This window comes from bacterium, from assembly GCA_041649255.1.
Lineage (GTDB): Bacteria > Hydrothermota > UBA3073 > JACQXS01 > JAQTXJ01 > JAQTXJ01.
In genome coordinates, this window is record JBAZNK010000004.1 from 1 (window position 1) to 115,343 (window position 115,343).

Consider the following 115,343-nt stretch of genomic DNA (forward strand, 5'->3'; position numbering starts at 1 on the left):
ATCTTGACATATATAATTCTTCCGGAAGGTTTGAAACAAATCTATATCAAGGTTATCTTAAGCAAGGGACTCATAATTTCAAGAATTTGAATGTCAACTTGCCCACAGGAACTTACTTTTTAAGCCTCTACACACAGGAAAAAATGTTTACACAAAAAATAAGTATTTTACATTAATATGAGATTTTTTGCTCTAACAATAACCTTTATATTATTCTCTTTCCCGGGGAAAGAAAATAATATATTTGCATCTCAGAATGTAATTAATCTTTTGCCTGAGGATAACGAAATCGGCAACTGGACAAAGAGTGGAACAATGAAAACCGCAGAAAATGATAGTGAATTATATGCCCTTATTGATGGAGCAGGCCAATTATACGTTAATAACGGCTTCCATAATTGTGCTTTTCAAAAATACAAAGGCACTGTCGACAGTCTTGATGTCAGAATTTTTGATCAAACGGATTCAACAGGAGCAAAAAACGTATATCATAATACGGCAAGTGGAACAGGAACACCATGGACAACTAATTTTGCAGGCACTGAGGCAAGGATTGATGAAACCTTATTATTTGATTATCGTACAGATTTCAGACAGGATAAATTTTTTGTCTCCATAACCATTTATAATAAAACACAACCTGCTCTTGATACGCTAAAACTATTTGCTCTTAACATATCAGAGGCAGTAGTAGGAGTAGAAAACCTTCCACTAATAACACCACAAAACACTAAGCTTTCTATTAATACATCTATTAGTTTTACAACTATCTATTACTCGCTTACTGCCAAAACTAAGATTTCATTGAAGATTTACGACCTCATCGGTAGAGCTGTAAAGACAATTGTAAATGAAGAAAAAGAGGCAGGGGTTTACAATGTGGTTATAAACACTAAATATCTGTCATCCGGAGTTTATTTCGCTAAATTAAGTACTAATAATTGTATTATAACTAAAAAACTAATTTTAATATAATATTTTCCTTATATTTGGAAAGAATTAGGGGGATTTATGAAATATTTTATTTTTCCAATAATAGTTTTATTACTTTTTTCATCCGGATGCAGGAAGAAGGACCAAAATACTACTACGAGCAAAGATGTTGTTGATATTATGCCCACAGATAATGAGATTAGCAACTGGACAAGAAGCGGCACAATGAGCATAGCGGAAAATGAAACACAATTATGTGCTCTTATTGATGGGGCTGCTCCAACATATACTGATAATAGTTTCGTTAAATGCGCATTCCAGAAGTATAAAAGCTCTACGGATAGTCTTGAAGTCAGAATATATGACCAAACAGATTCAACAGGAGCCAAAAACGTATATCATAATGGGACAAGTGGGACAGGAACGCCTTGGACAACTAATTCTGCTGGCACTGAGGCAAGGATTGACGAAACTTTACTTTTTGACTATCGTATAGATTTCAGACAGGATAAATTTTTTGTCTCCATAACCATTTACGCAAAAACACAATCTACTCTTGATGTAGCTAAATTCTTCGCCCAGAACATATCTTCTGCAATCAAATAATAAGATTTATGAAAAAAATTACACGAAGGGAATTTTTAAAATTTGGTGCAGGAATGTTGGCAATTTCGTTAGTTCCTAAGTTTATATCCGGCGGAGAGAACAAGAGTGAAAAAGCAGGTCCCATCATTGCTGTAGCCACTGGCAACAAAACAAAACTCGTTAAACCCGCACTAGATTTAATTGGTGGAATTGGAGCTTTTGTTAAACAAGGAGACCGCGTACTATTGAAACCCAATATTTCTTTCGCTTCAAATAGCGAATGGGGTGCAACGACAAGCGTTAATATTGTAAAACAGATTACAGAACTATGCCTTTCCGCAGGGGCTTCAAAAATAATAATACTTGATTATACTATACAGAACGCTGAGCTTTGTACGAAAAATTCTTCCATAATGGACACACAAATTGATAAAAAAGTTTCTATCCTTACCCCAGATAAAGAAAGACAATTTGTTGAAGTTAATGTTCCGAATGGGCAGGAACTAAAAAAAGTAAAAATCTCACGTGAACTCCAAAAAGTAGATAAACTAATAAACATTCCAACCGCTAAATCACATTCTGCAACCGGTGTAAGTCTTGGAATTAAAAACCTTATGGGATTGGTGTGGGACAGAGCGTATTTTCATAAAGTCAATATTCATCTTGCAGTTGCCGAACTTCTAAAAGTCATTAAGCCCGATCTTACCATAGTCGATGCTACACGGGCACTTACAAGCGGAGGGCCAGGAGGTCCCGGAAAAACAGTCATTCTCAATACTGTAATTGCCGGGATTGATCCTGTAGCGGTCGATTCTTATACGGTAGGAATCACCCCATGGTATGATAAGTCTTTCAGAGGTAAAGATGTAAAATACATAGTTGAAGCATCTAAACTCGGATTTGGCGAAATTGAAACCGATAACATGAACATAAGAAAAGTAGACGTCGAATAAGTCTGTTTCCCTGCTTGTTAACCATAAATAGGTTATATTTTCAAAATAAAAATTGTTTAAAAAACTTATTAAAAATAAAAGAATGCCCAGATGGGGTATTCAACTTTCTTTCCTTTTTATATTTGTATTGTGTTTTCTTCAAACTAAATATAGCTCAACACAAAGCTTCCAGAACATATTTTTTAAATATGACCCTTTAGTCTTTATTATTACAAGCATAGTCTCTCACACTTTATTGATTTCTTTTTTATTTTCATTTTCTTTTATTATCATTTCCTTGCTATTCGGAAGAATTTTTTGTGGATACATATGCCCTCTCGGCACTTTTATAGATATTTTCGACCTTATTCTGCATAAAAAAAATAAATCTTTCAGCAACTTATTTAAAAATACCAAATATTTTATTTTTCTTTTTCTTATTATTAACGGCATATTTGGAATTTCACTCGTTTACTTATTTGATCCTATTATAATTACCGAACGTTTTTTTAATCTAACACTCTATCCCCTTCACAACTCTAAAGATATATTTATTGGCTTAGTATCCTTAATCATAGTTTTAGCATTATCCTTCATAGACACAAGATTTTGGTGTCGTAATTTTTGTCCGCTTGGTGGGTTGTTTGCTCTTTTATCAAAATTCTCATTATTCAAATTTTCTTTTATAAAAAACTGCCGAAAATGTAAATTTTGTAAAAATATATGTCCTACCAGTGCCATAGATACTGAAAATTCATCAATTGATGCAGGAGAATGCATTTCTTGTTTCCGATGCCAGAACGAATGCAATCTAGGTCTTATTAAATACAAAAAAAGCTTATTATCTTCTCCATTCAATCTTGAAAGGAGAGCTTTTATGACATCCGTAGGTACAAGTATAATTACTATTCCTCTTCTTAAATATATTTCTCCCAAAATATCTATAAGACTTATAAGACCTCCCGGGGCGCTTCCTGAGATAGATTTCTTAAAAACCTGCATCCGTTGTGCAAAATGCATGAAAATCTGTCCAACTAAAGGGCTTCAACCGACCTTGATGGAAGCAGGAATTAATGGGATACTCACTCCGATGCTTGTTTCAAGAATAGGAGGTTGTGAAAAAGACTGTACCGGCTGTGGTAAAATATGTCCAACATCAGCAATAAGAAACCTTTCTCAAGAAGAAAAAACTTACGCAAAAATAGGAACTGCAGTAATTGATAAGGAAAGATGTATTGCATGGGCAGAACAAAAAAACTGTCTTATCTGTGATGAAGCCTGTCCTTATAACGCAATAGATTCTATTGCCAGAACGATTGATAATATTTCACTGTTAAGACCAACGGTAAGAAAGGATATTTGTATGGGATGCGGAATCTGTGAGTCAAGATGTCCCGTTGAAAGAGATTCTGCAATCCAAATATTCTCAATAGGAGAGGAAAGAAGGAAATATGGTTCTTATATTACAAAAGAAAAGTTTTTATTAAAAAGACCGGAAAATACTTTTGAAAATAGTCCTGAAAATATCCCTTCAGGATTTATAACACAATAACCTTGGGCGCTATTTTAATTTTATTAGTTTTTAATCTGACAGGCAAACCAATTTGCGGTCACTCAATATTTTTTGACGGCAGCGGAGAAGCATCTATATCTAACTTTCTGTTCATATCTACCCCCTATGGAATCTATACTTTTGACCGGAATGCAGAAACATGGGGGAATATCAATAGTTCAAACGGAATACCGGACAACAGGATTAAAGTAATAGGATATGATGAGGGAATTTTATGGGTAGCCACCGAAAATGGTATAGCTTCTGCAGATATTAAAATAAACGATTGGTGTACTTATGATACACTTTCAAAAATTAAAACTATCGATTTTGACGAGGAATATGTTTGGCTAGGCAGTGACTCGGGACTCCAAAAATTTAACAAGTACAATGAAAAAATAGAACCCGTATTAAGCTTAAAAATAAACGATATGTTAATGCAGAATAATTATATCTGGCTTGCCACACACGACGGCATTTTGAAGTATAATCTTAAATTTGAAAAAACAGAAGAAAACCCCATAACTTCAAAAGATAATTATGATTTTATAATCAATACTCCGGGAAAAATCTGGTTTATTTCCGATAAGTCTTTTGCTTCATATACAAAAGAGATTGAAAAGTGGTCTACCTATAACTCCTTTCAAATCCTGGATTATGATAATATCAACGATTCCATATTTGCTTTAACGAATAACAATAAAATTTATTTATATGATCCCCATTCCGACAACTGGGCTGAATTCAGAAATATTGAAATCTACGACAAAATTAACGGCATATGTATTGGAGGGGGAACGCTTTTACTTGCTACAAATAAAGGACTGGTTATCTATGATATCCTTAAAAAGCAAAAAACTTTTTATAATCATATGAATGGACTTTTAACAGATTCTATTATTGACTGCTATCGGAAAGATAAATTTATTTTTGCAGTTACTTCCCATAGTATTGAGTTTTTAAATACCGATAAACAGGAATGGCAGGTAAAGGAAATAATTCCTCCCCAAAAAGCAAGAAAAAAGCTTTTTTACGTTGATGAATCCGGTGGACACCTGAAACTGATAAAAAATCTTGATACAAAACTTCAGGGAATGGCTTATTATACGACAGGTTCATCTAGCCAGGATACAAACATTGATATGCAAGTTATTACACAGGACAAAAACAACCGAAGTCTTTCTCTTTATTACAACAATACCGATAAGTCTCAAATAATTTATGGGCTTGGATACAGAGGAACAAATCGGGATCTTATTTATAAAACAGACCTTGGATTCCTGAAAACAGAATATAATGAGTTTAATCTGCTCCCGCAATTTTCAACTTACGGCGGGAGTCTAAAAACACGGATATGTATGGATATACAAGCAGGACAGATAAAATCAAGTTTTAGAAACGATTTTTTCACAGGTTGTTCAATTCAAAAAAAACTTACTCTTAACGATAATTTTTATTTAAAAAATACTTTCTATTCCATAGATACAATAACTTTTCCCATAACAAAAAGTTACGATACTATATTTGTTGATGATCATAATTCTTTTAGCGATTCGCCTAAGACAAGAAAAAATTTTACAATAAGCGGAATCACAGGAGATTTTGACCCTTTAATAAATAATATTGACTATTTTATTGATTATAAAAGAGGCATTATTCACTTCAAATCTGCCAAAAATACCACTGATAATATTGTTATTCTTTTGGGCACCAAGGAAATTATAATCCAATCAGACAGCATAAAAAATCATATGATGGAAAATGTTTATTCTCTGGGACCTAATATAATACCTAATTCATTGACTTTAGAAATTACAGATACGATAGGAAATAAGCATTCGCTTTATTCTTTCGGCATAGATAGGAATAATGATAATAAAATAGATCCTGAATTTATAAATCTTGACCTCGGATTCCTTATATTTCCACAAAAAAGACCTTTCCCGGATGAAACATATACTGATGGGGTTCATACTTACAGTATGTCCATAAACTTTTCTTCTAATTCTAATTACTATTATCTATCCTATAAACCAATAGTAATAGGAAGTGAACATATGTACGTAGACAATGAAACACAAACCAGAGGGATAGATTATATAGTTGATTATACGGAAGGAAGGTTGCTATTCCTTAAAGAAGGTATTATTTCTGATTTTAGCAAAATACAGGTTCAATATTCTTCCGTTGAAAGAGAAGGAGAAGACATGTTTTATTCCGTTCAGCCGTCTATAAATTTTGGGAATAATTTAGAAATAACACCGGCAGTAATGTCCTTTGAAAACGAGAACATTCTTTCATTATCAGGGCTAATCCAATCCAAGGGAGGAGAGGAAAAGAGAATAAAAGTAGTCCCTCAGGTAGCTGTAAATAACAATAGGGATTATGCCTGTTCTTATGATATGATTACAGGTTATAATGCTCTCGGTATAAATGCAAATTATACTACATATTCTAGGGATTTTAATGATTTTGGGAAAGCAGAAAGACTTTATGGGAAGTTAAAAGAGAGCTACAGTATAGCAGGGAATATAGAGCCTATTCATTTTTTATATCTGGATGTTGATACGAAAAAAGAGACTCAAATAGATTCTTTAGAAAGTACAAATATCTCTAAAAATATCTCAGGGAAGCTTTCCTATGCCAATCCTGTTTTACCACAGACTTACATATCTATCAGCAAGGCAAATTTACCTGATATTAACGAACTTTTATTAAAGGCAGGCAGCAATTACGAATTTGAAAAATTCAACTCAAAAATCAAGTTGAATACAACTTTGAATAATGGATTTGTAGAATTAACCGCAGACTCGGAAAACACTTTTAATGAATATATGGTAAAAACCACACTTTCTCTCCCTTTCAAAATAAATAATGACCTGTTATTAAAATTCAATAACTATTATACTAATGGTAAAAATAATAAAAATGGGAATGAAATTCGTACAGCCTTTAATATTGATGTTATCCCCGGAATATATTATACCGGGAATTATAATAATGAGAGAATTAATTATATGTTTATAGAGACCAAAGATATATCATGGACGCAGAATTTTTATACTAACTTGAATATAGCCCCCGGAATCTGGTATTCGCCGTTCAGCATTTTTAATTGCTCGTTTAACAGCGGTAAAAGTCTTTTTGAATACATAGAAAACACTTCTGCTAATTATCATATTCCTTTACTAACATTATCTCCTGTTTCAGACTTACAAGTTTCAAGAATAACTGAAATAAACAGCTATTCCATCACTCCCCAATTCACACCAACTGTTGAACTATTGTTATGGGGAAATCATACTGTAAATACAAGTGGATTATCTTATTATAGCTTGCCCAATTTAAAAATATCAACGACCGATGAGTTAAGAGCAGAATGGAATACTAAAAAAGTAGGACTACTTATACTTTCAGGGAGGAAAGATATTATTAAGACTTATCCTCTTAATGAAACCCATATTTTTTATTCCGAATGGAATCATCCGTGGAATCCAATATATAGAACAAAATTGACTTTCAATTACAGCACTTCTGAAAATAAATATAATGAATCCATCATTCTACCTTACTCAGAAATAAAATTGAATTACGATAATGTTTTAAGGTTTGGAATTAATTATTTTAATATATATCTCGGTGGACTAAAAGAAAACAGCTATAATGCATCCGTATCCTCTTATGCTCTTACTCCAGGTTGCGGAACTAACTTAACACTTTTCAAGTTCCTGTTAATACGGTTTAATTACGAAACTACTTTTAAAACCAATACTAACTCAACACAAAACTGGTCGTTCAAAATAACAGGTCAATTTTAGTGTATCTATTTTACTTACTTTTTTTTATAACACTGTAATACAAATAATCCAAGAAGTAATGAAAACCAGCGGATAAAAAATTATATAGAGTCCCTTTTAAGCAACAACAAACAGATATCTATACTGTATTTTACTTTTAGTAAAATATAGTATTAATTTATATAAACAACGGCGCCAACACAAGCGTGATAGTTGCAAGCAATTTTATAAGCACATGTAAAGAAGGTCCCGCAGTATCTTTGCAAGGATCACCTACCGTATCCCCCACAACCGCAGCTTTATGCGCATCCGAGCCTTTGCCGCCAAAATTTCCAAGCTCTATATATTTCTTTGCATTATCCCACGCGCCACCACCATTATTTAGAAATAACGCTAAAATTACTCCGACAATAGTTCCTACCATAAGAAACGCTGCAACGGTTTCCGCTCCAACACCAAACAGTTTAAATATAACCCCAACTGCAATGGGAAAGAGTATCGGCAATAAACCCGGAACTATCATTTCTTTTAATGCGCCTTTTGTTACAATATCAACAGTTCTACCGTAATCGGGTTTTTCTGTTCCCGCTAAAATACCCGGTTTCTCTTTGAATTGGGCCCTAACATCATTTATAACATAATACGCAGCTTTACCAACTGCTTTAATTGCAAAACTTGCGAACAGGAATACAAGCATTGCTCCCAAAAGCGCTCCAACAAATACCTCCGGTTTCGCTATGTCAACACTTATAAGGTTAAGTCCATAATTTTTCACTTCATCAAGGTATGCGCTGAACAAAAGAAATGCAGCGAGAGCCGCTGAACCTATTGCATACCCTTTAGTAAGCGCTTTTGTAGTATTTCCCATCGCATCAAGTCTATCTATTTTTTCTCTTATTTCTTTTGGTTGTTGACTCATTTCTACTATCCCACCTGCATTATCAACGATAGGACCAAAAGTATCCATAGCAAGTATATATGCCGCAGTTGCAAGCATCCCCATAGTAGCAACCGCAGTTCCAAATAATCCCGCATCTAAAAGTCCCGAAGTTTTTCCAAGATAATACGACCCGAGTATAGCCGCAGAAATAACAATCACAGGCAAAGCAGCACATTCAAAAGCCACACCCAATCCTGCAATTATATTTGTTGCAGGTCCCGTCTGGCTAGCTCTCGCAATTGATAACGTAGGTCTGTATTTATATTCCGTATAATATTGTGTGATATATACAAAAAATATTGAAGTTACAACTCCTATAATTCCACAGGCAAAAAAATGCAACCATGCATTCGGCGCAGTATCACTATTCAATAACCATCTGGTCGCGATACCAAAACCTATCATAGCAAGAACAACCGCAAAATAATACCCCCTGTTCAATGATTTCATAGGGTCTTCATTGTTTTTAACTTTAACCGAAAGTATTCCAATAATTGACGCTATAATTCCAAAGGCACGCGCAACAAGAGGGAACATCATAACCCCTATAATCCATACAGGTGAAGCATTCGGCACTTTTAACGCCATAGCCGCACCAAGTATCATCGCCCCAATATTTTCAGCCGCAGTGGATTCAAACAAATCTGCTCCTCTACCGGCACAATCGCCTACATTGTCACCTACAAGGTCAGCTATAACTGCAGGGTTTCTTGGGTCATCTTCAGGAATTCCGGCTTCAACTTTTCCGACAAGGTCAGCTCCTACATCAGCCGCTTTCGTATAAATTCCACCACCAAGCTGGGCAAATAGAGCAACAAAAGAAGCGCCAAAAGCAAACCCAACTATAACAAACGGAATTTTTGTAGGTTCAACTCCTCCCACATATTGCACAAGAGCATAAAGCCCACTAACACCCAGCAAACTCATAGCAACAACCATCAGCCCCGATACTGCACCACCCCTTAATGCAATTTGTAATGCCTCATTAACACCTTTTACAGCTCCTGCCGCAGAACGAATATTGCTTCTTATACTTATCCACATTCCTATATATCCGGAAACTAACGAACAGATAGCCCCGAGAACAAAAGAAAATGTTATCCAGAAAGCCAATCCGATTGAAGTTCCAACCGGGTCAAAATCCCTGTGTGCCCTTATAAAACCATATCCAACAAACAGTATTACAGCAAATACAATAGTAAGTATAATAATAGTTTTGAACTGACGCCGTAAAAATGCCTCCGCACCTTCTTTTATGGCATTTGAAATCTTCTGCATTGCTTCATCGCCAACGTCTTTTCTAAGAACCCATCTGGCAAGGAAGTAAGCAGTAATAAGTCCTATAACACTAATAACAATTACCAAACTCAATAAGAAAAACTCTTCCATTTCCCCTCCTAACTAAAAATTAGCTCCCCTTAAATTACTATTGTTTGTTCTATCCCTGTATCTTTTTTATTTCTTGAATATAATGAATATAAACTATATTTATCTGGCTAAAAGTCAATAAAAAATTGACAATAAGCAAGAATTCACTTATTTTTAGAATTTAATGAACACTAAAACACTTCAAATAATTGATGCAAACATCAACCGTATAACAGAAGGATTGAGGGTCGTAGAAGAAATCGCAAGATTTGTAATCAAAGATGCGCAATTGACAAAACAAATAAAAACCGAACGCCATAAAATTAGAAAACTAAGCAAAAAAATAGAAACCCTTGAATACAGAGACACCTCCAAGGATTTAGGAAAAAACAAAGATTTTGACACTTATTCTTATAAAAACATACCTGAACTGACAAACAGAAACTTTAAACGAGCACAAGAAGGATGCCGTGTTATAGAAGAATTTACTAAATTACTTGATACTCCTTTATCTTCTGATATCAAAGAGATACGCTTTAAAATTTATGACATCGAAAAAACAATGAACATCAAACTTTCTAAATGTCTCCCTGCAAAGAATAAAACAGACTTCAGCTTTTATGTAATACTCGATAAAAAATACATAAAAAATAATAACCTTTCTTCCCTAACAACTATTGTAACGGATTTATGCAAAAATGGGGCAACTGTAATCCAATTACGCGAAAAATTAACAGAAGTTAAATCTTTTCTTGAAGACGCCCTGCTGGTAAGAAAAATTACTCAGAAATTCAACATTCCATTCATCGTTAATGATAGGCTTGACATTGCGTTTGCCGTAAATGCAGATGGAGTTCATCTTGGGGAAACAGACATTCCAATACAATATGCAAGAAAGTTGTTTCCCGGCAAAATAATCGGAATCTCGGCAAACACAGTAGAAAAAGCTAAAAACGCTGAAAAAATGGGAGCCGATTATTTAGGAGTCGGGTGTCTGTTCCCTTCTAAAACAGCATCCAAACCTATTACTTCCTTAAATATACTCTCCAAAATTAAATCTGCTGTACACATCCCAGTATTAGGAATAGGTGGAATTACATTAAATAATATCGTTCAAATCTTATCCACAAAAGCTGATGGGATATGTGTAGCAGGTGATTTGTTCGCTTCTTCTAATATAAAAAAACGCACGAAGGAATTTAAAAGTAAAATAAGCACTTATAAAATAATATGAAGAGAAATTTGTTTTGTTTTGTATTGATAATCTTTATAGTAGGATGCGCACCTGTTTATCAAATACCAACACGAACTTCCAAGCTCAAAGGCATTCCAACCATCAAAATATCATTAGGGAGATTCGACAAAATAGAAATCAAAGGTAATAATATTTCCGTAAAAAATGACAATGCCACCGCAAAAGGCAATTCCTTGGAAATAACTACGTCTTCAATACAACTTGACGGCAGAGCTTTAAATAAGATTCAAACACCCTTTGAAGTAACATCCGACAAAGGCATACTGGAATTTAACAGCAAAAAATTCAGGGGGAATTTACTTATCTACAATAAACAATCCAATTTTCTGGTAGTAAACAAAGTAGATATGGAAAGCTATCTGAAAGGAGTCGTTCCTTGCGAATTAAAAACTACCGAGATGGAAGCTTTAAAAGCACAAATTATAGCAAGCCGCAGTTTTGCTCTCCATTTAATAAAACCGGGAACAGAGTGCTACGATTTAACATCAGGGGTAGAAGCTCAGGTGTATAAAGGTATAGAAGCGGAAGTAGATTTTATAGATAAAGCAATTGAAGAAACTCAGGGCATAGTATGCACTTATAACGGAGAAACAGTGGGAACCCAATATTCTTCTAATTGTGGAGGTAGAACAGCCAATGGAAAGGCTCCTTACTTAAAAAGTACACCCTGCCAATTTTGTAAATCATACCCAAACTATAGATGGGAATGCTCTTTTCCACGGGCATCATTTTTCGAAAAATTAGGAGTAAAAGGCAACTCTTTTTCAATAACTAAAAGAGACAAATCGGGCAGAGTGGTAGAACTTCAAATTCCCGATGCTGACTGCATCCTAAAGGGAGATCAGGTAAGAGCAAAATTAGGGCTTAAAAGCACTTTTTTAGAAATAAAAGATGCCGGAGATAAAATAACAATTAGTGGCAAAGGTTACGGGCATGGTATTGGATTATGTCAGTATGGAGCTGTCGGTATGTCAAAACAAGGCTTTGATTATAAAAGCATACTTAAACATTATTATTCAGGGATAAAAATAGAAAAAATATATTAAAATGCTGTGTTTAATGTTCTTGTTATTATCTACACCACCGGAATTTATAGTAAAAAGTATAAAATTCGATGGATGCAAATCAATTTCACCGAAAAAATTAAAAACCATTATACATACTTCTAAGGGCCGCCCATATGATGAATTTCAGGCAAAAATGGATGAAAAAAGGCTTGTCAATTTTTACAAAAGTAAAGGATTTAAACAAGTAAAAATTAAAAAATTTGAAACTACCGTAAACATAAAAAGGAAACAGATAAATTGCAAGATATCTCTGGATGAAGGCAAAGGGACCACTATTAAAGATATTATATTTGAAGGAAATAAAAATTTTTCCACTGAACAATTAAAGAATCTTTCTAAACTACGAGCAAATACTCTTATGAACGAAGAAGCTATTATTTTAGCAAAATACACCCTTGCAGATTTCTATTCTCAAAAAGGCTATGCTTATGCAGAAATAAATGATTCTCTTATACTCTGTGATTCTTTCAATGTTATAGTTTGTTTTAAGATTAATGAATACCACATTGCAAGATTTGGGGATTTAACATTCAGGGGGAAAACAAAAACTCGCAGACAAATAATTGAACGTGAACTCACATTTAAAAAAGGAGAGCTATATTCTCCTACTAAATTATATGAATCACAGGCAAAAATTTATGGCACTGAATTATTTGAATCTGTTAAATTTGAACTTCCCGCCCTTGAAAGAGCACATCAGACGGGAGAAACTCCCGACACACTCAATGTTATTTTTATTCTGGAAGAAAAAAAACGACGATGGGTAAGCAGTGGAGGTGGTTTGTATAACAATCCGGCAATAAGAACATGGTTTGAATTAGGATGGGGACATATGAACCTATGGGGGAACGGACAAAAAATAGAAGCCAAATTCAATTACGAAATTAACCCTATTAATTTAAATGAACTCCAGAATGGCAGACTAGACATCCTTTACTCCGAGCCGTATTTTATTAATAGTTCTTTTAAGGCTCAAGCTGCCCCCTATTATGAATTCAATGCCAACAGGGAAGATAGCACCTTTAATTATTACATCGGAATCCAGGGAAGATTGGGAAAATATATTGGTAAATTTTTACAATCTTTTATTATTTATAATTACGAAATAATACATGAGGAAGGAACTGTAATAGGAGATAAAAACCGTGCAAATTCTTTAACTTTATCCCTAAGCTGGGATAGTAGGTCAGATGTATTCTACCCAAGACACGGAGCTTTAAGCGCAATATCTTATGAATATGCCGGTGAATTCTTAGGCGGAGATTTTTCATTTCAAAAGTTTCTGGCTGATTTTACCTACTATGCACCATTTTATGCAACAACAGTAGTTAGTAGAATAAAATTTGGTGGCATAACTGGTATCTCTCCTGAAGAATCTAAATTTTTACTAGGTGGAACTGACGCAATCCGTGGATATCAAAACATAATAGATACAAAATATGGCGAAAATTGGCTGGGATTATTAAATCTGGAATATAGAATACCCACAATAAAAAATTTTGAAATCGCTTATTTTATGGATATGGGTAATGTATGGCAAGAGAGCAAAAACATAGCTATAACAAATATAAAATTTGGATTGGGAATAGGATTACGATACCGCACACCAATTGGACCTATTCGAATAGATTACGGAAGAAAACTGTTAGACTCGGGAAATGATAAAGAACAACAATGGTTCTTTAATATCGGCTATACGCTCTAAGATAGAAATCCCTGAACTATCTCCGGAACTTTATTAAAAATCTCGTCTAAATTTACTCCTGCTTTACCACCAGATTGAGCAATTGTATTCTTGCCCCCTCCCCCACCGCCAGATAATTTACCTATCGCAACAGCAATTTTACCGGCATTCAACTTTGTAATTAAATCATCTGACACAAAAATAATAAAAAGCGGCTTTTCATTAGTTATTGCACCAATAACACCTACTGTATTCTTATGGCTTCTTAATTTATCGGCTAAATCACGTAATACATTAACTTCAGCAGCAGGCACACCATAAACTATTATATCTATATTATTTATTGTCTTTTTATTTTCAAGAATCTCAGGCACAAGAGCTAATATTCCATTACGCTCAATTTGAACTAGTTTACTTCTTAATTCCTTTTCCACAGCCATTAATTCTACTATTTTAGGCATTACCTGTTCAATTTTAACTCCAAGTTCTGTAGAAAATTCTTTTATTGCCTTATCGCACTTATTGAACCATTCAATAGCATATTTCCCTGTAATTGCCTCTATACGTCTTACTCCTGTATGAATACTCCCTTCAGAAACAATTTTAAAAGCTCTCATCTCAGAAGTATTTCTCAAATGAGTTCCCCCACAAAGTTCATTGGATATATCTCCAATTTTCACCATTCTTACCACATCACCATATTTCTCCGTAAAAATTGCCATTGCCCCTTTTTTTATAGCTTCTTCCATAGGAATTTCCGAAATCTCAACTTTTATATTCTCTTCAATCCAGTCATTTACTATATCTTCTATTTTTTCAATTTCTGATGTTTCAAGGTGACTGAAATGAGTAAAATCAAACCTTAGTCGCTCTGCCTCTACAAGACTTCCTTCCTGATGAACCCAATCTCCTAAAACTTTCCTTAATGCACTGTGAAGAAGATGAGTTGCGGTATGATTACACTCCAATGCTTTTCGCCATGGGCTATCTATCTCGCATTTAACTTTTTCATTGATTATTTCTTTATTTGCTTCTTTCTTAAATTTTCCAATATGAACTCTTTCTCCTTCTATAATTTGTGTATCTTCTACATTAAATTCAAAGTCATTATTAAATATTTTCCCTTTATCACCAACTTGTCCGCCACTTTCAGCATAAAATGGAGTTTTATCAAGCACAAGCCATCTTTTTCCTTTTTCAAATATAACTGTTGCATCTGCTTGAGTAGTATCATAACCAATAAATTCACTTTTTTTATCAGTTTTTCCAAGTGAAAAATATTCTATTTTACCTTTAACATCTTCAAATTTTGAAACGGCTCTTGCCTTTTCTTTCGAAGATTCCATAAGTTTTTGAAATCCTTCTTTGTCGGCTTTTTTCCCTTCTCTTTCTGAAAGTTCATAAGTTAAATCGGGTGGGAAACCATAAGTGTCATACAGTTTAAATATCGCATCTCCCGATATTTCATCGGTTTCAAGTTCTTTCATAATATTATTAAATACCATTGTTCCTTGTTCCAGCGTTTTTAAAAAGCTTTCTTCCTCGGACTTAACTATCACAGCTATGATTTCGCGTCTTGCAACCAGTTCCGGGTATTGTTCCTTCATCAAATCTGCGACTGTAGACACAAGTTTATACATAAAAGCCTGTTTTATACCCATTTCGTACGCACGTCCCTGCGCGCGACGCAAAATATGTCTTAAAACGTATCCGCGTCCTATATTAGAAGGATAAATTCCTTCTACTATAGCGAAAGTCAATGTTCTTATATGGTCAGCAATTATATTAAACGCGGTTTTATTTTGTTCATATTTTACATTACAAATTTTTGATGCTTCTTCGATAATAGGAGTAAAAGTTTCAAGTTCAAATATTGATTTCTTCCCTTCCATAACAAGCAATAATCTTTCAAATCCCATTCCTGTATCTATTCCCCTATTTTTAAGCGATTTTAAGGAACCATCCGTCTGGGAATCATATTGAGGGAAAACAAGATTCCATATTTCCATAAATCTGTTGCAAGAACATCCGGGACCGCAATCCGGCTTGCCGCATCCGATTTCTTTTCCGGTATCATAATAAATTTCAGAGCAAGGGCCACAAGCTCCTCTTCCACCAACCGGAGTCCAGAAATTATCTTCTTTGCCCAATTTATATATTCTTGATTCCTCCAGACCTATATCATTTTTCCATATATCAGAAGCTTCCGTATCTTCCTTAAGTCCGTAATCTCCCTTAAATACACTTACATAAAGTTTATCTTTAGGAAGTTTTACAATTTCTGTAAGAAATTCCCATGCCCATTTTATAGCCTCTTGCTTAAAATAATCTCCGAATGAAAAATTTCCTAACATTTCAAAGAACGTAGTATACCTCGGGTATTTGCCTACTTTTTCCAAATCACTTGTCCTTAAACATTTCTGTATGCTAACAGCTCGTGTGTAAGGAAGAGCAACTTCAGCACTCCATAGTTTCTTGAATTGGACCATACCTGCGGCAGTAAAAAGCAAAGTCGGGTCATCCCCCGGTAAAAGAGAAGAAGATGGAACAATCTTATGTTCTCTTTCTTCAAAGAAAGAAATAAAATTTTTTCGTAATTCTTGTGGTTTCATAATTAATTAAACAACTGATTTTGTACTTTCTGGGAAACAACCTCTTCTATATTTTCAACATTAACTTCAAGTATCGGAGTTTCGGCAATCCCTTTCTGTCTTCTGATATCTTCAATCTGTCTAAGTGGCTTTTCAAGTTGATTTCTGCGAGTTGTAGTCAAATTATTAAATTCTCTTTGCGCTTCTTCAATTCTTTTGCCCATTTTGTCCAATGATTCTAAAAAAGCACTCCACTGCTTGTAAAATGCTCCTAACAATGAAAGAATCTGTGCCGATGTCTTTTCTAAATTAAAATTATCTACTGCCTGTCTAATTACTGCAAGTATTGCGTATAATGTAACGGGCGAGCAAAGAATTACTTTATTTCTTAGCGCCTCATCCAGGATAGAACTATCGTTTTGATTTATAAAAGCATAAACCTGTTCATTGGGAATAAACACTATCACATAATCAACCGTATTTTCTGCCGGATTTATGTAATCTCTTGTCGTAACTTCTTTGACTCTATTTTTAACATCCTTCAGGAACTGACTTTTATATCTTTCTTTATCTGTTTCTCCTTCTTCTTCAAGGTAATGGAGATAATTATCCAGAGGGAATTTAACATCCATATTTACTTTAAGTCCCTGTGGCAATAAGAAAGTATAGTCAGGTCGTTTACTCACTGTTTCTAATGCTTTTTGCTTTAGGTAATTAATACCTTCAATAAATCCAAACAACCTCAATACGTCTTCAGCCATACGCTCACCCCATTGTCCACGCGATTTTGTACTTGCCAATGCGCTTCGTAATTGATGAGTTGTTTCCTGTAGTTTCCCTGTTTGTTCAGCAGTAAGTTTTAACTGGGTGGAAAGTTCCCCAAACTTATTTTCCCTGTCTTTTTCAAAATTAGTTATCATCTCCTGAACTTTCTGCAAAGTGTCTTTCATATTCTTTAAATTCTGGTCTATCAATTCTTTTTTCCCTTCAAGTGCTTTTTCACCGGTCTGTGTTTGTTTTGAAAGAGTCTCGTTTGCAAGTTTCAAAAACTCACTCGTGCTTTTTGATAAAGCCTGGAACGAAAGTTCCCCGAAAGAATCTTTAATCCTGCTTATTATAGTTTCTAAATCCTGTTTGTTTTGAGTTTCGGTAGATGAAAGAAGCTCATTGGCTACCTTCTTTGCATCCTTTTTATAGAACCAGTTAATTATAAAAACAATAACAACACCGGTTATAAGCCCTATAATAAAATTCATCATAATAATTATCCTAACTTATACTCTTTATCCTGAAATCCTTTTTTAGTCAACTAAAAAATCCTTCATTAAACTGTTTTATACTCTGCCAATGTACTCAGTCCAGCATATACCTGTTCTTTCTCTTTTACTTTTATTTTGAGTTCAGGTAATTTTGGTATTATAATATCCGTCTGGCTACCAAATACAATTTTACCTATTCTATCTCCTTGCTTCACTTTCTGTCCTTCTTTTACCCACACAAGAATTTTTCTTACCAGTCTTGAAGCAACCAGAGTAAGACCTATTTGAAATATTCCGTTATCTATCGTCATTTTCACCTGTCTATTTTCTTTTATTCCTTTTTCATATTTTAGAGACAAAAACCCTTCGCCAACCTGTTTTATATCTTTTATTATGCCTGAAATCGGGCTTCTGTTTATATGAACATCCAGATAAGTTAAAGTAATTCCGATAATTGTCTCATTTGCATTATATTTTATATATCGTACAAAACCGTCTGCGGGCGAGAGTATTGCATTTTGCACGTCAGGGGTTGTCCTTTCGGGGTCTCTGTAAAATCTATACACTGCTATCAGAGCGATAAATATACAGGAAAATAAACATTCAAACAAAATTGTTTTAGCAATACCCACAGGCGCAATTAAACTTACGCTTATCCCCGTTAATATAGCGTTTAATATAATTATTATAATACTAATTCTTAGCCTGAATTCACATTTTTTAGCTATAAGAGCAAATATAATAGTATTAACGAGTAAACTCAGTATAAATATTATCAAAAATTTCATATGTAGATATTGCTAAAAATATTTCAAATTGTCAACTATATACTTGTTTCCCTGATACGAATAAGTTCATAATTTAAATTAGTTGACATTATAATGCTATAGCCCTTATATAATAAAGAAATCATCTGACTTTCGGGAAATACGTTATGAATAACAAACTTGATAATACAATAAAATGGGGAATATTTATGTTTATCCTATTTCTCCCCATTATTAATGCCCTAGCATACCTTTCTTTACTTATTGCCCTGATTTCATGGGGGATTAAAACAAAATTCAAGAATATACTCCCGCCCGGCATTCTAAAATTTTCCTTATTAAGCTTTGTTTTTGCAATGTTATTATCCGTCATTTTTTCGCATGATAAGCCACAAAGCATTGGGGGATATATCTTATTCTCATTTTATATTCTGACTTTTATTATGATGGCCCATCAAAAAGAAGACAGAAATAAAATTTTGCAAATATTTGCCTTATCAATGTTAATCGTTTCCATTTTTGGTATTATTCAATACTTTACAAAACTAAACTTCCATATAAAAACATCATGGTTCAGTTTCACGATACATACAGATAAGTGGGGGATTGGGTCGACTTTTGATAACTCAAATAGATTAGCAGAGTACCTTATCCCTGTTATCTTGTTGTCTTTTGTTTCTTTTCTATCAAAAATACCCATAAAAGTAAAAATATTCATAGGCATATCTACAATAGCAGGTATTATTTGTTTGATACTATCTAAATGCGTAACAGGCATAATAATAATCGCAATGCTTATCCCCATTATTCTTATAATGAAAAATTGGAAATTAGGATTACCTTTTCTCTTTATACCACTCATTTTTATGGGATTTATAAAAAAAGATTTTAAAGCTCTTGTTAAAAACTCTTTTACTTCCTCAAATAGTTTAAATATTAGACCCTATACATGGGGGAAAATTGTCCCCAAATTAATGAAATCTTACCCCTTGACTGGTTATGGACTTGCAACTTCACAAGAAATAACCGATAAATACGGAGAAGGAGAGAAGACGGTTCATCCTGATATGCATAATCTTTATATTAACTACTTATGCGAATCGGGAATATTAGGAATAACATCATTTTTACTACTTATAGGACTATTTTTACGAGTTACTATACCCTTATTAAAAATAAATAACGAGGTTTCTGCATATACATTTGCGGTTATTGGAATGCTATTACATGGAATCACTCAAACTATCTTAAATTATTTCCAACTTGGATTACTCTTCTGGACAATAACAGGATTGGCGCTTACTACTTATGTAAAAACTCCAAAAGTCCAAAATTAACTCAATTTCTATTAGTTGTATTTAACTAATTTTGTAGCTGTAATTACCTGTTGATCGTGATTGTTTTTGCTGGATAAGATTATAAGATATACCCCTTTAGCTTTAAGTCTAGGTATAAAAGTATATTCTCTAACATCCATCAGTCCTTTATACAACACACTAACTTTTTGTCCTGCACTATTGTAAATAGATAATTCTGCATTATTTATTTTTTTACCGGCAGAAAGCAGGATTTTATTTTCACCTATAATTCTTATAACAGTCTTATTTTCCGTAAGTTGTTGGGGTTCCTGTATTCCGAAAGGACAACTTGTATCTCTCATCCATACCCTATATAAAGCCGCTATTTCAGAATCATTAACTGTTGGCAAGAACTCAACTTTATACTGGAAATATTTCGGGCAAGGGACTGCCGGCAATGCAATACTTTCAGCGCTACTCACCGTATAATACGGTCCGTTCCATGCCTTAGAAAGTATGCTGTCGCCTATGGTATCAGTAGTAGTCCTCCAATACAATTTAAGCGTAGTAGAATCCGGGACACATGCATCCCACCCAAAATACAATAATTTCGTATAGGGAGAACCTACTGTTCCAAGTTTTAATATCGAAGACTCAAGACTTCCGATATCCGCAAACCCCTTAAGCATATTATTTTCATAAATTATATGCGCCCCTCTATTTGTAACCAACAAATCCATACTCGGTATACATTCGGCACCTAATTTTGCTGCATAAACCCAATGTGACTGGTTATTAACGATAGGTTTCACAGTATCTACAGTATCTATTGCATATTGTTGAAACATTCCTGCGGGTCCTTGCCTAAGCCATCCTACTTTACGATATGACCCTGTTATATCTGGCAAACCATCTAAATCTAAATCTGCTGCCATAGAACCATCAGTGTATTCTCCTCCCGGAGTTGAATCTAACAAAGCAACCGAATATCCCGAACCTGTTCCATTATTTATATGTCCATAAAATCCGTAAGGATGTCCTGCAACATTATCCTGTTGGTTAGCAGTTACAATGTCCATCCAGCCATCCATATTAATATCTGCCGCCCATCCACCATCCCAGTCAACATTTACATTGCCTGCCATATCCGGGCACCAGTAGCTAAACGGAGTAATAAATTGACCCGGGCCACTTGATCCTTTATTCAAGAATATGTATGTATGACCTCCAACGGCATAAATATCAGGATATTTATCGTTATTAAAATCCGCAGTATACACACGCCATGCCTGATCAGGGTCCCACATATCAAATGTTTTGACCGCTTCCTTACTAAACATCGCACCATTTCTACGAAATAAAACTATATTTCCTCTCCACACACTACGAGCATTATCCACCGCAATTACATCCATATCATCATCCCGATCAACATCAACTGCAGAAACTCTATGATATCCGGTAGCATTGCTTATATTATGATATACCCATGTATTACCATTGCTTTGATTTTCAAACCATCCGATTCCAATCGTAGGCGTTGCTATAAGGATATCCGAAAGCTTATCCCCATTCATATCCACCGCCCAAGTACATGGGGTCTGTTTATTACTTGCTGCTGCCGCCCCAACCTTCTTTTTTGTAAAATTCCAATTACCGTCATTCTGGTACCACCAAACAGTATCTCTAGCAAAACCAATAACATCCATAAGAGCATCCCCATTTATATTTGCAGGCATAAACCCCTGCGTGTGGTCATTTAGTAGATTTAATGTGGTATCTATATTATGCCTTAACCAACCGGTACTGGTATAATCCCATGATGTTGCCATAAGAGATGCCTGTCCTTCCGTTGCCGTAGCAATACTATCACCGGTATAATACCTTGTGCCCCAATCAGTTATGGGACCTTTTAATCCATCCCCCCCCATCCAGTCCGTTTGTTCGTGTAATTGTGTACTTAATATCAATAACCAAATTAACATTTCCCCCCCTCACTTTATAACTCTAACTATAATATAACCTACTAATTGAGTGTTATCAAAATTCAATTTTGTCAACCACTTTTTATACATTTTTATATATTTTAAATTTTCTTCAATATAGGAGTTATGCTTTCTAACGCTTCCATCGCTTTATTTATTGGTCTTACTTCCAATATAAGATATGGCTTCACAGGTTTTAATATCTTAAAATAACGTTCAAAATCTAATATCCCCGTTCCTGGAACTTTATGTTCATCTTCTATCCCGTTATTGTCATGAATATGAACCGTATTTACTTTATTAACAAACTCGCCGAAGAATTTTTCATCTATAATTTTATTCCCTTTTCTGTTTGTATGTCCAAGGTCCCATGTCAACCACAAGTTTTCAGCTAACAGTTCTTTTAATAACTGTTGTGAAATATCATATCTGAAGCTTACGGTATTTTCAATACATAATTTAACTTTTCCCTTTGCATACTCTATTAACTGTTTTAATGCATACTCCAGCGTATTTTTGTATTCGGAAGTCAATATACCCTGGATAGGGACAGCCTTTCCATCTATACTAATGGTAAAAGCCGTTCCAAGATGCAAAGTAACACCTTTCGCTCCTATTTCACCTGCAAAATCTATAACTTCATAAATTCTTGCCAATATCTCATTCAAAACATTTTTATGCAAATTGAACAAAGACAATGATTCCGGTGCATGAAAGAGAATCGGAAAATTACTATCTTTAAGCTTTTTTCTCTGTTGGGGAGAATATTTTTCGGGAAAAAACGCGGGATTTGTTTGGTTAATTTCTACGCATTTAAAGCCTTTTTCTCTAACAAATTCAACGGCATCAATAATATCCGTAAAATCAAATAACACCTGACATCCCAATTTATCCAACATTTTATTATGTTATTGCCAACAATTTTCTACAAGACCTTTACCAGTTTAAACTGTATATTGCCGGTTAGTGTTTTAACGTCAATAAAATATACTCCTTGTTTCAATTGAGATGCGTTTATATTTAGTTTTCCCTTTACTGTCATATTATTCCCGCTCAACATAACTCTTCCGCACACATCAAAAACTTTATAATCCAATTTTTGTCTCGTAGTCGTTAAAAGTTCTATATTATTATTAACCATAGAATTCACAAGAGATACTCCTATACCTTTACAAACCACATTTTTTTCTTCAACAGAATTCATTATTCCAAGCGCCATACTATGTTCATCACCGGCAGAAATTTCTATTCCATTTTGCACTCTGACGACAACGACGGGAGTATCCCTGCTGGCAAGTCCATCATCTCCAAGTTGTCCAAAGTCATTGGTCCCCCAAGCCTTCATTGTGCCGTCCGACAGCAGAGCAAGGCTATGATGCCAAGCACCGTCAACTTTTAACGCATTGTTTATGCCAACTACACTTATTGCCGTATCGACAGTTACGAATCCAGCTCCAATTCCAAGCTGTCCATGAGTATTATCTCCCCACGCTTTTATTGTCCCATCCGTTAAAATAGCAAAGCTATGGTAAACACCGGCGGCAATTTTTACCGCATTTGTTATTCCTAAAACCGCAGCTGGCAAACTTGTATCCTGAGTTGTCCCGATTCCTAATTGTCCTCCGCCGTTCCAGCCCCATGCTCTTATAGTGCTATCCGCTAATAGAGCAAGACTGTGGCCATCTCCGGCAGCAATGGCAATTGCATTATTTATCCCTAAAACCGTAACCGGTGTATCTATTCCGGCGCTATCTATAGTTCCCTGTCCAAGCTGTCCGTAGGTATTATCGCCCCATGCTTTTATTGTTCCATCCGACAATAAAGCCAGACTATGGGCGCCACCTGCAGCAATTGCGATAACATTATTTAAATTGTTTACTAAAACAGGGAGTGATGTGTCGGTAGTTGTACCATTTCCCAATTGTCCTGAACTATTGCATCCCCAAGCTTTTACCGTACTATCCGACAATAAAGCAAGACTATATATAAAGCCGGCATCTACTTTTACTGCATTATTTATACCGACTACCGAATCCGGAGACAACGCATCATAAGTCGTTCCATTACCTACTTGTCCTGACGAATTAGTTCCCCATGCTTTTATAGTTCCATTTGATAAGGCAACGAGGCAATGCATTCCGCCGCCTGAAATTGAAACGGCGTCTGATGTTCCTTCAACGGTATCGGCATATTCCCTGCTGAAGCCTGATTCGTTTCCAAGTTGTCCGTATTGATTCGAGCCCCATGTCATAACAGAATTCGACTGTTGGGCAGTTGCCAAACTACTAATTGAAGATATTAGCAGCCCAATGCTGATAATCAAACATACTTTTTTATTAAACATATTTCCCCCTGTTTTTTAATGATGTAAAAATACCTTCTTTTCCCCCAACTGTCAATTAAAATGTTTCTTTAGAAGTACTTTTCACAATTAACACTTTTTCTTGACATATTCACATTTAACGGTTAGTTTATCAACTATGTGGAAAACAGGAATTACAAAAGTAGAACCTAATCATCTTGTTACTCGAGGGTACAAACAAGAAGATTTAATCGGGAATGTCTCTTTCTCAAATGTAGTATTTCTTTTATTAAAAGGCAAACTTCCAAATGAATCCGAAGGTAAAATGCTGGACGCGATACTCACTTCCAGTATTGACCATGGGGCAACACCACCCACAACTCTCGCATCAAGAATCGTTGCATCGGCAGGCGTTCCTTTACCTACGGCAGTTGCGGCGGGAATTCTCGCAGTCGGAGATGTTCACGGCGGAGCAATTGAAAACAGCGCCAGATTACTTCAGGAATGGGCTCCAAAAGATAAACCCGAAAAAGCAGCAAAAGAACTTCTTGAATTTCTTAAGTTCAAAGGAAAACGAATGCCCGGCGTAGGACATCGTATTCATACTTGTGACCCACGAACACAAAAATTGTTTACTCTCGCCAATGAACTCAAAATAGCAGACAAACATATTGCCCTTATGAAAGCAATAGAGACAGAAATAAATCGAACATCCCGCTCAGGCGGTGACAAAGGGCTAAAAAAGCCATTACCTATAAACGTTGATGGGGCTATTGCCGCTATTGTATCGGATATGGGTTTTGACTGGAAGTTAGGAAAAGCTTTTTTCCTCCTCGGCAGAGTAGCCGGACTTGTCGCTCAAGTCTACGAAGAGCAAACCCGCGAAAAGCCAATGCGTCCGATTTGCACGGTTGACGCAGAATACGACGGACCATGGGAACGCGATTTACCCAAAGACAAGAAGAAATAAAATGGAATTCAAACTCGTAAACATAGATAAACCCGCAGATATCAATTTTATACTCGGGCAATCTCATTTCATTAAAACAGTAGAAGACCTTCACGAAACATTGGTATCCAGCACACCGGATATAAAATTTGGAATTGCATTCTGTGAAGCATCCGGTCCAAAACTTGTTAGAATTTCCGGGAACGATAAAAGCTTAATTGAACTGGCCAAAACTAATGCAATGAATATAGGAGCAGGGCATTCTTTTATAATATTTCTAAAGAATGCTTTTCCCATAAACGTTCTTCCGGCAATCAAATCCGTCCCTGAAATCTGCACGATATTTTGCGCTACTGCTAACGCCGTGCAGGTTATTATTGCAGAAACGCCCCAGGGGAATGCAATAATCGGAGTCGTAGACGGCGAATCTCCCGCAGGAATAGAAGACGAAGATGCAGTCAAAACAAGAAAACAATTCCTCAGGAATATAGGATACAAATTGTAACACCAATCCAAATCTTTAATAAAATATTATGCTTCCAATAATAACTATAGTTGGTAAAGAAAACGTAGGCAAATCTACTCTGTTCAACCGTATTATCGGCAGCAGAGTTGCCATTATGGATTCTACGCCGGGAACTACAAGAGACAGAAATGCCAAAAAAGTTGTAATAGACGACTTTAATTTCCTTTTAGTAGATACGGGCGGGTATCTCCCGAATGATCCGAGCACCATTAAAAATAAAGTAAAAGAGCAGGTAGAACTAGCCATTAATTCTTCTACGCTTATACTTTTCGTAGTAGATGCAAAAACGGGAATAACTTCGATAGATTTGGAGATAACGGAATTTCTCAGGAAACTAAACAAACAAATATTACTCGTCATAAATAAAGTTGATAATAACAAACGAATACCGGAAGTTGCGGAATTCCACAAACTCGGATTCAAATCTTCAATAGAAATATGCGCAACCCAGGGAACAGGCGTATCCGGGCTTATGGACAAAATAACCGAATACATAGATAAGTCGCCATCCTCCGCCGATACCAGATTACCCACTTTTGCCATTATCGGGAAACCTAATGTCGGAAAATCTACTTATATAAACGCCCTTTTAGACGAAAAAAGGGTTATCGTAGACGAACATCCCGGGACTACCGTTGATACAATAGATGTGACTATGAAGTATGAAGACAAAGAATTTGTACTCGTTGATACTCCGGGGTTGCGAAGGAGAACGAAATTTGACTCGCAAATAGAATACTACTCATCAGTCAGGACGGATGCATCCATACTTAAATGTGATGTCGCCATACTTTTCATTGATGCCAGCGACCAAATTTCCCACCAGGATAAAAGGATTATTAACACCGTTCTCGAATACGGGAAAGGGATTGTAATAGCAGCAAATAAAAAAGACCTCGGGATTGGGTTTAGCGAAAAGACTCTAAATTATACAAAATTTGTTCCCATTACGTATTTATCCGCTTTAAATAAAACCGATTTATATGAGCCGCTTAAGACAGCATTAACCGTTGCGGAAAACTGCCGTTTAAAACTTACCCGTAAACAATTGAGAGCGTTTACTCTTGCATTAAAGTTAATAAAAGTATCCCAGGTAGACGTTGCACCGCCGACATTTGCCATCAGGATAATATCCAAGAACAAAAAGCTCACAAACTACAAAACAAGAAAAACTCTTGAAATTCAATTCAGGAAAGAATTTGGATTTATCGGGACTCCAATAAAAATAACAATAATATAGAAGCCCTTAGGCTTTAGCCTTTAGTCCGCCTCAGGCGGATATCCAGCTCCGCTGGGCTAATTTTGAAGTTATCTTTTGAGGAATAAATTTTTAAAAAGGGATATGCAAACACAAGAAGCATCTTCACTTAAGCCCATTAAATATTCCTGTCGTTGAAAAAGAACTTCTATTTCAACAGCACCATTTTTTTTGCAGGCAAGATTTTGTCTCCTGTTTTTAACTCGCAAAAATAAGTCCCGTTAGCAAATTTTTTACCATTCCATTTAACCGTATATTCGCCTGCGTTTTTCATCCCTTTATCAATTGTCGCCACTTTTTCTCCGGATATGTTATATATGGATAAATCTATTTCTGCCGGGTTTGGAATGACATAATTTATGCTAACTTGTTTATTGAATACGCCAGGCAAAACAGAAAACGACAATGTTTTAAGTGTTTTATCTTCAGCCACATTTTGCCAGTTTAAATAAATCGAATTATCGAAATTAAAACTGTCATTAGTTCCAAAAGTTGAGAAGAAATACCATAGTCTGATTATATAAACTCCGGCGTTTAACCCGTAAGTCGAAAATTTGCAGAGCTTGCTATTGTCTACAGGAGTCGTTATTTTACCGGTTATCGGGAAAAAAGCTGAAGTGTTATTTGCAGATGCATACTCAATTCTATACCCTTCAAAATTAAAGTGGGAGGATGGTCCCTTAACCATATTTGCGCTCCCGCGGATAAGGATACTGTCATTAGTATAAGCCGGTGAAGTAGGATATAAAGCAGATACCAATACCGTTGCCGAATCATAAATCATTATAGGATTAGGAAGAATAGTGTTATACAAAACTACGGTTGCCATATTTCTTGCGACTAAATGCCCATTTCCGCTCATCGAAGTTAAAAACATCATAGACAGGGACTTACCGTCCATAACGGCATCGGTATAAAGAGAGGTAAGAAAACAAATAAGCAAAGAATCTGACGATGTCCCGATATGTCCTGCAGCGCCATCACAGGTCGCATTTGTAAACGTAGATTTTGCCGAATCACTTAAAATGCATTCTCCAAAAATGGATCCCTTTATTGAAAGCTGGGTCCCGGCGTTAAAATACAAATTCCATGCATTAACCGATGAATTTACAAGATGGTATGTTCTTCCGGGAAGCGGCGCAGTAAAATCACTGTATTCCGAGTAATCTACAAGTCCTGTTATTGTATCATTGAGCGGGATTTCAAAAATGTTTCCGGCAAAAATGCCGTCAATATTGTACAAATCCACGTTGGTACTGTCCATTGTCATAGTACCAAGCCTGAGCCCGGTAAGACTGTCCAGCACAAAAGAATAGTTTATTCTTTTGCACGTAGTATCAGGATAGGTGAAATGGTTAATCCATTTATTCGCATTCAAAGAATCTCCGTAAAGTTTTCCCGAAGAACCACGTGGAAATCCAATCCATACGATTATACTATCGGAATGCGAAATATGAACGCTGGCGGAATCTCCTATAACCACAAATTCTCCCGCTCTATTTGTATGCCTTACGTTAATTTTACTATTATGTCCCATTATACCGAAAGAAACAAACGAGTTATCCATACGCACACTGTCAAATACAAGAGAGCCGCCACTTAAAGTCATATCCAAACTACCACCTACACCGCCGCCTAAAGGTAAGTTAGAGGAATTTAACGTTGAATGTTTTATTTCTATTTTTGAAGAATCTATAGAGATGAATCCAAACTGGTATACATATTCCTGTGGCATTATTAACGTACCACTGTCTATAGAAAATAAAGAATTTTGTATCGAATATATACAACCTTTTACACAAAGAGAGCAACTGCGGACTATAAGCTGTCCGTTCCCAATTAACACAATATTGTTATTAATTGTAGTATCATGCGTGATTAAAAAAGATGAACTAATCACCCAGTCTCCTTTATTAAATTTGAATTCGGCTAAGTTCTTATTTTTTAATTCCATATCTTTAATAAAGGCGAAAGGACTCGTATGAATTGGCATATTTAATTTTGTTCCCGGGGCACTTAATCCCATAGCTTGTGGACCATACTGCTTAATTCCCCGACGCAGTACATCCAGTTGATTTGCATTCGTAATTCCGCCCAATAAAACAAATAAAAAGATTATAAAAATTATGGTAATATGTTTTTTCATATTTTTTATTTTTAGTATTCAAAAAATTTCATACTTTCGCGCTTCATTCTTTTTTCTTACAGCGCATTCCTTCCGGGGTATCTTCGAGGATATAACCAGAACTTTCAATCTGTTTTCTTAACGCATCCGATTTTGCCCAGTCTTTGCTCTTTCTTGCGTTTTCCCTTTCAGCAATCAATGTTTTAATTTCATCCGGCAACTCTTTTTTTGTAGATTCTCTTTTTTCTTTTATTCTTATGCCTAAAACTTTATCAAAATCTAATAATGTCTCATAAACCCTGAAATGCTTACGTTTATAGGCTTCCTGAATAATTTCCAGAACTACAGCCACCGCCTGCGGAGTATTTAAATCATCATTTATTGCTTCAAGAAATTTCTCTTTATAGCCCTTAACCCAATCTTCATCACCAGTTTGGATGACGTCATCCAAACTACCCATTTGAGTAACAAAATTATAAATATATTCTAATACCGTTTTTGCAGCCGTTAAAGCTTCATCCGTAAAACTCAATTCTGCCCTGTATTTAGCCATTAAAACAAACATTTTAAAAACCATCGGGTCAAACCCCATATTCTTTAAATCCTGTAGTGTATAAAAATTAGCCAGGCTTTTACTCATCTTCGTATCTTTAATCTGCAAGAAATTTGCGTGAACCCAGTAATTAACGAACTTTTTCCCGGTAGCGCCTTCAGATTGGGCTATTTCATTGGTATGATGTACCGGAATATGGTCTATCCCGCCGGAATGAATATCAAATGTTTCGCCAAGATATTTCATAGACATCGCCGAACACTCAATATGCCATCCCGGGAACCCTCTCCCCCACGGACTATCCCACTGCATAATATGATTCGGCTGGTTTATTTTCCACAAAGCAAAATCAAACGGATTTCTTTTCTCCGGCTCAACTTCCACTCTTGCACCTGAGTTTTGACCATCAAGGTTTAGCCGCGCAAGTTTCCCGTAATCTTTGAATTTTGAAGTATCATAGTAAACGGCATTTTTAGTAACATATGCGTAACCTTTATTTACAAGTTTTTCTATCAATGCAATCATATCGGGTATATGTTCGGTAGCTTTGCACATCAATTTGGGTTTTTTAATATTCAATTCTTCCATATCTTTAAGAAACGCCTGTGTATAGAACTCTGCAATTTCGTAAGGAGATTTTTTAGTTTTTTGGGCTTCCCTATCTATTTTATCTTCTCCTTCATCCTGGTCAGAAGCCAGATGTCCGACATCCGTAATATTCATTATATGGTTAACTTCGTAACCGTTATATTCGAGGACTCTGCGTAAAGTATCCGTAAAAATATAAGTTCTTAAATTTCCGATATGCGCATAATTATAAACGGTCAAGCCACAGGAATAATACCCAACTTTTTTTGCAACTATAGGGATAAACTCATCCTTTTGTCTGGTTAACGTATTAAAAAGTTTTAGGCTCATTCTGGAATATATCGTCCTGCTATTGTTTCAAGTGTTTACTTATTTTCCGTCTGATATTTTTTAATACCTTCGCGTAGAATTCTCATTGCATCACGCAGTTCTTTTTCTTTCAAAACGTACGCAATTCGTGCCTCATTTCTACCCCTGCCAGGCGTAACGTAGAACCCTTCACCCGGGGCAATCATAGTAGTTTTTCCATCCACGCTAAAATCCGTCAGCATCCACTGGGTAAACTTTTCCGCATCTTCTACCGGCAACCTGCAAGTCATATAAAATGCGCCTTCCGGCAAAGTAGCGAACGCGCCCGGAATTTTCTGTATTTCTTCATAAACGACATTTCGACGCAATTCATATTCTTTCATCATTTCCGGTATAATATCATCCATTCTTCCGTATAATTCAACCATACCAACCTGTTCAATCGTCGGGGGACAAAGTCTCGACATACTGCATCTCATAATTCCTTTTAAGATATTTTCATTCGTAGAAACTACGCAACCAATTCTTGCTCCGCAAGCGCTAAAACGCTTTGAAACGGAATCAATCACGATTTTATATTCATCCTCGCCCGGCAAATTAAATACGCTTGTATGTTTCCTGCCATCGAATAAAAATTCCCGGTAAACTTCATCGGATATCAGGTAAATATTATGTTTTTCCGCTATTCTAGCAACACGCATCATTTCATCTTTTGAATATATCGTTCCTGTAGGATTATTCGGCGTACATATTATAATTCCTTTTGTTTTTGGAGTTATCAGTTTTTCAATTTCTTCTTCTTCCGGCAAATGGAAACCCTCTTCTACTTTCGTAAGTATAGGAACCAATTTCACTTCTGCTATTGCCGCAAGGGATATGTAATTTGCATAACAAGGGTCAGGGATGAGAAACTCATCTCCTTTATCTGCAAGAATTATATAAACAAACAATATTGCTTCAGAGCCACCTGTAGTTATAGAAACATTAGCTGTCGTTATATTTTTTGCTCCGAATGAATTATAGTAAGTTGCAATTGCTTTTCTTAATGCCAATAACCCATTAGACGGTCCATAAGCAAGGACTTTTTCTCCATATCCCTGTATAGCTCTCCAGAAATACGAGGGAGTTTGAATATCGGGCTGTCCGATATTCAAATGATAAACTTCTATACCCCTTGATTTTGCCTCGTCTGCACAAGGAATGAGTTTCCTTATAGGAGAAGCAGGTATAACACTTCCTCTATTAGAGATTAATAAGTTTTTGTTCATTTGCGCACCTTATTTCACATTGTTTATCGTTTATAACTTTAAATTCTATCGGTAAATTAATATTGTCCTCTATTACGGTTTCACCTATTTTAGCAGGGGTAAATACCCAATTTTTAACTAAAGCCTTTACATGAGGTTGGTCATATGTTATATCCGAAGGTAAAAACTTTACATCTTCCACTTCTCCTTTTTTATTTATATGAAGTCTTAGATTTATTCTCCCTTCCGAGCCTTTTAAGCTTGATTCCGAAGCAGGATAATCGGGCAATGTTATACTTTTAATTGTCGGCGCAGTATATATAGCGCATACGGGGTCGCCCTTACATATAATCTGTAATTCGGCATAATTTTTAGGTTCAATTCTTATACTTCTGATTTTATCTCCAACCCGGATTCCTTTTACTTCATCCATTCCTCTGATTATCTGTCCAAAAACGGTATATCTATTCCCGGTAGCATCCAATGACGGTATCGCCTGCAAGCAAACATAAAATTGTGATGAGGCGGAATTCGGGTCTTCTGCCCTTGCCATAGCTACCGTTCCCAAAATATGCCGTCTTGAATTAAATTCGGCTTTAATATTATACCCTGCGCCACCCGTACCATTTCCTGCGGGATCTCCACCTTGCACTAAAAATCCCGGTTCAACACGATGAAACGTTAACCCATCATAAAAATTAAGGTTTGCAAGCATAATAAAATTCTTTACGGTATTCGGAGCATCTTCAGGAAAAAATTTCATATAAATCTTATCGCCGTTTCCCATAGTAATAGTGGCTATTTCCGAACCATCTACTTTTAGAGTATCAAGTATTGATTTTTTAAGTTTTTGTGTTATTTGCACTCTCTTAGCGGGAGCTTCCTCTGTTGTACCATCAATATTAATTGTTTTTTCGACTACTTTCTTTTCGATTGGAGAAGAAGGTTCAATAACTATTTTATCTTCACCGACTAAACTTCCAACTAATCCTATTAGCAAAACGACACAGGATATTCCCACAAATCTTTTCATTTATTCCCCCTTATTTCACTTCGTATTCTTTCAATCTGTCATAAAGCGAGTAATAAAACTTGTCCGCAAGTTCAGTATCATCTTCCGTATCTTTCCATGCTTTATACTCAAGATGATAACTCGTTTTAGTAGTATCAGGAACTTTTTCCATTGTTTTCGACTCTTTCTGGCGTGGACACCGAATCGCTACACGATAAAGACTGTCCCCTAAAACTTCTACGATAACTCTAACTCTTTGTTGTATATTTACAGGTTTATAATCGGCTTCTATATGTCCTTCCGTCTCTTTCGTAATGGAAAACTGTTCCGCAACTATCGAATAAACGGCATTCCTAACCTCTTTATAAGCACATCTGTAACGAGCCGCTCTTACTTTGTAAACGCTATTATCGTAAGTTTTCTTATGAGTTCCTTCCTGTGATAATTTAGAAGAACATCCTAAAAAAGAAACTATTATACCTACAACTAACAAAACACTTCTTCCCATATTTCTCCTTAAAACATTATTTACTACGCGATATTTTACTTACGGTATAAAATTCGTTTTCTCGTCTATCCGCATTATAAACCCGGTCAATAATTTAACTATGTTTTCGATATCATTAAGAGATACGAGTTCTACCGGGCTGTGCATATACCTATTTGGTATGGAAACAAGTCCCGCTGCCACACCTTCTTTTGTCAATTGAATTGCGTTGGCATCCGTTCCCGTACCTCTTGGTGCTGCATCTATCTGGTATGGTATTTTTTCTTTCTTAGCAACATCAACGAGTATTTCAAAAACTTTATGATTTATGTTGGGACCTCTAGATATAACTGGCCCTTTACCGATTTTTATATCCCCATTTTTTTCTTCCGTTCCGGGATAATCAGAAGCAAATGTAACATCTATTGCTATGCCGACATCCGGTGATACACGGAAAGCAGAAGTCGTTGCTCCTCTTAAACCAATCTCTTCCTGAACAGTTGCAACTCCAAAAACGCTTGATTTTATTTTCTTTTTTGAAAGATTTCTTAAAACCTCTGATACGATAAATGCTCCACCTTTATCGTCAAATCCTCTTGCGACAACTCTATCTTTATTCAACACTTCGAATTCCACCGCCGGAACCGCAGGGTCACCGATACTAACCAATTTTTCTGCTTCCGCTTTTGTTTTTACTCCTATATCTATAAATAAATCTCCGATATCGGCTATTTTCTTTCTTTGTTCTTCTTTTAATAAATGAATGGGTGGTCTTCCGATTACGCCAAGTATTTTACCTTTGCTTGTATTAATCCATACTCTTTCACCAGGTAACAAATGAAGGTCAAATCCACCTATTAAAGAGAAATATATGAATCCATCTTTGTTTATATATTTTACCATATATCCGATTTCATCCATATGCCCGGCAAGCATTATTCTTGGTTTTCCAGTCTTATTTAATACTCCCATCGCATTTCCGTGAACATCCGTAAATACTTCATCCGTAAATTTTTTAGTTCTGTCTTTCCATATTTTCCGAGCTTCCCCTTCAAAACCTGAAGGGCTGACCGAATTTATAAAACTCCTTAAAAAATCTAAACTCTCTTTTTCCATTTTTCCCCCTTTAAATTATTTAAGTCTATTTTTTACACAAATAATCTTACTGTCAACTAATTTATAAAAAAATTGTATTATATTTCATCTTCTTCTACTGCTCCTACTACTGAATCAACTTTCAATGTAATTATTTTCCCTACTCCTTTTTTCTCAAAGTCCAATCCAACTGCTCTTAAAATTCCCGTTATTTCTTTTGCAACATCAGGAATATCCGTTAATGCATAAATCGTTTTTGAACCCGGTTTATCTTTTGCTCCCATTTTAAACATTGCAAATATTGGAACTTCCTGAGCAAGAACATCCTTCATCTGCTTTATGTCCCCTACAAAAGCAGACTCAACTCCGACTTCTACAAGACACGAAAGCAAATCGTCAAGCCACTGTTCTTTGTGTAAAATTATAATCAATAACCACATCTCTATTTGTTGTTATAAACTACTTTTCCCCCTTGAGTCTGCACTTCCAGACTTTCCGGTAATATGTTATCAAATTCTTTTATCACATCCATAATCTTTTCCGGGCTGCTTGCTTTTATTAATGCCTGCCGAATAGTATTTGATTTTAACAACCTTGATATTTTCGCTACAGCTTGTAAATATGTTTTACCGATATCTTCCGGTGCCGCAATCATAAAAATTATATGCACGGGATTGTTGTCCAACGAGTTGTAAGATATCCCTTCCGGAGATATCCCAATTGCAACTTTTAATACTTTCACACCAGTGGTTCTTGCATGAGGAATGGCTATACCATCGCCAATACCGGTTGTTTCTAATTGTTCCCGGGTTTCAATGGCTTTAATAAAATCTTCTGGATTCGTTAAAAAACCAGTTTTTACAAACGTATCCGTGAGTTCTTTTATTGCTTTAGATTTGTCTTTTTGTTGTAATTTACAATTTATGAATTCAATGCCCGTTAATTCCTGTAATAACATAACATCCTCCCCGTTTCTCTAATTAAAATTAAATAAAGAGGAACTTTTTATGTAGTAGACGCTATTTTCGTCGAGCAGAAGAAGATTGTGGAGCTTTTGCAACGTCCTGCTTTGGCGGAATTATTTTATTCTTTCGAGGAATTACAAGGACATAAGAATTTTTAGCTCCGGGTATTGCCCCACGAATAAAAAGTAAATTTTTAGGCTCATCAATTTTCACAAGTTTCAGATTGGCAGTAGTCTGATTCTCATTACCCATTCTTCCCGGTAATGGATGCCCTTTTACTGTCTCCCCCGGTTCTGCTGTTCCTACTGACCCAGGTCTACGATGAAACTTAGAACCATGACCATCAGGTCCACCCTTCCATCCATATCGTTTCATCCCACCCGCAAAACCTTTTCCGATTGAACAGCCTTCAACGTTCACCCTTTGAGTGCCCGAAAAAACCGTTACGCCAAGCTGACTACCTATTACCCAATCTTCAGGTGCATTCCTAACTTCATAAAGAACTTGCGTCGGTTTAATATTAAGAGCTTTAAACTCTCCTGCATAAGGTTTATTAGGATGTTTCTTTTCTCCATACCCTAATACACACGCATTATAGCCTTCTTTCTGAGCTGTCTTGCGATAAATCACCGTATTGGGCTTCATTTCAACAACGCTTACGGGAACAACAGTACCATCTTCTTCAAAAATTTGAGTCATTCCGACTTTCTTTCCCATTATTCTGACCATATTGTCGTTTAATATCTTATACTTACTATTTTGTCAACAAGAATTTCAACTATTATTAAATATCCTTGAATAAAGTTCTATTATTGTCATAATTTGTATAAGGGGATGCTACAAAATATATCAAAGATCTATATAGAATAGATTCGATTTTTCAATACCTTATTTATGTTATGCATCCAGAGGAAACATCTTTTTCATACTATCAGCAAGTCTTTCTTTCCTTGCAATATCCTCTTCTGATGGGACTTGTTTAACCACTTCATGAGTCTTTGGATCCTTAATCTTATAAACCGGAATTTCTCTCCCATTTGAATGGATTCCTGGAACTACCACATAAAAAGTAGGAGAAGTGTTTATTTCCATTTCTATCCCCTCCAAGTTATAAACTCTTTTGACCTAAATTCTACCCTGACAGAACTACTTCTCTTCATTATTTAATTATTCCTGCTTTATATATATAATAAACTAAAAAATTATCTACATATCTATAATTCCAAATATTATAACACTTTATTATATATATTAAGCATCCACGGGAAACATCTTTGTCATGCTATTCGCAAGTCTTTCTTTCCTTGCAATATCCTCTTCCGATGGAATTTGTTTAACTATTTCACCGGTTTTAGAGTCTTGAATCCTATAAACTGGAATTTCTCTCCCATTTGAATGCATACCCGGAGACACTATATAAAAAGTGGGGGACGTATTTATTTCCATTTTCTCTCCTCCTTCATTACAAGAAGTTCCTTGGGCTTTAGCCCTTAGATTAAACTGTTGCAGCGCTTAAAAACGACTGCATAGATAAATATTGGCTCTGGTATTGAGTCATCATAACTTGCATTTGTGCAAGTTGTTTTGTATATGCCTCTACTCTCTTATCTATTCTTGATTGCATTGACGTAATTCTAATATCAAGGTAGTTACTTTTACTATCCTGACCACTTATACTTTTTCCTACATAACCACCACTCTTAACATAATTATCAACATAATCATACAATTTTGATGCTTTTCCATATCCGGTATCCCCGGTAATTAATTGAAATAATTCTGATACATTGGAAGCTTTATTTGCAAGAGCATTTTCAAATTTATTAGTATCCGAAATCGAGTAATTCCCATTTGAATCGGCGGTTATACCTATTTGAGGAAGTTGTTCATAACCGGTATTAGCCACGCCGACAACTTTTTCTGACATATATCTCCTCAAATTTGAATACAACATTCTATAAATAGAGTTGTCGGAAAGCGGACCTTTGTCATATTCTCCTTCAGTTAATTTACGAGTCTTTGTTACTTCATCCAGATAATTAACCACATTATTATATGCACTTAGAAATGCTTGAACTTCTGCTTTTACTGATTCGGTATCGGAACCAACCGTAATAGTTACCGTTGGTGAAGTCTGAACCTTTATTAAATTCAATGTTAGTCCCGTAACTGCATCCGTAACCGTATTTGATTGCCGTTCCATAGATTCCGTATTAATAATAAATTTAGAATTAAGTTCATCTTCTGCGTACACATAACCGCCTTCTCCATCTATCGCATCTTTTTTGGTTATCCTATTAAGTCCGGTAGTATTCGGGGAACCATCCCCAACAAGATTTCCTGTCACATCCTGGAGAGTAACGGTATAATTATTACCTGTTTCTTTACTCATAATTGTAAGTCTTGCTGTATCAGAGGTCGGATGAACGACAGTCGCAGTAACTCCTGAATCTGCATATCCGGCGCCACCTGCTGTATCTGTCTTTTGTGTTGTCCTGCCAAGTCCGGTAGTATTATGTGAACTACTCCCAACAAGGTTCCCTGTTACATCTTCAAGAGTAACGGTATAATCATTACCTGTTTCTTTACTCATAACTGTAATTCTTGATGTCCCGGAAGTAGGATGCGTCACAGTCGCAGTAACCCTTGTGTCTGCAGCATTTATAGCCGCTGCCATATTGTCCATAATTGTATCGTTTGTATCGCTTGCAGAAACGTTTACCGCAATATCACTACTTGCAACTCCTTCTACAAGCACTTTAAACTTATATTCCCCGACATCTCCAGGGTTTTCTCCATATGTTTCATTCGCATCTAAATCTAAAGCCTCCCATATATCCGTTTCTGTACTTGTAAACCTGTCTGATGCCTGAATTGAATTCTGAGCTGCATTTATAGCAGTTGCCATATTTGTCAGAATTGTTTCATTTGTATCGCTCGCTGCAACGGTTACTGCAATATTGCCACTTGCAACACCTTCTTTAAGCACGTTAAATTTATATGTCCCGGCACCTAAACTTAAATTTCCCCATATATCTGTTGCCGTATTTGTGAATTTATCCGATACCTGAATTGAATTTTTGGCTAACTGGGATATTGAAGTGTTATAATTCCCGGCCACTGCGGTACTCCCGGCAGATGCAGTAACAACATCAGTATCCGAAGAATTTGCTGATTTGCTATTAAAAGAATTAGCTCCTTCAGTAGTATTTTTTATAGCATATGCCTGACTTTTTAATACATTTAATTTAGAAAGCAAGCTTGATAAAACTGAATTTGTAGATTGAATTACTGATTTTTGCGCCTTCAGTAAAGTAAGAGGTTGCTCAAGCTGTGTTCTGTAAGTTTGAATCATACTATCCAGAGCACTTGAGACAGAACCAGTCGACGATGTGCTTGCCATTTTTTCCTTATTACCTCATTTTTTTTAATCTGTCAATTTTTTATTATGTAGGGACTTGATTTTCCAAGTCCATTATTTTTTTATAGTCCTTCGCTAAATTTTTGAAGATTAAAAGCCTTGATCCATGACTCTTTAAGTCCTTGTAATATATGCATTGGTTCACCGAAATGACCTTTTCTCGCTTCCGCCATAGCATATTGATAAAGTCTAAAAAGTCTTGCAGGTATTTCTCCGTGGTCAAAATTTAAAGAATCTATAAGTTCGGCAATTACTGCCAAAGTTTTTCCTTTATCTTTCGCTATACATGCTGATACTCCTATATCATATAATTTTGCTATCAACTCTTCTTTTGATAACCCCATAATTTCTTCTTTCAGAAAAGTGTCTGACGCATAACCTGGCATTGTTCTCATTTTTTCTCCTTTATCCCGCCTTGGACGGGATTATCCCAAATTTGTGCTGGGGGACAAATCCTTTGTCCTCTAACCAAAAAACAATGCTACAGGGGAAGAAGAAATCCTCTCCACCTGTAGCAATTGTTTTATTGTTTTTCATTGTCCTTTATTTACCAAGCAATCCGAGTACGAATGAAGGCGCTGTATTCGCCTGTGCAAGTCCGGCTATTGCAGATTGCTGCAATATTGTATACTTCGTTACAGCCAACTGTTCCTCAGCCATGTCAGCGTTCATTATTCTTGAATAAGTTGCCCAAACATCTGATTCATGCTGAGCAATTCTTCCTTCCTTCACTAATAGACGCTCTTCATAAGTTCCGATGATATTAACAGCGGACTTATCTACTTTTGCAACAGCGGTTATAAGTGACGCAAGTAATGAACTTGCTGCCGTAATAGTAGAAACGCTCATCGTAGTAATAGAGGCAACTCCCGTTAACTGTTTGAAAGTTAGTCCACTTGCTAAATTGTGAACCGTGAATGAGAGTTTGCTTGTCGCTGAATCGCTCGTTGTACCAACCCATGTTGACCTGTTGGTAGAATAGCTACCTTTCAACAGATGCAAGCCTCTATACTGAGTCTGTTCTACAGTCTGGTTTATTTCATTTGCAAGAGATTTGAGTTCAGCCAGGACATTTGCTCTGTCAGTTGTTGACAGCAAGTCAGATGCTGCCCCTTCTGCAAGGACTGACATCTGAGTAAGCATATCCTTAATCGCTACTGCACCTGTTTCTGCAGTAATAAAAAGATTTTGGGTGTCTTGCACGTTTGTAAGTGCTTTGTGCCACCTCAATGCTGTTCCCTCTAACTCTTTTGCAATAGAAAATTCTGCCGGACCTTCGCCTGCTGAGTTTAACCTTTTGCCTGTGGCAATTCTGAGTTGGTGAGTACCTAACTCACGGTTAACTGCATTCAAGGCGTTTGATGCATTCATCGCACCCATATTGGTGCGGATTCTCGCTAAGTCTCCGAATGGCATTTAATTTTCCATCACCTCCTGAATTGATTATCGCTTACTTTCCCCAAAACTTTAGAAAAAAATTAAAAAACCTTAAATTATTTTTTCATACCCGAAAATAAATAACCGGAAACCTGTATATAAATGCGACTTAACGGGTATGTGCAGAACTATTATATAATTTGTAGGGAACGCATATATGCGTTCCCTACAAATTGATATTCAATTCTTCATTGAACTTGTGTGCCGGATACTCACTTAGCTGGGCCAGATGAGGGATTTCTTACCAGCTCTTGGATGTAATCCTTAGAGTTTGTTATCCACCTCTGCTGGAGCATCCCCTTGTCTATTTACTTTCCCCTTCTCTATTCCCTTAACTTTTGTAAATATTTCTATCGCTTTATTCTCATTTCCGGATTTCTGGTAACATAGAGCAAGATTTTTTAATGCAGGAACAAATTCGGGATTCAATTTAAGCGCCTCTTCCAATTGAAAAATTGCTTTATCATACAATCCTTTTAACATATAACCGAATCCGAGTTTATTACATATTTCACAATCCTTTTGTCCGAGTAGAATCGCCTTTTCAAAACAATCACATGCTTCGTCTACATTTAGAATCTTCAACAATAATTCTCCCAACAAAACATACAAAACAGGATTATCCGGTTGGATACTTATTGCGTTTTTATAAGATTCCATTGCTTTTTCTAATTCATCTTGCTGTTCATAAATCCTGCTTAATTTAAGATACGGCACAACATAATTTTTATCCGTTTCTATTGCCTCATTATAATAAAAGATAGCTTTATCATTCAATCCTGCTGATTCATAAACTTCCCCAAGCATCTCATATATTACCTGCGGCGTCATTTTTATATAAAATAATCTATGTTGAATGAGTTGACATTTCTTTAACGCAATTTTTAACTCTTTTACCGCATCAATATATTCTTCCTTTATTGAATAAGAGTGAGCAGCATGAACATTAAACATGCACTCATCGGGATACAACTTAATTGACTTGCTACACCATTCCAATGCCTTATCCGGCTCCTTTTTTCCATTATACGCATCTATTATATATATATGTGTGAATAATCGAAAATGTGGAGATGAAACATCAGAACTAATAACCTTATGGAAATGCTTTATTGCCGAATTTTCATCCCCCATCGCGTGGTATTTCGAACCAAGATAAAAATTAACAACAGGGGAATCAGGATCTTTTTTATACCATTCTTTTAATATTTTTAGACGTCCTTCCTTCTTTTTTAATTCTCCGGAAAGATAACCCACATGATATATAAATATATCCATTATTTTTACTTTAATTTTAAGTTTTTGCATAGATTCTTCCAGATCATTGTGAATCACACCACTATAACAAATCCCGGGAATATTTTTAAAAAGCCTTATTAATATGTTAACATCAAAAGCAGGAGAATAGGGGATAAAAAAATTCCTCGTACTAATTGCATACGCATCATATTCAGGATTCTGCAGCAATGTTTCTATTTTTTTTCTATTCTCTTCATCTATATACTCATCCGCATCTATAATTAGTATCCATTCTTTTGTAACATATTTTAATGACTCATTCCTCGCTGCCGAAAAATCATCGCACCACTTAAAATAATATACTTTTGCCCCGTATGATTTGGCTATTTCTACCGTTTTATCACTTGAACCGGTATCTACTACTATTATCTCATCTACTAAGTCCTTAAAACTATCCAGACATCTTGGTAAATTCTTTTCCTCATCTTTTACAATCATACATAGGGATATGCTTTGTTTTTTCATATAAAAGTTCCCCTTGCTTATTCTTCAATATCAACTTCTATTCTTCTTTTGTTCCCGAGCCTTTAGCTTGCTTAGAACTGGTTTCCCACCCTTACTCGTCATTCCCGTGTAAGCGGGAATCCAGTATTTTTGCTGTTTTATTTTCTTATCAAATCCTCTACAAGTTTATTTACAGTTTTCAATTGCTTCTCTGATGAATAATGTTCATCAATAAATTCTTTATATTCTATTGATTTATAATCTTTCGAAAACACCAATTTTCTAAATTTTTCAGGTGTTTCAAATAAATATTTCTCAGGATAAATCTCATTTGCCCCCGGGAAATAGTGAATAATAGGTTTTATCCCTCTTGCCATAGCTTCCATTATTCCCATTCCCTGGCTTTCTCGGATACTTGTAGAAATAATAAAGTTTTTGTCTTCTAACCAGTTATTTATATCTTTTATAAACCCATAAAAAGTTATGTTCTTTTCCAAATGCCACAACTTAATTATATGGTCGAAATAATCTTTTATTTCAAGTGCAGGAGGATAATCATCATTGCATCGTCCGACAATATGTAATTTATATTTTGGGTTCAGGTTAACTATTTCCTTAAAACACTGTAATAACAAGGGAATGTTTTTCGCGGGACGGAAATCTCCGATAAATGCAATATTATATCCCGGTTTTCTATCTTTAAATGCAAAATTATCCACGTCCACTCCATTAGGAATGACAACAGTGTCGACTTTTTCTTCAAGAAAAGGCACTAATCTTTTCGTTTTTTCTTTTATATGATTGGCAACAAAGATCAACCTATCAACTCCTCCCCATCTCACCATTGAAGGCGTTCCCGTATACGTTTCATAACTGTGCAACCGGCAAACAACCTTACATATTTTAGGTCTCTGTGTCACATAAGCCAAAATAGGTTTACACCATTCAAACCAGGAAACATCACTCCATTGCATAATATCGTACAATTCTTCCGCCGTATTCCCGGAAAACACTTTTGTTTCATACCTTACAGATAAATTTTTAATAATTGGATCTAAAAAAGAAAATTCTCCGGGTTCAGCAATAAAAGCAATACGAGGTTTCCCGGAAGTATTTTTAATGCCTACACCCATCATTTATCTCCTCTTTTCTGCACCTGTCTGCCATTTTTTGACAGATATTCCCCATGTTTTATTTCTAATATATATATTTGATATTTAATTTTTTTACAGACTCTTTGGTAATAACCATTAGAGCTCGTTATCCCGTTCCAGCGGGGGATTTTTAATTTATCTCTCATTATGCATGCCCATTTCTCACCCACTACTCATATCTCTTTCTCTCACCGTTTCTCCAGCCTTCTCACTTTCGTAAATACCTCTACCGCTTTATTCTCGTCCCCGACTTTCTGATAACATAGAGCAAGGTTTTTTAATGCAGGAACAAATTCGGAATTCAATTTAAGCGCCTCTTCCAATTGAAAAATTGCTTTATCATACAAGCCTTTTAACATATAACCGAATCCGAGTTTATTACATATTTCACAAGTCTTTTGTCCGAGTAGAATCGCTTTTTCAAAACAATTACATGCTTCATCTACATTTAGAGTTTTTAATAATAGCCCTCCAAATAAAACATATAAAACAGGATTATCGGGCTGAATACTTATTGCGTTTTTATAAGATTCCATTGCTTTTTCCAATTCATTTTGCTGCTCATAAATCCTGCTTAATTTAAGATACGGCACAATATAATTCCTATCCGTTTCTATCGTCTTGTTATAATAAAATATAGCTTTATCTTTCAATCCTGCTGACTCATAAACTTCTCCAAGCATCTCATATATTACCTGCGGTGTCATTTCCATATAAAATAATCGTCGCTGAACCAGCTGACATTTCTTTAGTGCAATTTTTAACTCTCTTACCGCATCAATATATTCATCCTTTAATGAATAGGAATGAGCCGCATGAACGTTAAACATACATTCATCGGGATATAACTTAATTGACTTGCTACACCATTCCAACGCATTATCTGGATCTTTTTTCCCATTATACGCATCTATTATATATATATATGAGAATAATCGAAAATGTGCATACGGCGTATCCGAATCAATAACTTTACGGAAATGTTTTATTGCCGAACTTTCATACCCCATTGCGTGGTATTTTGAAGCAAGATAAAAATTAATAATGGGCGAATCAGGCTCTTTTTTATGCCATTCTCTTAATATTTTCAAACGACCTTTTTTCTTTTTCAATTCTCCGGGAAGATAACCTGTATGATATATAAATATATCTGTAATTTTTACTCTTAATTTAAGTTTGCGTATAGATTCCTCTATGTCATTATGAATTACACCACTATAATATAAGCCATGGGTATTTTTATAAAGACGGATTAACACATTAATATCATAAGCAGGAGAATGTGCTATATAAAAGTTCTTGATATTAATCCCATATGCATCATAGTCTGCACTCTGGAGCAAAACTCTAATTTTAGCCTTATTTTCTTCATCTATATATTCATCCGCATCTATACTAAATATCCATTCTTTCGTTGCATATTTCAATGTTTCATTCCGTGCTTTTGAAAAATCATCGCACCAGTTAAAATAATATATTTTTGCCCCGTATGATTTGGCTATTTCTACCGTTCTATCACTTGACCCGGTATCCACTATTATTATTTCATCTGCTAAGTCCTTTACGCTTTCCAGACATTTCGACAAGTTTTTTTCTTCGTTCTTTACCATCATACATAATGAAATAGTTGGAACTCTATGATCAACCGTCTGTAATTTTTTAATTTCACTATTGTTTTTATTCATCTTTTTCTAAAAGCTCCTTTAAAACTGCTTGTCGAAAACTATCAACACTATTTGTAACTTGTCCCCGTTTGTCAAACATAATCCCAAGACTGGAGTCATATTCCTGGAGATTTAAAATTGGAACGCACCAATTCCCGGAGACTATACTTAATATTTTTTCACATCTATCCACATATCTATAATGTTGATGGACTAATTGGTACCCTGCTTTTGCTATATGCTCCCTTTCATCTTCATTTTCTAAATAATATTTAATTTTTTTCACCAGATCATCAAAATCGTGCACTTTCCAATAAATCAGATGCTTTCCGTTTGCAAACATATCCGGCATTGAAATCTCTTCTGTAAGTGCAAAAGTCCCTGTTCCAAGAATTTCATGCAGCCGTGTCTCTGTATTTAACAACTCTGTAAAGTGAAGGTTGAGAAAAATCTTACATTGATTGATAAAACAATTTAATTCTTCTCCATATACGCTTTTATAAACTATGTTAATTCCTTCTTTCTGGAGAGAATTCAATATTTCTTGCCTGCGAGGGGAAATAAGTCCTGAAAAGCCAATATCATATATTTTAGGGGTATCTATCTTTTTATGTATTTTAGGATTTACTCCTGAGGTACTTACCCAAAATACATTCTTTCCACCGAGTTCTCTTATTTCATTAAGTGCGCTATAGTCGTGATGAAAGAACATATCAAAAGCTGATATATTTTGTTTAAGGTTTTCTGCGTTTATTTTTGACCTCCAGTCAGCAATTTCAGAACGCTGGTGAATTAATTCACCATACCATACAACAGTAGGTTTTGGGAAGAATTTGATCACCCCCGGGGGAATACCGTGTCCCTGTAATACTATTGTTATATCGGCAGATGAATAAATAACATTTGAAAGACTTTCTTTACGGGAATCAAAAGTCTTTATTTCATACCCAAGCTGTTGAAATGCATCTAAAACATGATATTCGACTCCCCATTTGTTACTAAAAACACCAACAAGATTTATCTTTTTTATCGGATATTCCAAATTTTCTTTTTTTGAATGCAATGCCACAATTTCTCTAATTTGACAAGTTGAATCCGTCTCGGACAGACTCGCCTCAACCTTTTCCCCTTTTCCGTACCTACCTGCCAATTCACTTTGCAGGTCTCCATCTCCCAAAACTTTCAAAACTTCCAACCAACGTTTTTCCCATGTATGTTCTCTAAGCGCCCTTTTTCTCGCATTAATACCAATCCTTATAGTTTCTTCGGGATGGGCAATATAATACTTTACTCTCTTTAGAAGTTCTTTTTCATTTCGATAAAAAAGAATTTCTTTGTCCAGTTCAAAATAATTGGATAATTCTTCATTATAAGTGGTTAAATATGCAACTCCGGTCATTGGAACCTCAAAGTCTCTGCCTTTCATTGCTTTTGCATCTTTCGTATATCCAAATCCTAAAGTAATAAATGAATTATGATAAATTCTAATCATTTCTTCTTGTGAAACCTCACCTTCAGGCCACTCCTTGCCTCTTGCATAAACAGGGATTCCATTCTTTTTTAGCATTTCAATAATCCCGGTACGGATACCGTAGTTTTGTCCTATAAAACTAACGGGTATATTTTTTTGAATTGTTCTTCTCTCTTTCCCAAAAACCTTCTCATTTGCCCCGGGAGGAACAAATAAAGGTGTCGCGCCAACTGACAAATATTTTTCCACATCCTTCCTACTCTGTGCAGTAATACAAACATCAAAAATAGAGGCTATTTCTCCATTTCCACTCCACCCTGTTGTTTCTTTCTTGCCCCAAAAACAACTCGTATCATCAAAACCAAAATTTATCGTTATTATACCCATTTCATTTATCTGTTGTATGGTTTCTCTAAAAACCCATCTACCGGAAAGATACCCAAAAAAAATATGGATTGGCTTTTGCAAATGCGCTTCTTTCACTTTTTCTAACAATATATTATTAAACTCATTTTTTTTAATAGTATGCCAATCTAAGGAATATTGATTATATTCTTCTCCCCAATCATAATGGACAACATCCGCAATCTTATTCCATGAATCCACTAAACCGGCTTTTTCCCAATTAATGTTTTTTACGGCAATAAAAATTCTTGGACGGGTATTATAAGGTATTTTTTTGTTCTGCTGTTTCAATTTATTTCTGATTGACCTTACCAAATCCTTGTCTTTTATAAAACTCTTATCCATAATTATTTCTATAAACTATATTTTTTTAATATTATTTTTCTTACATTTACACTAATCACTTTTATTTCTCGGGCAAGGGTTTTACAGCAACTACCCTGAGGAAGTGGTCCAGACTTTTCCCCTCTTTCAGAGCCACATCAGTATGGTAATCTCGTGGTATTTCTTCAACAATATTCTCAAACCCACTTTCTTTAAGAAAACGGGATAACCTCTCAAAATTATACCCTGCTAAATGACAATCCGCTCTGCTACGTTGCCCGCCAAAAATCATCGTCATATTATGGTCTGTTGGGGCATTCATATAATCTTCAATACATTTATCCCCATTTGGACATTCAATAATCAGCTTCCCCCCGGGTTGAAGCACCCTGAACCATTCTTTCAACATTTGTTTAGCTTCCGGTATTAAAACATGTTCTATCATATGATATGATTCTACCAGTTCCGCGCTATTACCCTGGAATCCTAAGCTACATGCATCCATTATTACATCTGCAAACGAATTCTTGTAAAGGTCAATATTAACGTATCCTTTTTTATATACTTTACCACAGCCAATATGTAACCTTAGCTTGTTATCACAAACCTGTACTAACGGCGCATAATCATTTAATTCTTCTTTCATCACCCTTAATAAATTTCGTTTCAGGGTATTAAAATCAAACTTTTCACATACCAACTTTCTTGCATTTTTACTCATTTTTTCCACTAACCGTGGATTATTGGCCAAAAAATTCATTTTTATTGCCAGGTCATTTAGATTAACAATTTCCTCTGGGAAAGCAATATTATCTTCCCTCACTACTTTATTTGCAACCTCTACCAATAATCCATTATGTTTATTTTTAACAAACTCATTCATAGGAGGAGCATTTGTAGTGATTGCCGGCAAACCACAAGCTAAGGCTTCTATCAAACTCAAGCCCAATCCATCTAATTTGGACGGGTAAACATAAATTAATCCTTTATGGTAGAGTCCAGGTAGAGGAATTGTTCCCACACAATAAGTAATTCTTTCATTCTTTTGGACAATCCCAACAATTTCTAACGGTAGTTTTTCCAATCCAATCTGGGAATGAATTAAAAGAGAGAAATGAGGATTATATTTTGATATCGCATCAAAAGCCAGTATAACCGCAGGAGTCATCTTACGATAATTTATTCCCACCCATCCCGCATTATGGAAAAAAGTATATTGAGCTTTTTCTTTTTTAGGCATAAAAAGCTCGGTATCTGTTCCCCAACCAATATAATGAGCATTGCAAAAATCTTTAACAAGGTCAAAAGTTCTTTTCGTAGAACACAATACCATATCATACAGTTTCATATAAGGCTTCCAATCTTCCTTATAATAATCAAGATAAGTTATGATTTTTACTCCTTTTTGTTTACAAAAAATAATTAGATTCCAATCATACTCTTCATTAAATATAATCATACCTATATTGTTATCGTCAATCCATTTTGCAATTATATTGTGTGGGATAAGATACTGATTAAAAGTTGTAAGGTTCGAAACTTCCCATTCTCCCTTTGTTTTTAAAGAAGGATTCTCAGGCGTTCCTCCATTCCTTGCAAAAACAAAAGTATTGTATTCTTCGGACAGCGCATCTCTTATTGTTTTTGTGACATACGCCTGACCTCTTTCAAACCACAAACTTATAAATCCAATATTAAGTTTATTAGAACATTTTTTTCCCTTTCTTGCTTGGAGTTTTGCTTCGCCAGAAACATTAGTGCAAGTTATCCTGCTCCGCCGTGCTTGCTTACAAAGTCTATATATAGAAGAATAACGTTCTTTTACTTCAGGATGTGCTTCTGTTATTGCATCTAACCTAAGCATTGCTTCTTCTGTTTTCCCGCACTTAATTAATGCCCGGATACGAACTATTTTATCATCAAAATTCATATTCCTCAATTGCCACTCTAATCCCGAGTTTGCCACGGGATATGTATATTTATTTTATATAACAAAAAACTAAGCTTTGTCAATGCTAATTTTTCAACAAATTCTTAGCTGCTTAGAGTTTGTTATCCTTAATAGAGTGAAGAATTACAAGTTTTTATCTGTCTGCATTAGTCTAAGTGGTTTTAATCGAATTCTTTTTTAATCAAAAATAATTTTTCAAGATGCCCCGACAACCCATACCCTGGTTCAATTTTTATAGCTCTTTGTAAATATTCTATCGCGTTGTCAATTTCGTTTTCTTCTTCGTATAATTTTACTAATTTAAGATATGGAGTAAGGTAATCTGGAGTAATTTCAATCGCTTTTTTATAATAAAAAATAGCTTTTTCAATAATCCCAAGACACTCATAATTTGCACCTATCATTCCATATATTACGGACGGGGATACTTCCATATTAAATAATGACTCGGTATTCCGTTTATTTAATTTTTTCATCCCATTTTTCAATTCTTTGATACTTTCTAAATATTCTTTTTTCAAATTATACGATTGTGACGCCATAATATGTAACATAAAGTCATCCGGATATACCCTTAATGTCTTTCTAAACCATTTTAATGCCTCGTCCGGTAATTCTTTTTTATTATAAATATCAATTATATGAAGCATCCCCGGTAAAAAAATGGCTGATATTTGTGAAACAACTGCTTTCTTAAAATGCTCAATAGCTGTATCATAGTTACTCATAGATTCATATTTTTCACCAAGATAGAAATTAACAAGAGGGTCCGTTGGTGTTTCTTTATAACATTCTTTTAGCATATTAATTCTTTCTCCGTCATTTTTGTCCTTAGCTAAATATCCTGTATGGTATATGAAGATGTCTGTAATTCCTATTTTCACCCCTAACTTTTTAATGGAAGACTCTATCTGATTATGTATTTTTCCATTATAACAAATGCCGGGAATTTTTTTATAAAGTCTTATTAAAGTATTCACTGCAAATATAGGACTGTAAGGGGCAAGAAAATTTTTAGTGTTAATACTGTACGCACTGCACACCGGATTTTGAAGAACTTGTTTGATTTTTTCTTTATTCCCAGAATCTATATATTCATCCGCATCTATAATCAGTATCCATTCTTTTGTTGCATATTTTAATGACTCATTCCTCGCTGCCGAAAAATCATCGCACCACTTAAAATAATATACTTTTGCTCCATATGACTTGGCTATTTCTACCGTTCTATCGGTTGAACCGGTATCTACTACTATTATCTCATCTACTAAGTCCTTAAAACTATCCAGACATCTTGGTAAATTCTTTTCCTCATCTTTTACAATCATACATAGGGATATGCTTTGTTTTTTCATAATTATTAATTTCCCTAATGTGAATTATTTCCCATAAACTCTGCCAAAAGTTGCTTTTGAAATAACCATTGGATTTTTTTATACGATAGGTATCGGGACTTGATTTTACACTTCGGGACCCCGCTATGACAGCCGCATCAAGTCCATTTTCATCGACATCGGACATCATCAACGATGTTCCTACATCTCATTTATAACTATTCTTAATTACTTATTTACTTTTCCAATTCTTTATTAACTATTTTAAGATTTTCTTTAGCTGTTTTATTATCCGGTTCAACTTTTAAAACTTTCTCATACCCTATTTTAGCTGATTCGTATTTACCCATCTTAAAATAACAATTAGCAAGCGCTATTAATGACCCAACTTCGGGTTGTTTTAATAATCCCGCCTCATAAAGAGGAATTGCCTGTTCATATTTACCGAGTTCAAAATACACATCTGCAAGGTTTTTCTTTGCACATATATTATTATCATCCATAGCAATTGCAGAGTGGAAAAAATTCTCAGCTTTTTTCTTATCTCCTCGGATAAAATATAAAGCTCCGATATTGCTATACACCTCTGTTGAAGGCTCAATATCAAGTGCCTTTTGATAAAATTCAATTGCTTTTTTAGAATCCTTTTTTATTGAATATATATTACCAAGGCCTATATACGGTTGGACAATGTCAGGATATTCCTTACTTATCTCCTTGAATTTTTTTTCTGCCTCGTCAACTTTTCCGGTTTTTAAGAGTTTTATAGCTTGTTCAATTATTTTGTCCGGTTTTTCAAAATTTGTGTTAGGCATTTGTTTCTTTGAAGATTTACTTTTTTTTGTATCCATTCTACCTCCTTCACTTCATTCGGGATATTTACCAGCCATTACCCAAAAGCTTCTAATCCCTTACTCCATTTATTTTAAGAATTCCCTTCTTAAAACCATTGCTATGTTTCTTGCTATTTCATCTATTTCAGATGTATTATATAAATCAGTTACTGATTTATTCTGAATCGTTTTACACCTCTTTGCTACTTTTTTACCGTATTTCTTTTCTCTTTTTTTGTTTCCGTTCATAAATCCTCCATAGCTAAATATCTATATGTATTATAGTATAGCAAATTCCGTGTCAAATGTAAAACTCTATAATTCATAGGGATTTCGACAATATATGCAATATGAGATATGAACATTCCCTCCTATTACAGCTAATTTTCTGCCCATTGTTTATTAGTTATCATTTTTTAAAGTTTTATTTTCTTTAATAATCTTTACTTCTCTATTCAATCTTTCCGATTCCTGTGCAAATCTAATAGATTTATCTTTTTCCCCTATTACTCTATAGCAAGTGCTTAAAATTTTATATGCAATCACCTTTTTAAATGCCTCTGTAAGCCTTCCTTCCGATATTAACTTTTCAAGTATCTTAATCGGCTTATTAAAGTTCTTTTGCTGCATAAAAACCATAGCAAGTTGGAAATAATAATACGCCTCTTCTTCTTGAGGTAGAATAATTACTTCCGGATAAAGTGTGCCTATTCTTTCAATCCCATTTTTAAAAGAGTTTTCTGCCTCTTGATACTTTTCAAGTTTTAAATAATATTCTCCAAGAAAATAGTACGGCAATGGAGAATTTGGAATAAGCTTGCTCGCAAAAATTACATTTTCAATAGCCTTTTTGAACCCTACTTCTCCTGCACTAACAGCGCTTTCTATAAGATATTTCAATGCATCATTTTCTTTGTTTATTTTTTCCACTTTCATTTCTTTTTCTTCAATAAACTTTTTTATCCAATCTTTTCCTTCATACCAGCTAATAACCCCATCAATCCCTTTTGCATAATAATAATTTAAAATAAGGGCGTAGCAAGTCTCTAAAAGCGGATCCCTGCTGAACTTGTAACTTTCTAATTCTTTTTCTGATAACTGCTCCAGTTTGGATACAAGATTTTCGGTATATTTTACTAATTCTTCCCTGTTATAAAAATCACATAAACATCTTCTTTTCGCTTCTTCCAGACTCCACATATCGGTATGCGGACATTTATAAGACAAAATGCCAAAACTCTCCCCTACTTTTACCTGTCTTTGAATATAACTTTTCAACTCCTGTTTATGATAATGATAAACGATAGCATCGGCATTATAAACTATTCTGTATTTATTTAGGGTTAATCTTAAACCTAATTCCGAATCCTGCCATCCATATTTTAGGCTCTCATCAAACAGACCCGCTTCTTCAAAAGCGCTTCTTCTTAATGATATATTCGGGGCATAAAAATATCTAAATTCAACGTTGTCAGGAGATTCAATACTCTCATAAGCAAACTGGATATCCCTGTTTTCTATATAGTTTATAAAATGCGATTTTTCTATTTCAGAAGGCCTTTGAATATACCCTAATACCACTGTATTCTCATCCCCTTGTTGATGAGTATTTAAATGCTGCTTTATTAAATCTTTTTTTGCAATTACATCCTGACACGAAAGCAAAATGAATTTTCCCTTAGCTTCCTGTATCCCCTTATTTGTAGCAGCAGATTGACCTTTATGGGATTGTACATACTGCTTAAATTCACATGGGGCTTTTAATCCTTTAATGGCATCAATAGTCCCATCCGTAGAACCATCGTCAACTACGATAATTTCCAAATCATCGGCATTAATACCATCCTGGTTGGCAAACGAATCAATACATTTAAGTAAAATTTCTTTGTTATTATAAGAAGGAATAACTACCGATAATAGTTTTTCCTCGGGATACGTAAACTTAACTTTAATTTTATCCATTAAATCGGGTTTTATATGCCATACGGCAGTATCTTTAGCTTCTATAATCTTATATCCTTTGTTTATTATGCCCAATATAATTTCTTGCAAATTCTTACATTCCTTTGGTATAATTTCCTTTTTAATAATCATACAAGGAACATTTATGTTCTGAACTACAGTTTTTTCATTTCTGTATTTCTTATAATTTTCCCATACATCATTTTCAAATTCATATATAAAATTATACTTAAAGGGCAAACTACTAGGAATAACTATTCCAGCGTCTTTCTTCCTATTTAGGTGACTCATTAAATGTTTATCCCATCGCAATGAGACAACAACCCCACTATCCAGTATAGCAATATACTTACCCGAAGAATTTTGAATTATGTAATTTGTAATGTTTTCAAGTTCTTGCTCGTTTTCATATTTAATATAAAACTTAAAATTTCGCTCCAATTCTCTGGCAATTTTATCACTTTTTGTCGCAATTAGTATGTCTGATAATTTCTCATCCGTATTAATTACCAAATTTTCTATAGAAGTTTTCGATATTTCCGTATCCTCCGTTACAATAAAAATTATAGTAAGTTCATTTAACAAATGAGACAACAAAGAAGAATCATAAGAAACTTTAAACCTTTCCGGGTATTTTTCTTTCGGCTCGGGTAATGTATTCCCAAGGTGAATTAACCTTTTTTCTACCATTTCGACGCTATAATTATCTTTAATAAGAGCTTTCCCATTTCGAGATAGTCTTTCCCACAATTCTTTATCATTATATACTTTAATTACCTCATTAGCAAAACTCTCAGGCGTATCTGCAATTAATCCGTGTTTGCCATTTTCTATTCCAATTCCTTCCGCTCCAATTGATGTGGTAACCACCGGAATGCCATTTGCAAGCGCTTCGGTCACTTTTCCTTTCATCCCCGCCCCATAAGTCAAAGGCGCAACCGAAATGCAACAGGAGTCAAGATATACATTAGTGTCGGGTACATACCCCGTTACGATAATGTCTTCAGACTCAAAAGCTCTAACTTCCGGAGGAGGAGCATTGCCAACTATAAAAAACTTTATATCCGGTAATTTTTTCTTAATTAAAGGAAATATCTCTTTACAAAAATATAACACCGCGTCTACATTAGGAGTATGTAAAAAACCTCCTACAAACAAAATATCTCCCCTGTTTTCCCTGCCAATAAAGTCTTCCGTGATTTTATGCGTATTGGGCAAAATTCTTATATCCAAATTGGGAGATTCCTTTAAAAGCGCTTCTCTATCCGTTTCGCAAACGGTTGTGACTACATCCATTTTTTCATAAGTTGCCAACTCTTTAATTTTATTATATGTAACTTTTCTAAAAAGAGATGGAATTCCTAAAATTTCTGCTTCTCGGAGTTCTCTCATAAAATGCACATCGTGACTATCCAGCACCGTAACACTTTGTGGAGAAAATTTCCTTATAAAATCTATCCACCTGTCTGCAATATTATAAAATTCCAGAGAAACCAACTTAAATTTATTAAAGGTAAGCAATGCTTCAATTCCTTCGGGAAAAAGAGGATCATAAATTCCACTAATATGCCGCTTTAAATCACAATGAAAAACTGCTACATCCAATTCTTCCAATTTATCTACATATTTTTCATACCCGAGTAAATCTTCCACTATAAACACAACATCATAATATTTCTTTAATATATTTATTTTTTGATACAGTCTCAATCCACCAGATGAAGCGTCATACCAGGGAGGATATTCGGCAATTATTAATATTTGTTCTTTTTCTGACGGAACTTTATAAAAAGCGCTCTTATAATTACTTAAAACTTTTTCCCATTTATTAATAAACTTTTCCCTGTTAACTTCCTGGTGTTTTTTCATCCCGGATTTCACGTCCGTTCCTGCTGTTCCCCCTTCTATATGAGTAACCAGGCTTTTAGGTTGATACATTACCCTAAGTCCCGCTTCTCTACTTCTAAAACACAAATCAACATCTTCAAAATAGCAGGGACAAAACAATTCATCAAACTCACCGGTTCTATCTAAAGTACTTCGTTTAATATACATACAAGCGCCTGAAGAATAATCAATCTCTCTCTGATGATTATATTTTGGCTTATCGGGATTATCTCCCCTGCCGATATTTCGTGTTGCCCCATATCTAAAAATATTTCCTCCCCCTGCTTCATTTATAACACCGGTAGGATAAATAAACTTTGGGGCGACGATACCAATATCTTCGGAACTATAAGCGCATTCAATTAATCCTTCAAGCCATCCGTTATGAACTAATGTATCATTATTTAATAACAATATGTCATTCTTTGCATAAGTCCTCATAACCTGATTCATAGATAATACAAAACCTACATTCTCAGGGCTATTGATAACATCAACTTTATTTTCTAAACTTTCCAAATATTCTTTAGTCCCATCCGTACTCGCCTGGTCAAATACGCATATTCTATAATAAGGAGTTTTGGTATTCTTAAAAATACTTTCAATGCAATTCTTTAATAAATCAGCCCTATTCCAGGTTGGAATAGTGATTATAACCGGTCTGTTTTTATCTGGTTTCATATAATTCTGCCCTTTTTATTAAGCCACAGAATTCACAGAAGGACACAGAAAATTCCCTCGTTTATTTCTGTGAATTTCTATCTTCCGCATCTCTCAATACACCATCCTTTTTACTTCACACTTTTTCTCTCCAAAATTTAAAAGAAGTCCTACTTTTACGTTTGTAGTCTTAAGGTAATTTGATAGTTGAGATTCATTTTTGGAATTGTACTCTTTGTCTACTTTGAGTTCTACCAATACTTTTTCCTCGACATAAATGTCACAAGCAAAATCTCCAACAGGTTCTCCTTTATAATGAACACTTATAGAGAATTCACTTTTGGCTTCTATGCCTCTTAATCTAAGTTCCACAAGTAATGCATTTTTATATACCTTTTCTAAAAAGCCATATCCCAAGTTTTTGTAAACCTCAAAAGCAGCCCCAATTATCTTCTCTGTTAACTCTTTGTATAAAAATTCCTCTGATTTCTGCGTCATTCTTTAACTATAAGTTTTATTGGTTTTTTATTTGTTTAACTTTATTCATTATTATATTCTCTATTAACTTTTTGTATAAGACATTTCTGTGATTTCTGTGTCATTCTGTGGCTATAATTTTTATCTGTGACTATCCTTCTACTCCCTGCCTGACGGCAGGCAGGTGTGCAAATCTGTGTGCTAATTTTTCTGTTTTTGTTTTTCTTTTCCATTTTCTCTTTGGTCCACTCCCTATAATTTTATACACTTCTCAAGAACTTTTTCCGGCAAAATAATTGACATACAATCCTTTTCGCATTTACTTTTATAGCACCCCAAACAATCCAATTCAGGTTCAATAATCTCTCCAAGCCCATATAATTCAAACTCATTTCTGTTGAAAATATTATTCAGAAGTATTATTTTCTTTTCAAATCCTATCGCTATATGTAAAGCCATAGTGACCTGTGTAACCACAACTTCGCACACATTTACGACCCAAAGAAAATCCTTTAAACTGAAAGTCCCCCAGTATTCTGCTCCGCTTTTTGTTTTTATCCTTTTGTTTTTTTCGTCTTCCTGCGGTCCTCCCAAAAGAAGCGGAATAAAACCGGCGCTTTTTAATTTTTTAGCTAATGTTACCCAGTTTTCTTCGCTCCAGTTACGAGTTTCCCATCTCCCCCCGCATCCCGTATTTAATCCTACTATGCGACCTTTTAATTTTGGGAGTTCCGGGGACTTACCTTTAAGTTCAAGAATATATTTTTCGCCTGAGAAATTAAATCCGCAAACTTCAAATATTTCCTCAACATAATGTTTTTTATTAGCTTTTTCTATATCATCCCATAATCCCGTTAAAAACTTATGTTCGGCATCTTTATCAATAGAACTGCATTTGCCGTCTTTAAGAATAAAACCCTTTTTTATATCCGCAGAAATAAGCCTTGCAAGGGAACAAGTTTCCTTGTCTTTATCAAGATTGTAAAGTATGTCAAACTTATCTCCTAAAAGAGATACGACGTTTGAAAGCTCAAACTTCATAGGATAATCTACGATAGAAGGCAAAAGTTCCGGGAATATGCTTAACCATGTAATCTCGCTATCGGGATATATCTCTTTGAGTCTTCTTAAAATTGGAGTTGTTCTTATAACGTCTCCTGCTGCGCCAAATTTTATTATTAGAATTCTTTTTGACACCTCTTTATAATATTCACAATTGTCACAATGAACTCCCTTTTCTTTATGGAATTTACAAGGAATATCCCCTTTGTAAAACCTGCAATTAGTTTTAATTTTCATTGCCCCTTCCTTTTAGAAATGCTTCTCCTATTTGTGGCATAATGGTGCATAAAAGCCAGCAATGGCATTTCCCGCTGTTCATAAAATCCCGAATCTTAGTTGCTTTGGACGATTCCCATAATTTATCAAAAGGAGTATCTTTAACATTCCCAACTAACATCTGTTTATTCATCGGACAGAAAAAAAGGTCTCCTTGAGGATTAAACATAGCAAAATGCACTCCTGCCATACACTTCTTAAAAACTCTGGTAGGATGTAATTGATATTCAACTAAATTCGACCAGAAATATAATTGCGCAAGTAACCCTATATCGCTTGTAATTGATGTCGTTCTTTTTGCATCAATCATTTTTTTAAGTATTATTTCGATAATGCCTTGAACTTCCAATAACTTTTCCTTGCTCCATTTCGGGTCCGGCGGTAATACAAATTGAGCCGAAAATATACAATTAAGCCTATTTACAAATTCATAAACAGGCAATAGTTCCGTATAATTGTCAGGAGTAACTGTAAAATTAATATTGTAATGAATGTCTTCAAACTCTTTCTGCACTTGAGTTATTGTTCGGACTAAATTATTAAATGCATCCTTTCTGCCCCTGATTTCATTATGCTTTTCAAATAAGCCGTCAAGAGAAGACCCCAGCCAGATAGATTTTGGCTCATACTTCCTTTTTACCTCCATAAGTTTTTTTATCGTTAAATTCGCATCCATACTATTTGTCAAAATTCCAATACTCGCTTCCGGCAACTGTTCTGTTAAGCAACCGCATATTTCTACAAAATCTTTTCTCAAAAAAGGTTCTCCACCGGAAAGGACTATAGATTTAACATTTTTAAGATATTTGGAATCTCCGATAAACTTCTGAATTTCTTCAAGTGTTAATTGTTTTTTCTCTAACTCCGGGAATTTGCTGTATTTATCCCACAAATCACAAAAAGTGCATTTACAATTACACCTGTAAGTTAATTCCATATGTAGTTCTTCAGGCCCCTTCCCTAAATTTATTGCATTATCTATTTTTGGAATTCCTTTTTGAATAGTGTGGTTAATGCTCTCTAAAAGATACTTAAATGGATATCCCTTAATATTATGCTCTCTGTACAAGTCCTCTATTTCATAATACAGATTTATTAGAGAAGGGTCTATCTCTTGCGCTTTACGCAGATATGCAATTGCTTCATCTATCTTGCCTTGCATTTTGCATAAGTATCCCATATTAACGTATGCATCAATATAATCCGGTTTAATTGAAATGGATTTTTTGAAACAACTTTCCCCGTCCTGAAGCTTGCCAACAGAAACCATTGACACCCCTGTAATATCCCAGATTTCATAATCATCCGGCACGCAAGATAACAATTTTACAAATAGTAAACAGGCTTCTTGTAATTGTTGGTTAGAAGCCCATTTTTTCCCGAGTTCCAAAACCCATTTTTTTAAATCCGGGTCAATGCTTAATGCTTTTTGAAGCAACTCTTTAGGAAAATCTAACTTCCCGGTATTAAAATATAATTTACATAGAATAGAATAAACTTTTGTTGACTCAGGATGCGCTGATAAAACACTTTCCAATTTTAAAATCGCATTCTTGTAATCTCCTGAATTTATAAAGTTTTCTGCTTCATTTATTTCTTTATCAACTCCCCTTACAGACGGAACTTTTTCGTTAGCTTTTGTATCTTTCCCCGTTCCCCATTCTTTAATTTCCTTTAAACATTCTTCGTATAAATCCTGTAATCCGATTTTTTGATAGCAGAACGCAAGGTTTTGAATAATAGAGATATTGCGGGATTCTTTTTCTATGGAGTTAATAAAATATGGAATTGCTTTTTCAGGTTCTCCTGTATTAAAATAATAATTACCTATGAGATTATTTCTGTTCAGTAATCTTGGAGCAGGGTAAACACTTGGAACTTTCAAATCCCACGCAAGTTGGCAGAACTCTTCAAATCTTCTTAAACGCACTAAATAAGTATTAGAGCCATCTTTTGATTCCCAATACTCTCCTCCTTTACTAAAATCAATGTCAAATTCTTCCTGATGGTCATAAGCATAAGTCCCGGGAGCAAAGCTGCAAAATGCAGGGCAGGGATTGACAGTCCCAATATAATCTTTATTTCTTCTTAAAAACTTAAGCGTCTCTCTGAAATCTTCTTCTGTTTCCCCAGGCAAACCAAACATAAAATTAACGGCACAACTAAGGCCGGCTTTACAACCATCTCTTACTATTTTCTCAGGGTTAATATCTTTTGCCAACAATTTTCCTGCCTTTAACATTAAAGGAACTGAAGCAGTTTCCATTCCGTATCCTAATGCTACACACCCTGATTGTTTTAATTTAAGTAAAAGTTCATAAGTCATATCCTTTCTCATAATTGCCTGACCGCTCCACTGGATTTTCAGCCCATCTTTTACTATGAAATCAGCAAGTTTTTCTAACTCCTTAACACTTCCATTGACCAAACTATCCTGAAAATCAAAGAAACTTCCTTTTGGATGTTTTTTCAATTGATACAACATTTCCTTATACATATTTTCTGCCGTTCTGAATCGAAATCTTTTCCAGAAAGGACGTTCATTGCAATACACACATTTATTACAGCATCCCCTGCTTGAGATAATTGGAATTTTAAATGGTTCTTTATAATCATTGAAATCGTAATCCGAAAAATCCGGCATTGGCAAAGAATTAACGTCTTTAATTAACTCTCTATCCCCGCAATCAACCACTTCGCCATTTTTACATATAAGCGTCCCTGCACAAAAATCTACTTTCGGATTTTTAACAATTTCTTCTAAAGTAACTTCTCCTTCCCCCTGGACAATAAAGTCTACGTTTTCATCTTTAATAATTGCTTTTCCTGCTAAGTCCCTGCTTACATGGGGACCACCAAATACAATAATTATTTTGCTGTTTTTTTTCTTAATTTGTTTTGCCAGGTAAAGACTAATATATAAAGAAGAAAAATATATTGAAAATCCAACAACTTTTGCTCCACTGCCTAATATTATATCTACATAGTCATTTAAATAATTCTTATGATATTCTATAAACTCATCTACCACGGATGGATTATTCCAGAATGCAAGTGATTTTTCTAACTCCCAGACATCAGTGTATTTACCTCTTCTCAATTTATAGAGTTCTATATTCAAATCTAAGGAAAGAACTTCATACCCCTGATGTCTCACATAAGCAGTCAAACTGGCTAATGCCAGAGGCGGAGTGCTTATTCCCCATGCCGGAGCTTGAACAAGCACAACATCTGCATTCGTAATTTTATTTTTAATGTTTGCGTCCGATAAAGACGGAAAATGTTTTTTCATAATATTTTTTACCTCTATTTTCTGGTTATTATCTTTAATTTTACCGCTTTTTTCAAGTTTAAGGTATTTATCTATAATTTTATTTTTTTTGTTAAGTTCCGCATACAAGGCAGAAAGTTTATCAAATATTTCAGTATTAAACGTTTCTTTAACTAAAGACCTTTCATAATATTTAGTCGCTTCTTGATATTTCTTTTCATAAAGATAATAATCGCCTATGAGTTTATTCTCGTTAGGTAATTGTTTGAAACCCAATACTATACCTAATGACTCTAAATGATTAGTAAATTTTTGAAATCTATTTAAACGAATTACATAATTATTTTTTCCGTCTTTACTTTTCCAGTAAACAGCATTATCGTTTACTTCTATATTAAATTCTTCCGGGTGAGAATATGCATAACAGCCGGTTGTAAACCCACAAAATCCGGCGCTTGGATTAACTGAGCAATGAGGTCGTAGATAGTCAGCATTTCTTGTGAAGAAATCCAAATCGGCTTGAAAATCTTCTTCCGTATCTCCCGGGAAACCGAACATCCAATTCAATCCTATACCTAATTGCGCTTTATAGCAATCTTTGATAAACTTATCAAAATCGGCATTTTTACACAATAGTTTCCCCATTTTAAGTAATTGTCCTTTTGAAGAATGTTCCATTCCAAAACAAAGATGAAAACAGCCAGAATTATGAATTTTCTGCAATAATTCAAATGTCATTTCCGGACGAACGGTCGCTTGCCCCATCCATTCAATACCAAGATTGCTTTCTATCGCAAGGTCACAAAATTTTTCAAGGGCTTTAACATTACCATTTACCAAAGAATCAGTAAATTCAATTTTTTTTATGTTATATTTAGAAACCTGGTATTTTACTTCTTCAAAAATTTTCTCCCCTGTTCTGCTTCTAAATTTATACCAAAACACTTTTTCATCGCAATAAATACAATTATTAGGACACCCTCTTGAAGTTGTAGCCGGTAACATTACAGGCTCTTTATATAATTCAAAAGGAAAATCAGAAAAATCGGCATAAGGCAAAGAATTAAGGTCTGCGATTAATGGTCTGTCTCCACCGTAATAAATTTTTCCATTTCTGGAAAATAACACGCCTTTTATTGGGTCAAATTCTTCTCCTTTTTCAATAGCTTTGACCAATTCATATAAAGTTTCTTCCCCTTCCCCGTGAACTACGAAATCTACTTCATTTCTTAAAACAAATTCTTCTCCTTTTATGCCTCTTGCCGCATGGGGACCACCAAAAACGATAATCCTGCTCGGGTCTTTCTTTTTAATTTCGGACGCCAATACCAAACTCATTTGTTCCGTAGACCATAGTATTGTAAAACCGATTATTTTAGAGCCGGAATTTAAAATCTCATCTACGTATCTATCTATTAATTTCTTATGTGCCTTTACAAAATTGCTTACCGCTTGAATATCGCCCCAGAATCCTTCGTTTAATGTCCACGCATTTGCATATTTAGTATCCTTGAATTCATTATACAATTCAATATTAATGTCCCTCTTGTAAACTTCATAACCGTAAGATTTTAAATAAGCAGATAAACAAGCTATAGCAAAAGGAGGGCTTTGTCTTCCCCATGCAGGTGTCTGGATTAATGCTATTTTCATATTTTTTTTGCAACAACAACCATTTCAGGTCCTATGTTAATGTCAAGGTTATCTAAATATTCTATAACTTGCAAAGCAATTTTTTTGTCCTCTAGGAATAATCGTTCTTGAATAAGATTAATACAAGTCTTAAGGGGACCTCCAGTGCTTCTGGTATACAATTTCAGGATTTCAAAACCTGCTTTCTCCAGATATTTACGCATAGTATCCGGAGTAAAGTAATATAAATGATTAGGCCATGCCTTCCATTCCCATATTTTCCCCTGCGCCTTTGCCATAAAAGAATCAAAGTTAAGCGTGGTAAGCCACAACAGCCCATCGGATTTAATCGTTCTTTGCATTTCTTTTAATATCAATAATGGGTCTTTAAGATGTTCAATCACACATTGTATAGCAATTACGTCAAATTCATTAGCAGGAAACCTTGCGTCAACAAAGTTATCTCCAATAGTTATATCTAATCCAAGTTTTTCAATGGCATAATTTGCAGTTTCAGGACAGGTTTCAAAACCTTTTACTTTCCAACCTTCTTCCTGGGCGGCTTTTAAAAACTCACCATTTGCACAACCTATATCTAAAATTTTTCCTTTATGAGTTATATATTTTTCAATTTCTCTTAATTCTCCCTTTCTGGCCAAAATTCTTGTTAAAATATTATTAGATATATTTTCCATAGTCTCATCATTGAAAACACTGTAATAGCTATTCAATTCATCGTCAGATGGTAGAGGGTTATAAGCCACAAGCCCGCAAGTTTTACATCTCACTAGATTAGAAGGATTTTCTTGATATACTATTTCATAATTATTTCCCCCACAAAGATTGCAATCACTATATTCAATTTTTGCTAAATGAGACTCTTCCGTACACTCAATGTCCGGAGTTTGGCTCATTTTATTAAGCCAGTTTTCAAAATCTTTGTCAACTTTTGTTGCTCTCATTATCCATTCCGGTGGAACATCTGCCTTACCTACTTTAATACAAAGCTTACATAACATAGGGTACAACTCGTCCGTTTCAGGATATATTTCTATTAAACTTTCTAATCTAAGTATCGCTTCTGTAGAGTTCCCATTTTTCTCTAATTGGCGGATATGGTCTATTTTATCAGAGAGTGCCATAGCAAGCCTCCTTATAGTTTGTAACACATTTCTTTTTCATTATTTATTTCTAATTTCTTGCTCCAACAATGTTATTTGTTTTTCATATAATTCTTTTAATTTTTTGATATATGTTTGAAATTTTGCCGAAGTATCCAACTCGTTCTGTATTATCTTTCTTCCGCTTTCTCGCCATTTTTCAATTTCGCAAGCAACTTCAGAATTTACAAGGACTGGAGAACCATTAGCAATATGATTTCGCAACATTTTTACTTCATCAATTAAAAGTTGATTTAGGTCAAACGGGACTTTTTCTTTCTTATCCGCTTTTTCTTTCTTATCCGCTTTGACTTTATTTTCTACCTCAACTTGATTTTTATACAGAATCAAAATATATTTTTCTTCTTCCCTTGCAAACTTACACATAAACCCCAAAATTTCAGCCATTACATCAAAAGTCTTTTTTGAATAGAATGAAACATGTCCGGATTTTACCACAATATAATCCCAATCTTTGCCAACTTTTTTAAAATCCCCATACTCTTGAGTTGCAGTATTTATTAAAAGTGTCCCCCGTGGTTTCACTATCCGTAATAATTCTCTAAATTCTTTCATAGGATTGGTCAAATGCTCAGCTACTTCAACACTCAATACCGCATCAAAATAATTATCAGGGAAATGCTTCTCTACCAAAGAACTCTTGAACAGGTAATTATTTTCTTGTAGACAGGATGAGATATCAACCCCAACCATATCCAAACCGGCTTTTCTTCCAATTTTTACTGTCTCTCCTAATCCACATCCAAAATCTAAAACTTTGTGCACAGGAGCGATAGATTCTAACAATAGGTCTTTCAATCTAAGAACACAGTCCCTCGTGGTTCTCTCAAACCACGGTTCCCCATTCCAATATGCCTGACTGTAGAACTTACTTAAAGCTTCAACATCAAGATTATCTATGTAATCAGTAAACAGAAACTCACAATTTGGACACTGATAAAATCTTGCTCCTTCTTTCTCAAAGACAAAGGATGCTGTTTTTTTGCATATTTTACAGGTTTTCTCCATAGATTCAGTTCTCTTTGACATAACTTTTTTCAAGCCAATAATTCTAGTAAAATTTTATCTATTGATAATTATTACCATTACTTACTGCATATAATAAAATGTTGTTTGGAAATCTTATGTTCTTTGATTTCGCTTTTTTTATAATCTACAGAAAAACCAAATTTTTTAAGTTTTTCCAATAAATCCATTCCATAATCTCTATAAACTAATGTGTGCCCGCCATGATATACAGGCGGTAAAAGATAAACGTCTTTTTCTCCTTCCGGTTTGACTCTTATAGTTGTGATTTTTGCGGGACTTTCTATCGGTATCGGTAGCGAAAGGAAAAATTTACCAGACCGTTTAAGCACTCTAAATATCTCTCTATATCCCTTATTGTCCAATCTAACATGTTCAAAAACATCTGCCGCGATAACAATATCAAAAGAATTTGAAGCAAACGGTAGATTCTGAACATTCACATATTTACAGGAATCTATATTCTCATCAACTTTTTCAGGTATATACTCCGTATCTAAATAATCAAACTTTTGCTCTAAAATTTTACAACGGGGTCTTCCACCGCTTATTTCAAGGATTTTAAGTTTTTTATTTGACTCCCAGAATATCATCGGTTTATTTCCTTTGTCCAAACATTGAGCAAGTTGATATACAAGCATCCTATCCCTACTATGAGAACTACAATTTAAACAATTTAATCCCTGTCGCCGATATTCCAGCAGCTTAGCTTTATTGTTATACTCACAACATACAGTATTGATAAGCTCTTTTAGTACAAGGTCAGAATCTAAGAACCCTTTTGGACTACCGCAAACATTACAATAAGGCGTTTTATTCGTTTTATAATTTGTTTTAAGACAATCTATGGCTTTTTCTATCTTATTGGTATGAACATAAAGTCCGTATAAAATAATATACAATTCTTTTTGTTCAGGATAGTTAACGCAAAGGGATTTTAATCTTGTTATAGCTTCTTCTATATTGTTTTTTTCTATCAGTTGTTGAACTATAATTATTCTTTTTGAAAGTCCCATATTTCCACATTCATTATAGCCAAAATTTTTCAATACATCTTCTAATCCCGTCTCGACTTCAATCGCTTTTTTTACCCATTCTGTTGGAATATCAAACTTTTTAACGTTAATGTAAAGTTTACATATCATTGGATAGAGTTCTTTAATATCCGGGTACAATTTTAGAAGGGTTTCTAAGTTAAATACTGCCTCTTCTGATTTTCCGGTTGTAATTAATTGACGGATTTTAGTTATTTCCTCAGAAAATGTCATTGAAATATTCCTTTTCATTTCTTATTCTTAATTTCTTCCTCTAACAATCTTATTTGTTTTTCGTATAATTCCTTCAATCTTTTGATATATGATTGAAATTTCGCCGTAGTATCAAATTCGTTCTGTATAGTTTCCCTTCCCTTTATTTTTAGTTCTTCAATAAGCTTGTCTTTTTCCTTAATAATACTTTCTTTCGCTTGAATAATGTTTTCTTTTTCCTGAATAATTCTATCTTTCCCTTGGAAAGATTCATTTCTAAGTTTTTTTTCATTATTATTTTTTTCTTCTAAATACTTTATTGGAAAACCATATATTAAATGATTCATTGGAACATTTTGTTTTTCAACTTTCCCGCATACAGCGATAATATAAATAAATTTTTCAAATACTTGAAAATTCTCAGATGAATCCTTCCAGGTAGGTTGTGTATGGATCGGAAGAACCTTAAAATCTGTTGTTTGTTCTCTCTTGTTTTTTTCTAAAAACTGTTTTTCTATAATCATACCTTCAAAGTAGTCCTGCCCCCAAAAAGTTATTTCGGAAAAATATTTTTTTAGAAAAACATCAAATTCGTCAATATAATACTCATGAATATGAAAAGGATTTTTCCAGTCTTCAACGGCATCCGTATAAATTTTCTTATTAGGAGTAGAAATTATTAATATCCCATCCGTTTTTAATACTCTTTTTATTTCTGATAAATACATTTCAGGGTTTTGTAGATGCTCTACTACTTCAAAAGACACCACAACATCAAATACTTTGTCCGGGAAAGATAATTTTTCAGCATTCATTACCTTAAATTCCAGGTTTTTATTTTCATAATTAGATTTGCAATACTCTATTGTTTCTTTGGAAATATCAATTCCTGTAACTTTTTTCGCACCACTTTTCAAGAGATGATAAGAACCATATCCACACCCACAACCTGCATCAAAAACTATTTTATCTTTTACATATTGACTGGCAAACATATACCGCGTAATATGTTCAAGAAATAAACTTTCTCTCTCTGGGTTATCCGGAACCAATCTTTCTCCTGTAGATTCCATTTTTAACTTATTTTGCACTCCTTTTTGTTTAATTTTATAAGTTGCCTGACCTGCATCATTACCCTTTTCACAATTTTGTAGTGCTTGCTCGTTTTTGGTTTTTTGTAAGTTATTTACCAATTCATCATATTCTTCCATCAACCCGGGTATCTGGCAGCTATAAGAACTCACACCGTAAGATATGCAGGATGAACATATAGGATTAGATATCCGCTTTTTTGCTATCTCGTCTGTATTCATATCAAGATAATTTCCAACTATGCCTTCCGGCTCAAAAGTTCCACAACACTGAAGAACCTCGCCTTTGTAAGTAAACGCAATTTGATTGTAAAGTAAAGGACAAGGCATCCTGTATTTTTTCGCAATCTCCATAGCGGGCAACACAGGTAATAAATATTCAGAGGTTATGAATTCATCTTTATTTTTCCCCATAAAGTTATCAGCAAGAGCTATAAGCTCCTCAAATACCATATGTTTTGCATAATAGGTCGCAAAGCCAAAGCCCAAATCTTTCGCATATTTCTCCATCAATTTCATCTCCATGAGATTAGTTTTATATTTATGATAATAGATATATACATTAGTAGTTGCCCCTGTTTGTTCTTTTGCTAAGGATAAAAGGTGCATATTCATTTTCACTTTTTCAATATTTCCTCCCGCGTGAAAACGATTGTAAGTATTTTGGTACCACCCCGAAAGACTTATACAGAAGTTTTTGGGATTATATTGCATAATTTCGTAAAAATCAACCGTCTTATTTAAGTTGCTGCTAATATTAACCTCAAATTGTAAAGATTTTGCAAAACTAATCAACTCAACAAGATTTGGATGCAAGAGTGGCTCACCCCAATTATATATGTCAATATCCTTAACTTGCGGGTAGTCATTTCTAAGTTTGGAAACTATCTTTCTGAATAAATTTAGACTCATAAATGGTAACGTTTTATCATTTATTATTTTCCCTTTTCCTCTTGGGCAGGAAGGACAACGTAAGTTACAGTTTCCAACTATATCCATATGAACGGTTTTGATGTTCATAGGAGTAAAAGGTTCTTGCATTTTAAGTTGCCTCCCGCAACAGTCTCAACTACTAAAAAAGCAGGAAAATTAGGAATTTCCACTCTTTTTTATTTTCTAATTTTGACATAAAATTTTATTTATCTATATCTTTTTTATTATCGTCAAATTTTCCTTAAAACTTTAACTTACATATGCTTCTTTATTCCACTCCCGCATAGTTTCTATTATACTGCTTGCGCGATGGACATAAGTATGTTCCTGTAAAACTCTTTGTCTTGCTTTTTTTGCAATCTTTTTTCTTTCGGTTGAATGCTGAAGATAAAAGTTAACCAGTTCTTTTAATTCTTCCTTATCCTTGAAAGTTATTACCTCTTCTTTTGGAATAAACAAATCAATCAAAGTCTTACGTTCATCCGTAATAAGAAACCCGCCCGCAGCAGGAACATCAAATACCCTTTGATTACATCCCTCCGGCATTTGAAAACTTGTAATATTTAAATTTATTTCACTCCCGTTATAAACCAAAGGCAATTGAGTGTAATAGTTTACGGCAGGCAACAATGTTACGTTCTTGAAAAGTTTATGCCAACCCGTATCTCCATATATTCTTAATCCACAAGATAAAATATTCTCCAAGACTTCTTGTCTTTTGTTAAACGTAGCTTTTAATGCAATATAAGACTCAAGTTCAGTTAATTTTCCATTATCAATCGGCAATTTTAATTCCAGAGTTTCAGATATTTTTTTCAATGCTTTGCCTGAGAAAATTCCACTTTTATTATGTAATAATTTTAAGGTTTCATCAGATAGTTTTTCCCATTCATTAATATTAGAGACTTTCTTTTTCCACTTATCAACTGATTCTATCATAGAATCTCCAACAAAGCTTATATCCGTTACATATTTACCGGGTATATTTTCCATTAGTTTAAATATTTCCGGGTCAGTTCCAAGAGGTAAATACTTAACTTTTTTAAATCCTGATTCTTGAAGTTCAGAAACATACAAAGGGTCCCACACAAATACGTTGGCATAAGGAGAAACGTTTTCTTTGTCATAACCTTCAAGAATATATCTAGGGGAATCTACATACCATATTGCATACGGAATCTTTAACTCGGTTAACAATCCCGTAATTTTCCCTTCACAGTCAAACCCCTCGTGGTTTACGGTGAATATGAAATCCGGTTGAAATTCACATAACGTAACCAGAAGTTCTTTTAGGAAGGTATCTTTCTTGTTAACAGTTATTTTACGAACTTCGCAGCCAAGTCTTTCAAATGCAGTAGCGCATTCTTTGACAATATAATAATCCCATTCAAATATAACTATCCTTGTCTTATTTCTTTTGAATTTTGCATAAGATGTTGCGGATTTAATCTTTTGCATCGCTCATATTTCAGACTTTGCAGGAAATTCCGACTTTACTTATTACTGCTCTCAGTTTTTGAAATTCCTTTTTAGGATTGAAATGTGTTTTTATATAAATCTTACCATCTTCTACTAATTCTCTCCTTAGGTTCTCATCATTCAAAACTCTTTTTATCTCTTTTACCCATTTATCCGGATTTAAGAAATCATCTATTAATATGGCGCCCGGTCCAGCAGCTTCAGGGATTCCACCTATTCTTCCTGCAACTACAGGTATTCCATTAAGCAAAGCTTCTACAATTATCATACCAAAAGTTTCTCCTATTACTGAAGGGACAACTAATAATTTAGTAGTAGAATAAAAATATTTCGGAGGAGTATATCCCATATATCTTACATTTGGAAGTTTAAGTTTTATTCCATGTCCTACAGTTAAAAACTGTTCTTCCGGCATTAATCTGGCAATTTCACAAAAAGTTAAAATACCTTTACGGACTTCAGGCTGATACATAGTAATATACTTCTGAGGTACAAATATCTCCTCGCATATGATTTCATCATAGTTGATAAACGGATAAATCACTTCCGAATCCATATTTGTAAACTCTTTTAACACCTGTCTTGTATATTCGGAATTTGATATAATAGCATCTGCCTGTTGAAGCATCTCACGATTTCTTACAAGCGTAGTTTCATACAAATTGTAATAATTACAGTTTTTACAATTTCTGTCACATATTTCTGCATATAAGGGCACATGACAGAAATAATCCATACCATGAACAAAAAGAACTACCGGAATGTTTAACCTTTTGGCGATACTGACTGCAAAGGGAGCAAGATCAAACTGCGTAAATATGACATCCGGCAATAAAGTTTCTATACTTTTTGTAAGACTTAGCAATTCGCTAAAAGTATTTACTGTTACACCATTTTTTTCCACTTTTCTGCTTCTATTCTTTTCAATACAAAAAGCATAGGTATCAAATCCTTCCTCGCTTAAATGCTCAAGCAATGTTAAACTACTTTTTTCTGCACCTCTTAAAGGAGGATACAAATCGTGTGCTATGAATAATATTTTTTTCATTTATTCCTAATGCCTTTTTTAAATCAGCAAGTTCCGTGTCATTTATTAAAATATTCTGAACTCTCTTATATCATAAACATTTAAAGCTTTATTTAAAATACAAAAATATTTTCAATGTGGAAAATATTTCCTATCTAATAGGCAAAGAACTAACTATTTTTTAATCACAAGAATGGATTATTAAAAATGCTTGACTTTTTAAATATTAAGATTAATTGTTTTAACAGAATGGCGATTATCAAGAGAGATAAGATTATAATTGAAGGTGAAGAAAATATAGGACTATCTCCTTCTCAACAGTCTATTCCTGTAGATACCCCGAATAATACAGAGTTAAAGGAGCCCGGGATAAGTATAAACAAAGCAAATGGCATAGTTAACAGTATAGACATATTATGTACTTGTGGGCGTAAGATTCATATAGATTGTGAATACGAGGAAAAACCAAAAGCATAATTAGAAAATAGAAAAATAGGACATCCCGCTTTGACGGGTATCTGATAAATCCTTTATGAATAATAATTATAAAGTTCTTGTTTATGATTCCTCTTACGAAGTATGCAACACGCTAAAGAATATTCTAAAAGATTTTAATTTCGAAATAGTAGAGTGTACAAATGTAAAAGATTTTTTTAAGTTTCTTGAAAGTATATTTTTTAATATCGCCTTTTTTGACACAGAAAACAAAGATAAAATCGAGATAGATATTTTTCAGAAATTTAAGATGGCTATGAATCCTGATATAAATATTATTTTAACATCTACAGTTCCCAAAGTTGAAATTGCAATTCGCGGCATTAAGTTCGGAATTTTAGATTATTTAACAAAACCTCTTAATAAGAAAGAAGTGTTGGAAAGCGTAAATAAAGTAGTGAACAAAGAACAGCCTTTTGAGAGAACCGGGTTGGGTTTATTAATAGGAGTTTCTCCAAAAATGCAACAACTTTATTCTGAAATCTTAAATGTCGCTCCAACAAACTCCACAGTATGCATTCAAGGAGAAAACGGGACCGGCAAAGAATTGATAGCCCAAACCATTCATAATCTTTCCCTTCGTAAAGACGCGAACTTTATACCTGTAAATTGCAGTGCCATTCCTGAAAGCCTGCTCGAGACAGAATTATTTGGTCACGTAAAAGGCGCATATTCCGGAGCATCTCGCGATAATCCTGGCATTTTCAGGGCAGCCGAAAAAGGAACCATATTTCTTGATGAAATAGCAGAAATACCACACAGCATTCAGATAAAACTCCTAAGGGTTCTTGAAGAAAAAGAAGTCAGATCTATTGGAAGCGCCCAGAATTATAAAATTGATTGTCGCATTATTACAGCTACAAACAAAGATCTTGAAAGAGCCGTTTTACAAGGAAAAATAAGAGAAGATTTTTTCCATAGACTGTTTGTCGTTTCTATAATAGTCCCTCCGCTTAGAGAAAGAAGAGAAGACATTCCCCTTCTAATTGAACACTTCTTAATTTTAACCAAGGGACAAAATAAAAAACAGATTTCGGACGAAGTTCTTGAAGCTTTATGCTCTTATGATTGGCCCGGAAACGTCAGAGAATTAGAAAACGTGATAGAAAGCGCTTGCGTTACAAGCAGCAGTAATAGTTTAATCAAACTAACCGATATTCCCTTAAAAATAAGAGGAAGCAAAGGATTCATGCCAAATCGAAAATCTGTTTTATGGGATGACACACAAAAAAGCCTCATTCAAAGGACACTTGCCCAAACAGGCACAACAAACTCAAAACTGCAAAACTACTAGGCATAGATCGCAAAACATTATACAGAAAACTCAAAAGATATAAAATAGTATCTCCATCACCCCAGACACAAGACACAACACAATAAACCAGCACAAAAACAAAACAACCCAATCAAAATAAACTACACATTAAACACACTCAAAATACCCCAACACAAACAAAATCAACCACAATAGTGTAGCATAAAACTACACCCCAAAACCCCTAACCAACAACACAAAACAACACAGCGTCAATTCGCTACACCACACTGTCGCTCAATGCCTCAGTGTGGCAAATTGACATATAGGAACAAAATGCCACATTGTAACATAAGGCAAAAAGCCACACCTCGGGATTATTTATCATCACAGTAAAATAACTCAGGGGTATATTGCTACACTAGACTGTGGCTAAATAGAACATTGGGGCAAATTGACATATGAGAACAAAAGCCACACCGCAAAGTAAGGCAAAAAGCCACACCTCGAGACTGTTTATTATCCTATTAATACAACTTAGGGGTAAATCGCCACATATAGTTGTGTCAATTTGCCCCTGTGGTTATTTAGGACATACTGATTTGTATGATGATGTAACTATTTGTTGGGTGTGGGTTTTAGGGTATTAGTGTGAATAATTTTGTATATTGGCACATTTGTTGCTATTATAATATCTACTATGGCAAAATTAACGGAATTATTTTCTGAATTTAACGTTGCTGCAGAACGATTAGAAGGGGCTTACAAGGTTTTACAGGAGAAGGTTGAGCGTGCAAACCTATCCTACGGTTTTGGACCTCTTGTTGGAAGAACTGAAGGGATGAAGGAAATATACGAGATAATTCGTGCAGTTGCAAAGAGTAGAGCTTCGGTTTTGGTATATGGGGAGTCCGGGACCGGAAAAGAACTTGTATCAAGAGCAATACACTACGAGAGTAATTGCAAAGATAAACCTTTTATTTCCATAAATTGTGCGGCTATTTCCGAGGGGTTGTTAGAAAGCGAGCTTTTTGGTCATGAGAAAGGAGCTTTTACCGGAGCATTAGAAAAAAGAAAAGGGAAATTTGAACTTGCCAATGGAGGGACATTACTTCTTGATGAAATTTCAGAGATGGGACTTATGCTCCAGGCGAAATTACTTCGTGTATTACAGGAATTTAGGTTTTTTAGAGTAGGCGGTTCCGAAGAAATAAAAGTAGATGTGAGGATAATTGCCACAACAAACCTTAATCCAAAAGAAGCTATTGAAAAACAAAAACTCAGAGAAGACCTTTTTTACAGGTTAAACGTAGTGAGCGTTAATATTCCACCATTGAGAGAAAGAAAAGAGGATATTCCTGTTCTTGCGGCTTATTTTTTAAGGAAATATTCCACTTTTTACAATAAACAGGTAAATTCCATCTCAACAGATGCATTAAAAATTCTTTTAAATTATAACTGGCCTGGAAATGTAAGAGAACTTGAAAATGTAATAGAGAGGGCAGTGATTCTTAATTCTTCTCCCTCGGTTCTCACTTCACATCTCAATCTTTCCAATAACTCAAATGATGTGCAATTAAACGGACTTATTGGATTATCTTTAGATGAAATAGAAAAGAAAGTTATTATTGAAACATTAAAAAAGAATAATGGGAACCGGACAAATACTGCTAAAATGTTAAAAGTAAGTATCCGGACAATAAGAGAAAAAATCAGGCAATATAAAAAAGATGGGGAAATAATTGACTAATAGGTGGAGTTTTTTGCCTATTGTAAAAAAAAGTAGTTTTATGAATTTATTATTTTATATACCTATTATAGGTAGTGTTAATTTTGGCACGAAATTTGCTATTATAAATATATTACAATGAATAGTATTTTTAACGATATGGGTTTTGGCGCTACAAAAAAAGGGTTGGATGTTAGCGCTTTGAGAAACAAGGTAATTGCCCAGAATATTTCAAATGTCTCAACGCCGGGATATTCTTCGTCAAAAGTAAAGTTTGAAGAGCTTCTTGACGAAAAACTCGGGTTCAAATTATCCGGGACACGCACAAATCAAAGTCATCTACCCGTTGGCAGGGCAAATAACGAAATTAACAACGTAAATCCCTTAGTTGAAACATCAACTGATCCGATTCCGGCTGGGAAAGTCAACAACATAGAGATAGACAAAGAAATAGTTTCGCTTGCAAAAAATTCTTTAGATTGGGATACGTATGTTAATTTGATTTCTTTCAAATATAGGCTTTTAACGCTAAGTATAAGAAGACAATAACAAAAATAAAACGGAGGTTATTATATGGGATGGTTTCCGGGAATTGACATAAGCGCGTCCGGGCTTTATGCGCAGCGTGTCAAACTAAATCAAGTAGCAAACAATATTGCAAATATAAATACGACCCGTAGTTTTTCGGGTGGACCTTATCGCAGACACGAGGTTTTATTGAAATCGGAAGATAATTTTTCGCAGCATCTTAGTGGACTGGAAGCTACACAAACGCCTCTTTCTTTGACACATCCTCGTCATATGCCATCGCTTGACGCTATGGGATCAGAATCCACACGGCAAAGACAAGGCGTAGCAGTAGATGAAGTAACTGAAGATACCGTAACTCCCTTTAAGACGGTATATAATCCTTCTCATCCGGATGCAGATAAGGATGGTTACGTAAAATTACCGAATGTAGACATTACTAAAGAACTTACGGATATGGTAATAGCCAAAAGGGCTTACGAAGCAAATGTTGCATCAATTAATGCGAGTAAATCAATGGCAAGAACAGCACTTGACATAGGGAGATAAAAAGAAATGCAAATTTTAGATTCTAGACTTTGCCTGCCTGCCGGTAGGCAGGGATTTGGGATAAGTACGATCTCGGCATCCACCTTAGGTGGAGATAGGAGGGTTAATGGATAAAATTAGTAGAATTCAATTCGAAGCTCTTGCAAAATTAGAAGCGGCAAAATCAGACAAATCCGTTGATTTTAAATCCGTTTTAGAGAATTTTGTTAAAGAGGTTAATGACTTACAAAAGGAAGCAGACAATTCCATAGAGAAATTTACTTCAGGAAAAGAGGTAGACATTCATAAGGTAATGATAGCGACTCAAGAGGCACAAATAAGCTTCCAACTTATGCTTGAACTTCGTAATAGATTGCAGACGGCTTACGAAGAAGTAATGCGCACGCAGATATAATATTTAAAGTATACTAATATGAACAATATAATATAATGAGGGAGATATTTTATTTAAAATAATCCTATGAAATTCTGGAGCAAGCTTGGAATATTACAGAAAATTCTTTTTATTGGGATAATCATAACAGCGATAGCGTCTTTTATGATTGTTCCAACTATGAAGAGCAAAAATGAAAAATTTGTCACTCTTTATTCTGAACTCAGTTTAAAAGAAGCAGGCGAGATAACAAAAAACCTTAAAGAGCTTAGCATTCCTTACAAAATAACGGATGGTGGCACAAAAATTCTTGTTCCTGAACTTCAAGTTTATGAGTCCAGACTAAATTTAGCATCTAAAGGAATTCCCAAGGGTGGAACGGTCGGCTATGAAATATTTGACAAAAACAATCTTGGGACAACGGCATTTGTAGAAGAAATAAATTATAAACGTGCACTTGAGGGAGAACTTGTGCGAACTATTCAGAGCATAGAAGAAGTCAGCAGTGTAAGGGTTCACCTTGTTACACCAAAGGAACGATTATTTAAAGAAGACCAAAAATCACCGAGTGCATCAGTAGTATTAAGATTAAAAAGTCCTCTTGCCGAGTCACAAATAAAGGGCATTGCTCATCTTATTGCCTCATCCGTAGAAGGTTTAGAGGCACAAAATGTAACTATACTTGATTATTCCGGAGAACTTTTACACGGTGGGGTTGGCGGGGAAGCGGACAACATTGCCATTTTATCAGGCAATCAATTAGAAACAAAACGCGATGTAGAGCGTTATCTTGCGCAAAAAGCTCAAGCCTTACTTGAAAAAGCAGTAGGTTATAGCAATGTAATCGTAAAAGTAAATGCAGACATTAATTTTACCAATATAGTCGAGACTAACGAAAAATATGACCCGGAAGGACAGGTAGTAAGAAGTGAGGAAAAACGTTCCGGCGGACAAAGTGGTGAAAAAAGTTCTGTAACTAATTATGAGATAACAAAAAGTGTTCAGCAGGTAATCAATCGTGCCGGCACCATAAACAGGCTTTCTGTTTCGGCTTTAATAAATGGGACATACGATCTTATAGAAGAAAACGGGAAGAAATCTTATAAATATACTCCTCGTAGTGAAACCGATTTAATGAAGTTTCAATCGCTTGTAAAAAATGCAGTAGGATATACATTAACAAGGGGAGATTCTATAGAAGTCACTTCCGTTCCTTTCGGAGCGCCTGTTATTGACACACAGAAACCGGAAAAAGAAGGGATACCTATTTTAGTTATAATACAACCACTTATAACACCTATAGTGACCGGAATAGTAATTATTATAGTTCTTATGTTTTTAATACGGTTATTAGGTTCTATGCCTTCCGCTGCCGGTCGCCCTGTCAATCGTTCTGCCGCTCCCGGACAAACTGCTGCAAACGCTCAGACATCTCCAGATAGAGCAACAGAAAGTACAAAGGGAGAAGAAAAAACAGATTTCAATAAACTAAAAGAAGACTTTTCAAAGACCGTAGCTGAGAACCCAAATATGCTTGCGGGAGTAATAAAAAGATTACTGAAATAAAAACAAGATAACGAGTTCTAATGGCTATCGCCAAAGAACTTGTAATAAATAATACATGGCAGAAGAACTATCAGGACCACAAAAAGCAGCAGTTATTATCGCATGGCTTGATGATACTCTTGCAGTTGAAGTTTTAAAACAATTATCTCCTGAAGAAATAAAATCAGTAGCAAAAGAAATAGCCCAACTTGGAAATATTCCACCAAGGGCAGTAAAAAATGTATTATCTGAATTTAATGAATTAATGACAGAACAACCTATTGTAGGCAACCAGACAAGGGCAACTGCACTTCTAAATCAGGTAATGGGAAATTTGGAATATTCAGAAATAGTAGGGGATTATGGCGGAGAAAGCGACAAAAAGGCATTGGAAATTCTCCAGAATGCAGATCCTTTTGCTCTTCTTGATGCAATAAAAAATGACCAGCCACAAACTATAGCAATAACGTTAAGGACCATTCCCCCGGCAAAAGCATCAATGATTTTAAGAGACTTGCCTCCCGAAACAATGGAGGAAGTCATAAAAAAAATGACCAAACTTGATAACGTTTCTTCGGAAACAGTTAATATAATAGCACAAAGTTTAAGGATGAAACTACGATTAGCGACATCCAAAGAAGAGATTCGTCGTTCAAGCGGAATTGGTATTGCATCTACAATTGTATCTTATATTGGTGGAGCAGATGCTCAAAATATATTAAAGTCTATAGGGGAAAAAGATTCGGATACGGCAAACAGGATGAAAGATTTAATATTCACATTTGATGATATAGCAGATATGGAAGACAAAGCGCTCCAGCAGATTATTCGTGAGATAGACAGGCATACTCTTGTTGTAGCATTAAAAGGTGCCAATGAGAAGATAAAAAATAAGATTTTATCCAACGTATCAGAAAGGGCAAAAGAAGAGTTGATGGAAGAATTTGAAACGCTTGGTGCTTTGAGATTAGCGGAAATAGAAGAATCTCAAAGAAAAGTTGTAGAAATAATACGAAGGCTTGATGAAGAAGGCAAGGTTACGTTACAAAAGAAACAATAATAATTTATGGAATATACAATAAAGACGAGCATGCCATTAAAAGATATATCTTTTCGGCAGGCTACGCAAAATACATGCGAACATCTAGATTTCTGGAATAAAGTTTACGGGGAAGGGTTTAAAGATGGTAGCCTAAAAGGCACAGAAAAAGGGCTAACAATGGCAAAGAACGAGTTGCAAAATACTAAAGAGAAGTTAGAATTTTTAGTTCATTCTTTTTTAGAGGAAAAAGAGAAACTTTTAAAATCATCGGAAACAACCATATTTCAATTAGTAAAAGAGATAGCCAAAAAAGTTATAGAGATTGAGATAAACGAAAACCCTAAAGTAATTGTTGATACTGTAGGCGAAGCAATAAAGCGGATAAGAGAAGAAGAAAGGGTTATAATTAAAGTTAATCCCGTAGATTTTGACATTATAAAATCAAAAGAAAGCGAATGGGTAGCTTCTCTTCCTTATGTTTCAAAGTTTCAAATAACAGCCGACGAAAATATATCCCGGGGAGGTTGTTTAATAGAAACCAGTGTTGGGAAAATAGATGCCACTATTGAGTCCAAGTTTAAGAAATTAGAAGAGCTCTAATAAACAAACTATGACAGAACTTATATTGGATAAATATTTAACAAAAATAGAGAATACGGACTTTATATCTCATAGCGGTAAAGTTACGGGTGTAACAGGACTTATAATTGAAGCACGTGGACTTCATGCAGCAATTGGGGAAGTTTGCAATCTAATAAATAATAACAATCCCCACGAAAGCATAAAAACTGAAGTAGTTGGTTTCAAGGGCGACAATACACTTCTTATGCCACTTGGTTCAATGGATGGTATTTCTCCCGACACTGAAGTTATTACAACAGGCAAGCCATTGGAAATACCTGTCAGCAATGCTCTTCTTGGAAGGGTATTAGACGGGCTTGGGAATCCAATAGACGACAAGGGACCTCTTTTAAGTTCCGAAAACAGGTGTGTATATAATGTAGCGCCTCATCCTTTAAAACGTTCAAGAGTAAAAGAGGTTTTACCTACCGGGATAAAGGCAATAGATGGTTTTTTAACTTGCGGAAAAGGCCAAAGGATAGGAATATTTTCCGGAAGCGGCATAGGGAAGAGTACATTAATGGGTATGATTGCGAGGTATTGCAAAGCCGATATAAACGTAATTGGACTGACAGGGGAAAGGGGAAGGGAAGTTAAAGACTTCATCGAAAAAGATTTAAAAGAAGGTATTAGCAAATCGGTCGTAGTGGTTTCCACTTCCGAACAACCTGCTCTTATAAGGTTAAAAGGAGCATTTACGGCTACTACGATAGCAGAATATTTCAGAGATAAGGGTTATAACGTATTATTATTATTGGATTCCATAACTCGTATAGCAATAGCACAAAGAGAGGTAGGGTTATCCATTGGGGAACCGCCAACAACAAAAGGATTTACTCCTTCGGTTTTTGCGCTTTTACCAAAACTTCTTGAGCGTTCGGGAATGTCTGATACCGGTAGTATTACAGGTTTTTACACCGTTCTTGTCGAACAGGGAGATATGGATGAGCCAATATCGGATGCCGTAAGAGCAATTCTTGATGGACACATCGTTCTTTCAAGAAAACTTGCCCATGCAAATCATTATCCTGCGATAGACATTCTTTCGAGTATTTCAAGACTAATGATAGACATTGTCCCCAAAGAACACAATAATGCAGCAAGGTTAACGAGAGACATTCTTGCATTACATAGAGAAACAGAAGACCTTATAAATATTGGGGCATATGTCAGACATTCCAACCCCAAAATAGACCACGCAATAGATATGATTGATAAAATTAACGATTTTGCAGAACAAGAAATCGATTTAAAAGCAGAGTATAAGCAAACCATTCAACAATTAATTGAGCTTAGCAAGTCCGCCTGAGGCGGAGTTGATAAAAAATGAAAAGATTTGAATTTAGGCTTGATAAAGTTATGAATTATAAAAAAAATATAGAAGAGATGAAGAAACAAGAACTTGCACAAGCTATGAGATTGCTTCTTGAAGCTCAAATAAAAGCTTCCCAGTTGAAAAAATATAAATCCTGCCAGCTTAAAGAGATGACTGAGATCCAGGAAGATGATATATATACAAGATTATTGTATGATAAGTATATATTAGCTTTAAATTTTCACATAAAAATGGCTGAAAAATTAATAGCAGAAAGAATCCTTTTAAGCGAACAAAAAAGACTTGAAGTTGTTGAGGCATCTAAAGCCCGACGTATCTTTGAAAAATTAAAGGAGAAAAAAATAGAAGAATTTAATTACGAGCGAAATAAATGGGAACAAGGCGTTGAAGATGAATGTGCTAAATACGTTCATAATAATCAGAGTACGATAAGATAATCCGCCAAGGCGGGACTAAAAAAAATATAATTATGGCTGACGAAGAACAAAAACAAGAGTTAACTAACTCTGAATCCACTGCTCCGGATAACAAGGCAGGGAAAAAAACAAAGCCTAAAAAAGGTGGGTTTTCGATTAAATTCCCTAAAAAAGCTTCGGGCGGTAAAAAAAATAAATCCAGAGACGAAAGAGATGATAGAGACAAGGAAAAGAAAACAGATGGGAAAGATGCTCCAAAAGAAGGGACCGGGAAAAAGCCCCCCAAAAAAATGTTATTATTAATAATTATAGGTGCCGCTGTTATTATTATTGCAGCAGCAGGATTTTTTGTCTTAAAACCGAAGCTCGCATCAAAAAAAAACATAGCAGAACAAGCAGATTCTTCAAAAGTTGCTTTGGCAGATACATTCAAAACCGATTCTTTACTTACAGATACATCTTCTTACAGTCTTTCTAATGCCGACACCAACAAATTAAATGCCGACTCTATTCTTGCTCAAGATGAAACAACTCAAAATTCTAATTCTTCACAACTTGATGTCGCTATAAAACAAGCGGAAGACAAGACAATACTCGAAAAACAATTATTAGAAACAAAACGTGTAAATGACAGCATCGTCAAAGAATCCGAACGTAAACTTACCAAGACTCTGGAATCTATGGAACCTGAGGGCATGAGCGCCATTATGGATAGTCTTGATGATAATACCGTTATTGATTTATTATCAAAAATGAAACCTAAGAATGTTTCCGAGATATTAAGCGTTATGAATCCGGGCAGGGCGGCTAAACTTATAAGAGACATTAACTCTAGAAACAAATGAATAATAATACTAATATAATTTCTAAAAACTGTCTACCTGTTTCAAAAGGGAAGACAAAAACTGCTTTACTTAAAAATACCCAATTTAACTCTCTTAATAATCTAAAAGGGGAAAAATATCAGGACAATAGAGCAAGTTTTAATGATGAACTATTTAAGGTCTTAACTGTTCCGGGTATGTCTTCCCTTAAAGAATCTTCGATGAAAATATCTACACCCAACAATACTACTTCTAACCGGTTGAATTCAAATTCTTCTTCCACCTCATTAAACAATACGGCAACCCGTCTTACATCCTCAACTGCCAAGGAGACAGAAACTACGAGCACCGCCAAGAATATTTCTACCAAGTTAAATACAAATTCAAATTCTTCTTCCACCTCATTAAACAATACAACAACCCGTCTTACATCCTCAACTGCCAAGGAGACAGGAACTACGAGCACCGCCAAGAATATTTCTACCAAGTTAAATACAAATTCAAATTCTTTTTCCACCTCATTAAACAATACAGCAACCCGTCTTACGTCCTCAACTGTCAAGGAGACAGGAACTACGAGCACCGCCAAGAAAGAGACTACGACATTGGGGATTGATAAATCGCCAAGCATATCTATTCCGGAAGCCTTGAAGACAAATAAACCGGATTCCAGTTCTCTCCCTACCTACGTCAGGCAGGCAGGGAATAATAACCCTATCGCTACACCTATTAATCTTTCCGAAACAAACAAACAAACAACTTCAGTATTTTTTAATAAAAATATAAAATTGACTGTCACAGCTGAACATCCTATATCATATGATAAAAACACCGCGAATCAAATTCAGTCACAGTCTAATTCTGACTTAGCAAGCAAAGTATCTGATAAGACAAACAAACAAACTGAACCAACAAGTAATAACACAATCCCGGGGCATCAAATTTCCGCTTCAAAAATAATTACAACAAGTACTTCTATACCTACCGGATTAAAAGCAGGTTCAAATTCTTCCCCATCTTCATATTTAAATGACGCCTCTACCGCAAAAGCACCGGTTACTTCTAAAACACTTTTTCTTAAGGAATCTACGACAGTACATCAGAAAACAGACAAAAACATAACAACTAAACTTTTATCCTTAAATGACAAAGAAACAGGGACTACGCCCACTACAAAGGTAGGGGCTACGACATTAGGAATTGATAAATCGCCGAGCATATCCATTTCGGAAGTCCTGAAGACAAATAAATCTGATGCTATCAATACCCGCCAAGACAGGATAAGGAATTTATCATCTACGATAAATTCTTCCCGCGTTAAGTTTGATAATTTATCAAGTTCCACGCCTATTAATATTTCCGACTTAAACAAGCAAATATCTACAGTATTTTCCAATAAAAATACTGCAAGTCAAATTCAGCCAGAATCTCGTTCTGACTTAGCAAATAAGGTATCTGACAAACCAAAAGAGAAAACAAAACCAATAAACAGTAAAGCAATTTCGGGTTCTGTTACAAGCGAACTTTCCGTTCAACCGCGTTCAGAGGAAATACCTGTCATTCGCCTCAAGCAAACCAACAGTACGGTATCTTCTTCGTCCATTTTTCCACCAAAGGCGGATGAGTCCATTCTTCCAACAATACTCCAAACAAAAGTCGAACAAGTAGCTCAAGGGAGGCTCAATATAAGACACTCTGCTCCGATAGAGAGAACTGATACCGGAACGGATAAAAAAATTAATACTGACAATAACTTATCTAAAAATATATTTATTAAAGAGCAGGTTATTCCATTATCTACGCCAAGACAAGATGTTTCATATTCAAAAACCTATTCAAATATGTTCAATACGAATGACAGGAATACGGATAACCTTAGCGTTCAAAAGCAATCACAGAAAACCGTTTCCAATGTATCTTTTAATACTGCCGGGTCAGAACCATTATCACCTAACAACGACGTAATTAATATTCTCCAGTCAAAGGAAAACGCATCTAAGACTGACATTACGCCTAAAAACACTTCTTTTACAGGGTCTTCTACCACTCAAACAATCTTTCAATCTAGTTTTCCCTTCATTTCAAATCATATTAAAACCTCTTTAACGACAACTAAAACAGGAGATTTGATAACAACTACTTTCAATCTCAAACCGGAGCATTTAGGCAAATTAAAAATAAGTTTAATTTCGCATAATAATTTTACTCAAGACAAAACTTCTATATCAGAGCTCAAACTTGTCGTTGATAACATTGCGACCAAACAATTATTAGAATCTAATATTTCACAACTTAAATCTGCTCTTCTTTCAGAAGGGGTTATGATTCAAGAATTTAATATTTCTCTTAATCAAGATGCGTCTGATAATGCACATCAATCTTTGCCAGGGTACAATCATTCAAAATTATCTACACTATCTTCCATCAAAGACGAGTCTAATTTTGATAGGAATGTAATTCCATCGGGTATTAACTTAGCTTATGAAAAAGGAAAAATTGATTTATTTATTTAAGTCCGGGTTCCGGGCTCCCGAACATTTTCGGGGAAATGAAGGAGGTGATTAAATGATAACGAATATACAGAGCCTTAATTACACAACTACTAGCGCTACAGCATCTACTGCTTCTACTGACATTACAGGTAAAGATGAATTTTTAAAACTTCTTACAACTCAACTCAAATACCAGGATCCTACTGCTCCTATGGATAACAAAGATTTTCTTGCACAGCTTGCACAGTTTTCGAGTTTAGAGCAACTTCTTAACGTCAACGGAAATCTTCAGGCAAATTTTCTTGCTCTCCAATCTCTAAACAATTCTTCCGCGACTGATTTTATCGGAAAAACCGTTAAGGCCACAGGTAATTCTGTTTCTCTTGTTGAAAACGCATCGGTTCCTATTAGTTATTCTCTTGCCGGGGCTGCTGAAGCAACAGTAAGTATTTACGATTCCAACGGAAATTTAGTCCGCACTTTAGATTCTGAATGGCAAAGTTCGGGTGACAATCAAATGTTATGGGATGGAAAAGATTCTTCGGGCAATGCTTTGGCGCCGGGGAAATATACTTTTTCGGTTTCAGCAAAGGATACTGATGATAATTCCGTAACAGCTACAGGATACCTCAGCGGTAAAATAACGGGAGTAAAGTTCGTCAACGGTAATCCTGTACTTATGATGGGTGACACAGAAATATCTTTTAGTGATATTTACGAGATAAATGGTTAATAAGGAGGTGATGAAATGGTAGATAAATTAACGGTAACTAATTCTGTTAATACAAAGAGACCAATCACACCCGTATCAGGTGGAATATCTGATAGTAAATCAGGGCAGATACAAGGGGCAGGTTCAACCAGTTTTGCCGAACTGTTAAGAGAAAAAGGGATTCAACTTTCAAATCATGCCAACACGAGAATACAGTCCAGAAATATTCCAACCAGCACAGAGAATGTTTCGAGACTGCAGTCTGCAATAGACAAAGCCAGTGCCAAGGGTGCAAAAGAATGCCTTGTTCTTATGGACAACACTGCATATTTGGTCGCTCTAAAACATTTGCCTGACGGGAAAGCAAGTCAGACAGTAGTTACTGTTATAAGTAAAGATGAGCTTCAACAGCGCATTTTTACTTCTATAGATTCGGTTGTAATTGCTTGAGGCCGGACCTTGCCATAGTGGCAAGGAAGCCTCTTTATGTCGCTGAATGACTGATGCGGCATACTTTCCGCCCGAAAGGCGGAAAGTCTCGCCAAGGCGGGACAAGGAGGAGGGGGAAAATGATAGGATCATTATATACAGGAGCGAGTGGGCTTAGAGCTCATCTCCTGAGACTTGACGTAGTTAGTAACAATCTTGCAAATGTTAACACAATTGGTTTTAAGGCAGGCAGAACGACTTTTGAAGAAGCTTTATCACGTTTCATATCTTCCGCTCGCAGGGCTGATGACGATATGGGAGGTATAAACCCGGCTCAAATCGGGACAGGTGTTAATGTTTCTTCTATTGATAATATCTTTACACAGGGGGGATTATCCTCTACGGGTGTAACTACTGACCTTGCTATACAGGGAAATGGATTTTTTACGGTAAAGGATAATTCCGGCGCAAATTATTATACAAGAGCCGGTATGTTCAGACTTGATTCTTTAGGACATTTAGTAACCCCGGATGGTCTCAGACTTCAGGGTAAAATGGCAGACAGCGAAGGGACTATCGCATCCGGAACAAGCATAGAAGACCTGATACTTCCACTCGGTGTAAAAGTTCCTGCAAAAGCAACGACAGAAGCGAAATTTACTTGCAACCTTAATATGGCAGAGAATCCATTAGAGACAATTCTAAATTCACAAAGAATGTTGGGAGATGCTATATCCACAGACGCATTAAGTGGACTCACTGACGGTTCAGGTTCAAGAATGACTTTAGACGCCAATGATAACGTAACATTCACAGTCGGGGCATCATCGACCATTTTATCTTATGACATAAGCAGTGACGGAGCAGCTTCAGACAACAAGTTTCATACATTAGCCGGGCTTGCGGCAGAACTACAAAGCTTTGTGACAGGGTTAGCGGGACACGCTGCAGATACCGTAACAGTGGTTGCTGGGACAGGAGCCGGGGCACAAACCCAGATAAGATGGGCCAATAGCGCCGGAGCAACAGCTACGTTTGATTCTAATAATGCAGTATTAAAGGATATGTTTTCTTCATATAGCGGAACAGTATTAGCCGGGAATATAGATTCGGATAATTTCTTACATAACGCAACCGGTGCGGACAGACTTGAGGACTTATATTCGTCATCAGGGACAAATTTAGGGTTAACAGCCGGTGACACTTTGATATTTTCAGGAACAAATGGAACTAGCGCAGTAAATACGACACATGCGATGATTGCAGCAGATACCTTAGATACTTTATGCGGTTGGTTAGAGACAGATTTTTCAATAGCAACCGGGGAAGCAAAAATGGATTCTGACGGCAAACTTGTAATTGAAGGAGATAAAGGGACAGCCAATGCATTAACAGCATCCATCACAGAAGCAGGTAATACGATATTTAACGGTTCAATGGGACTCGCGGAATCGCAAGCAGCGACAGACATAACACATTCAACATCATTCTCGGTTTATGATTCACTTGGCGTAACTCACACGGTAACAGTAAAGTTCCAGAAAGATGAAATAACATCAAATTTATGGCATTGGACTACAACTCTTGATAGAGGAACAATATTAAACGGAGGAAGCGGGGATGTAAGTTTCAATAGCGATGGCAGTTTAGCATCTTTTGGATATACAGGAGGCGTAAGTGCGTTTTCGTTCGATCCTGAAGATGGTGCTACAAATCCGGTAAATATTGATTTTAATGCAGGTACAATAAATGCATTCGACGGGATAACTCAGTTATCAGGGGCAACTACAACAATTATGTCTCACCAGAACGGTTATGCAATGGGAAGATTGTCAACCATAGCAGTAAATGGTAACGGAGAAATTACAGGTAGTTTCACAAATGGTATAACGAGAACATTAGCTGAGGTATCGCTTGCAACATTCACTAATCCTGCCGGATTAAAGAAAGCGGGTAATTCGTTATGGCAGGAGGATGTAAACTCAGGGACAGCAGTTCTTGGAAAAGCAGGAACAACTTTACCTGATACAAGCATATCCGCAGGATATCTTGAGCAATCCAATGTAGACATGGCAAATGAATTTATAGAAATGATTATCGCACAGAGGGGATTCCAAGCAAATTCAAAAACCATAGCATTGGGAGACCAAATGCTGGCAGAATTAGCGGCATTAAAACGAATATAGGAATAAGTAGAGAGCAGTAAGTTAAGGTAGAGAGTTAATTATTCCGCTTCAGGCGGATAAGAGTTAAGTCCGTCTGAAGCGGATAAGAATATGGATATAACAACGATTGCAGGCGTAGCGATAGGGTTTTACCTATTATTCACTGCTATATTGCAGGGAGGATCGGCCAAAATTTTTATTGATATTCCTGCAATAATGATTACCGGAGGCGGTACACTTGCAGCCGTGCTTATTAATTACCAATTTACGGATGTTATCAGGATACTCAAAGTTACTGCAAAAGCTTTTATACATAAACCTATTGCACCCGTAAAAACAATTAATCTTTTATTAGAGATGAGTAAAAAAGCTCGTAGAGACGGGTTTATTGCACTTGAAGAAGATTTAAAAAAAGTTGAAGATAAATTTTTAAGGGTTGCCCTCAGGTGTGTAGTTGACGGCAGCCCGCTTGACAGGACTCAGAAACTATTAGAAACAGAAGTAGAGAATTTAGAGTTAAGACATAGCAAAGGGATAGGAATATTTAAAGCCGGGGGGAAATTTGCGCCGGCTTTTGGGTTACTTGGAACGTTAATCGGGCTGGTTCAAATTGGACGAGTCGTAAACGAGCCATCTGCAATTGTTTCAAGCATAGCAGTAGCATTTGTGTCGACTTTTTACGGAGTAATACTTTCGAATTTAATTTTTCTCCCCATAGCAGGTAAATTAGATGGATTAACGCAAGAGGAGACATTAGAGAAGAGGCTTATAATAGAAGGAATTCTATCAATACAGTCCGGAGAACCGACACTTGTAATAGAAGACCAATTAATAGCATTTTTGCCTCCGGAAGAAAGAGAAAAAAGAATAAAAATAAAAATGGAAGAGGAAGAGTAAAGAAGGCAGGCACGTAAAAAATGGAAGAAAGAATATTGTCTCAGGAAGAAATTTCCACTTTGTTAAAAACCGTTCCTAAAAGTAATGAAGATACTCCTTCTAAAGAAAAAAAGATAGAAGAATACGACATCAAGAGATATGTAGGAATTACAAGGGAACATTTCCCGATATTTAAAGAAATTAATGAATATTTCGACTTTCTTTTTGAACAATCGGTTGCCACGAGAACGGGAAACTTCATCAATATGATAACTTCTGAGCCGGAAATCAGCACTCTTGGTGAATTCATTTCTTCGGCATCCAATCCCACTTATATCATTATGTTCAAACTTGACCCTGCGGTTGGCGATGTGTATATGGATATTTCGCCTTCGTTTGTACACTCGCTTGTAGATATGGAATTTGGAGGAACCGGCAGAATCAATAAAAATCCACCTGACATCACCATAATTGAACGTGCAGCTATGCCTAAAATTGCCAGAGCATTACTTGGTGAACTTGAAAAAGCATGGGGAAAATATGTTGCAGTATCTTCAAAAATAGTATCCCAGCAAACCAATCCATTAACTATAGCTCCACCGGAATCTGTAGTTCCAATTCTCAGTATTTCTTTTACCTTAACAATTGACGATATTCCTATGTCTCTACGAATTGCTTATTCTTCGGAAATCGCAAGGGCTCTTGCTGCCGAGGTTATAACTCACGAGCGTGTAACGAGAAAAACAGCCAATGCTGAGCTCCAGGAAAAAATCAAGCAGATATTAATGCATGCAAGAGTAAATGTTTATGCTGAGCTTGGACGTTCAGGCATTTTTGTTTCTGATTTATTAGAATTGAAAGCAGGTGATATAATCCCTTTAAACCTTCATACAGACAGTGAAATAATTGTTTACGTGGAAGATAAAAAGAAGTGGTTTGCCAAAGCAGGCGTTTATAAAATGAGAATGGCATCTAAAATTACGCGTCCATACAAAAGGAGGTAAAAAAATGTGTCCAAAAGAAGATAATGTTCAGGAAGATAAACTTGCCGTATCGCCGGAAAAGAAAGTAACTGCGAAAAAGGCAAAGTTTGAAGAAGTTACCCCTGAAGAGAATATGCCCCCCAAAGTATCTAACATTGAGGGCATTTTAGACGTTCCGATGGAAGTTTCCGTAAGACTTGGGAAAACAACTCTTTCCATACAGGAACTTTTGAATACCGGGCCCGGTTCAATTGTAGAACTGGATAGTATTGCTGGTGGAACAGTAGATATTCTTATTAACAACAGAATATTCGCCAGGGGTGAAATTATAGTTATTGAAGAAAGATTTGGAGTTCGTATAACAGCTCTTATAAACCCGGAAGAAAGAATTCAACAATTGGGAAAACAAGCATGATAAAAACGAGAAGTGAGAGAAAAAGATGAATAACTTAATATTTTTTTTATTAAACCAGTCCGCCTCAGGCGGAACTGACAGGCAAATGATAAGCGATTCTTCTGCTGCACCCGTATATAAAACTTTACTTGTCCCGACAAATGCAGCAGGTTCATTTTCCAGCATGATTTTTAGAGCCATTGGGAGTCTTATTGTTGTAATTGCCATAATGTTTGTAATTATATGGCTTCTGCGTAAATTTTCCAGCAAAAATGGATTATTGGGAAAAAGTGGGGGCGAAAAAATTATTAATGTAATTGCTAAATCCGCACTTAACTCAAAGCAGGCTATTTATGTAGTTGAGGTTCCGGAACGGATACTTATATTAGGAGTAAGCGGCGACAATATAAATATATTATCAGAAATAAAAGAGCCCTCTACAATAAAATCTCTTAAAGAAGGCTCAAAAGAAGGTATATTTGCCCAATACTTAAAGGGATTTACTTTAAGAGGCAGATCCGCTCCCAATGTGAAAAACAATGCATCGCAGTTGACCGATAAAGAGGCAACATCAGACAGAAGGGATAAACGTGGGTCCGGGTTATTGGGATAAAAATGAAGAAACTACTATTAAAAATACAGAACAAGATTCTTTCCTATCCTCATTATCCGTATATATTAACACCTGTTTTATTTATTTTTTTACTGTTCATAGCACAACCGCTTTTAGCGGCGAAAACGGTTAGTTTTGATACGCTAACTCCACCAATACAAATTGCGATAGCATTAACGCTTATCCCGTTGATTCCTTTTTTACTTTTAACACTCACTTCTTTCACTCGCATAATCATTGTTTTTTCAATGCTTAGAAACGCATTAACGACTCGTTCAGTTCCTCCGAACCAGGTATTAATAGCGCTTGCATTATTTATGACTTTTTACATAATGAGACCTACTTTTGAAACAATATATAACGATGCGATTAGTCCTTATATTAACAAAGACATCTCTTCGAAAGAAGCAATAGAGAAAGGTATCGCACCTCTCCGCACTTTTATGTTAAAGCAGGTGAGGGAAGAGGATTTAGCTTTATTCGTTCATTTTTCGGAAGGGAAGAAGCCAACAACCGTAGCCGAAATTCCATTTACTACAATTATGCCGGCTTTTATTACTTCCGAATTAAGAATTTCATTTGAAATGGGATTTTTAATATACTTACCTTTTTTAATCATAGATTTAGTTTTAGCATCAATATTATTATCTATGGGGATGTTTATGGTTCCGCCTATGATGATTTCAGCACCTTTAAAATTATTATTATTCATTCTTGTTAACGGTTGGGATTTAATCGTAAAATCTTTAATTACGAGTTTTAGATAACTATGGATCAAGGAATGGCAATTTCTATTTTTAAGGATACTTTAATAACAACGCTTGTTTTATCTTTACCAATGTTGCTTGCAGGATTGGTAATAGGCGTTCTTATATCTATTTTTCAGGCTGTTACTGCAATAAAAGAAATGACATTATCTTTTGTACCTAAGATTCTGGCAGTGGGCGCCGTAATGTATTTTACTTTACCGTGGATGCTAACAAAGATGGTAGAATTTACAGCAAGAATGTTTGCCCAGATGGAACATCTAGTTAAATAACTATGATACTAGAGCTAACTCTTATGAAAGGCATTTTTATATTTTTCAGGACTCTTGGAGTTATTATTACTTCTCCTATTCTTGGCGATAGGGGTTTTCCTGCCACTGCAAAAATAGCGCTTGCCCTATCAATTGCTTTTTTACTTACGCCGGTTCTCAATATAGAAGTGCCGAATCCTGATTCTATTATTACATTAATTCTTATTATCTCAAGAGAAATATTAATAGGCGTAGCTATTGGTTCGGTAGTACTTTTCATTTTTATGGGCGTGCAATTAGCAGGTTCCATTATGGGTTTCCAGATGGGAATGTGGTTAGCCGAAATGGTTGATCCTACTTTTGGGATAGAGATACCTGTTATTGCTCAATTTAATTATTTATTTGCCATTATGATTTTTATTTGTGTAAACGGGCATCTTATCGTTTTAAACGCGGTAAGGCAAACTTTCAAATTGCTACCTCTCGGGACTTTTTCGTTAAGCAATTCTTTTATGGAACAATTTGTTGCGACGGGAAGCAGCATTTTTAGAGTAGGTTTTGAAATAGGGGCACCGATTATTGGTGTTTTGTTATTAATCTCTATTGCCCTTGGTCTTATTTCCCGTGCTATTCCTGAATTTGACGTTCTTATGGCTTCAATTCCACTTACCATTGGCGTCGGGTTATGGCTTATGGCAGCATCTCTACCTTACATAGCCGTAACCGTTATAAAGATGATTAATAAATTAGAACCAACCATATATAATCTATTCAGACCTTAAAATATGAAAAGCATAACGATTAATAAAGAGTCCGGAGTTAAATATTGGACAAACAATTATCCCGTCAGGACGGGAATGAAGGAAACAAATTATGGACGAAGATAGGACACTGCCGGCGACCGGGATGCGTCGCGGGAAAGAAAGACAAAAAGGAAATGTCCCCAGAAGCTCAGAAGCGAGTACTGTTTTGCTTTTAATAGTTAGCTTATTTTTATTTCCTGTTATTGGAGGAAAACTTGCAGGTGGTATTACTAACATAACGAAATATTTTTTCGGTAGTGGGATGCTTATGTCTATCAATGAAAAAACTACTTTATCTATAATTGCTTTTTCCATTAAGAATTTATTACCTTTCCTTATTCCTTTTTTTGCCATTCTTATTGTCGTTGATATCCTTGGTTCTATTATTCTTGGTGGATGGGTATATGCACCTGAAGCGCTTGCTGTTAAGTGGGGAGCCATAAATCCAGCACAGGGAGCCAAAAACTTATTTAGCCCAAGTGCTTACTTTACTTTACTTAAGTCTCTGTTAAAATTAACTCTCATTGGAACCGTTATTTTTGTTGGGATAAAAGGAATCATAGCTCCAATGTTAGCGCTTACTAATTCTTCTGCTGAAGCCCAGTCAAGTTTTTTAGTTGCAACTATATTCAAGTTACTTCTTAATACTATTCTTGTATTTTTAGTTATCGCAGTATCAGATTATATTTTCCAGAAATGGACTTATGAAAAAAGTATACGGATGACTTCCCAGGAAGTAAAAGAGGAGACAAGACAAACAGAAGGGCCTCCTGAGATCAGAAGCAGGATTAGAGCAAAGCAACGAGAGTTATCAAGACGAAGAATGATGCGAGAGGTTCCAAAGGCAACCGTTATTATAACAAACCCAACAGAACTTGCCATTGCCATAAGATATGAACAGCCTAAAGATTCGGCACCGGTTATAGTTGCAAAAGGAGGCGGAGATGTAGCCAAGAAAATCAGAGAAATTGCAAACAAACATAACATTCCTATTGTTGAAAACAAGCCTCTTGCGAGGTTATTATTTACTACCTGTGATATAGACGATCAAATTCCGGTTAAATTATACCAGGCAGTTGCTGAAATTATAGCTTATGTCTACAAATTAAAAAATGTAACATCCCGCTATGGCGGTGATAAAATCAGTGCATCTTAGGCAAATAAATATGATTATAAGAGGAAATTTATAAATAAGTTATGAATAATCTTTTTACAGAAAGACTTGCAAGACAAGGGACAATTATAGTTGCGGTTGGTGTTCTTAGTATTATAGCCATTCTTATCGTCCCGCTTCCCACGCCTATTATTGACATTTTCATAATCTTCAACATTGCTTTTTCTCTTTTGCTTATCGTATCAACTATGTATATCCATAAGCCTCTGGACATTGCTTCCTTCCCTTCTATTTTACTTCTCACCACACTTTTAAGGCTTGGTTTAAACGTGGCAGTTACCCGTTCTATTCTTTTGAAAGCAGATGGAGGCAAGGTTATATATGCTTTCGGAAATTTCGTTGTAGGAGGAAATTATATCGTCGGGGTAGTAATTTTTATCATTATAATCATTATTCAATTTATCGTAATTACACAAGGCGCCACAAGAATCGCTGAAGTTGCAGCAAGATTCACATTAGACGGTATGCCCGGGAAGCAAATGGCTATAGATGCAGATCTGAATACCGGTTTAATTACCGAAGCCGAAGCAAAAGATAGAAGGCTTGAGATCCGCAGGGAAACCGACTTTTACGGAGCTATGGACGGAGCATCAAAATTTATTAGAGGAGATGCCGTTGCAGGTTTACTCATTACGGCAATTAACATTATAGGTGGTTTATGTATAGGGGTATTTCAAAGACATATGCCTGCTCAATCAGCCCTCTCCATTTATACTATTCTTACTATCGGGGATGGACTTGTTGCTCAAATACCTGCTATTATAATCGCGACTGCATCGGGTATTCTTGTAACAAGAATGGCATCCGAATCTGATCTTGGCAGGGATATAATTTCTCAAATGCTTGTTAATTCCAAAGTTTTATTTATTGTATCGGGGGCTTTATTTGTTTGTGCGATTGTGCCCGGTTTTCCTTTTTTCCCATTCTTTCTCCTCTCCGCTCTTATTGGCGGAATTGGTTATTTAATTAAAAGAAGTACAAGTGCAGATGCACCAATAAAACCAACACCATCAACCGGTGGAGCAGAAGAAGTAGAAGACTGGAACAAAACATTACGAATTGACCCGATTGAAATAGAGCTTGGTTATGGCAATATTGATCTTGTTAATAAAGAAAAGGGAGGGGATTTACTTGACAGGGTTGGTCTTTTACGGAAAAGAATCGCCTCTGAACTGGGGTTTGTCGTTCCTCCTGTACGTATTAGAGACAATCTTGAACTTCAACCCGAAGAATATGTCATTAAAGTAAAAGGAACTGAAATTGCCAAAGGCAAGGTATTTTTACAAGGCTTGCTTGCAATGAACCCGGGTTCTGCGAAACAGAAATTAGATGAGGACGAAACAACAGAGCCGGTATTTAATTTGCCCGCTTACTGGATTACACGGAAGGAAAGGAACAGGGCTGAAGCACTGGGATACACGATAGTTGAACCTTCGGTTGTAGTTACAACACATCTCCAGGAAACCATAAAATCATACGCCAACGAGCTTCTTGGCAGACAGGAAACTCAAGTAATCATTGACCGGGCAAAAGAAACACATCCGGCAGTTGTAAATGAACTTATTCCTAACATTATGAAAATCGGCGATATCCAGAAAGTCTTACAAAATCTACTTGCGGAAAGGATATCTATCCGTGACACAGTTACGATTTTAGAGGCGCTTGCAGATTATGCTCCGGTGACTAAAGATATTGACCAGCTCACCGAATTTACCCGTCAAGCACTCAAACGCAATATTTCTCAACAATATAAAGACGCCAACGGCAAAATCAATTGTGTTTCAATAGAGCCCAGATTTGAGCAACTTATCTTAGATTCAATAGAAAAGAACCACACGGATTCAGGTTTTTCCATAGAGCCAAAGCTTGCCCAATCATTATTTATTGAAATATCGAAATGGATAGAGAAGCTTGCTTTACAAAACTACCAGCCAATAATTATCTCTTCACCAAGATTACGGAATTATTTAAGAAAACTTATAACGCCTATTTTTCCAAATCTCGTGGTTTTATCTTTCTCTGAGCTTGATTCGAGAATCCCGATAAACTCATTAGGAGAAATTAAATCCGCTTTAAGCGGAGAGGTGACAGCTTGAAAAAACATAAGGCAAAAAGTATTAAAGAGACAAGAGGAGATTTGATAAGAAACTCTAAAAAACAGACAAGAGCTTCTACACCAAATCTCGTGGTTTTATCTTTCTCTGAGCTTGATTCGAGAATCCCGATAAACTCATTAGGAGAAATTAAATCCGCTTTAAGCGGAGAGGTGACAGCTTGAACATAAAAAAATATAGAGCAAACAGTATTAAAGAAGGAATTGAAATGGTCAAACAAGACCTTGGTCCGGATGCAGTTATACTTGCCACAAACAGAATAGATGACACGGAAGAGATAGAAATGCTTGCGGCTACAGATTTACCCGGAACAAAAACAGATACGAGCAACTCAGGAAAAAACACATATATAACCGGGCAAGATAATCCCAACGGAACATCCCGTTCCAACGGTGATTACGCACTTAATACTGACACTCCTTCAAAATTTGCAGGTTCTTCACCTGATTATGGAACATCCCGCTATAACGGGAATCGTCAGGCTGGGAAAAACGTACCTGACAGCGGGCAGTTATCTAACGTTGAGTCCCAATTATCCGAGCTTAAGAGTCAAATCCATTTATTTGGGAAGCAAGTATCAGACTTGTCTTCTCTTATCCAATGTTCTGAGACTGTAAATTTCCCACCCCTCTTTAATAAATTAGTTGGTTCAGGCATTCAAGCAGACACCGCCTCAATTATTACCAATTTAATTAACAGCAAGCTAATTATCGACAAGACAGGGGGGATTTCTTCCTCCGAAGAAAACATTAAAACATTCCTTTCGTCTTTAATTTCTACTTCTCCTATATCCATAAAGCCTGTTTCAGATTCCCTTTCTACCGAGCAAAACAAACAAGGGCAAACGTCTGCACCATCACAGTCAATACCAAAGAGAGACATTCCTTATTTGATAGCATTTATTGGTCCAACCGGAACAGGGAAGACAACAACGATAGCAAAAATTGCAAGTAATTTTGCCATATATGACAAGTTGAAAGTTGCTTTAATTACTATTGATACATATAGACTTGCGGCAGTTGAGCAGCTTAATACTTTTGCTAAAATAGTAGACATTCCTATAGACGTGGTTTTTTCGGCTATGGATTTTCCGAATTCTTTGGAAAAGTTCAAAGATATGGACGTTATTTTTATAGACACAGCCGGGAGCAGTCAAAAGAACGAAAAATACATATCCGAACTTTGTACATTTTTCAATCTTATAAATCCGGATGAAATACATCTTGTTATATCGCTTACTACAAAGGCCAAGGACATTGCAGACATTATAAAAAACTACGATATTTTGTGCCCGGGTAAAATAGTTTTTACAAAATTAGACGAGACTTCGTCTTTCGGCACATTATTAGAATCGCCTTTTTTATCCAAAAAACCAATTTCATATCTAACGACAGGACAATCGATACCAGACGATATAGAACTCGCAAACAGTTCAAAGATTATATCTCATATCTGGGAATTAAAGGAAAGGTGGGAAAAATGACGGATCAGGCAAGCAAATTAAGGGAAATTGTAAACGGACCTAAAATCATTGGGTTCACGTCAGGCAAAGGAGGAGTAGGTAAAACAAATATTGCCGTAAACATAGCAGTTTGCCTTGCCAATGAAGGGCTCAACATATTATTGCTTGATGCCGACTTATCGCTTGCAAACGTAGATTTATTATTTGGGATATCCCCGGCATTTAACATAAAAGACGTAATTTTAGGAAATAAAGAGTTAAAGGACATAATAGTAAATGGTCCTTGTAATTTAAAAATAATACCTGCGGCAAGCGGTATAGAAGAGCTTGCCGATTTAGACAGCGAAAAGAGCAATAAATTCATAAAAACATTTACGGAATTAGAAAACGAATTTGATTTTATATTCATAGATACAGCCGCAGGGATATCTAAAAACGTAAGAGATTTCCTTTTAGTTTCGGATGAAGTCGTAATTATAACCACTCCGGAATTAACTTCACTTGCGGATGCTTATGCGACCATAAAAGTTGTAACTATGAACAAAAATGCGCCCAGTATAAAAATAATCGTAAACAGGGTAAAAAGCGAAAAGCAGGCAACTGATACGGTAGAGAGAATAGGGCTTTTAACATCTAAATTTTTGAAACTTGAGATAGAAAATTTTGGATTCGTATATGAAGATCCTGCAGTCGGACAAGCCGTAGAATCCCAAAGTCCTTTTATAACGTCCAAGCCATATTCCAGAGCATCAGTGTGCATTAAAAAGATTGCAAACGGGATAAAAGCATTAAAAAACAGACAGGAAGGAGCAAAAAGTTTATTTGAAAGAATATCTGATGTTTCTTCTTCGTTTGACGAGCAGGAAGAAGACAGAGCTACCCCAAAGTCATCATCAGGACAGGCAAAAAAAATCAGCAAAAAAGAACTTGCTTCTACAATATCCGCTTCTTTAGACCTATCTAAAAAAAAAAGTATTGAGATAATAGAAAAAATCCTCTTGACTATTACAGATACTCTTGGTAAGGATGAAGAAGTTAGAATACAGGGTTTTGGTTTATTTAGGAATAAGGTAAGGAAAGGGCGAAAGTATTATATACCCGGATTAAAGGGCTCTATGGAGATAAAAGAGAGTAAAATTCCACAATTTCGACCTTCCAACATTCTTATAAATAAAATCCAGAGCGATATTCCTGTTAAGATAGATTGAAGCAAATGCCGAAACACAACAACGCTATTTCTCAATATAAGGCGACTCAAAGCCCTAAGGCCAAAGAAGAGGAAATAAAAAAATGGATTCCTTTTGTTCGCTGGATAGCAAACAGGTTTGCCTTATATATACCAACTGTCATAGAAATGGAAGATGTGATATCCCAGGGTATAATAGGATTAATCAAAGCTATAGACAGTTTTGATCCGGAAAGAGGAGTAGCATTCAAAACTTATGCTTTTCATCGAATAAGAGGAGCAATACTTGATGGGTTTAGGGCTTTAGACTGGAAATCCGCGGGCACAGAAGAAAAAATAAGGACTCTTGAAATCACATATGCAAAGTTATCTGAAAAATTACACAGGATGCCAACAGAAGATGAAGTAGCGGCTGCGCTTGGAATAACAAAAGAGAAGTTTTATAAATTATTAGAAGAAACGAGAACGCCTCAATTGATTAGTTTGGATTTATCCCAGGATGAAGACGGGACAAGTTCCGAAGAGTCCATTGCAAGTAAAGAACCTGGATTATTTTCCATTATTCAGGAAGAAGAAAGAAAGGAAAATCTACTTAAAATGATAAACGAGCTACCTGAGAAGTCCCGACTATTAATAACTCTTTATTATTATGAAGATTTAACTTACAAAGAAATCGCCAAAACGCTGGATTTATCGGAATCACGAGTATGTCAGTTACATACAGAAATTATTTTATACTTTAAAAAAGTGCTAAAAAAAGTTCTTTAAGGAAACGAAAATAAATATATGGTACAACCGGTAACCGATGTAAGTATGATCCCAGCGGCAACTACGCCAAATGCGCATAAAGTAAAGAAACCGGAAGAGGAACAAAAATTCGCTCATCAACTAGAACATCTCGTAGTAAAAGAGGAGAAAGAATCCGATAAAGCAAAAAAAGTAGGCGAAGACGAAAAGCAGGAAGCAGAGGCAAAAAAGAAGAAAAAGGGCAACCAGAATCCATCCAATGAAGACCAAAACTTATCTACCAACAACCAGGAAGGCCAGGAAGGAGAGGAAAAAAATGAAAAAGGACAAATCATTGATATCAGCGCATAAATTCATTAATCTGTCTATATATTTTTATGTGTTAATCGGGCTACTAATTATGGCATCCACCGCCACAGCGGGAGCAGCTAAGCCCAATCAAAAATTAGACACACTAATTATAGAAAAACAAATCATAGAAACACGTCTAAAAAAGTACGTAATTGATACTACAAAAGGCATAGGTCGGGAAGTTCAAAACATAACAAACAAAGTAAACAAAATAGAGGATCAGTTCCATTCTTACAACTCCGAGTTAAGGGAATTAAAGGAAATAAAAGCATTCCTCCCCGTTAATGATTCCGGCAAAAACACTTCGAATAGGATTGCCTATCCAGGAAATATGGAAGAAAAAATAGACAGTATTGCGGGACAGACAGAAATGTTAAACCAGAGGATGAATGATATGGGAACACAGATAGAAAGGGCAGAAAACATTGCATTAAAAAACTCAAATAATTATACTGATTATAACTTAATAAAAATATTACTTATTGTTGTTTCAATCTTTTTATTTATTATCATTGTTTTACTTGCCTCAAAAATAGGCAACCGCACCAAAAATCCGGCGACTAACCTAAAAGCAACAAAACCGGCAGCAACACCACAGTTATCAATGCCGGGACGACCCAATACCGCAGCAAACTTTACAAAAAGTGACGACATTCCATTGTATAAAAAAGTTGACCAACTCCAGACCGTGGAAAGGCCCAATCCATCTTCAGATAGACAATTCCGAGTTCAGGAACAAACAACCCAGGATACTTTAGTAAGAGCTATGAGTAAGATAGAAACCACGCTGGCTTCTATTTCGAAGGATATCAAGGGCAAAAAAATATCTCCCGCCGAGACTAAAGATTTTCATAAAAATATTTATGAATTGAGGGACGCAGGAAATACCCAGGAAGAAATAGCCAAAAAGCTTAATATAGGCAAAGGTGAAGTAGAGCTTGTTCTTAACCTGAGGAAGAAAGGATATGCAAGTCAGCAGGAAGTAGAGAGCAGGTAGCAGGCAAAGAACTTTCTCCCCCCAAAAAGGCTCTAAAATTAAGAGTAACAAGTGGATACCAAAATGAAAAATATTAGAAAAAATAATTTTTTGCAAAAACTGTTTATATGCTTATGCATATTTTTTTCAGGGTGTGGAGTCTCAATATTAGACATTCAACCTTATTCTAAAAACCCCACAAGCATTAAGAAAATAGAAACTGAGAAACGTTTTACCCTCCGTGATGTTAATGATAAAAGAGGCATGGATTCTACTGTAATTGGCTTAGTAAAGACAGGATTATTTAATACCCCAACGCCTCTTTATTCCAAGAGAAACTCTACAGAACTTGTGAAAAATACTTTTGAGAAAGCTCTGGAAATAACAAATGTAAAGGCAGAGAGTTTAAAAGTGCCTGATTATTTCATTGATATAACTATCAACGAACTTGAATTTCATGAAAAGACTCTATTAATGTCCGAATACGGGTATGCAGATGCAAAAATGGACGTTACATTTGTACTTCCTGAAAATAACAAACCTTTAATGTTAGCTCAAATTAATGAAACTAAACAAACAGAAGGCTTCGACGTAAGTGGCAGCGCAGAAAAACTTTTAACCAATGTTCTGGAGACAGCCGGAGAAAAATTCATAACAGATGGAGTTGAAAAAGTAATTACAATGTCTCCTGCAGAAACAACTTCCTTTGTAATAAAAGAACCGCAAATAGCTGATAGTAAAGACAAATTCAATTCAACGTCTATGAAATATATGAATAACGAAAATAGTTTTGGAATAATAGCCAATCAACAAAAACTTTTTAGAAAAGAATATACAGGATATAATTCGGGAACAGAAATTTATTTTCTTGCACTGAAAGAAATTTCAGGATTTACCGGAGCAGGATTTGGTTGCTATCAAAATTTTGGTATTCATTTCTTAGTAACCCGCAGTATTGTCAGACCCGTAATTAGTCTTAATGGGGGAGCATCCTTTGGTTTCGAGAATTGTAACAATGAACTCAGTTTTGTTTTTACTTTTCTTTTCAAAGAATGCATTGGATTAGAGATAGGCAAGGAAAATCATTTTTTCTTTGTGGAAGGCGGGATTAATCAACGGATTTCATTATTGTCAAAAATGCTACCTGAAGATTATGGATATACCATTGGATTAGGTTTTACATCTAGAGTGGCGAGCAGGTAGCAACCTACAAAGAATTCTTATATTAAGTACTCTGCGTTATAGTTTTCGATCGAGGTTTTCGATATTTGTTTTTGTTTTCTCGATCTCCGTTTTTATGCCCATTTCAGTAAACAACTCGAGAGCCTTTTCATAACATTCTTTCGCTTCATTGATTTTTCCAATCATTCTATATGTATTTCCGATATTTCCCCAATCAGCGGCTTCACCCTTTTTGTTACCCATTTCCCTGTTAATATCAAAGGACCTCATATAATATTCCAATGCTTCATCAAATTGCTGCAAGTCATGATAGATATTCCCAATATTCCCTAAATCCTGTGCTTCTCCTTCCCTATTCCCTATTTCCTTATCAATTTTCATCGCCCTGTTATTATATTCCAGAGCTTCATCCAATTTTCCAAGCATTCCGTAAACAATCCCGATATTCCCTAACTGATTTGCCATACCTTGTTTTTTATCTATTTCCTCATAAATTTTAAGAGCTTTATTGTAATATTCTAATGCCTTATCCCATTCTCCCTGCATACGATAAATAACCCCGATATTTCCTAAATCTGCGGATTCGCTTTCTTTATTGCCTATTTCTTTATCAATATCAAGAGCCTTGTTTTGATATTCCAATGCTTTATCCAACGCGCCTTGTTTCCAGTAAACAAGACCAATGTTTCCCAAATATTCCGCTTCGCCTTTTTTATCGTTTATTTCTTTATAAACTCCAAGAGCCTGGTTGTAATACTCTAATGCTTTATCCAACGATCCTTCTCTCCAATATATAATTCCAATATCTCCTAGATTAATCGCTTCGCCTTTTTTATCGTTTATTTCCATTGCAAGATCTAATGACTCTTTATAACTACCGAGTGCCTGGCCTAATTTTCCCTGTTTGTAAAAACATAACCCAATAAGACTAAGATAATTTACTTTCGTTCTGCTATCCACGTGGGGAGACAACTTACGAAAAACTTCGATTGCATCTTTCCATTTCCCATCAATCATAGCTAAAACACCGTTCAATGCTTTGTATCCACCCAGTGTTTTGTCAGGAATTTTTAATTCTAATATATCATCCAATTTTTCACTTACTTCTTTAAACAATTTATTAGCTTCTCCTATCCGGATCCATAACACAAGGGCAACAGCAGCTATTACTAAAACTATTACCATAAATAATAAAATTGTATTTTCCATATTTGCATCCTTTTTTACCTAATTTATCATAAATAACCAATTCCGATCAGTGAAAATTGATACTATGAAGACAATATTTTGTCAATATTTTTTTCCATATCTCTTATTTTTGAAGATTTCAAACTTCCCGGGGAAGAAAATCGAAAAATAATTCTCACTTGACAAAGAAAATGGTTATTATTACTATATATATGATAGATGAAAACAGATTATGTAAAAACATCCGGGAACAGGATGAAAAAAGGGTTTATGTTTTTTTGTGTATTATTTTTTGCTTCTAAGTTGCAGGCAAATTGGGGAACTCCGGATACACTGTGGTCGTACGATAGTTGGGGAATAGTGCTTTCCAGTCCGGCTATTGCGGATATAAATGGCGACAACCTTTGCGAGATTATGTTTACCGATAATATAGGGAAAATTCATTCCCTAAACAGCACAGGGACTTTGAGATGGTCTTATTCGCTCGGGACTCCTTATTATATGAATTTTTGTTCGCCTGCAGTGGCTATAATAGACAACAGTGACACAGCATCAGTTATAGTTGCAAACGAGGGCATAAAACTTTACTGTTTAAATGCGGTTACCGGCAGTTTAAAATGGAGTTTTCCCACGGGATTTTCTCTTTCCCGCTACGGCGGTTCGCCCACCATAGCAAACGTAGATACTATGGGAGACCCTGAAATATTATTCGGAAGTTCTCGCGGAAAACTATTTTGTCTTAACAGCACCGGTGGAATAAAATGGTCATATTTCGTCGGAGATACTCTGGCAAACATTATAACTCCGGTTGTCGAAAGAATAGACACTACGTTGGAGCCTGCAGTTCTTACGACAAGCAAGGGTAGGCTTTTTTGTTTAAACGGGACTAACGGCAGTTTGCGTTGGGAATCCGACAGTGTTGGTGTAGGCGGGGAAATAAGCATAGCGGATTTAAATAGAGATTGTGAGCCGGAGATTATTACATCAGGGGGGGACAGTTTATTTTGCTTCGAAAAAGACGGCACTTTGAAGTGGGGAGCACTAGTATGCCCGATTGGAAATGCTTTAAGGTCTGCCATAGCAATTGCGGATTTAGATTTTCTTTCGGATTCTCTGCCGGAAATGCTCGTATTTTCCTGGGGGAAAGGGGTCACGGACACATCTACCCAAAGATTATATTGTGTCCGGGAGAATACGACCGGAACAGGAATAGATATGATATGGCAGCAAGGGGCATATGATAATGTATGGGGTGGTTCCGGTCCTGCGGCTTTTATCTGGGAAATAGACGACAATCATAGAGTAGCGGGGTGGTGCGGAAATTTTCTTGAAGTGTTCAACGGGGCTGATGGTAAACATCCGGACGGTAGCGGGAATTCTTTTTATCGTAACACACAGTTTTCATCACGCACGGCGTATGAATTCCCGGGCGTAGCGGATATAAACAATGACGGGCACAGCGAATTAGTTGCTATTTATGGAGTTTATGGATTCGGAGCATTGACTTCCACGGGATGGAAAGATTTAAGAAACGTAATGAATGAATACAACTATCACATTACCAACATTAATAACGACCTTACCATACCAAGAAAAGAGCTTCCCAGCTGGCTTTGGCATAATACATGGCTTGCCCAGGTGCCTTTGAAATATATATCCTGTCCGTCCGGCGCGGAAGAAGCGGCAAATGAGTTAATAAATAATAAATTAATTGTTAAGACTCATACTGAACCTTATTCAAAAATTGTTACAATAGAAATTACTTTGCCGGCGAAGATGAATGTAAAGTTAGACATATATGACATTGCGGGGAAGAAAATAAATACTTTAATAAATTCGGTGGAGGCTGCGGGGAGCAAGAAGATTCAATGGGATACGAAAACACAAATTTCGGGAATTTATCTTTATCGTTTAACGGCAGATAATGTTACAAAGACAGGGAAAATTGTATTGGTGAAGTAGGGCTTTTTAACCGCAGATAAACACAGATAAACGCAGAAATTCTGCAGGTGGATATTTAAGTTTTTAATCTCTACTTCATTAAGATTAGCTTCTTTGTTAGTTTAGTGGTACCTGTTGTTAGTCTCACAAAATAAACTCCTGTTTTTAGTTCGTTTGCGTTGAGGGTTGTGGAATAAGAACCAGCAGGTTTGAGTTCATTGAAAAGAGTTTTAACGCAACGCCCTGTTAAATCATAAATCGCAAGAGAGACATATCGAGGTTGGGAAACCTCTCCCACAAAATAAGTAATGACTGTAGATTTTGAGAAGGGGTTTTGAGAGATTTGGAGTGTAGGAATACTATGCCCTGACAATGGTGTACTTTCTTCGACTCGCAATATTTCAATACTAACATCGTCAATATAAAAAAAATTATTAGACCCGCCTATATTAAATTTGTTTTCTACCAGTGCTGATCCGTCACCATAGGAAATAAATTTTACTCCGCTTACAGGATTTTTTATGGTATCGCAAAATTCTGTCCAACCATACGAATAGTAATTCCCATCACCTTTAATTTCCCAAACTCTTTTCCAAACCCCGTTTATACAAAGTTGAACGGTATCTCCACAAGAACAGGTAAACATCCCATGGCCACTTAAAAGCAACCAGCCGGAAAGCCATGCTTTGAATATACAATTGGAAACAGGGGTAAAGGTTTGAAAAATTTCTTTTCGTACCTTAACGATAGACCAACACGTGTCCACCTCATTGCTACCATCATACCTGGCCGTACATGCTGTATTTAACGAACAGCAATTTGGATAAGATTTTCCTGTTCCGGCTCTGATTGTAGAATCAATGTATGTTATCCATTGCGGGCGTTTAGTAGAAATCGTTACATTTTTTGTCCATCCGCTATCCCACGGTGTCATATCAAATCCACCGTTAAATATCAGGTTATCCGCAAATACAGATAACGGAACAAACAGGATTACAAATATAAATATTTTTTTCATAATCTTTTTTGTTTTTATTTTATAATCGTAATCTTTTTTGTTAGTTTAGTGGTACCTGTTGTTAGTCTCACAAAATAAATTCCTTTAGTGGGTAGGTGGGATGACGTCATCCCACTCTACCCTGTTGAGTTTATTCTATTAGAATCAGTTTTTTCGTTGCGTTATAGTTGCCTGCTTTGAATTTCATAAAGTAAACGCCTGCAGCAAGTTTTTTGTTCCCATTATCTTTTTGGTTCCATTTTACAGAGTAATATCCTGCCTTTTTTGTTCCGTTAACGAGGGTAGCTACTTTTCTCCCTGAACGATTGTATATAGCAATAATCACATTCGCATCTATAGGAATGCCATATTCAAATTTTGTCAAATCTATAGACGGATTAGGCTGACAATAAGAGACAAAAAATGTTTTTGGTATTTTATTGAACTCTTCAGTCCCGACATATCCTGCAGTGAATGAATAAGAAGTGCCTGGGGCATTTGCAGGGGCTTTCGCTTCATTTGCAGGTTGAAAAGTATCCCTGGAATAAATATAATAACGTATTATGGTGTTTGGAGCGGATTGAGAAGGAATTTCTGCGAGATACTGATTAAGTGTTCCGGTCGTATCCATGGGAATAGATACCCAGTACGCATAGTTTATTTTATAGTAAAGTTTCACGCTATCTATTCCATTGTGAGATGCAATCGTGGAATATACAGGGAATGGTCCTTGAAAACTCGTATCATGCCATATTGTAGTATTCGTTATTTGAATAGGATGCGGATCAACTTTTAGGTTCCATATTTCTGACCATTCTCCTATATGCCCGGCTTTGTCAATTGCCTTCACATGCCAATAATAAACGCTGTCCTTTGTCAATTTCCACCATAACGCAGTGTCGGAACAGTTAACCGCACTATCCCCTTCGGAAAATAAACTATCAAAAGCATATTGTATCGTATAATAGTTGATTCCGCTCAAATCAGTTACTTTATGCCAGCAAAAAACAATCATACTGTCACAAGTGTAAGTACTGTCAATTGGCGAAATCATTTCTACAATAGGTGGAGGCGAACTATCTATTATAAAATTAGTATCGCTTGCATCTTCACATAGAAAATTATTCATACTGTCTAATATCTGCGCTTTAACCCTGCAAATCGAGCAGTCTACATCCGGCAATGTCCAACTATAAGAAACACTATCCGGGGATATATTTTTTGCAATCGTATCCAAATAACTGACGCCTCCATTCTTAGATAAAAGCAATCTGTAACTCCCGAAACTGACCCCGGTTTTGCTCCAGGTTATTGGATGAGTTGAACCACCAGTCCAGCACTGCCCGCCCCAGGGGGAATTCAGAGTTATGTGGAAATCAATATAAAATGTACTCCCTGCATTTTCAAATATAAGTTTATTTGATGAATCAAACATTTGTATTTTTATATGACATTGTGAAGAATTTATAAACGGAACTTTCCATAAATAAGAAGTATCCCCAATAGGAACATTTTTTGCAACCGTGTCCGGATAGGAAATGCCGCCATTACTCGAAAAAAGCAATTTGTAACTCTTGAAACCTGTCCCGAGAGTATACCAGACTATTGAATGAGTGGAGCCTCCAATCCAGTCATCTACGCTCGGGTGAGCTATTGTTGTATAAAATTCAATAGTAAAGTTTTGATCGCTTGCGTCTTCAATAAGCACATTGTTAAGAGAATCAATTGCCTGTATTTTTATTCGGCAATAGGAACAATTTGTAAATGGCAGTTTCCAAGAATAAGATGTGTCTCCTTTCGGAATGTTATTGGCAATCGTATCGGAGTAATTGACTCCTCCATCAAAAGAAAATAATATCCTGAAATGATGTAAGTTAGCGGTCCCTTCCCATTGCCATGTAATATTTTGAACGGAACCGCCTACCAGGTTTTTACTGCTGTCAGGGAAAATAAGCCAGAGAGGAGATGTTTTTACAAGATAACAACCTGTTGTTGATAAGTTTTTATCTTCTTTGGAACGCGACGGAGATGTAAGCATAATATATCCGCCATCGGTGCTTTGCTGAACGCCTGTACCATATTGACTTGTCCCGGAAGCTCTATTCCACTTTATATTACCTAAACTATCGGTCTTTACTAATAAATCACCGAATACGACATATCCACCATCTGTGGTTTCTTGAACTGAACGACAATCATTAGTATATGCTCCCCCATAAGTTTTATCCCATAATTCATTTCCTGAAGAATCTGTTTTTATTATCCAAGCTGTGCCGTAAGAACCGTTAGCACCAACAATTATATATCCGTCATCCAAAGTTTGCTTTACACAATAGCCATAATCACCTTGAGTTTCCCCGAAAAATTTAGTCCATACGGTATCTCCTAAAGAATCCGTTTTTATAAGCCATATATCCCACTCTGAGGTACTCACTCCATCACCGCCACCCGAGCCGGTTATAATATAACCTTTATCCTTTGTTTGTTGTCCTGAACGGCCGTAATTGTAAATATTGCTTGTTTTAAAAGTTTTATCCCATTGTTTGTTCCCGGTAGCACCTGTCTTTATTAACCAAATTTTATCACTGTAACACCCCACTATCATATATCCACCATCCAAAGTTTGGTCAACGCAATATCCAATATCATGAACCGTACTGCCATAAGTCTGCTCCCATTGTTTATTTCCGGTAGCATCTGTTTTTATTAGCCAAACATCTTTACAAGTCCCTCCCGTGCCACCATAATACCACTTATACCCTGTTACTATGTATCCATTATCGGAAGTCTGTTGGACTGAATTTCCACTAGAAACAGTAAAGTTGCTGCTGTTCAAAAGTTTATCCCATTGTTTATTCCCATTCGCATCTGTTTTTATTAGTCGGGCATTCATACTGTCCATTCCGGAAATTATATACCCTCCATCTTTAGTTTGATAAAAACTATAACCGTTAACGTTAATAAAGTTTTTTCTCCAAAGAGTATCGGGTGCATTAGTAGCATACGCCAAATTAAAAAAAATAGTCAGGTAATTAAATCCCATAATAATCAAAAATAATCGGCGCATTGTTCCTCCTCTTTAATATGTTGTATCTTAATTTTAAAATATCTTACCTTACAAAGATTAATTTTTTTGTTGTTCTAAACTCCCCCGCCTCAAATTTATAAAAATAAATTCCCCTTGATACCCTGCTGTTAAGATTGTCTTTCCCTTCCCAGTTTACGTTATAATAACCCGCATCTTTGTTCCCATCCACAAGAGTAATTACCTTTTGCCCTAATAAATTGTAAATACTAAGATTCACATTTACATTCCTGGGTACCCCATAATTAAATACAAGTGAATTGAAAGAATTTTGTTTTATAAAAAACTTATCCGGTATCTTAAACTTTTCATCCTCAACCCCGGTGTATCCCGCAATAAATGAATAACCGTTACTTGGAGGGTCTCTAATTATATTGGACGGTTTCGCAAAATCTTTTGCAAAAATGTAATACAAGATTGTTATATTGTTCGTGGATTGTAAAGGAATCACACCAAGATATTCGTTTGCAATGCCGGTTGAGTCCATACTAATAGAAGTCCATGTAGAACTTGAAGTTGTAACAAACCAGAGTTCAGCCTTGCTAATTCCGATGTTATCTTTGATTGTGGCATAAACAGGAAATGGTCCATGAAAAGTAGTATCTTTATAAACGGTAGTATTAGAAATTTGAGGGGATAACGTATCAACAATAAAGTTCCATACCGAAGACCATTCTCCTATATTAGCAGCTTTGTCAATAGCTCTAACATGCCAATAATAGGCACTATCAGTTAATGTTTTATTAATAGTTGTATCTTTGAAAGATGTTTCGACAAGCCCTTGAGAAAACAAACTGTCTAATGCATATTGTAAAATATAGTGGTCAATCCCGCTTAAATTATCTGTAGCGCGATTCCATTTAAAACTCATAGTATAATCGCCAATATAAGATTTATCCAAAGGAGAAACTAACGTTACGGAGGAAGGAGGAGTTGAATCGATTATTAAATTGCTATCGCTTGCGTCTTCAAAAAGGGTACTCCCCCCTGAATTTAACGCTTGAATTTTTACTCTTACGAAAGGTGAATTTATTAAGGGAAGAGTCCAATTATAAGAGAAAGTTACATTGGATATCGTATCGGTAAGAGGAGTGTAAGTATTCCCTTGGTCTGTAGAATATGACAGTCTGAAATGATCCACCGTCGCAGGATTCTCATGATACCATTCAATTTTATGAATGTTTCCGCCACTCCAAACTTCTCCGCCAACAGGAGCAATAATATAAAGAGGGCTTATTTTCGAAATATAAGCATCGCTAGACCCTGCTCCAAAAGAGTATGTTTCTCCTGCAATGATATAGCCACCATCTTGAGCTTGTTGCACACAATAAGCTCTATCCATTTGATTTCCTCCATATCTTTTATTCCATAATTCATTTCCTAAACTATCGGTTTTGATTAGATAGACATCGTCTCCTGTGCCGTAAGTTCCTGCGATAATATAACCGTTGTCTTTGCATTGCTGAAGGTCATAGGCAAAAATATCTTCCGAATAACCTTGTACTTTATATGTTTTTGTCCATGCTGTATCACCATTGCTTTTAATTTTTAGAAGATAGAAACGCCGGTAGCCACTCATATTGGTACTGGTATATCCGGATGCTATATAGCATCCGTCATTTGTATGTTTTATGGAACGTCCGGAAGCCCAACCTATACCTGAATATCTTTTTGTCCATAATGTATCCCCGGCAGTATCTACTTTTAAAACCCATAAACTATTGTCAGCGCCACAACTTCCTAATACAATATAATTATCATCCTCCGATTGAATCACGGATTGTGCTTCATCATTACTGGCAGTCCCATATAATCTTGTCCATAAGGTATCTCCGGAGCCGTTTGTTTTTAGAATATAAATGTCTTTCCCCCCTGCCCCAAAAAGAGGTGACGATACGCCTACTGCAACATATCCCCCGTCTTTTGTTTGTTCTGCCGAACATAGATATTCATCATAGCTTTTCAGGCATGTCCTTGTCCAAATTGTATCTCCGGAACCGGTTATTTTGAGAAGATAAATATTATACCTAGAATATGCTATGGATTGCCCGCCCGCAATAATATAACAACCATTTCCCGTGGGCTTGATACAATTGGCGAAGCTTTCTATCTTCCCATAAGTCTTTGTCCAAAGAGTATCTCCTTTATTGTTTATTTTCAAAAGCCAAACAAAATTATCATAACCATCGTCTTCCCTGAGACCTGCTACAAAGTAATTACTATCGTTTTGTGTTATGGAAAGGGCATGATCCCAGTGGTTTCCTCCATAAGCCTTTGTCCATAAAGTATCAGGGGCAAATGCAATTACATTGGTTGTAAATAAAATTAATATAAATAGAATAAGATATTTCTTCATCTTTTTCTCATAATATTTTATCAACAGATATTTTCATACTCAATATTCCAAAAACCTATTTTTGTCAATCTTTTAATGTGGATGAAAGATAGAGAGTATATCAGAGTATCAGCAAATCAGAGTGCAGGATATCAGTAGATCAGAGTATCAGGAACGAAAAACAGAGAATCCAGCTTAGCTGGATAACTAGCCCTAGATGACTCAAGGGCTAGTAAAAAGAATTGACAAAGTATTGTTTTTTAATCATATTTAGTTAATATTAATTATTAGAATAGAGGGGGGCAAATGAAATCATTAAAATTTTATGTATGTTTTGGGATTATGTTTATCGGGTTATTTCACAGTGCTAATGTTATGTCCCAGCCGGTGTTAACATATAAAGGGAGTATGGCGTATAACCACGGACTATTTATTGATTCGTGGGTTTCCGGGCATTATCTTTATACGGTAACCGAGCGTGAACTTATGATATACGACATAAACAGCCCGCAGAGTCCTCAACTTGTGGGAACTCTGGAGACACCGGGAAAAGCGCAAGCAGTGAGAGTCGTCGGAACTTATGCTTATATACTGGATGAAGGAACGGGACTGCTTGTCGTAAACGTCGCAACTCCCACTAATCCAGTCATAACGGACACATTATCTTTAGGGCAGTATCCCAACTACAACACTCAATGTCCTGACCGGATGCAGGTATCGGGAAGTTATCTTTATCGTTTAACGGCAGATAATGTTACAAAGACAGGGAAAATTGTATTGGTGAAGTAAAGGGCAGGATATCCGACACAATCTTTAGTGCAAAGCATCCTGTGAGTACAACAGATTAAGGGTTTGCTTTGTTCCAATTGCAGAATTAATTAAATGAATATCTGGGCATTATATTCTTTTATTACGGGACTTATTAATTTTATACTGGGGTTATATGTATATTGTAAAAATCCCCGACACCCATTAAATAGAATTTTTGCACTATTTGCGTTTTCTCTTGCAATATGGGGAATAAGTGAATTCGGGCACAGGGGTGCCGACAACCCGGAAACAGCTTTTTTATGGGTAAGAGCAGGGGGATTCGGTTGGTGCTTTATGGTAGGTTTTTACATCCACTTTGCATTATTATTTGCACGAAAAAATAATTATTTAAAGAAAGTTTCCACTTACATAATTTTATATGCTCCCTGTCTTTTATTCTTGCATTTATTTTTAAGCACCGACTTAATCTACAAACAAGAAGTAGTAAAAATGTACTGGGGATATACAAGTCTCCCCGGAAAATTTATCTGGTTGTATACTACTTATTATATGCTTTCCTATTTTTGGGGAATATATTTATTTATTCAAGTATTAAAGTATGGCACTCCTATCGAAAAAAAACAGGTAAAACCAATGTTTTTGGGATATACAACCACATTGATAATTGGAACACTATCAAACGTCATATTTCCTTTTTATGGCATTCCTGTTCCCGAACTTGGGACAATTATTGCCCTAACCACAGCAATGGGAGCTTTTTATTCTATTCTAAAGTATAAATTATTTATTACCCCGGTAAAAGAAAACGATATGCTTACTCCTTTAACATTTAATTTAGAAAAAGGAAATACTTATTTCACAAAAGAAGAAAGTTCCGACAGGGCTTATAAAATATTTATAGACCAAATTTCACACGGGATGCCCGGATTATGTTTTAGCAAATTCCCGTCTGAAAAAACAAGAGAGAAATACAAAATATTGTATACGCCCATAATCCAGTTAACTTCCAAGGGAAGAGAAAAAGATACAATTGCTTATAAAGATGTAGAATTTATAAGTTCTACGATTTTAGATTTTATAGAAAAGACAAAAACTGCCGTTATAATTGTAGATTGTCTTAATGAAATTATAATGATTAACGGATGGGAAAAAACGGTAAGTTGGTTAGGCGAATTAAAAAAGAAGTGCACAAATAGCGTGCTATTATTCTCAATAAATACCCAATTACTGGACAGTACACAGGGATTATACTTGAAAGAGAATTTAAGACTTTTCTCCAGAGGGTAAAATAGTTAATATTTTAGAATGATTAAAAGAGAGAAAGTTTGAGATTATTTAATTAAATGAATATCTGGGCATTATATTCTTTTATTGCAGGGTTTATTAATTTTATACTGGGAGTATATGTATGTCGAAGAAACCCGGGAAAATTATTAAACAGGTTTTTTGCGTTAACTGCTTTTTCTTTTGCAATATGGGGCATAAGTGAATTCGGGCATAGAATTGCTAACAGTCCGGAAACAGCTTTTTTATGGATAAAAGCAGGCGGTCCCGGATGGTGTTTTATGATGAGTTTTTATCTTCACTTTGCGATAATTTTTGCAAGAAAAGAAAAGTACCTGAAAAATATTTTTACATATTTATTTTTGTATTTACCGCCATTTTTGTTTTTATATTTGTTTTTATTCACAGACTCAATATATATAAACGAAGCGGTAAAAATGTACTGGGGATATACAAGTTCCCCGGGAAAATTTGCATGGACGTATAGCAGTTATTATACACTTTTATATCTTTTTGCCGTTTCTTTATTCATTTATATATCAAAAAAAGGAACTCCGACAGAGAAAAAACAGGTAAAACCTATACTTTGGGGATATACGATTGCTTGGTTAATCGGGACATTATCAAACGTCATTTTCCCTTTATACGGAATTCTTCTTCCTGAACTTGGGACAGGAATTACCATAGTATGGGCAGGCAGCACTTTCTACTCTATTTTCAGGTATAAATTATTTATTATCCCAATAAAGGAGATTGATACAGATAGCCCTTTAATATTTAAATTAGAGAAAGGAATTGCCTATTTTACAAAAGAAGAAAATTCCGATAAAGCTTATAAAATATTTATAGACCAGGTTTCACATGGAATACCCGGATTATGTTTTAGCAAGTTCCCGCCTGAAAAAATAAGAAAGAAATACAAGATATTATATACGCCTATAATCCGGTTGACTTTAACGGGAAGAGAAGAACATACAATTAGATATAAAGATTCTAAATTTATGAGGTCTATGATTTTAGATTTTATAGAAAAGACAAAAACTTCCGTAATATTTGTGGACTGCCCTAATGAAATTATAATGATTAACGGGTGGGACAAAACAGTAAGTTGGTTAGGAGAACTAAAAAAGAAGTGCACAAATAGCGTGTTACTATTTTCAATAAATACCGAATTGCTTGATAAAACGCAGAAATTATACCTAAAAGAGAATTTAAGACTTATCGCGGAGTAACCCTGTACAATCCCAGCTTGTCTGCTGATAGGCATAAAACTTGATGTTTCTATTTCTACCAATCAAAACATTATAAAAATATTTCTTCTCCAGCAAAAAACATAAAAAATCTTAATTTTTTACAAGAAATCTTAATTTTTTACAAGGAATTTTTATTGCAATAATTTAACTTACACTTATAGTTTCTTATTTTAAAAAGGGAATAATAGGGGATAAAAGCCTACCCTAGGGGAATAGAGGAAAAATGAGTGTTGACCCTAAGAAACCAAGAAAGATTTTAGTTGTCCACGGAGTTCAAGCAGGAAAAGACAACGATATAAATTCTCACGATGGCATAAAAAAACTTATTCTTTCGCGTCTTACTCCCGAGCAACTTCCAATGGTCAAATTCGAGACAGAAATGTACAGATACGAAAACATCAATGATAATGCCCAGCGCAGCTTAAAAAAAGTACTCGGAATATTTTTAGTCGATTTGCTCGGAAAAATACCCATAGGATCATTGGCAGGAAAACTCGTTGAAAATGGCGTAGACGTCGTGGGAGACGTAATAATAAATATACAGGAAGGAAGCACTGCCACAATCATACGGGACGGGCTTATAAACAGGATTGAAAAAATTTACGAAGAAGGAAATCCTCTTTATATAGTAGCGCACAGCCTTGGCACGATTTATGCATTTGATGCCGTCAACAAACTTATTGCAAATAAAAAATATTTCGACCGCAATTCCAGGACCACATGGCCTGTTCAGGCTTTGGTAACCTTAGGTTCGCCTATTGGACTATCCATGTTCAACAGAAATACAGTAAAGAAATTCCAACCCGGTTCCCGATATTTTCGCTGGGTAAATTACTGGGCGCGGACAGACCCGGTAGTATCAGGCAATTTCTACGGAAAACCTGTTGAGAAATACCAAATTGCAGAAAAATTCTCCACAAATCCTAATTCCGGTTGGGTTATACAGGACCGTGTTATAGACAGCAAAAAAGCATGGTTATGGGCACACATAAGTTACTGGAACGATTCCGGTATTGGGGACGATTTAGTTTCGTTAATTACAAGTTAAAAAAACAATGAAACGAAAAATTTATTTATTGTTTTTGTTCGTTTTTATTTTCACGGGATGCGCGCAATACACTTATTATGGAAGTATTGAAAAAGAAGACTCCCAAGGAAAAATTCGGAAACATCTCGTTTATTGGACTAATACGGAACGAGTATTCTGGTTTGACGAATATTCGTAAGTTATTCGATTATTAACGGAATGTAGTTTAGAAACGGTTGCGTTCAAAGAAACGAAAGAAAACGGGATTATCTTTAGTTGCTCCTCAAGAGAGCAAAAAGGGGTTGACAGGGACGTAGAAATAGGAGAGCCCTGCGGAAAAATATTAAACATAAAAAAAGTTAAAGAATTTGAGGGAGACACTTTACGTTTGGCAATTTATTGTCAGTATGTTCCTGAAGACAGCGAATTTACACAGGGAAATCATTCGTATCTCAAAGCGGGAACATACGCATTCGGTATCGTAAAAGTTAAAAGCTCCGAATTAAAAGACGGGGTTCCGTTACGGCCTGAATGTCGCGAAAAATAATTTTTATAAGTGGAGGGAAAAATGAACACGACACAATTAGATGCGCTTTTTACTCCGGAAAGTCTTCTGGGGTTACAGGGAGCAGTTGCTGCTTCCTTATTAGTTCCTAACACCGTTTGTTATTTATTCGGGCAAAAAGCCGATAAAC

Annotated in this window: 98 protein-coding genes (1 of these 98 running past the window's edge); 53 read left to right on the forward strand and 45 right to left on the reverse strand. The window is 35.5% G+C overall.

Annotated features, from left to right (window positions below):
* Positions 1-177: 177 nt before the first annotated feature.
* The 3 genes from WC614_03830 to WC614_03840 are packed head-to-tail and all read left to right on the forward strand — an operon-like array spanning position 178 to position 2,471.
* A complete protein-coding gene (locus tag WC614_03830) occupies positions 178-975 on the forward strand; it encodes a T9SS type A sorting domain-containing protein (protein ID MFA5032128.1) in 798 nt (265 codons plus the stop codon).
* Between the two features lie 36 nt (positions 976-1,011).
* Positions 1,012-1,539 (forward strand): DUF6599 family protein, encoded by a 528-nt coding sequence (locus WC614_03835; GenBank protein ID MFA5032129.1) that lies wholly within the window; start codon positions 1,012-1,014, stop codon positions 1,537-1,539.
* A gap of 8 nt (positions 1,540-1,547) precedes the next feature.
* Complete coding sequence (locus tag WC614_03840) at positions 1,548-2,471, forward strand: DUF362 domain-containing protein (protein MFA5032130.1); 924 nt, start codon at positions 1,548-1,550, stop codon at positions 2,469-2,471.
* 510 nt (positions 2,472-2,981) lie between these two features.
* Here WC614_03840 and WC614_03845 read toward each other — a convergent pair.
* Positions 2,982-3,452 carry a hypothetical protein gene (locus WC614_03845; GenBank protein ID MFA5032131.1) on the reverse strand — a complete coding sequence of 157 codons (471 nt, stop codon included), beginning with the start codon at positions 3,450-3,452 and terminating at the stop codon, positions 2,982-2,984.
* 16 nt (positions 3,453-3,468) lie between these two features.
* Here WC614_03845 and WC614_03850 point away from each other — a divergent pair, with 16 nt between their 5' ends.
* Both WC614_03850 and WC614_03855 read left to right on the forward strand, forming a co-directional pair.
* Positions 3,469-4,002, forward strand: coding sequence for a 4Fe-4S dicluster domain-containing protein (locus tag WC614_03850; protein ID MFA5032132.1), 534 nt, complete (start codon positions 3,469-3,471; stop codon positions 4,000-4,002).
* A 2-nt stretch (positions 4,003-4,004) separates the two neighbouring features.
* The gene (locus WC614_03855; GenBank protein ID MFA5032133.1) at positions 4,005-7,820 is read left to right on the forward strand and encodes a hypothetical protein; all 3,816 of its coding nucleotides are present in this window, start codon (positions 4,005-4,007) and stop codon (positions 7,818-7,820) included.
* 157 nt (positions 7,821-7,977) lie between these two features.
* On the opposite strand, the gene WC614_03860 is transcribed toward WC614_03855, so the two are convergent.
* Positions 7,978-10,128 carry a sodium-translocating pyrophosphatase gene (locus WC614_03860; GenBank protein ID MFA5032134.1) on the reverse strand — a complete coding sequence of 717 codons (2,151 nt, stop codon included), beginning with the start codon at positions 10,126-10,128 and terminating at the stop codon, positions 7,978-7,980.
* A gap of 163 nt (positions 10,129-10,291) precedes the next feature.
* On the opposite strand from WC614_03860, the gene thiE reads away from it, so the two are divergent.
* Genes thiE through WC614_03875 form a run of 3 tightly spaced genes read left to right on the forward strand, consistent with a single transcriptional unit; the run spans position 10,292 to position 14,134 of the window.
* Positions 10,292-11,341, forward strand: a complete 1,050-nt coding sequence (gene thiE / locus WC614_03865; protein MFA5032135.1) for a thiamine phosphate synthase — start codon at positions 10,292-10,294, stop codon at positions 11,339-11,341.
* The gene (locus WC614_03870; protein MFA5032136.1) at positions 11,338-12,408 is read left to right on the forward strand and encodes a SpoIID/LytB domain-containing protein; all 1,071 of its coding nucleotides are present in this window, start codon (positions 11,338-11,340) and stop codon (positions 12,406-12,408) included. Before thiE ends, WC614_03870 begins: the two co-directional genes overlap by 4 nt.
* Positions 12,409-12,421: 13 nt before the next feature.
* A complete protein-coding gene (locus WC614_03875; protein MFA5032137.1) occupies positions 12,422-14,134 on the forward strand; it encodes a BamA/TamA family outer membrane protein in 1,713 nt (570 codons plus the stop codon).
* On the opposite strand, the gene alaS is transcribed toward WC614_03875, so the two are convergent.
* The 3 genes from alaS to WC614_03890 form a co-directional block, all read right to left on the reverse strand.
* Positions 14,131-16,725, reverse strand: a complete 2,595-nt coding sequence (alaS, locus tag WC614_03880; GenBank protein ID MFA5032138.1) for an alanine--tRNA ligase — start codon at positions 16,723-16,725, stop codon at positions 14,131-14,133. The genes WC614_03875 and alaS overlap by 4 nt on opposite strands.
* Positions 16,726-16,727: 2 nt before the next feature.
* A complete protein-coding gene (gene rmuC, locus WC614_03885; protein MFA5032139.1) occupies positions 16,728-17,963 on the reverse strand; it encodes a DNA recombination protein RmuC in 1,236 nt (411 codons plus the stop codon).
* A gap of 65 nt (positions 17,964-18,028) precedes the next feature.
* Positions 18,029-18,751 carry a phosphatidylserine decarboxylase gene (locus WC614_03890; GenBank protein MFA5032140.1) on the reverse strand — a complete coding sequence of 241 codons (723 nt, stop codon included), beginning with the start codon at positions 18,749-18,751 and terminating at the stop codon, positions 18,029-18,031.
* Positions 18,752-18,897: 146 nt separating this feature from the next.
* On the opposite strand from WC614_03890, the gene WC614_03895 reads away from it, so the two are divergent.
* Positions 18,898-20,067, forward strand: a complete 1,170-nt coding sequence (locus tag WC614_03895) for an O-antigen ligase family protein (protein MFA5032141.1) — start codon at positions 18,898-18,900, stop codon at positions 20,065-20,067.
* 11 nt (positions 20,068-20,078) lie between these two features.
* Here WC614_03895 and WC614_03900 read toward each other — a convergent pair whose 3' ends face one another.
* The 3 genes from WC614_03900 to WC614_03910 form a co-directional block, all read right to left on the reverse strand.
* On the reverse strand, positions 20,079-22,013 hold the full coding sequence (locus tag WC614_03900) for a VCBS repeat-containing protein (protein ID MFA5032142.1): 1,935 nt from the start codon (positions 22,011-22,013) through the stop codon (positions 20,079-20,081).
* A gap of 101 nt (positions 22,014-22,114) precedes the next feature.
* Positions 22,115-22,912, reverse strand: coding sequence for a sugar phosphate isomerase/epimerase (locus tag WC614_03905; GenBank protein ID MFA5032143.1), 798 nt, complete (start codon positions 22,910-22,912; stop codon positions 22,115-22,117).
* A gap of 26 nt (positions 22,913-22,938) precedes the next feature.
* The gene (locus tag WC614_03910) at positions 22,939-24,357 is read right to left on the reverse strand and encodes a T9SS type A sorting domain-containing protein (protein MFA5032144.1); all 1,419 of its coding nucleotides are present in this window, start codon (positions 24,355-24,357) and stop codon (positions 22,939-22,941) included.
* A gap of 136 nt (positions 24,358-24,493) precedes the next feature.
* Here WC614_03910 and WC614_03915 point away from each other — a divergent pair, with 136 nt between their 5' ends.
* The 3 genes from WC614_03915 to der are packed head-to-tail and all read left to right on the forward strand — an operon-like array spanning position 24,494 to position 27,030.
* Positions 24,494-25,285: a citryl-CoA lyase gene (locus WC614_03915; protein MFA5032145.1), complete on the forward strand. Its 792-nt coding sequence runs from the start codon at positions 24,494-24,496 to the stop codon at positions 25,283-25,285.
* Between the two features lies 1 nt (position 25,286).
* A complete protein-coding gene (locus WC614_03920) occupies positions 25,287-25,769 on the forward strand; it encodes an adenosine-specific kinase (protein ID MFA5032146.1) in 483 nt (160 codons plus the stop codon).
* 28 nt (positions 25,770-25,797) lie between these two features.
* A complete protein-coding gene (der, locus tag WC614_03925) occupies positions 25,798-27,030 on the forward strand; it encodes a ribosome biogenesis GTPase Der (GenBank protein MFA5032147.1) in 1,233 nt (410 codons plus the stop codon).
* 166 nt (positions 27,031-27,196) lie between these two features.
* Here der and WC614_03930 read toward each other — a convergent pair whose 3' ends face one another.
* The 33 genes from WC614_03930 to WC614_04090 form a co-directional block, all read right to left on the reverse strand.
* Positions 27,197-29,194: a T9SS type A sorting domain-containing protein gene (locus WC614_03930; protein MFA5032148.1), complete on the reverse strand. Its 1,998-nt coding sequence runs from the start codon at positions 29,192-29,194 to the stop codon at positions 27,197-27,199.
* 43 nt (positions 29,195-29,237) lie between these two features.
* The gene (cysS, locus tag WC614_03935) at positions 29,238-30,644 is read right to left on the reverse strand and encodes a cysteine--tRNA ligase (protein MFA5032149.1); all 1,407 of its coding nucleotides are present in this window, start codon (positions 30,642-30,644) and stop codon (positions 29,238-29,240) included.
* A 35-nt stretch (positions 30,645-30,679) separates the two neighbouring features.
* The gene (locus tag WC614_03940; GenBank protein ID MFA5032150.1) at positions 30,680-31,891 is read right to left on the reverse strand and encodes a pyridoxal phosphate-dependent aminotransferase; all 1,212 of its coding nucleotides are present in this window, start codon (positions 31,889-31,891) and stop codon (positions 30,680-30,682) included.
* Entirely contained in the window at positions 31,866-32,903 is a 1,038-nt protein-coding gene (locus tag WC614_03945) for a TonB family protein (protein ID MFA5032151.1), read from the reverse strand. The genes WC614_03940 and WC614_03945 overlap by 26 nt, the downstream gene beginning before the upstream one ends.
* A gap of 10 nt (positions 32,904-32,913) precedes the next feature.
* On the reverse strand, positions 32,914-33,390 hold the full coding sequence (locus WC614_03950; protein MFA5032152.1) for a hypothetical protein: 477 nt from the start codon (positions 33,388-33,390) through the stop codon (positions 32,914-32,916).
* 39 nt (positions 33,391-33,429) lie between these two features.
* Positions 33,430-34,485 carry a M42 family metallopeptidase gene (locus WC614_03955; protein MFA5032153.1) on the reverse strand — a complete coding sequence of 352 codons (1,056 nt, stop codon included), beginning with the start codon at positions 34,483-34,485 and terminating at the stop codon, positions 33,430-33,432.
* Positions 34,486-34,562: 77 nt separating this feature from the next.
* Positions 34,563-34,904, reverse strand: coding sequence for a hypothetical protein (locus tag WC614_03960; GenBank protein MFA5032154.1), 342 nt, complete (start codon positions 34,902-34,904; stop codon positions 34,563-34,565).
* A gap of 2 nt (positions 34,905-34,906) precedes the next feature.
* Positions 34,907-35,422 (reverse strand): PTS sugar transporter subunit IIA, encoded by a 516-nt coding sequence (locus WC614_03965; protein ID MFA5032155.1) that lies wholly within the window; start codon positions 35,420-35,422, stop codon positions 34,907-34,909.
* A 61-nt stretch (positions 35,423-35,483) separates the two neighbouring features.
* Positions 35,484-36,158: a 50S ribosomal protein L3 gene (rplC, locus tag WC614_03970; GenBank protein ID MFA5032156.1), complete on the reverse strand. Its 675-nt coding sequence runs from the start codon at positions 36,156-36,158 to the stop codon at positions 35,484-35,486.
* Between the two features lie 168 nt (positions 36,159-36,326).
* On the reverse strand, positions 36,327-36,521 hold the full coding sequence (locus WC614_03975; GenBank protein ID MFA5032157.1) for a hypothetical protein: 195 nt from the start codon (positions 36,519-36,521) through the stop codon (positions 36,327-36,329).
* 159 nt (positions 36,522-36,680) lie between these two features.
* Positions 36,681-36,875, reverse strand: a complete 195-nt coding sequence (locus WC614_03980) for a hypothetical protein (protein MFA5032158.1) — start codon at positions 36,873-36,875, stop codon at positions 36,681-36,683.
* Positions 36,876-36,924: 49 nt separating this feature from the next.
* Entirely contained in the window at positions 36,925-38,832 is a 1,908-nt protein-coding gene (fliD, locus tag WC614_03985) for a flagellar filament capping protein FliD (GenBank protein MFA5032159.1), read from the reverse strand.
* An 80-nt stretch (positions 38,833-38,912) separates the two neighbouring features.
* Positions 38,913-39,245 carry a flagellar protein FliS gene (locus WC614_03990; GenBank protein ID MFA5032160.1) on the reverse strand — a complete coding sequence of 111 codons (333 nt, stop codon included), beginning with the start codon at positions 39,243-39,245 and terminating at the stop codon, positions 38,913-38,915.
* A 148-nt stretch (positions 39,246-39,393) separates the two neighbouring features.
* A complete protein-coding gene (locus WC614_03995; protein MFA5032161.1) occupies positions 39,394-40,266 on the reverse strand; it encodes a flagellin in 873 nt (290 codons plus the stop codon).
* 285 nt (positions 40,267-40,551) lie between these two features.
* On the reverse strand, positions 40,552-42,051 hold the full coding sequence (locus tag WC614_04000) for a tetratricopeptide repeat protein (GenBank protein ID MFA5032162.1): 1,500 nt from the start codon (positions 42,049-42,051) through the stop codon (positions 40,552-40,554).
* Positions 42,052-42,188: 137 nt separating this feature from the next.
* Entirely contained in the window at positions 42,189-43,166 is a 978-nt protein-coding gene (locus WC614_04005; protein ID MFA5032163.1) for a glycosyltransferase family 4 protein, read from the reverse strand.
* Between the two features lie 206 nt (positions 43,167-43,372).
* Complete coding sequence (locus WC614_04010; protein MFA5032164.1) at positions 43,373-44,869, reverse strand: glycosyltransferase; 1,497 nt, start codon at positions 44,867-44,869, stop codon at positions 43,373-43,375.
* Positions 44,862-47,069, reverse strand: coding sequence for a glycosyltransferase (locus WC614_04015; protein ID MFA5032165.1), 2,208 nt, complete (start codon positions 47,067-47,069; stop codon positions 44,862-44,864). The genes WC614_04010 and WC614_04015 overlap by 8 nt, the downstream gene beginning before the upstream one ends.
* Positions 47,070-47,130: 61 nt before the next feature.
* Positions 47,131-48,978 carry a glycosyltransferase gene (locus WC614_04020; protein ID MFA5032166.1) on the reverse strand — a complete coding sequence of 616 codons (1,848 nt, stop codon included), beginning with the start codon at positions 48,976-48,978 and terminating at the stop codon, positions 47,131-47,133.
* A 182-nt stretch (positions 48,979-49,160) separates the two neighbouring features.
* A complete protein-coding gene (locus WC614_04025; GenBank protein MFA5032167.1) occupies positions 49,161-50,354 on the reverse strand; it encodes a glycosyltransferase in 1,194 nt (397 codons plus the stop codon).
* The gene (locus WC614_04030; GenBank protein MFA5032168.1) at positions 50,311-50,523 is read right to left on the reverse strand and encodes a hypothetical protein; all 213 of its coding nucleotides are present in this window, start codon (positions 50,521-50,523) and stop codon (positions 50,311-50,313) included. Before WC614_04030 ends, WC614_04025 begins: the two co-directional genes overlap by 44 nt.
* A gap of 46 nt (positions 50,524-50,569) precedes the next feature.
* On the reverse strand, positions 50,570-51,184 hold the full coding sequence (locus WC614_04035) for a tetratricopeptide repeat protein (GenBank protein ID MFA5032169.1): 615 nt from the start codon (positions 51,182-51,184) through the stop codon (positions 50,570-50,572).
* A gap of 69 nt (positions 51,185-51,253) precedes the next feature.
* Entirely contained in the window at positions 51,254-51,415 is a 162-nt protein-coding gene (locus tag WC614_04040) for a hypothetical protein (protein ID MFA5032170.1), read from the reverse strand.
* A 153-nt stretch (positions 51,416-51,568) separates the two neighbouring features.
* Positions 51,569-55,696, reverse strand: a complete 4,128-nt coding sequence (locus WC614_04045) for a glycosyltransferase (GenBank protein ID MFA5032171.1) — start codon at positions 55,694-55,696, stop codon at positions 51,569-51,571.
* 93 nt (positions 55,697-55,789) lie between these two features.
* A complete protein-coding gene (locus tag WC614_04050; protein MFA5032172.1) occupies positions 55,790-56,173 on the reverse strand; it encodes a GxxExxY protein in 384 nt (127 codons plus the stop codon).
* Positions 56,174-56,404: 231 nt separating this feature from the next.
* Positions 56,405-57,451, reverse strand: coding sequence for a glycosyltransferase family 9 protein (locus WC614_04055; protein MFA5032173.1), 1,047 nt, complete (start codon positions 57,449-57,451; stop codon positions 56,405-56,407).
* A complete protein-coding gene (locus tag WC614_04060; GenBank protein MFA5032174.1) occupies positions 57,441-62,414 on the reverse strand; it encodes a radical SAM protein in 4,974 nt (1,657 codons plus the stop codon). Before WC614_04060 ends, WC614_04055 begins: the two co-directional genes overlap by 11 nt.
* On the reverse strand, positions 62,411-63,535 hold the full coding sequence (locus tag WC614_04065; protein MFA5032175.1) for a class I SAM-dependent methyltransferase: 1,125 nt from the start codon (positions 63,533-63,535) through the stop codon (positions 62,411-62,413). Before WC614_04065 ends, WC614_04060 begins: the two co-directional genes overlap by 4 nt.
* A 39-nt stretch (positions 63,536-63,574) precedes the next feature.
* Positions 63,575-64,603 carry a class I SAM-dependent methyltransferase gene (locus WC614_04070; protein ID MFA5032176.1) on the reverse strand — a complete coding sequence of 343 codons (1,029 nt, stop codon included), beginning with the start codon at positions 64,601-64,603 and terminating at the stop codon, positions 63,575-63,577.
* Between the two features lie 56 nt (positions 64,604-64,659).
* Complete coding sequence (locus WC614_04075) at positions 64,660-65,886, reverse strand: methyltransferase domain-containing protein (protein ID MFA5032177.1); 1,227 nt, start codon at positions 65,884-65,886, stop codon at positions 64,660-64,662.
* Positions 65,883-67,979, reverse strand: a complete 2,097-nt coding sequence (locus WC614_04080) for a methyltransferase domain-containing protein (GenBank protein MFA5032178.1) — start codon at positions 67,977-67,979, stop codon at positions 65,883-65,885. Before WC614_04080 ends, WC614_04075 begins: the two co-directional genes overlap by 4 nt.
* Before the next feature lie 141 nt (positions 67,980-68,120).
* Positions 68,121-69,329, reverse strand: a complete 1,209-nt coding sequence (locus tag WC614_04085) for a glycosyltransferase (GenBank protein MFA5032179.1) — start codon at positions 69,327-69,329, stop codon at positions 68,121-68,123.
* Positions 69,330-69,339: 10 nt separating this feature from the next.
* On the reverse strand, positions 69,340-70,398 hold the full coding sequence (locus WC614_04090) for a glycosyltransferase family 4 protein (GenBank protein MFA5032180.1): 1,059 nt from the start codon (positions 70,396-70,398) through the stop codon (positions 69,340-69,342).
* Between the two features lie 228 nt (positions 70,399-70,626).
* On the opposite strand from WC614_04090, the gene WC614_04095 reads away from it, so the two are divergent.
* The 33 genes from WC614_04095 (at position 70,627) to WC614_04255 (ending at position 100,788) form a co-directional block, all read left to right on the forward strand.
* Positions 70,627-70,854, forward strand: coding sequence for a hypothetical protein (locus WC614_04095; protein ID MFA5032181.1), 228 nt, complete (start codon positions 70,627-70,629; stop codon positions 70,852-70,854).
* A 55-nt stretch (positions 70,855-70,909) separates the two neighbouring features.
* Entirely contained in the window at positions 70,910-72,166 is a 1,257-nt protein-coding gene (locus tag WC614_04100; protein MFA5032182.1) for a sigma-54 dependent transcriptional regulator, read from the forward strand.
* 422 nt (positions 72,167-72,588) lie between these two features.
* Positions 72,589-72,777, forward strand: a complete 189-nt coding sequence (locus WC614_04105) for a hypothetical protein (protein MFA5032183.1) — start codon at positions 72,589-72,591, stop codon at positions 72,775-72,777.
* 50 nt (positions 72,778-72,827) lie between these two features.
* Complete coding sequence (locus WC614_04110; protein ID MFA5032184.1) at positions 72,828-73,877, forward strand: sigma-54 dependent transcriptional regulator; 1,050 nt, start codon at positions 72,828-72,830, stop codon at positions 73,875-73,877.
* A gap of 117 nt (positions 73,878-73,994) precedes the next feature.
* Positions 73,995-74,405 carry a flagellar basal body rod protein FlgB gene (gene flgB / locus WC614_04115; protein ID MFA5032185.1) on the forward strand — a complete coding sequence of 137 codons (411 nt, stop codon included), beginning with the start codon at positions 73,995-73,997 and terminating at the stop codon, positions 74,403-74,405.
* A gap of 24 nt (positions 74,406-74,429) precedes the next feature.
* The gene (gene flgC, locus WC614_04120; GenBank protein ID MFA5032186.1) at positions 74,430-74,933 is read left to right on the forward strand and encodes a flagellar basal body rod protein FlgC; all 504 of its coding nucleotides are present in this window, start codon (positions 74,430-74,432) and stop codon (positions 74,931-74,933) included.
* Between the two features lie 106 nt (positions 74,934-75,039).
* Positions 75,040-75,327 (forward strand): flagellar hook-basal body complex protein FliE, encoded by a 288-nt coding sequence (gene fliE / locus WC614_04125; GenBank protein MFA5032187.1) that lies wholly within the window; start codon positions 75,040-75,042, stop codon positions 75,325-75,327.
* 66 nt (positions 75,328-75,393) lie between these two features.
* A complete protein-coding gene (fliF, locus tag WC614_04130) occupies positions 75,394-76,872 on the forward strand; it encodes a flagellar basal-body MS-ring/collar protein FliF (protein ID MFA5032188.1) in 1,479 nt (492 codons plus the stop codon).
* 55 nt (positions 76,873-76,927) lie between these two features.
* Positions 76,928-77,911 carry a FliG C-terminal domain-containing protein gene (locus tag WC614_04135; GenBank protein ID MFA5032189.1) on the forward strand — a complete coding sequence of 328 codons (984 nt, stop codon included), beginning with the start codon at positions 76,928-76,930 and terminating at the stop codon, positions 77,909-77,911.
* A gap of 6 nt (positions 77,912-77,917) precedes the next feature.
* Positions 77,918-78,493 carry a FliH/SctL family protein gene (locus WC614_04140; protein ID MFA5032190.1) on the forward strand — a complete coding sequence of 192 codons (576 nt, stop codon included), beginning with the start codon at positions 77,918-77,920 and terminating at the stop codon, positions 78,491-78,493.
* Positions 78,494-78,503: 10 nt separating this feature from the next.
* Positions 78,504-79,823 (forward strand): FliI/YscN family ATPase, encoded by a 1,320-nt coding sequence (locus WC614_04145; GenBank protein ID MFA5032191.1) that lies wholly within the window; start codon positions 78,504-78,506, stop codon positions 79,821-79,823.
* Positions 79,824-79,840: 17 nt separating this feature from the next.
* Positions 79,841-80,287: a flagellar FliJ family protein gene (locus tag WC614_04150; protein MFA5032192.1), complete on the forward strand. Its 447-nt coding sequence runs from the start codon at positions 79,841-79,843 to the stop codon at positions 80,285-80,287.
* A 32-nt stretch (positions 80,288-80,319) separates the two neighbouring features.
* Positions 80,320-81,111 carry a hypothetical protein gene (locus tag WC614_04155; GenBank protein MFA5032193.1) on the forward strand — a complete coding sequence of 264 codons (792 nt, stop codon included), beginning with the start codon at positions 80,320-80,322 and terminating at the stop codon, positions 81,109-81,111.
* Positions 81,108-83,603, forward strand: coding sequence for a flagellar hook-length control protein FliK (locus tag WC614_04160; protein MFA5032194.1), 2,496 nt, complete (start codon positions 81,108-81,110; stop codon positions 83,601-83,603). Before WC614_04155 ends, WC614_04160 begins: the two co-directional genes overlap by 4 nt.
* A 52-nt stretch (positions 83,604-83,655) precedes the next feature.
* Positions 83,656-84,315 carry a flagellar hook assembly protein FlgD gene (locus WC614_04165; protein ID MFA5032195.1) on the forward strand — a complete coding sequence of 220 codons (660 nt, stop codon included), beginning with the start codon at positions 83,656-83,658 and terminating at the stop codon, positions 84,313-84,315.
* A gap of 15 nt (positions 84,316-84,330) precedes the next feature.
* On the forward strand, positions 84,331-84,744 hold the full coding sequence (locus tag WC614_04170; protein MFA5032196.1) for a TIGR02530 family flagellar biosynthesis protein: 414 nt from the start codon (positions 84,331-84,333) through the stop codon (positions 84,742-84,744).
* Positions 84,745-84,863: 119 nt separating this feature from the next.
* Positions 84,864-86,909, forward strand: coding sequence for a flagellar hook-basal body complex protein (locus WC614_04175; GenBank protein MFA5032197.1), 2,046 nt, complete (start codon positions 84,864-84,866; stop codon positions 86,907-86,909).
* A 90-nt stretch (positions 86,910-86,999) separates the two neighbouring features.
* Positions 87,000-87,785, forward strand: coding sequence for a MotA/TolQ/ExbB proton channel family protein (locus WC614_04180; GenBank protein ID MFA5032198.1), 786 nt, complete (start codon positions 87,000-87,002; stop codon positions 87,783-87,785).
* A gap of 20 nt (positions 87,786-87,805) precedes the next feature.
* Complete coding sequence (locus tag WC614_04185) at positions 87,806-88,768, forward strand: FliM/FliN family flagellar motor switch protein (protein MFA5032199.1); 963 nt, start codon at positions 87,806-87,808, stop codon at positions 88,766-88,768.
* 4 nt (positions 88,769-88,772) lie between these two features.
* Positions 88,773-89,162 carry a flagellar motor switch protein FliN gene (fliN, locus tag WC614_04190; GenBank protein MFA5032200.1) on the forward strand — a complete coding sequence of 130 codons (390 nt, stop codon included), beginning with the start codon at positions 88,773-88,775 and terminating at the stop codon, positions 89,160-89,162.
* Positions 89,163-89,187: 25 nt separating this feature from the next.
* Positions 89,188-89,754, forward strand: coding sequence for a flagellar biosynthetic protein FliO (gene fliO, locus WC614_04195; GenBank protein MFA5032201.1), 567 nt, complete (start codon positions 89,188-89,190; stop codon positions 89,752-89,754).
* Positions 89,755-89,756: 2 nt separating this feature from the next.
* Positions 89,757-90,521, forward strand: coding sequence for a flagellar type III secretion system pore protein FliP (gene fliP, locus WC614_04200; GenBank protein MFA5032202.1), 765 nt, complete (start codon positions 89,757-89,759; stop codon positions 90,519-90,521).
* Between the two features lie 2 nt (positions 90,522-90,523).
* On the forward strand, positions 90,524-90,793 hold the full coding sequence (fliQ, locus tag WC614_04205) for a flagellar biosynthesis protein FliQ (protein ID MFA5032203.1): 270 nt from the start codon (positions 90,524-90,526) through the stop codon (positions 90,791-90,793).
* Positions 90,794-90,795: 2 nt separating this feature from the next.
* Entirely contained in the window at positions 90,796-91,554 is a 759-nt protein-coding gene (gene fliR, locus WC614_04210; protein ID MFA5032204.1) for a flagellar biosynthetic protein FliR, read from the forward strand.
* A 91-nt stretch (positions 91,555-91,645) separates the two neighbouring features.
* Positions 91,646-92,731 (forward strand): flagellar biosynthesis protein FlhB, encoded by a 1,086-nt coding sequence (gene flhB / locus WC614_04215; GenBank protein MFA5032205.1) that lies wholly within the window; start codon positions 91,646-91,648, stop codon positions 92,729-92,731.
* Positions 92,732-92,772: 41 nt separating this feature from the next.
* Complete coding sequence (gene flhA, locus WC614_04220; protein ID MFA5032206.1) at positions 92,773-94,845, forward strand: flagellar biosynthesis protein FlhA; 2,073 nt, start codon at positions 92,773-92,775, stop codon at positions 94,843-94,845.
* On the forward strand, positions 94,842-95,027 hold the full coding sequence (locus WC614_04225) for a hypothetical protein (protein ID MFA5032207.1): 186 nt from the start codon (positions 94,842-94,844) through the stop codon (positions 95,025-95,027). Before flhA ends, WC614_04225 begins: the two co-directional genes overlap by 4 nt.
* Positions 95,024-96,346, forward strand: a complete 1,323-nt coding sequence (locus WC614_04230; GenBank protein MFA5032208.1) for a DEAD/DEAH box helicase family protein — start codon at positions 95,024-95,026, stop codon at positions 96,344-96,346. Before WC614_04225 ends, WC614_04230 begins: the two co-directional genes overlap by 4 nt.
* Positions 96,343-97,533, forward strand: a complete 1,191-nt coding sequence (locus WC614_04235; GenBank protein ID MFA5032209.1) for an AAA family ATPase — start codon at positions 96,343-96,345, stop codon at positions 97,531-97,533. Before WC614_04230 ends, WC614_04235 begins: the two co-directional genes overlap by 4 nt.
* Positions 97,534-97,538: 5 nt before the next feature.
* On the forward strand, positions 97,539-98,279 hold the full coding sequence (locus WC614_04240; GenBank protein MFA5032210.1) for a FliA/WhiG family RNA polymerase sigma factor: 741 nt from the start codon (positions 97,539-97,541) through the stop codon (positions 98,277-98,279).
* A gap of 18 nt (positions 98,280-98,297) precedes the next feature.
* Positions 98,298-98,609: a hypothetical protein gene (locus tag WC614_04245; GenBank protein ID MFA5032211.1), complete on the forward strand. Its 312-nt coding sequence runs from the start codon at positions 98,298-98,300 to the stop codon at positions 98,607-98,609.
* Positions 98,575-99,606 carry a hypothetical protein gene (locus WC614_04250; GenBank protein ID MFA5032212.1) on the forward strand — a complete coding sequence of 344 codons (1,032 nt, stop codon included), beginning with the start codon at positions 98,575-98,577 and terminating at the stop codon, positions 99,604-99,606. The genes WC614_04245 and WC614_04250 overlap by 35 nt, the downstream gene beginning before the upstream one ends.
* A 63-nt stretch (positions 99,607-99,669) precedes the next feature.
* Entirely contained in the window at positions 99,670-100,788 is a 1,119-nt protein-coding gene (locus tag WC614_04255; protein ID MFA5032213.1) for a hypothetical protein, read from the forward strand.
* A gap of 36 nt (positions 100,789-100,824) precedes the next feature.
* On the opposite strand, the gene WC614_04260 is transcribed toward WC614_04255, so the two are convergent.
* Positions 100,825-101,976, reverse strand: coding sequence for a tetratricopeptide repeat protein (locus WC614_04260; protein ID MFA5032214.1), 1,152 nt, complete (start codon positions 101,974-101,976; stop codon positions 100,825-100,827).
* A gap of 198 nt (positions 101,977-102,174) precedes the next feature.
* On the opposite strand from WC614_04260, the gene WC614_04265 reads away from it, so the two are divergent.
* Positions 102,175-103,917 (forward strand): PQQ-binding-like beta-propeller repeat protein, encoded by a 1,743-nt coding sequence (locus tag WC614_04265; GenBank protein MFA5032215.1) that lies wholly within the window; start codon positions 102,175-102,177, stop codon positions 103,915-103,917.
* Positions 103,918-103,987: 70 nt separating this feature from the next.
* Here WC614_04265 and WC614_04270 read toward each other — a convergent pair whose 3' ends face one another.
* The 3 genes from WC614_04270 to WC614_04280 all read right to left on the reverse strand — a co-directional run bounded on the left by WC614_04270 (position 103,988) and on the right by WC614_04280 (position 110,334).
* Positions 103,988-104,914, reverse strand: a complete 927-nt coding sequence (locus WC614_04270) for a T9SS type A sorting domain-containing protein (protein MFA5032216.1) — start codon at positions 104,912-104,914, stop codon at positions 103,988-103,990.
* A gap of 130 nt (positions 104,915-105,044) precedes the next feature.
* The gene (locus tag WC614_04275; GenBank protein MFA5032217.1) at positions 105,045-107,960 is read right to left on the reverse strand and encodes a T9SS type A sorting domain-containing protein; all 2,916 of its coding nucleotides are present in this window, start codon (positions 107,958-107,960) and stop codon (positions 105,045-105,047) included.
* A 43-nt stretch (positions 107,961-108,003) separates the two neighbouring features.
* Positions 108,004-110,334, reverse strand: a complete 2,331-nt coding sequence (locus WC614_04280; GenBank protein ID MFA5032218.1) for a T9SS type A sorting domain-containing protein — start codon at positions 110,332-110,334, stop codon at positions 108,004-108,006.
* 285 nt (positions 110,335-110,619) lie between these two features.
* On the opposite strand from WC614_04280, the gene WC614_04285 reads away from it, so the two are divergent.
* The 7 genes from WC614_04285 to WC614_04315 all read left to right on the forward strand — a co-directional run.
* Positions 110,620-111,102, forward strand: a complete 483-nt coding sequence (locus tag WC614_04285; protein ID MFA5032219.1) for a hypothetical protein — start codon at positions 110,620-110,622, stop codon at positions 111,100-111,102.
* A gap of 93 nt (positions 111,103-111,195) precedes the next feature.
* Positions 111,196-112,371 (forward strand): DUF835 domain-containing protein, encoded by a 1,176-nt coding sequence (locus WC614_04290; GenBank protein ID MFA5032220.1) that lies wholly within the window; start codon positions 111,196-111,198, stop codon positions 112,369-112,371.
* Positions 112,372-112,427: 56 nt separating this feature from the next.
* Positions 112,428-113,600, forward strand: coding sequence for a DUF835 domain-containing protein (locus tag WC614_04295; GenBank protein ID MFA5032221.1), 1,173 nt, complete (start codon positions 112,428-112,430; stop codon positions 113,598-113,600).
* 244 nt (positions 113,601-113,844) lie between these two features.
* Positions 113,845-114,669 carry a hypothetical protein gene (locus WC614_04300; protein MFA5032222.1) on the forward strand — a complete coding sequence of 275 codons (825 nt, stop codon included), beginning with the start codon at positions 113,845-113,847 and terminating at the stop codon, positions 114,667-114,669.
* Between the two features lie 7 nt (positions 114,670-114,676).
* Complete coding sequence (locus WC614_04305; GenBank protein MFA5032223.1) at positions 114,677-114,847, forward strand: hypothetical protein; 171 nt, start codon at positions 114,677-114,679, stop codon at positions 114,845-114,847.
* Between the two features lie 189 nt (positions 114,848-115,036).
* Complete coding sequence (locus tag WC614_04310) at positions 115,037-115,195, forward strand: hypothetical protein (protein ID MFA5032224.1); 159 nt, start codon at positions 115,037-115,039, stop codon at positions 115,193-115,195.
* A gap of 21 nt (positions 115,196-115,216) precedes the next feature.
* Positions 115,217-115,343, forward strand: partial view of a hypothetical protein gene (locus tag WC614_04315; protein ID MFA5032225.1) — the 5' portion only. 326 nt of this gene lie beyond the right edge of the window; only the first 127 of its 453 coding nucleotides appear in the window; its start codon is at positions 115,217-115,219; the stop codon falls past the right edge of the window.

Coding starts and splice junctions, on each gene's coding strand:
- WC614_03960 (MFA5032154.1), bottom strand. CDS start 34,904: ATGTGGTTATTGATTATAATTTTACACAAAGAACAGTGGCTTGACGAT.
- WC614_04160 (MFA5032194.1), top strand. CDS start 81,108: ATGAATAATAATACTAATATAATTTCTAAAAACTGTCTACCTGTTTCA.
- WC614_04085 (MFA5032179.1), bottom strand. CDS start 69,329: ATGCAAAAGATTAAATCCGCAACATCTTATGCAAAATTCAAAAGAAAT.
- thiE (MFA5032135.1), top strand. CDS start 10,292: ATGAACACTAAAACACTTCAAATAATTGATGCAAACATCAACCGTATA.
- WC614_03860 (MFA5032134.1), bottom strand. CDS start 10,128: ATGGAAGAGTTTTTCTTATTGAGTTTGGTAATTGTTATTAGTGTTATA.
- WC614_03875 (MFA5032137.1), top strand. CDS start 12,422: ATGTTCTTGTTATTATCTACACCACCGGAATTTATAGTAAAAAGTATA.
- flgB (MFA5032185.1), top strand. CDS start 73,995: ATGAATAGTATTTTTAACGATATGGGTTTTGGCGCTACAAAAAAAGGG.
- flgC (MFA5032186.1), top strand. CDS start 74,430: ATGGGATGGTTTCCGGGAATTGACATAAGCGCGTCCGGGCTTTATGCG.
- flhB (MFA5032205.1), top strand. CDS start 91,646: ATGGACGAAGATAGGACACTGCCGGCGACCGGGATGCGTCGCGGGAAA.
- fliP (MFA5032202.1), top strand. CDS start 89,757: ATGAAGAAACTACTATTAAAAATACAGAACAAGATTCTTTCCTATCCT.
- cysS (MFA5032149.1), bottom strand. CDS start 30,644: ATGAGCCTAAAACTTTTTAATACGTTAACCAGACAAAAGGATGAGTTT.
- WC614_04005 (MFA5032163.1), bottom strand. CDS start 43,166: ATGATGGGTGTAGGCATTAAAAATACTTCCGGGAAACCTCGTATTGCT.
- WC614_03850 (MFA5032132.1), top strand. CDS start 3,469: ATGAAAATCTGTCCAACTAAAGGGCTTCAACCGACCTTGATGGAAGCA.
- der (MFA5032147.1), top strand. CDS start 25,798: ATGCTTCCAATAATAACTATAGTTGGTAAAGAAAACGTAGGCAAATCT.
- WC614_04095 (MFA5032181.1), top strand. CDS start 70,627: ATGGCGATTATCAAGAGAGATAAGATTATAATTGAAGGTGAAGAAAAT.
- WC614_04285 (MFA5032219.1), top strand. CDS start 110,620: ATGAAATCATTAAAATTTTATGTATGTTTTGGGATTATGTTTATCGGG.
- WC614_03840 (MFA5032130.1), top strand. CDS start 1,548: ATGAAAAAAATTACACGAAGGGAATTTTTAAAATTTGGTGCAGGAATG.
- WC614_04165 (MFA5032195.1), top strand. CDS start 83,656: ATGATAACGAATATACAGAGCCTTAATTACACAACTACTAGCGCTACA.
- WC614_03890 (MFA5032140.1), bottom strand. CDS start 18,751: ATGAAATTTTTGATAATATTTATACTGAGTTTACTCGTTAATACTATT.
- fliD (MFA5032159.1), bottom strand. CDS start 38,832: ATGGCAAGCACATCGTCGACTGGTTCTGTCTCAAGTGCTCTGGATAGT.
- WC614_03955 (MFA5032153.1), bottom strand. CDS start 34,485: ATGGAAAAAGAGAGTTTAGATTTTTTAAGGAGTTTTATAAATTCGGTC.
- rmuC (MFA5032139.1), bottom strand. CDS start 17,963: ATGATGAATTTTATTATAGGGCTTATAACCGGTGTTGTTATTGTTTTT.
- WC614_03995 (MFA5032161.1), bottom strand. CDS start 40,266: ATGCCATTCGGAGACTTAGCGAGAATCCGCACCAATATGGGTGCGATG.
- flhA (MFA5032206.1), top strand. CDS start 92,773: ATGAATAATCTTTTTACAGAAAGACTTGCAAGACAAGGGACAATTATA.
- WC614_04245 (MFA5032211.1), top strand. CDS start 98,298: ATGGTACAACCGGTAACCGATGTAAGTATGATCCCAGCGGCAACTACG.
- WC614_04150 (MFA5032192.1), top strand. CDS start 79,841: ATGAAAAGATTTGAATTTAGGCTTGATAAAGTTATGAATTATAAAAAA.
- WC614_04045 (MFA5032171.1), bottom strand. CDS start 55,696: ATGAAACCAGATAAAAACAGACCGGTTATAATCACTATTCCAACCTGG.
- WC614_03965 (MFA5032155.1), bottom strand. CDS start 35,422: ATGTTATTACAGGAATTAACGGGCATTGAATTCATAAATTGTAAATTA.
- WC614_04050 (MFA5032172.1), bottom strand. CDS start 56,173: ATGACGCAGAAATCAGAGGAATTTTTATACAAAGAGTTAACAGAGAAG.
- WC614_03945 (MFA5032151.1), bottom strand. CDS start 32,903: ATGAAAAGATTTGTGGGAATATCCTGTGTCGTTTTGCTAATAGGATTA.
- WC614_04290 (MFA5032220.1), top strand. CDS start 111,196: ATGAATATCTGGGCATTATATTCTTTTATTACGGGACTTATTAATTTT.
- WC614_04060 (MFA5032174.1), bottom strand. CDS start 62,414: ATGAAAATAGCATTAATCCAGACACCTGCATGGGGAAGACAAAGCCCT.
- WC614_03830 (MFA5032128.1), top strand. CDS start 178: ATGAGATTTTTTGCTCTAACAATAACCTTTATATTATTCTCTTTCCCG.
- WC614_04040 (MFA5032170.1), bottom strand. CDS start 51,415: ATGAACGGAAACAAAAAAAGAGAAAAGAAATACGGTAAAAAAGTAGCA.
- WC614_04275 (MFA5032217.1), bottom strand. CDS start 107,960: ATGCGCCGATTATTTTTGATTATTATGGGATTTAATTACCTGACTATT.
- WC614_04305 (MFA5032223.1), top strand. CDS start 114,677: ATGAAACGAAAAATTTATTTATTGTTTTTGTTCGTTTTTATTTTCACG.
- WC614_04235 (MFA5032209.1), top strand. CDS start 96,343: ATGACGGATCAGGCAAGCAAATTAAGGGAAATTGTAAACGGACCTAAA.
- WC614_04180 (MFA5032198.1), top strand. CDS start 87,000: ATGGATATAACAACGATTGCAGGCGTAGCGATAGGGTTTTACCTATTA.
- WC614_04185 (MFA5032199.1), top strand. CDS start 87,806: ATGGAAGAAAGAATATTGTCTCAGGAAGAAATTTCCACTTTGTTAAAA.
- WC614_04270 (MFA5032216.1), bottom strand. CDS start 104,914: ATGAAAAAAATATTTATATTTGTAATCCTGTTTGTTCCGTTATCTGTA.
- WC614_03990 (MFA5032160.1), bottom strand. CDS start 39,245: ATGAGAACAATGCCAGGTTATGCGTCAGACACTTTTCTGAAAGAAGAA.
- WC614_04155 (MFA5032193.1), top strand. CDS start 80,320: ATGGCTGACGAAGAACAAAAACAAGAGTTAACTAACTCTGAATCCACT.
- WC614_03975 (MFA5032157.1), bottom strand. CDS start 36,521: ATGGAAATAAACACTTCTCCTACTTTTTATGTGGTAGTTCCAGGAATC.
- WC614_04080 (MFA5032178.1), bottom strand. CDS start 67,979: ATGCAAGAACCTTTTACTCCTATGAACATCAAAACCGTTCATATGGAT.
- WC614_04000 (MFA5032162.1), bottom strand. CDS start 42,051: ATGAAAAAACAAAGCATATCCCTATGTATGATTGTAAAAGATGAGGAA.
- WC614_03940 (MFA5032150.1), bottom strand. CDS start 31,891: ATGAACAAAAACTTATTAATCTCTAATAGAGGAAGTGTTATACCTGCT.
- WC614_04055 (MFA5032173.1), bottom strand. CDS start 57,451: ATGAAAATTAAAACTAATTGCAGGTTTTACAAAGGGGATATTCCTTGT.
- WC614_04135 (MFA5032189.1), top strand. CDS start 76,928: ATGGCAGAAGAACTATCAGGACCACAAAAAGCAGCAGTTATTATCGCA.
- WC614_04240 (MFA5032210.1), top strand. CDS start 97,539: ATGCCGAAACACAACAACGCTATTTCTCAATATAAGGCGACTCAAAGC.
- fliQ (MFA5032203.1), top strand. CDS start 90,524: ATGGATCAAGGAATGGCAATTTCTATTTTTAAGGATACTTTAATAACA.
- WC614_04145 (MFA5032191.1), top strand. CDS start 78,504: ATGACAGAACTTATATTGGATAAATATTTAACAAAAATAGAGAATACG.
- WC614_03845 (MFA5032131.1), bottom strand. CDS start 3,452: ATGCAGGTTTTTAAGAAATCTATCTCAGGAAGCGCCCCGGGAGGTCTT.
- fliN (MFA5032200.1), top strand. CDS start 88,773: ATGTGTCCAAAAGAAGATAATGTTCAGGAAGATAAACTTGCCGTATCG.
- WC614_04280 (MFA5032218.1), bottom strand. CDS start 110,334: ATGAAGAAATATCTTATTCTATTTATATTAATTTTATTTACAACCAAT.
- WC614_04265 (MFA5032215.1), top strand. CDS start 102,175: ATGAAAACAGATTATGTAAAAACATCCGGGAACAGGATGAAAAAAGGG.
- WC614_03835 (MFA5032129.1), top strand. CDS start 1,012: ATGAAATATTTTATTTTTCCAATAATAGTTTTATTACTTTTTTCATCC.
- WC614_04295 (MFA5032221.1), top strand. CDS start 112,428: ATGAATATCTGGGCATTATATTCTTTTATTGCAGGGTTTATTAATTTT.
- WC614_03870 (MFA5032136.1), top strand. CDS start 11,338: ATGAAGAGAAATTTGTTTTGTTTTGTATTGATAATCTTTATAGTAGGA.
- WC614_04170 (MFA5032196.1), top strand. CDS start 84,331: ATGGTAGATAAATTAACGGTAACTAATTCTGTTAATACAAAGAGACCA.
- fliO (MFA5032201.1), top strand. CDS start 89,188: ATGAATAACTTAATATTTTTTTTATTAAACCAGTCCGCCTCAGGCGGA.
- WC614_03895 (MFA5032141.1), top strand. CDS start 18,898: ATGAATAACAAACTTGATAATACAATAAAATGGGGAATATTTATGTTT.
- WC614_03980 (MFA5032158.1), bottom strand. CDS start 36,875: ATGGAAATAAATACGTCCCCCACTTTTTATATAGTGTCTCCGGGTATG.
- WC614_04260 (MFA5032214.1), bottom strand. CDS start 101,976: ATGGAAAATACAATTTTATTATTTATGGTAATAGTTTTAGTAATAGCT.
- WC614_03900 (MFA5032142.1), bottom strand. CDS start 22,013: ATGTTAATTTGGTTATTGATATTAAGTACACAATTACACGAACAAACG.
- WC614_03920 (MFA5032146.1), top strand. CDS start 25,287: ATGGAATTCAAACTCGTAAACATAGATAAACCCGCAGATATCAATTTT.
- WC614_04010 (MFA5032164.1), bottom strand. CDS start 44,869: ATGAATAAAAACAATAGTGAAATTAAAAAATTACAGACGGTTGATCAT.
- WC614_03950 (MFA5032152.1), bottom strand. CDS start 33,390: ATGGGAAGAAGTGTTTTGTTAGTTGTAGGTATAATAGTTTCTTTTTTA.
- WC614_03910 (MFA5032144.1), bottom strand. CDS start 24,357: ATGTTTAATAAAAAAGTATGTTTGATTATCAGCATTGGGCTGCTAATA.
- WC614_04255 (MFA5032213.1), top strand. CDS start 99,670: ATGAAAAATATTAGAAAAAATAATTTTTTGCAAAAACTGTTTATATGC.
- WC614_04070 (MFA5032176.1), bottom strand. CDS start 64,603: ATGTCAAAGAGAACTGAATCTATGGAGAAAACCTGTAAAATATGCAAA.
- WC614_04300 (MFA5032222.1), top strand. CDS start 113,845: ATGAGTGTTGACCCTAAGAAACCAAGAAAGATTTTAGTTGTCCACGGA.
- WC614_04105 (MFA5032183.1), top strand. CDS start 72,589: ATGAGAACAAAAGCCACACCGCAAAGTAAGGCAAAAAGCCACACCTCG.
- WC614_04065 (MFA5032175.1), bottom strand. CDS start 63,535: ATGGCACTCTCTGATAAAATAGACCATATCCGCCAATTAGAGAAAAAT.
- WC614_03905 (MFA5032143.1), bottom strand. CDS start 22,912: ATGTTGGATAAATTGGGATGTCAGGTGTTATTTGATTTTACGGATATT.
- fliR (MFA5032204.1), top strand. CDS start 90,796: ATGATACTAGAGCTAACTCTTATGAAAGGCATTTTTATATTTTTCAGG.
- WC614_04100 (MFA5032182.1), top strand. CDS start 70,910: ATGAATAATAATTATAAAGTTCTTGTTTATGATTCCTCTTACGAAGTA.
- WC614_04075 (MFA5032177.1), bottom strand. CDS start 65,886: ATGAAAAGGAATATTTCAATGACATTTTCTGAGGAAATAACTAAAATC.
- fliF (MFA5032188.1), top strand. CDS start 75,394: ATGAAATTCTGGAGCAAGCTTGGAATATTACAGAAAATTCTTTTTATT.
- alaS (MFA5032138.1), bottom strand. CDS start 16,725: ATGAAACCACAAGAATTACGAAAAAATTTTATTTCTTTCTTTGAAGAA.
- WC614_04110 (MFA5032184.1), top strand. CDS start 72,828: ATGGCAAAATTAACGGAATTATTTTCTGAATTTAACGTTGCTGCAGAA.
- fliE (MFA5032187.1), top strand. CDS start 75,040: ATGGATAAAATTAGTAGAATTCAATTCGAAGCTCTTGCAAAATTAGAA.
- WC614_04140 (MFA5032190.1), top strand. CDS start 77,918: ATGGAATATACAATAAAGACGAGCATGCCATTAAAAGATATATCTTTT.
- WC614_04090 (MFA5032180.1), bottom strand. CDS start 70,398: ATGAAAAAAATATTATTCATAGCACACGATTTGTATCCTCCTTTAAGA.
- WC614_04250 (MFA5032212.1), top strand. CDS start 98,575: ATGAAAAAGGACAAATCATTGATATCAGCGCATAAATTCATTAATCTG.
- WC614_04020 (MFA5032166.1), bottom strand. CDS start 48,978: ATGAATTTTGATGATAAAATAGTTCGTATCCGGGCATTAATTAAGTGC.
- WC614_03915 (MFA5032145.1), top strand. CDS start 24,494: ATGTGGAAAACAGGAATTACAAAAGTAGAACCTAATCATCTTGTTACT.
- WC614_04030 (MFA5032168.1), bottom strand. CDS start 50,523: ATGATGTCCGATGTCGATGAAAATGGACTTGATGCGGCTGTCATAGCG.
- WC614_03930 (MFA5032148.1), bottom strand. CDS start 29,194: ATGAAAAAACATATTACCATAATTTTTATAATCTTTTTATTTGTTTTA.
- WC614_04175 (MFA5032197.1), top strand. CDS start 84,864: ATGATAGGATCATTATATACAGGAGCGAGTGGGCTTAGAGCTCATCTC.
- WC614_04035 (MFA5032169.1), bottom strand. CDS start 51,184: ATGGATACAAAAAAAAGTAAATCTTCAAAGAAACAAATGCCTAACACA.
- rplC (MFA5032156.1), bottom strand. CDS start 36,158: ATGGTCAGAATAATGGGAAAGAAAGTCGGAATGACTCAAATTTTTGAA.
- WC614_04025 (MFA5032167.1), bottom strand. CDS start 50,354: ATGAAAAAACAAAGCATATCCCTATGTATGATTGTAAAAGATGAGGAA.
- WC614_04015 (MFA5032165.1), bottom strand. CDS start 47,069: ATGGATAAGAGTTTTATAAAAGACAAGGATTTGGTAAGGTCAATCAGA.